86 protein-coding genes, 1 tRNA gene, 1 other RNA gene and 2 pseudogenes (2 of these 90 running past the window's edge) are annotated in these 115,343 nt (G+C 65.9%); 38 read left to right on the forward strand and 52 right to left on the reverse strand.

Going from position 1 to position 115,343, the window contains the following annotated elements; all coding sequences use genetic code 11:
* Window positions 1-1,209 carry the 5' portion of a TonB-dependent receptor gene (locus tag ABQY74_RS15205; RefSeq protein WP_349792088.1) on the reverse strand. It extends 1,047 nt beyond the left edge of the window, so 1,209 of the gene's 2,256 nt are visible here — the first part of the coding sequence; the start codon lies at window positions 1,207-1,209; the stop codon falls past the left edge of the window.
* A gap of 275 nt (window positions 1,210-1,484) precedes the next feature.
* On the opposite strand from ABQY74_RS15205, the gene ABQY74_RS15210 reads away from it, so the two are divergent.
* Both ABQY74_RS15210 and ABQY74_RS15215 read left to right on the forward strand, forming a co-directional pair.
* Window positions 1,485-1,793 carry a GIY-YIG nuclease family protein gene (locus ABQY74_RS15210; RefSeq protein ID WP_349792090.1) on the forward strand — a complete coding sequence of 103 codons (309 nt, stop codon included), beginning with the start codon at window positions 1,485-1,487 and terminating at the stop codon, window positions 1,791-1,793.
* A 45-nt stretch (window positions 1,794-1,838) separates the two neighbouring features.
* Window positions 1,839-2,546, forward strand: coding sequence for a glutathione S-transferase (locus ABQY74_RS15215; RefSeq protein WP_349792092.1), 708 nt, complete (start codon window positions 1,839-1,841; stop codon window positions 2,544-2,546).
* Between the two features lie 132 nt (window positions 2,547-2,678).
* Here ABQY74_RS15215 and ABQY74_RS15220 read toward each other — a convergent pair whose 3' ends face one another.
* The 5 genes from ABQY74_RS15220 to ABQY74_RS15240 form a co-directional block, all read right to left on the reverse strand.
* Window positions 2,679-3,494 carry a DUF3014 domain-containing protein gene (locus ABQY74_RS15220; RefSeq protein ID WP_349792094.1) on the reverse strand — a complete coding sequence of 272 codons (816 nt, stop codon included), beginning with the start codon at window positions 3,492-3,494 and terminating at the stop codon, window positions 2,679-2,681.
* Between the two features lie 1,429 nt (window positions 3,495-4,923).
* Window positions 4,924-6,093: a lysozyme inhibitor LprI family protein gene (locus ABQY74_RS15225; protein ID WP_349792096.1), complete on the reverse strand. Its 1,170-nt coding sequence runs from the start codon at window positions 6,091-6,093 to the stop codon at window positions 4,924-4,926.
* The gene (locus tag ABQY74_RS15230) at window positions 6,090-7,691 is read right to left on the reverse strand and encodes a hypothetical protein (protein ID WP_039519417.1); all 1,602 of its coding nucleotides are present in this window, start codon (window positions 7,689-7,691) and stop codon (window positions 6,090-6,092) included. The genes ABQY74_RS15225 and ABQY74_RS15230 overlap by 4 nt, the downstream gene beginning before the upstream one ends.
* Before the next feature lie 136 nt (window positions 7,692-7,827).
* The gene (locus ABQY74_RS15235; RefSeq protein ID WP_372469914.1) at window positions 7,828-8,745 is read right to left on the reverse strand and encodes a hypothetical protein; all 918 of its coding nucleotides are present in this window, start codon (window positions 8,743-8,745) and stop codon (window positions 7,828-7,830) included.
* The gene (locus ABQY74_RS15240) at window positions 8,712-9,185 is read right to left on the reverse strand and encodes a DUF3574 domain-containing protein (RefSeq protein WP_349792100.1); all 474 of its coding nucleotides are present in this window, start codon (window positions 9,183-9,185) and stop codon (window positions 8,712-8,714) included. The genes ABQY74_RS15235 and ABQY74_RS15240 overlap by 34 nt, the downstream gene beginning before the upstream one ends.
* Before the next feature lie 230 nt (window positions 9,186-9,415).
* Between ABQY74_RS15240 and ABQY74_RS15245 the strand changes: the two genes are divergently transcribed.
* The 7 genes from ABQY74_RS15245 to ABQY74_RS15275 all read left to right on the forward strand — a co-directional run bounded on the left by ABQY74_RS15245 (window position 9,416) and on the right by ABQY74_RS15275 (window position 21,391).
* On the forward strand, window positions 9,416-11,851 hold the full coding sequence (locus ABQY74_RS15245) for a TonB-dependent receptor (RefSeq protein ID WP_349792102.1): 2,436 nt from the start codon (window positions 9,416-9,418) through the stop codon (window positions 11,849-11,851).
* A 126-nt stretch (window positions 11,852-11,977) separates the two neighbouring features.
* The gene (otsB, locus tag ABQY74_RS15250; protein WP_349792104.1) at window positions 11,978-12,736 is read left to right on the forward strand and encodes a trehalose-phosphatase; all 759 of its coding nucleotides are present in this window, start codon (window positions 11,978-11,980) and stop codon (window positions 12,734-12,736) included.
* Window positions 12,737-12,784: 48 nt separating this feature from the next.
* Window positions 12,785-14,563 (forward strand): glycoside hydrolase family 15 protein, encoded by a 1,779-nt coding sequence (locus ABQY74_RS15255; RefSeq protein WP_349792106.1) that lies wholly within the window; start codon window positions 12,785-12,787, stop codon window positions 14,561-14,563.
* Window positions 14,560-15,927 (forward strand): alpha,alpha-trehalose-phosphate synthase (UDP-forming), encoded by a 1,368-nt coding sequence (gene otsA / locus ABQY74_RS15260; protein ID WP_047127075.1) that lies wholly within the window; start codon window positions 14,560-14,562, stop codon window positions 15,925-15,927. The genes ABQY74_RS15255 and otsA overlap by 4 nt, the downstream gene beginning before the upstream one ends.
* A 625-nt stretch (window positions 15,928-16,552) precedes the next feature.
* Window positions 16,553-18,991 (forward strand): glucose/quinate/shikimate family membrane-bound PQQ-dependent dehydrogenase, encoded by a 2,439-nt coding sequence (locus tag ABQY74_RS15265; protein WP_349792275.1) that lies wholly within the window; start codon window positions 16,553-16,555, stop codon window positions 18,989-18,991.
* A gap of 172 nt (window positions 18,992-19,163) precedes the next feature.
* Entirely contained in the window at window positions 19,164-19,352 is a 189-nt protein-coding gene (locus ABQY74_RS15270) for a hypothetical protein (protein ID WP_372469915.1), read from the forward strand.
* 170 nt (window positions 19,353-19,522) lie between these two features.
* The gene (locus ABQY74_RS15275) at window positions 19,523-21,391 is read left to right on the forward strand and encodes a methyl-accepting chemotaxis protein (RefSeq protein WP_349792108.1); all 1,869 of its coding nucleotides are present in this window, start codon (window positions 19,523-19,525) and stop codon (window positions 21,389-21,391) included.
* Between the two features lie 253 nt (window positions 21,392-21,644).
* Here the strand turns inward: ABQY74_RS15275 and ABQY74_RS15280 are convergent, their stop codons facing one another.
* From ABQY74_RS15280 to rluD, 4 genes are all read right to left on the reverse strand, one after another.
* The gene (locus tag ABQY74_RS15280; protein WP_184229856.1) at window positions 21,645-22,070 is read right to left on the reverse strand and encodes a thiol-disulfide oxidoreductase DCC family protein; all 426 of its coding nucleotides are present in this window, start codon (window positions 22,068-22,070) and stop codon (window positions 21,645-21,647) included.
* Between the two features lie 70 nt (window positions 22,071-22,140).
* Complete coding sequence (locus ABQY74_RS15285) at window positions 22,141-22,647, reverse strand: DUF4166 domain-containing protein (RefSeq protein WP_104601281.1); 507 nt, start codon at window positions 22,645-22,647, stop codon at window positions 22,141-22,143.
* Between the two features lie 20 nt (window positions 22,648-22,667).
* Entirely contained in the window at window positions 22,668-23,483 is an 816-nt protein-coding gene (pgeF, locus tag ABQY74_RS15290) for a peptidoglycan editing factor PgeF (protein WP_166773729.1), read from the reverse strand.
* Between the two features lies 1 nt (window position 23,484).
* Window positions 23,485-24,480: a 23S rRNA pseudouridine(1911/1915/1917) synthase RluD gene (rluD, locus tag ABQY74_RS15295; RefSeq protein WP_054592204.1), complete on the reverse strand. Its 996-nt coding sequence runs from the start codon at window positions 24,478-24,480 to the stop codon at window positions 23,485-23,487.
* Window positions 24,481-24,600: 120 nt separating this feature from the next.
* Between rluD and ABQY74_RS15300 the strand changes: the two genes are divergently transcribed.
* Both ABQY74_RS15300 and ABQY74_RS15305 read left to right on the forward strand, forming a co-directional pair.
* Window positions 24,601-25,482 carry an outer membrane protein assembly factor BamD gene (locus ABQY74_RS15300; RefSeq protein ID WP_024939405.1) on the forward strand — a complete coding sequence of 294 codons (882 nt, stop codon included), beginning with the start codon at window positions 24,601-24,603 and terminating at the stop codon, window positions 25,480-25,482.
* A 321-nt stretch (window positions 25,483-25,803) separates the two neighbouring features.
* Complete coding sequence (locus tag ABQY74_RS15305; RefSeq protein WP_166768959.1) at window positions 25,804-26,790, forward strand: hypothetical protein; 987 nt, start codon at window positions 25,804-25,806, stop codon at window positions 26,788-26,790.
* Between the two features lie 9 nt (window positions 26,791-26,799).
* On the opposite strand, the gene ABQY74_RS15310 is transcribed toward ABQY74_RS15305, so the two are convergent.
* The 3 genes from ABQY74_RS15310 to ABQY74_RS15320 form a co-directional block, all read right to left on the reverse strand.
* The gene (locus ABQY74_RS15310; RefSeq protein WP_039519390.1) at window positions 26,800-28,440 is read right to left on the reverse strand and encodes an NAD+ synthase; all 1,641 of its coding nucleotides are present in this window, start codon (window positions 28,438-28,440) and stop codon (window positions 26,800-26,802) included.
* Window positions 28,441-28,641: 201 nt separating this feature from the next.
* Window positions 28,642-29,463, reverse strand: coding sequence for an MBL fold metallo-hydrolase (locus ABQY74_RS15315; RefSeq protein ID WP_349792111.1), 822 nt, complete (start codon window positions 29,461-29,463; stop codon window positions 28,642-28,644).
* Between the two features lie 213 nt (window positions 29,464-29,676).
* On the reverse strand, window positions 29,677-30,321 hold the full coding sequence (locus ABQY74_RS15320) for a DsbA family protein (protein WP_349792113.1): 645 nt from the start codon (window positions 30,319-30,321) through the stop codon (window positions 29,677-29,679).
* A gap of 80 nt (window positions 30,322-30,401) precedes the next feature.
* Here ABQY74_RS15320 and ABQY74_RS15325 point away from each other — a divergent pair, with 80 nt between their 5' ends.
* Window positions 30,402-31,343, forward strand: coding sequence for a LysR family transcriptional regulator (locus ABQY74_RS15325; protein ID WP_104544482.1), 942 nt, complete (start codon window positions 30,402-30,404; stop codon window positions 31,341-31,343).
* Window positions 31,344-31,557: 214 nt separating this feature from the next.
* On the opposite strand, the gene sucD is transcribed toward ABQY74_RS15325, so the two are convergent.
* Window positions 31,558-32,433 carry a succinate--CoA ligase subunit alpha gene (gene sucD / locus ABQY74_RS15330; RefSeq protein ID WP_011038208.1) on the reverse strand — a complete coding sequence of 292 codons (876 nt, stop codon included), beginning with the start codon at window positions 32,431-32,433 and terminating at the stop codon, window positions 31,558-31,560.
* A gap of 24 nt (window positions 32,434-32,457) precedes the next feature.
* A complete protein-coding gene (gene sucC / locus ABQY74_RS15335; RefSeq protein WP_039519379.1) occupies window positions 32,458-33,627 on the reverse strand; it encodes an ADP-forming succinate--CoA ligase subunit beta in 1,170 nt (389 codons plus the stop codon).
* Between the two features lie 231 nt (window positions 33,628-33,858).
* Here sucC and ABQY74_RS15340 point away from each other — a divergent pair, with 231 nt between their 5' ends.
* Window positions 33,859-35,472: a PAS domain-containing sensor histidine kinase gene (locus ABQY74_RS15340; RefSeq protein ID WP_016901263.1), complete on the forward strand. Its 1,614-nt coding sequence runs from the start codon at window positions 33,859-33,861 to the stop codon at window positions 35,470-35,472.
* Between the two features lie 192 nt (window positions 35,473-35,664).
* Entirely contained in the window at window positions 35,665-37,059 is a 1,395-nt protein-coding gene (locus tag ABQY74_RS15345; RefSeq protein WP_016901261.1) for a sigma-54 dependent transcriptional regulator, read from the forward strand.
* Window positions 37,060-37,518: 459 nt separating this feature from the next.
* On the opposite strand, the gene pilB is transcribed toward ABQY74_RS15345, so the two are convergent.
* Both pilB and ABQY74_RS15355 read right to left on the reverse strand, forming a co-directional pair.
* Entirely contained in the window at window positions 37,519-39,252 is a 1,734-nt protein-coding gene (gene pilB, locus ABQY74_RS15350; RefSeq protein ID WP_349792116.1) for a type IV-A pilus assembly ATPase PilB, read from the reverse strand.
* A gap of 184 nt (window positions 39,253-39,436) precedes the next feature.
* Window positions 39,437-39,841 carry a pilin gene (locus ABQY74_RS15355; protein WP_043088084.1) on the reverse strand — a complete coding sequence of 135 codons (405 nt, stop codon included), beginning with the start codon at window positions 39,839-39,841 and terminating at the stop codon, window positions 39,437-39,439.
* Between the two features lie 377 nt (window positions 39,842-40,218).
* Between ABQY74_RS15355 and ABQY74_RS15360 the strand changes: the two genes are divergently transcribed.
* The 4 genes from ABQY74_RS15360 to ABQY74_RS15375 all read left to right on the forward strand — a co-directional run bounded on the left by ABQY74_RS15360 (window position 40,219) and on the right by ABQY74_RS15375 (window position 43,240).
* A complete protein-coding gene (locus ABQY74_RS15360; RefSeq protein WP_349792119.1) occupies window positions 40,219-41,478 on the forward strand; it encodes a type II secretion system F family protein in 1,260 nt (419 codons plus the stop codon).
* Window positions 41,479-41,484: 6 nt separating this feature from the next.
* Window positions 41,485-42,348, forward strand: coding sequence for an A24 family peptidase (locus ABQY74_RS15365; RefSeq protein WP_016849610.1), 864 nt, complete (start codon window positions 41,485-41,487; stop codon window positions 42,346-42,348).
* Between the two features lie 13 nt (window positions 42,349-42,361).
* On the forward strand, window positions 42,362-42,985 hold the full coding sequence (coaE, locus tag ABQY74_RS15370; protein WP_349792121.1) for a dephospho-CoA kinase: 624 nt from the start codon (window positions 42,362-42,364) through the stop codon (window positions 42,983-42,985).
* Window positions 42,986-43,105: 120 nt separating this feature from the next.
* Complete coding sequence (locus ABQY74_RS15375) at window positions 43,106-43,240, forward strand: SymE family type I addiction module toxin (RefSeq protein ID WP_372470099.1); 135 nt, start codon at window positions 43,106-43,108, stop codon at window positions 43,238-43,240.
* Window positions 43,241-43,344: 104 nt separating this feature from the next.
* Here ABQY74_RS15375 and ABQY74_RS15380 read toward each other — a convergent pair whose 3' ends face one another.
* The 4 genes from ABQY74_RS15380 to rimK form a co-directional block, all read right to left on the reverse strand.
* Entirely contained in the window at window positions 43,345-44,679 is a 1,335-nt protein-coding gene (locus ABQY74_RS15380; protein WP_016904089.1) for a HAMP domain-containing sensor histidine kinase, read from the reverse strand.
* Window positions 44,672-45,349, reverse strand: a complete 678-nt coding sequence (locus tag ABQY74_RS15385; RefSeq protein ID WP_006448355.1) for a response regulator transcription factor — start codon at window positions 45,347-45,349, stop codon at window positions 44,672-44,674. The genes ABQY74_RS15380 and ABQY74_RS15385 overlap by 8 nt, the downstream gene beginning before the upstream one ends.
* A gap of 109 nt (window positions 45,350-45,458) precedes the next feature.
* Complete coding sequence (locus ABQY74_RS15390) at window positions 45,459-45,815, reverse strand: hypothetical protein (RefSeq protein WP_349792123.1); 357 nt, start codon at window positions 45,813-45,815, stop codon at window positions 45,459-45,461.
* Between the two features lie 226 nt (window positions 45,816-46,041).
* Window positions 46,042-46,947 (reverse strand): 30S ribosomal protein S6--L-glutamate ligase, encoded by a 906-nt coding sequence (rimK, locus tag ABQY74_RS15395; protein WP_181116269.1) that lies wholly within the window; start codon window positions 46,945-46,947, stop codon window positions 46,042-46,044.
* Window positions 46,948-47,438: 491 nt separating this feature from the next.
* On the opposite strand from rimK, the gene glgX reads away from it, so the two are divergent.
* Complete coding sequence (gene glgX / locus ABQY74_RS15400; protein WP_349792125.1) at window positions 47,439-49,571, forward strand: glycogen debranching protein GlgX; 2,133 nt, start codon at window positions 47,439-47,441, stop codon at window positions 49,569-49,571.
* Window positions 49,572-50,237: 666 nt separating this feature from the next.
* On the opposite strand, the gene ABQY74_RS15405 is transcribed toward glgX, so the two are convergent.
* The 4 genes from ABQY74_RS15405 to ABQY74_RS15420 form a co-directional block, all read right to left on the reverse strand.
* Window positions 50,238-50,630, reverse strand: coding sequence for an H-NS family nucleoid-associated regulatory protein (locus ABQY74_RS15405; RefSeq protein WP_023904915.1), 393 nt, complete (start codon window positions 50,628-50,630; stop codon window positions 50,238-50,240).
* Window positions 50,631-50,718: 88 nt separating this feature from the next.
* Complete coding sequence (locus ABQY74_RS15410) at window positions 50,719-51,105, reverse strand: hypothetical protein (RefSeq protein ID WP_026064907.1); 387 nt, start codon at window positions 51,103-51,105, stop codon at window positions 50,719-50,721.
* A 408-nt stretch (window positions 51,106-51,513) separates the two neighbouring features.
* Window positions 51,514-51,587: transfer RNA gene (locus tag ABQY74_RS15415), tRNA-Gly, on the reverse strand.
* 103 nt (window positions 51,588-51,690) lie between these two features.
* Window positions 51,691-53,475: an autotransporter domain-containing protein gene (locus tag ABQY74_RS15420; RefSeq protein ID WP_349792278.1), complete on the reverse strand. Its 1,785-nt coding sequence runs from the start codon at window positions 53,473-53,475 to the stop codon at window positions 51,691-51,693.
* Window positions 53,476-53,665: 190 nt separating this feature from the next.
* On the opposite strand from ABQY74_RS15420, the gene thiS reads away from it, so the two are divergent.
* From thiS to ABQY74_RS15440, 4 genes are all read left to right on the forward strand, one after another.
* Window positions 53,666-53,866, forward strand: a complete 201-nt coding sequence (gene thiS, locus ABQY74_RS15425) for a sulfur carrier protein ThiS (protein ID WP_016903326.1) — start codon at window positions 53,666-53,668, stop codon at window positions 53,864-53,866.
* A 49-nt stretch (window positions 53,867-53,915) separates the two neighbouring features.
* Complete coding sequence (locus tag ABQY74_RS15430) at window positions 53,916-54,710, forward strand: thiazole synthase (protein ID WP_054592191.1); 795 nt, start codon at window positions 53,916-53,918, stop codon at window positions 54,708-54,710.
* Between the two features lie 172 nt (window positions 54,711-54,882).
* The gene (trmB, locus tag ABQY74_RS15435) at window positions 54,883-55,668 is read left to right on the forward strand and encodes a tRNA (guanosine(46)-N7)-methyltransferase TrmB (RefSeq protein ID WP_349792128.1); all 786 of its coding nucleotides are present in this window, start codon (window positions 54,883-54,885) and stop codon (window positions 55,666-55,668) included.
* Between the two features lie 68 nt (window positions 55,669-55,736).
* Window positions 55,737-57,599, forward strand: coding sequence for an SLC13 family permease (locus tag ABQY74_RS15440; protein WP_349792130.1), 1,863 nt, complete (start codon window positions 55,737-55,739; stop codon window positions 57,597-57,599).
* A 19-nt stretch (window positions 57,600-57,618) separates the two neighbouring features.
* Here ABQY74_RS15440 and ABQY74_RS15445 read toward each other — a convergent pair whose 3' ends face one another.
* The gene (locus tag ABQY74_RS15445; protein WP_039525787.1) at window positions 57,619-57,960 is read right to left on the reverse strand and encodes a Rieske (2Fe-2S) protein; all 342 of its coding nucleotides are present in this window, start codon (window positions 57,958-57,960) and stop codon (window positions 57,619-57,621) included.
* Between the two features lie 251 nt (window positions 57,961-58,211).
* Here ABQY74_RS15445 and ABQY74_RS15450 point away from each other — a divergent pair, with 251 nt between their 5' ends.
* The 5 genes from ABQY74_RS15450 to ABQY74_RS15470 all read left to right on the forward strand — a co-directional run bounded on the left by ABQY74_RS15450 (window position 58,212) and on the right by ABQY74_RS15470 (window position 62,679).
* Entirely contained in the window at window positions 58,212-58,487 is a 276-nt protein-coding gene (locus tag ABQY74_RS15450) for a hypothetical protein (RefSeq protein ID WP_053045694.1), read from the forward strand.
* Between the two features lie 216 nt (window positions 58,488-58,703).
* Entirely contained in the window at window positions 58,704-59,417 is a 714-nt protein-coding gene (locus tag ABQY74_RS15455) for a fumarylacetoacetate hydrolase family protein (protein WP_065050315.1), read from the forward strand.
* Between the two features lie 60 nt (window positions 59,418-59,477).
* A complete protein-coding gene (mscL, locus tag ABQY74_RS15460; protein WP_349792132.1) occupies window positions 59,478-59,909 on the forward strand; it encodes a large-conductance mechanosensitive channel protein MscL in 432 nt (143 codons plus the stop codon).
* A gap of 109 nt (window positions 59,910-60,018) precedes the next feature.
* Window positions 60,019-61,437: a M28 family peptidase gene (locus ABQY74_RS15465; RefSeq protein ID WP_065032738.1), complete on the forward strand. Its 1,419-nt coding sequence runs from the start codon at window positions 60,019-60,021 to the stop codon at window positions 61,435-61,437.
* Between the two features lie 189 nt (window positions 61,438-61,626).
* Window positions 61,627-62,679, forward strand: coding sequence for a LacI family DNA-binding transcriptional regulator (locus ABQY74_RS15470; RefSeq protein ID WP_039525778.1), 1,053 nt, complete (start codon window positions 61,627-61,629; stop codon window positions 62,677-62,679).
* Window positions 62,680-62,916: 237 nt separating this feature from the next.
* On the opposite strand, the gene ABQY74_RS15475 is transcribed toward ABQY74_RS15470, so the two are convergent.
* Window positions 62,917-65,853, reverse strand: a complete 2,937-nt coding sequence (locus tag ABQY74_RS15475) for a TonB-dependent receptor (protein WP_039519349.1) — start codon at window positions 65,851-65,853, stop codon at window positions 62,917-62,919.
* 141 nt (window positions 65,854-65,994) lie between these two features.
* Window positions 65,995-69,465, reverse strand: a complete 3,471-nt coding sequence (locus ABQY74_RS15480) for a LamG-like jellyroll fold domain-containing protein (protein WP_349792135.1) — start codon at window positions 69,463-69,465, stop codon at window positions 65,995-65,997.
* Between the two features lie 219 nt (window positions 69,466-69,684).
* On the opposite strand from ABQY74_RS15480, the gene ABQY74_RS15485 reads away from it, so the two are divergent.
* Both ABQY74_RS15485 and ABQY74_RS15490 read left to right on the forward strand, forming a co-directional pair.
* The gene (locus tag ABQY74_RS15485) at window positions 69,685-71,649 is read left to right on the forward strand and encodes a glycoside hydrolase family 97 protein (protein ID WP_349792137.1); all 1,965 of its coding nucleotides are present in this window, start codon (window positions 69,685-69,687) and stop codon (window positions 71,647-71,649) included.
* A 301-nt stretch (window positions 71,650-71,950) separates the two neighbouring features.
* Entirely contained in the window at window positions 71,951-73,429 is a 1,479-nt protein-coding gene (locus ABQY74_RS15490; RefSeq protein ID WP_349792139.1) for a neprosin family prolyl endopeptidase, read from the forward strand.
* Window positions 73,430-73,480: 51 nt separating this feature from the next.
* Here the strand turns inward: ABQY74_RS15490 and ABQY74_RS15495 are convergent, their stop codons facing one another.
* The 10 genes from ABQY74_RS15495 to cysD form a co-directional block, all read right to left on the reverse strand.
* On the reverse strand, window positions 73,481-74,995 hold the full coding sequence (locus ABQY74_RS15495; RefSeq protein ID WP_349792141.1) for a carboxylesterase family protein: 1,515 nt from the start codon (window positions 74,993-74,995) through the stop codon (window positions 73,481-73,483).
* Window positions 74,992-75,915 (reverse strand): TrmH family RNA methyltransferase, encoded by a 924-nt coding sequence (locus ABQY74_RS15500; protein ID WP_104589659.1) that lies wholly within the window; start codon window positions 75,913-75,915, stop codon window positions 74,992-74,994. The genes ABQY74_RS15495 and ABQY74_RS15500 overlap by 4 nt, the downstream gene beginning before the upstream one ends.
* Before the next feature lie 323 nt (window positions 75,916-76,238).
* Window positions 76,239-76,781, reverse strand: coding sequence for a GNAT family protein (locus tag ABQY74_RS15505; protein WP_349792143.1), 543 nt, complete (start codon window positions 76,779-76,781; stop codon window positions 76,239-76,241).
* A gap of 20 nt (window positions 76,782-76,801) precedes the next feature.
* Window positions 76,802-76,875, reverse strand: a non-coding RNA gene (locus ABQY74_RS15510) — sX9 sRNA.
* A gap of 116 nt (window positions 76,876-76,991) precedes the next feature.
* Window positions 76,992-79,667 carry a M1 family metallopeptidase gene (locus ABQY74_RS15515; protein WP_349792145.1) on the reverse strand — a complete coding sequence of 892 codons (2,676 nt, stop codon included), beginning with the start codon at window positions 79,665-79,667 and terminating at the stop codon, window positions 76,992-76,994.
* A gap of 136 nt (window positions 79,668-79,803) precedes the next feature.
* Window positions 79,804-80,133: a hypothetical protein gene (locus tag ABQY74_RS15520; protein ID WP_184229895.1), complete on the reverse strand. Its 330-nt coding sequence runs from the start codon at window positions 80,131-80,133 to the stop codon at window positions 79,804-79,806.
* A gap of 278 nt (window positions 80,134-80,411) precedes the next feature.
* Window positions 80,412-83,537, reverse strand: a complete 3,126-nt coding sequence (locus tag ABQY74_RS15525) for an efflux RND transporter permease subunit (protein WP_047129214.1) — start codon at window positions 83,535-83,537, stop codon at window positions 80,412-80,414.
* The gene (locus ABQY74_RS15530; protein ID WP_065032745.1) at window positions 83,534-84,607 is read right to left on the reverse strand and encodes an efflux RND transporter periplasmic adaptor subunit; all 1,074 of its coding nucleotides are present in this window, start codon (window positions 84,605-84,607) and stop codon (window positions 83,534-83,536) included. Before ABQY74_RS15530 ends, ABQY74_RS15525 begins: the two co-directional genes overlap by 4 nt.
* Before the next feature lie 260 nt (window positions 84,608-84,867).
* On the reverse strand, window positions 84,868-86,844 hold the full coding sequence (gene cysN, locus ABQY74_RS15535) for a sulfate adenylyltransferase subunit CysN (protein WP_349792148.1): 1,977 nt from the start codon (window positions 86,842-86,844) through the stop codon (window positions 84,868-84,870).
* Window positions 86,844-87,752 carry a sulfate adenylyltransferase subunit CysD gene (cysD, locus tag ABQY74_RS15540; RefSeq protein WP_039519321.1) on the reverse strand — a complete coding sequence of 303 codons (909 nt, stop codon included), beginning with the start codon at window positions 87,750-87,752 and terminating at the stop codon, window positions 86,844-86,846. The genes cysN and cysD overlap by 1 nt, the downstream gene beginning before the upstream one ends.
* Before the next feature lie 179 nt (window positions 87,753-87,931).
* Here cysD and ABQY74_RS15545 point away from each other — a divergent pair, with 179 nt between their 5' ends.
* The 3 genes from ABQY74_RS15545 to ABQY74_RS15555 all read left to right on the forward strand — a co-directional run bounded on the left by ABQY74_RS15545 (window position 87,932) and on the right by ABQY74_RS15555 (window position 92,316).
* Window positions 87,932-89,779 carry an assimilatory sulfite reductase (NADPH) flavoprotein subunit gene (locus ABQY74_RS15545; protein WP_349792150.1) on the forward strand — a complete coding sequence of 616 codons (1,848 nt, stop codon included), beginning with the start codon at window positions 87,932-87,934 and terminating at the stop codon, window positions 89,777-89,779.
* A 108-nt stretch (window positions 89,780-89,887) separates the two neighbouring features.
* Entirely contained in the window at window positions 89,888-91,594 is a 1,707-nt protein-coding gene (gene cysI / locus ABQY74_RS15550) for an assimilatory sulfite reductase (NADPH) hemoprotein subunit (protein ID WP_039519314.1), read from the forward strand.
* Window positions 91,591-92,316 (forward strand): phosphoadenylyl-sulfate reductase, encoded by a 726-nt coding sequence (locus ABQY74_RS15555; RefSeq protein WP_024940721.1) that lies wholly within the window; start codon window positions 91,591-91,593, stop codon window positions 92,314-92,316. Before cysI ends, ABQY74_RS15555 begins: the two co-directional genes overlap by 4 nt.
* A 128-nt stretch (window positions 92,317-92,444) precedes the next feature.
* Here ABQY74_RS15555 and ABQY74_RS15560 read toward each other — a convergent pair whose 3' ends face one another.
* The 3 genes from ABQY74_RS15560 to ABQY74_RS15570 form a co-directional block, all read right to left on the reverse strand.
* Complete coding sequence (locus ABQY74_RS15560) at window positions 92,445-93,992, reverse strand: PepSY domain-containing protein (RefSeq protein WP_349792153.1); 1,548 nt, start codon at window positions 93,990-93,992, stop codon at window positions 92,445-92,447.
* Entirely contained in the window at window positions 93,992-95,995 is a 2,004-nt protein-coding gene (locus ABQY74_RS15565; RefSeq protein ID WP_349792279.1) for a TonB-dependent receptor, read from the reverse strand. Before ABQY74_RS15565 ends, ABQY74_RS15560 begins: the two co-directional genes overlap by 1 nt.
* A 195-nt stretch (window positions 95,996-96,190) precedes the next feature.
* Window positions 96,191-96,625, reverse strand: a complete 435-nt coding sequence (locus ABQY74_RS15570) for a DUF2946 family protein (protein WP_349792155.1) — start codon at window positions 96,623-96,625, stop codon at window positions 96,191-96,193.
* A gap of 303 nt (window positions 96,626-96,928) precedes the next feature.
* On the opposite strand from ABQY74_RS15570, the gene ABQY74_RS15575 reads away from it, so the two are divergent.
* A complete protein-coding gene (locus ABQY74_RS15575) occupies window positions 96,929-98,125 on the forward strand; it encodes a GAF domain-containing sensor histidine kinase (protein WP_349792157.1) in 1,197 nt (398 codons plus the stop codon).
* Window positions 98,126-98,662: 537 nt separating this feature from the next.
* Here ABQY74_RS15575 and ABQY74_RS15580 read toward each other — a convergent pair.
* Together ABQY74_RS15580 and ABQY74_RS15585 are read right to left on the reverse strand one after the other, a co-directional pair.
* A complete protein-coding gene (locus ABQY74_RS15580; protein ID WP_349792159.1) occupies window positions 98,663-98,944 on the reverse strand; it encodes a hypothetical protein in 282 nt (93 codons plus the stop codon).
* Between the two features lie 954 nt (window positions 98,945-99,898).
* Entirely contained in the window at window positions 99,899-100,882 is a 984-nt protein-coding gene (locus ABQY74_RS15585; RefSeq protein ID WP_349792161.1) for a LysR family transcriptional regulator, read from the reverse strand.
* A gap of 163 nt (window positions 100,883-101,045) precedes the next feature.
* Here ABQY74_RS15585 and cobA point away from each other — a divergent pair, with 163 nt between their 5' ends.
* The 4 genes from cobA (at window position 101,046) to ABQY74_RS15605 (ending at window position 104,803) form a co-directional block, all read left to right on the forward strand.
* The gene (cobA, locus tag ABQY74_RS15590; protein WP_104559929.1) at window positions 101,046-102,251 is read left to right on the forward strand and encodes a uroporphyrinogen-III C-methyltransferase; all 1,206 of its coding nucleotides are present in this window, start codon (window positions 101,046-101,048) and stop codon (window positions 102,249-102,251) included.
* A 16-nt stretch (window positions 102,252-102,267) separates the two neighbouring features.
* Window positions 102,268-103,227 (forward strand): cysteine synthase A, encoded by a 960-nt coding sequence (gene cysK / locus ABQY74_RS15595; protein WP_016902280.1) that lies wholly within the window; start codon window positions 102,268-102,270, stop codon window positions 103,225-103,227.
* A 331-nt stretch (window positions 103,228-103,558) separates the two neighbouring features.
* On the forward strand, window positions 103,559-104,065 hold the full coding sequence (locus tag ABQY74_RS15600; RefSeq protein WP_349792163.1) for an isoprenylcysteine carboxylmethyltransferase family protein: 507 nt from the start codon (window positions 103,559-103,561) through the stop codon (window positions 104,063-104,065).
* Window positions 104,066-104,263: 198 nt separating this feature from the next.
* Window positions 104,264-104,803, forward strand: coding sequence for an O-acetyl-ADP-ribose deacetylase (locus ABQY74_RS15605; protein ID WP_024938170.1), 540 nt, complete (start codon window positions 104,264-104,266; stop codon window positions 104,801-104,803).
* 162 nt (window positions 104,804-104,965) lie between these two features.
* Here the strand turns inward: ABQY74_RS15605 and ABQY74_RS15610 are convergent, their stop codons facing one another.
* The 9 genes and pseudogenes from ABQY74_RS15610 to gap form a co-directional block, all read right to left on the reverse strand.
* Window positions 104,966-105,970: a class I fructose-bisphosphate aldolase gene (locus tag ABQY74_RS15610; protein WP_016902277.1), complete on the reverse strand. Its 1,005-nt coding sequence runs from the start codon at window positions 105,968-105,970 to the stop codon at window positions 104,966-104,968.
* Window positions 105,971-106,260: 290 nt separating this feature from the next.
* Window positions 106,261-107,727: a pyruvate kinase gene (pyk, locus tag ABQY74_RS15615; RefSeq protein ID WP_016902276.1), complete on the reverse strand. Its 1,467-nt coding sequence runs from the start codon at window positions 107,725-107,727 to the stop codon at window positions 106,261-106,263.
* Between the two features lie 341 nt (window positions 107,728-108,068).
* The gene (locus ABQY74_RS15620) at window positions 108,069-108,716 is read right to left on the reverse strand and encodes an HAD family hydrolase (RefSeq protein ID WP_054592162.1); all 648 of its coding nucleotides are present in this window, start codon (window positions 108,714-108,716) and stop codon (window positions 108,069-108,071) included.
* Entirely contained in the window at window positions 108,713-109,888 is a 1,176-nt protein-coding gene (locus tag ABQY74_RS15625) for a phosphoglycerate kinase (RefSeq protein ID WP_047127138.1), read from the reverse strand. Before ABQY74_RS15625 ends, ABQY74_RS15620 begins: the two co-directional genes overlap by 4 nt.
* Before the next feature lie 316 nt (window positions 109,889-110,204).
* Window positions 110,205-111,563: a DUF3999 domain-containing protein gene (locus ABQY74_RS15630; RefSeq protein ID WP_349792166.1), complete on the reverse strand. Its 1,359-nt coding sequence runs from the start codon at window positions 111,561-111,563 to the stop codon at window positions 110,205-110,207.
* Window positions 111,560-113,893, reverse strand: a pseudogene (locus ABQY74_RS15635) (DUF2339 domain-containing protein); the annotation flags it as partial. The gene ABQY74_RS15630 and the pseudogene ABQY74_RS15635, both read right to left, overlap by 4 nt.
* A 225-nt stretch (window positions 113,894-114,118) precedes the next feature.
* A pseudogene (locus tag ABQY74_RS15640) lies at window positions 114,119-114,340 on the reverse strand (hypothetical protein); the annotation flags it as partial.
* A gap of 184 nt (window positions 114,341-114,524) precedes the next feature.
* Window positions 114,525-114,995, reverse strand: coding sequence for a hypothetical protein (locus ABQY74_RS15645; RefSeq protein WP_039512378.1), 471 nt, complete (start codon window positions 114,993-114,995; stop codon window positions 114,525-114,527).
* 217 nt (window positions 114,996-115,212) lie between these two features.
* Window positions 115,213-115,343 carry the 3' portion of a type I glyceraldehyde-3-phosphate dehydrogenase gene (gene gap, locus ABQY74_RS15650; protein ID WP_024938165.1) on the reverse strand. 871 nt of this gene lie beyond the right edge of the window, so the window shows 131 of its 1,002 coding nt (coding positions 872-1,002); the start codon falls outside the window, past its right edge; the stop codon is at window positions 115,213-115,215.

Consider the following 115,343-nt stretch of genomic DNA (forward strand, 5'->3'; position numbering starts at 1 on the left):
GTCGTTGCGCGCATGAAGGTAATACAGCCCGGCGACTGCTTCCAGCACACGATCGCGTGGCGTCTGGATGCGCACTTCCTGCGAATACTGCGTGTAGCCCAGGTCGCCACGGTCGTGCGAGGCAGGAAACGCCACGCTGCGTTGCGCGGTGCGATCGCCATCCTGAAACTGGGTGTTGTCCCATTGCCGCCACGCGCTGATCGAGGTCAGCAGCGCATCGCCGAGTTGCTGGTCCAGCTGCAGCGAGGCGCCCTTGTTGATGTCGTCCAGGTACGTGCGGTAATCGCTGTTGATCTGCCGGTTGTCGTCCCTGGCGACGACCGGTGCCAGCGCCGCGGCGAAGTCGGCACGCGTGCTGTCCACCACCACACCGCTGGGCGCGTCGCTGTGCGATTGCAGGTAGTCTGCGAGCAACGTCGCGTTCAAGTCAGGGTTCGGGCTCAGGTCCAGCCGCAATCTTGCGCCGGCGCGCCGGTAGCCGTTGACGGTCTGGCCGTCGGCCACGTTGCGCACGTTGCCGCCGTACTCGGCCCACAATGCCGACACGCTGGCCTTGAGCAGCTCCGGCACCAGCGTGCCGCCGACGCTGGCACGCACGCGGTCTTCGTCGCCGCCACCGAAGTGCGAGTAATCCACATAGCCGCCGAACAACTCCGGCGCCGGCTTGCTGACGATATTGAGCACGCCGGCGGAGGCGTTCTTGCCGAACAAGGTGCCCTGCGGCCCGCGCAGGACTTCGATGCGCTCGACATCGAGCAGGTCCAGCGTGGCCTGGCCCGGACGTCCCAGCACCACGCCGTCGATCACCGTCGCCACGCTAGGCTCGACGCCTGGCGAGGTGGAGATGGTGCCCACGCCACGCAGGAACAACGAGGTGTCCTTGTTGGAGGCACCGTTGCGAAAGCTCAGGCTGGGCACCAGCGCCGGCAGGTCGGCCACGCTGTTGCGGTTTTCGCGCTCCAGCGTCTCGCCCTGCACCACCGATACCGCCACCGGCACCTGCTGCAAGGTGGTTTCGCGGCGCGTGGCAGTCACTGTGACCGCGCCCAGGGTCTGCGCGCCGTGCTCCGGCGTCGCAGCAGCCTCGCGCACTTCATCGGCCAGCACCGGCGCACATGCCCACGCCAGACTCCACGCCAGCACCTGCGGCCTGGCCAACCATCTCGAAGCAGCGAGGATCCTTGCAGAGGTCCGGTGTCGCGCAGGCATGTACGTCCTTTCGTGGCGTCGGCTGTCGTGCAGCAGCGTGGGGAGGTTTTTTGCGAATTGGCGAGCGCCATGCATGCACGGCGATCCTTCCAGAGTGCAGGCCGACACGGCGCTGCAATGCAGTAGCGCATGCTGTTTGCAGCGGCCGCGAGCGTCAAATAACCAATGTTTAGGTGGTTATTCACTCACGCGCCGCCGCGTGTCGACCACCCGTGCCCAGCGCTCGCCAAGAACATCGCTGCACACAACACCAGGCCAATGGCGATAATGGGCCCATGGATGCACCCAAGCCCTGGCACCTCTATCTGCTGCTATGTCGCAACGGCAGCTATTACGCCGGCATCACCAACGATCTGGAACGGCGCTTCCAGGCGCATCAGCGCGGCACTGGCGCGCGCTATACCCGTGCAAACCCGCCCCTGGAGCTGCTTGCCAGCCATCCGTATGCGGACCGCGCCGCCGCCTCGCGCGCAGAGTGGCAGCTCAAGCAGCAGCCGCGCTCGCGCAAGCTGGCCTGGCTGCTGGCGCAGCCGCACGACGGCACCGGGTCACAGCCCGCTGACGCTTCGCTCACGCCCGCCTAGCCGCGCGGTTTCTACGCTGCAGCATCATCAATCGCGGAGCAGCGCATGCACTATCAGCTTTATTACTGGACCGGCTTGCAAGGCCGCGGCGAATTCGTCCGACTCGCACTGGAAGACGCCGGCGCCGACTACATCGACGTGGCGCGTGTCGAAGGCGATGAGGTGATGAATGCCTTTCTGGAAGGCCACCAGGCCGGCGCGCAGCCGTTCGCACCGCCCTTCCTCAAGACCGGCGACACGGTGGTTGCGCAGGTGGCGGCGATCCTGCATGTCATCGGACCGCAACTGCAGCTGGTGCCGAACTCGGACGCACAGCGCATCCAGGCATTGCAGTTGCAGCTGACCATCGCCGATCTGGTGGCCGAGGTGCACGACAGCCATCATCCGATCGCCACCGGCCTGTATTACGAAGACCAGAAAGCCGAGGCAGCCAAGCGCGCCAAGGATCTGCGCGACAACCGCCTGCCCAAGTTCCTGGGCCACTTCGAGCAGGTGCTGCAACAGGCCGGCGGCATGCATGTGCTTGGCACGCATTCCTATGTGGATCTGTCGTTGTTCCAGCTGATCAGCGGGCTGGAATACATGTTCCCCAAGCGCATGAAGACGCTGTCAGCCGATCTTCCCTGCCTGAAGGCCTTGCAGGAGCGCGTGGCCGCCCGCCCACGCATCGCCGGCTATCTCGCCTCCGAACGGCGCGTGGCGTTCAATACCAGCGGCATCTTCCGCCACTATCCGGAGCTGGATGCGGCGTAAGCGATGGCGGCGCGTGATGCACCGCATGCCGCCGAAGTTGCGTTGTTCCATGCTGGACTGGCGCACGATGCTGCATCCATGCATGCAAGGCCGCATTCGGGCGGCCTTCTCCTCACGTCATCCCACGCCGCGTCAACGTCCCTGCAGCAATGCCGTCCGGATCCGCTGCAACTGCGCCTTCACTGCAGCCGCTTGCGCTGGCCCCAACCGCAGCAGCGCCTTTTGACCGACCGACAGCGACTCCAACGCGGGATCGACAAAACGATAACGGCCACGCTCGTCGCGCTGCACTCTGATCGGCTGTACCGGGTCGGGCGTGCGCAGCAGATGATCGATCACGTCGATCACGCGGTCGTTGAAGTAGCGGTCTGGCGCGCCCAGGTCGGCATAGGCCTGCTGGAACAGCGGATAGAAACGCACATAACTGCGCACCAGCGCCTGCGCATCCACCTGGGTGAACGCCGCCACATAAGGCGCATACCGCGCCGCATTGGCCTGATCGATCACCACACTCCCGCCGGCGTCGGACACTGCCAATTCACCCGCCACCGGCTGCAGCACCGAGGCGCGACGGCTGATGCTGGGCTGGGTGAGATTGTCGATCATCACCACCACGCGCTCGATCAGGTGCTTGCGCAGCACGATCGACAAGGCGCCATCGTCCTGCACCAGTTCCAGCAAGGCCTGCCACGCAGCGGCATCGCTCTGTGCCAGCGCGGGAATTGCGGCGTCGGCGGCGTCGGCCGAGGGCTGCTGCACCGGATGGCGCGGCCCGGTCGGTGCCGGCGGCGCGGGGGTCACCGCCGCTGCCACGGCGCTGGCGGTCTGGCTGATCGGCGCAGGCAACGTGCCCGGCGCCGTGGGTGACCCGCTGAATAGCCACCAGGCGGCGCCAGCCACCACCGGCACCGCCAGCAGCCAGGGCCAACGCGAAGACTTGGATTGCATCGTGGAACTCCTTACATCGACAACATCCAGGGTGTGACCACGAGATATTGCGGTGGTTCCATCAATGTGCGGCGATGACGCCATCAAGCAGACCATGTGCATCGCACAAGAGCGATTGGCCGCGAGGATGCCTGCCTCTGGCAGGAAACGCTGGCTGCAGCGCTAGAACTGACAGCCGAGTTGGTCCAGCGCACCTCATGCTCTGCTTGCAACCATGCACACCGACCCTCTCGACTGGCCGTTGCCCACCCACCGTCGCGGGACCTTACGCGGCATGGATGCCGCGTAAGAGCCTACAAGGACGTACTTGCGGCGTGTCCTGCGATGGTGGGCGGGCAACGGGCCTGCAGCCAAGCCGCACATCGTCCGCTCTACAGTCGACGCATTCGCACCGCTCAATACCTTCCAAGGCGACCGAGCGCTTGAGCTTCAGCAGCACCTGGACGTTCCAAAGCCGAGTTGGTCGGGTGCGCGGTGCCCTCACCGCTTGCGGGACACCGCGCCAGAGAGTTAGTCGGCCGCTTGAAAGCTTGTCGCTTGGCTTGCGGCAGCAGATGAGACGTTTGTAGGTTGCGTGTTGAAAGCCCGTCTGCTGCTCGGGTTGCGGTGGAAAAATGCTGAAAGGTTGATCGAACACACGGTGATCCGACCAGCGCACGTCATGCACTGCTTGCACCATGCACACCGACCATCTCGACTGGTCCTTGCCCGCTCACCGTCGCGGGACCTTACGCAGCATGTATGCTGCGTAAGAGCCTACAAGGACGTACTTGCGGCGTGTCCTGCGATGGTGGGCGGGCAAGGGCCCCGCAGCCAAGCGGCAGATCAACCGCTCTGCAGCTGATACATCGGCGTCGTCCAGTCCTTTGGAGCACGACACCAAAAGCAATTTCATGAAAAGCTGCTTGTCGCGCGTGTGTCGGACGTCGAGTATCGAACAACGCGCATTACGCACTGCTCTTACCGTGCACACAGACCATCTCCACTGGTCCTTGCCCGCTCACCGTCGCGGGACCTTACGCGGCATGGATGCCGCGTAAGAGCCTACAAGGACGTACTTGCGGCGTGTCCTGCGATGGTGGGCGGGCAAGGGCCCTGCAGCCAACCTGCAGATCATCCGAACAAGATGCATCGTGCATTGCTTGCACCATGCACACCGACCATCTCGACTGGTCCTTGCCCGCCCACCGTCGCGGGACCTTACGCGGCATGGATGCCGCGTAAGAGCCTACAAGGACGTACTTGCGGCGTGTCCCGCGATGGTGGGCGGGCGAGGACCCTGCAGCCAGGCCGCAAATCGCATGCTCTGGCTCTCGCTTTGACTCTCGCTCACCCACATCGCCAACGCTCGAACCAGAACGACCAGCGTTGCCACATCAAACGACAACGCCGCCCGCCCGATGGCCGCGAGTGGCTGTCTCCGCCGCTCTCAGCTTGCGAAATCCAGCCGCGCGTTCACCCAGGCCGCCACGATCGCGGCGGCCGCCTGCTCTGCCTGCTTCGCAGGCAGGCGCTTCTCGCGCACCAGCCATGCGGCCGTGTCGGCGCGCACCTTCGGCAGCAACGCGCGCACGGCCTTGCGCTGTGCCGCCGGCCAGTCGCTGTCTTCCCCGGTCCAGGCCGCAATCGCCTTGTCCGGATCCTCGCCGTAGCGCTTGCGCAATGCCGGTGTCAGGTACAGCAGTGGCGATACCGACGCGCGTAACGCGATGATTTTCCACTCGGCGTAACTGGCATAGCGAATGGTGCCGGCGTCCTTGCTCAGGGCCTCGATCAACCCGTCGAAGCCGGCATCCAGCTGCTTCCAGCTCGCCAATGCAAACAGACCGCCCGGCGGCTCGCAGATCGGCGCGAACCCGTCGCGTGTCGAGCCATACAGCGACCCGAACGCCTCATACGCCGGCTCACCCACTGCGGCGAAGATGAAGCAATGCACGTAAGGACGATGATCGCTGTTGTCGCGTTCGATCCACATCCGCAGCAATGTCAGCACGCGTTCCTGCGCCTGCATGGCGGGCATGCCATCCACATCGTCGAGCAAGGATGCGGCGAAGTCGTCGACCTTGCGCAGCGCCTTGCGTGCACTTTCAAACCGCGCACTCGCCAGCTTCGCATCCACGCCCGCGGCGGGGACAAACTGATGCAGATACGCCAGCCACGCCGAAGCCAGCGGCGTGTCGTAGCCCTGCAACTGGCGCGCGGCATCGGCAGGCGCAGTGGGAATCAAGGCGATGATGCGATCCAGCGCCTGTTGCTGCGCAACGAGCGCCTTGGCCAGCACATCGGCCCTGGCCTTCAATGTGCGTTGCAGGCAGTCGTCCAGCTTGGCGTCCTGCGCGCAGGCATTGCGCTGCCGCAGCCAGGCGCGTTGCTGATCACGCACGCCCGCGACCGCGCCACGCGGCGTGGTGTCCAGCAGCGCCCGAAAGGATTCGTCCAGCTGATCGTCCAGATTGCCCAGCGCCGGCACCGCGCACAGCCGTTTTTCGACCGCCGTGCCGGCCTGCTTGCAATCGAACGAGGCCGCCCAGGCACCGCCGGCGCCAAGCAATAGTGCGCCACCGATGACTACCCGCAACACGCTGGAGCAGGATGTCATTGCACTGCCTCCTTGCGTGCGGGCAGCAGCGAGAGCAGCAGCAGGGTCACCGCCAGCGCGACATAGGCACCCACGAACTGCCAGCTGATCACGCGCGCCAGGCCGTGCAGCGACCATGGCAGATAGATGCCGCCGCGCGGGTCCACCGAATGGATCAGGCCGAACAGCGTCAGCCCCGCGGCCACCAGCAGGAACACCGCGCCACGGCGCAGCCGGCCATCGATCATCGCCGCCACGGCGGCGATCCACAGCATCGCGGTGATGATGAAACCGTTGCCCAACGCGAAGATCACCGCCAGCTCCGGCAGGCCGTGTCCATCGAGTTTGGTGGTGAGTGCGACCAGTTGATCCGGCGGAATCCAGCCCGGTGCCTTGATGGTCAGCAGGTAGGCCACCGATGGCAGAAAGCCCAGCACCATCGCACCGGCGTGCTGCCTGGGCGTGGCCTGGAACGCCTGCGTGGTGATGTCGATCGACACGTACACGATGATCGGCGCCAGCACCGCCAGCGGCAGCCATTGCACCAAGCCGGAGATCACACCCAGCATGCCACCGATGCCGACGAACAGGCCGGTCAGCAGCGTGTAACCGGAGCGCGCGCCCATGTGCTTGTAGGCCGGCTGGCCGATGTAGGGCGTGGTCTGCGCCACCCCGCCGCAGACGCCTGCGACCAGCGTCGCCAGGGCTTCCACCAGCAGGATGTCGCGGGTGCGGTAGTCATCGCCCGCGGCGCGTGCGCTCTCGCTGACGTTGATGCCGCCCACCACCATCAACAGGCCGAACGGCAGCAGCAGCGGCAGGTACGCCAGCGTGGCGGGCAGGCCGTCGATGAAGCCCAGGTTCGGCAGCGGCAACACGATCTGCGGCGGCGTCCATTCCGGCACCGCAAAGCCCGGTGCGCCCAGGCCGGCCAGTCCCAGCCCGTAATACAGCGCGGTGCCGATCACGAATGCCACCAGCACGCCGGGCAACTTGGTCGGCAACCGGCCCTTGGCGAGCAGCACGTACAGCAACAGACCCAGGGTGACGAAGCCGGCCACCGGCGAACGCAGGGTTTCCAGCAGTGGCAGCAAGCCCATCAACACCAGCGCAATGCCGGCGATGGAACCCAGCAAGGCTGCGCGCGGCAGCGCGCGCGTGACCGCCTCGCCGACGAACGACAGCACCAGCTTGAGCAGGCCCATCACCACCAGCGCGGCCATGCCGAGTTTCCAGGTGGCGATGGCAGCCGCCTGCGGGTCCAGCCCCTGTGCCTTGAAGCCGACGAACGCCGGGCCCAGCACCAACAGCGCCATGCCGATGCTGGTTGGCGCATCCAGGCCCAGCGGCATCGCGGTGACGTCGTCGCGCCCGGTGCGTGCAGCCAGCCGCCGCGCCATCAAGGTGTAGAGCAGGTTGCCCACCAGCACGCCGAACGCGGTGCCGGGAAACATGCGCCCGAACACCACCTCGGCCGGGAACTGGAACATCCCGACCAACGCCATCGCGATGAAACCAAGGATGGAGAGATTGTCGACGACCAGGCCGAAGAAGCCATTGAGGTCGCCGGCGACGAACCAGCGCGGCGATGCCGCAGTACGCGAGGAAGGGGCCGACATGGGAGCCAGGAAGCGTGGGGATCGGCCGATGGTAGCCGCTGCTCCGCACGTGCGACAGCGGCGCGGTGGATCAGAGCGTGTCGCCGCGATTGCGCCGGCCTGTTCCATGCCAGGCGGCTACGTGGCGGCAACAGCCCTACTTCATCGCCGCAGCAACCTCGATCCAGCCGACGATGTCGCCACGGCCGGCACTGCGATAGCGTACCTGCACGCGCGTGGCATCGGCGCTGACATCCAGCGCGTCGGCCCGATCGCCTTGCACCAGATAGCGCTTGGTGCCGGTCGCGGTAGGGGTGGCGTATAGCGGCAGACGCGCAACCTGCACGCGCAGTTGCACCGGCATCGGCGCGTCCAGGGTGGTGCCGATCTCGCTTGAAAGCTTCGCCCCGCGCGCGTCGTAACTGGGCCACACCGAGAGTGGCATGCCATCGCCGGTGCCTGGATCCAGCAAGGTCTGGATGTCGGGCGAGGCAATCGGCTGCTGCGTCCTGGCCACATACAACCGCCCATCTGCCGCGTAGCGATACACATCGGCGTACCACATCGGCCCGCTGCGGCAGGAGCTGGTCAAGCTGCGCTGCTGCTTGTCGGGCGTTAGATTGAAGAAGCCTTCGCACTGCACTGCCGGGCGCGTGGGCGCGGTCAGCGCACGAAAGCGCCGTTGCGCCGGATCGAACACAAAGACCAGCACCGCTTCGTTGACCTGGCCGAGCATCGCCGACACCGCAAGATCCGGATGTCCGTCGAAGTTGTAGTCGTCGCTGTCCACACCGGCGCCGCCTTCGCCCTCGTCCAGGTTCGCGTCGAACCATTGCTCCTTGCCGCCCGGGCCCAACACCACATGCAGGCGTGCGCCGACCAGTGTGGCGGTCGCCTGCGTGTTTGCGTCCAGCGTCACCTGCACGCTGGTGTCGCGCGCAAAGCACGCAAACGACAGCCCGCCCAGTGCGGCGAACAGCAGCGTGCGTGCAGCGCTCACGCGCAGTCGGTGCAGATGTTCAAGCCGCATGGTCGCCAGACTCAGAACGACACCTCCACCGCCTGCTGCGACCACAGCACCGACTGGTGGCCGGTGGCCTGCTTCCAGGCCAGGCGGATCGCCTCGATGTCGTTGCGCCGCTGCGGGGTGTCCTCGTGCAGGATCACCAGCACCTTGGTGCCCAGCCGGTTCGGCTCCTTGGCACCGCGGAACAGCCACTGGCCATAGGCGTCGAACACGGTCAGGCCATCGGGAAAGCGCGGGGTCACTTCCTTGTCCAGAAACGCCCGCCATTGGGTTTCGTCGATGGTACGGGTCTGCGGGCGATCGGCCGGGCCGGTTTCCTCGCCCACGCCGAAGTACAGCTCGCTGCGCACCCAGCCGCGCGCCGCCGCCGGCCGCGCCGCATCGCCCTGCAGGCTGGCAGTGGTCGAACCCGGCGCGCCGCCGGGGGTGGTGGCGCAGGCGGACAGCACCAGCATGGCGGCAAGCAGGCAGGACGGCAGCAACTTCATCGACTTCTCCACAACGGGTACGTTTACGACGGATCGGGGGCGGGCTCATGCAGGGCCGGCATCAGCTGATGCCGGCGTGCGCCCACTGTGCCATCTCGCACGCGCCTGAACAACGCGATAATATCTCTCCATCCGGATGAATGTGGACGATCCGAACCCCTTTGCGCCCCTGCCCGGCCGGATGCCGTCCGCGCGGCGCGTTCGCAGTTGCTGTCGCAGGAGAGAGAGAGATGACCCGCCCCACCCTTTCGGCTATCGGCCTGGCCGTGGCCGCCGTGTTGAGCGCCAACGCCCAGGCCCAGCAGGCCGCCCCCGGCGCCACCACGCTGGACACCGTGATCGTCACCGGCACCCGCGCCAGCGACCGCACCGTGCTGGAATCGACCGTGCCGGTGGACGTGCTCACCGCCGAGGACATCCGCAAGGCCGGCGTGGTCAACGGCGAGCTGGGCAGCGCGCTGCAGGCGCTGCTGCCCTCGTTCAACTTCCCGCGCCAGTCCAACTCCGGTGGTGCCGACCATATCCGCGCCGCGCAGCTGCGTGGGCTCTCGCCCGACCAGGTGCTGGTGCTGGTCAACGGCAAGCGCCGCCACACCTCGGCGCTGGTCAATACCGACAGCAAGATCGGCAAGGGCACCACGCCGGTGGATTTCAATTCCATCCCGATCAATGCGATCAAGCGCATCGAAGTGCTGCGCGACGGTGCCGGCGCGCAGTACGGCTCGGACGCGATCGCCGGCGTGATCAACGTGATCCTGGACGACAACCCGGAGCGTGGCGAGCTGGAAGCCAGCTTCGGCGCCTACAACACCGACGTGGAGCCGATCAATCGCCGCGTCACCGATGGCCAGACCAGCTACGCCAGCGCCAAGGTCGGCAGCCTGCTCGGCGATGACGGCGGCTTCTTCAAGGTCGGCCTGGAGCTGAAGAATCGCGAGGCGACCAACCGCGCCGGCTTCGACCAGATTCCGTCGTTCGAGGAGCAGACCCCAGCCAACCTGGCGCTGGCCGGCAAGCGCAATTACGTGCTCGGGGATGGCGCCACCAAGGGCCTGAATGCCTGGCTCAACACCAAGGTGCCCTTCAGTGCCACCGGCGAGTTCTACGCCTTCGGCACTTACAACCAGCGCGACACCGAAGGCGCCAATTACTTCCGTTACCCGGATGGCAGCGCCAACTGGCGTGAGATCTATCCCAACGGCTACCGCCCGATTTCCGAAGGCGAGAACCGCGACCTGCAGGTCGTCGCCGGCGCACGTGGGCAGCTCGGCAGCTGGGACTACGACGCCAGCGTCAACTACGGCCGCAACGACTTCACCTACAGGCTGCGCAACTCGCTCAACGCCTCGCTCGGCCCGGGCAGCACCACCCGCTTCAAGACCGGCGATTTCGCCTTTGCGCAGACCGTGGGCAATCTGGATCTGACCCGCGTGTTCGATGCGGCCGGCGCCACCCACACCTTCGGCACCGGTGCCGAGTTCCGCCGCGAGCAATACCGCACCCATGCCGGCGACCCGGCCAGCTATGCGGCCGGCCCGTTCACCGATCGCCCCACCGGCTCGCAGGCCGGCGGCGGCCTGACCCCGCAGGACGAGGCCGACCTGTCGCGCAACGTGGCCAGCGCCTATGCCAACGTGTCCAGCCAGTTCGGCGACAAGTTCTCCACCGACCTGGCCGGCCGTTACGAGCATTACCAGGATTTCGGCAGCCAGTGGACCGGCAAGCTGGCCGCGCGCTATGCCTTCGCCCCGGCGTTCGCGCTGCGCGGTGCGGTCTCCAACAACGTGCGTGCGCCCTCGCTCAGCCAGATCGGCTACGAAGCCACGTCCACCGGCTATGACGCCGCCGGCCGCCTGACCCAGGGCCGCCTGCTGTCGGTCAACAACCCGATCGCACGCGCGCTCGGTGCCACCGACCTGAAGCCGGAAAAATCGCTCAATTACAGCCTGGGCTTCACCAGCCAGCTGGGCGATCACTTCGACCTGTCGCTGGACTTCTTCCAGATCGATATCGACGACCGCATCGCGCTGTCCGAAGACATCACCGGCACCACGCTGACCGACTTCGTGCAGCAGAACTTCGCCGTCGCCGGCGTGCAGAGCGCCAGCTATTTCCTCAACGCCGCCGACACCCGCACCTGCGGCGCCGAGCTGGTCGGCAACTGGCGCCAGTACGCCTTCGGCGGCGACCTGCTGCTGACCGGCACCTACAGCTACGCCAAGACCGAGTTGAAGAACGTCATCGGCACCCCGGCGCAGCTGCTCGCGCTGGACCCGGACTACGTGCTGTTCGGTGTCGAGGAGAGCAACACGCTCACCGATGCCGCACCACGCACGCGCGCCGCGCTGGCCGCCAACTGGAACAACGAACACTGGAACCTGCAGACCCGGGTCAATCGCTACGGCAGCGCCACGCGCGTGTTCGACTTCGGCGGCGGTTTCGTGCCACGCCAGACCTATGGCGCGGAATGGCAGCTGGACCTGGAAGCCGAGTACCACCTGGGCACGCAGTGGACGCTGGCGATCGGCGGCCAGAACATTCTCGACAACTACTCGGACCGCTCCATCGACGACATCGCCTACTTCGGCAACCTGCCGTACGACGTGCTCTCGCCGATCGGCAGCAACGGCGCGTATTGGTATGGGCGGGTGCGCTACTCGTTCTGACGCCGGGATGGGTGGATTGGGGATTCGGGATTGGCAAGGGCGGCGCATCGCCAATCCCCACCCCGAATTCCCACTCCCCGCTGTTGCATAACCTGAATATCACATCGCCTTGCGCACACTAGCGCGATGGCAGACGTGCACTCCCCCCTTCCGTCGCCGCCATTGCTGGACGATGCCTGCGCATTGTTTCTGGACGTGGACGGTACCCTCATCGACTTTGCCGACAGCCCCGAGGCTGTACGGCTCCTGCCCGAGGTCCGCGCGGCCATCGGGCAGCTAAGCGACCGCCTGCAGGGCGCCGTGGCGCTGGTCAGCGGCCGACCGCTGTCGCAGCTGGACGCCTTGTTCGCGCCGTTGCTGCTTCCGGCCGCCGGCCTGCACGGACACGAACTGCGCAGCGACATTGCCGCACGCGCGGCGATGCCGCAGGACACCTCCGAGTGGCTGCATGGCCTGCATCAGCGGGCCGCCGCACTCACGCACCGGCATCCCGGCGTGCTGGTCGAAGACAAGGGCGTCAGCGTCGCCCTGCATTGGCGCGCACGGCCGCTGGCCGGCCCCGACGTGCTCGCCTTTGCGCAGCAGGAAATCGCCCAGCTTTCCGGGTACCGCCTGCAACCGGGCGACCACGTGGTCGAATTCGTCCCCGAAGGCAGCAACAAGGGGCTGGCGGTCGAACAGCTGATGCAGCAGGGCGCATTTGCCGGCCGCACGCCGGTGTTCGTCGGCGACGACCTCACCGACGAATTCGGTTTCGAAGCAGCCAATCGCCTCGGCGGCTGGAGCGTGCTGGTCGGCGATCGCTCCCAGACCAGCGCGCGCTTCCGCGTCAACGGCACCGCCGACGTGCATGCGTGGCTGCAACGCAACGCGCGCCAGGCCTAAGCGCGGCGCGCCTTCCCCTCTTTTCTTCAAAAGGATCGTTCGCACTCCATGATCGAGCCAAACCTGGATCTGGGCGTCATCGGCAACTGCAGCTTTGGGGCATTGGTCGATCGGCAGGCACGCGTGGTGTGGAGTTGCCTGCCGGCCTTCGACGGCGACCCGGCGTTCTGTTCGCTGCTCTCGCCCAAGCGCGAAGGCGGCGACTTTGCGGTGGAGCTGGAGGACTTCGCCAGCAGCGAGCAACACTACCTGCCCAACACCGCAGTGCTGCGCACCGTGTTGCGCGACCACCACGGCGGCGAAGTGGAAGTCATCGACTTCGCACCGCGCTGGCGCAATAACGGGCGTTTCTATCGGCCCGTCAGCATCATCCGGCAGATCCGCCCGCTCGCAGGCAACCCACGCATCATCGTGCGCGCACGCCCTCTGGCCGACTGGGGCGGGCGCAGCCCGGAAACCACCTGGGGCAGCAATCACATCCGCTGGGTGCTGCCCGAATTCACCCTGCGCCTGACCACGGATGTGCCGGTGCGCTTCGTCCGCGACGGCCTGCCGTTCGTGCTCAGCCACCCGGTCAACCTGGTGCTGGGCGTGGACGAATCGCTGACCCGTTCGCTCACCGGCTACGTGCAGGAAGCGCAGGAACGCACCGAAGAATACTGGCGCGAATGGGTGCGCTACCTGTCGATTCCGCTCGACTGGCAGGAAGCGGTGATCCGCAGCGCGATCACGCTCAAGCTGTGCCAGTACGAAGACAGCGGCGCCATCATCGCGGCGATGACCACCTCGATCCCGGAAGCGCCCAACACCCCGCGCAACTGGGATTACCGCTATTGCTGGCTGCGCGATGCCGCGTTCGTGGTGCGTGCGCTGAATCGCCTGGGCGCCACCCGCACGATGGAGCAGTTCATCGGCTACATCTTCAATATCGCCACCGCCGACGGCACCATGCAGCCGCTGTATGGCATCGGTTTTGAATCGCAGCTGGAAGAGCACGAAGTCGAAACGATGGACGGCTACCGCGGCATGGGCCCGGTACGCCGCGGCAACCTGGCCTGGATCCAGCAGCAGCACGATGTCTACGGCAGCGTGGTGCTGGCCTCCACCCAGCTGTTCTTCGATCTGCGCCTGAAGGACCAGGGCGATGCGGACACCTTCCGCCGCCTCGAGCCGCTGGGCGAGCGCGCCTTTGCGCTGCACAACGTGCCCGATGCCGGCCTGTGGGAATTCCGCGGCCGCGCCGAAGTGCATACCTACACCGCTGCGATGTGTTGGGCCGCCTGCGATCGCCTCTCCAAGATCGCCGACCGGCTGGTGCTGCCCGAGCGCAGCGTGTACTGGCGCGAGCGCGCCGACACCATCCGCGAACGCGTGCTGGGCGAGGCCTGGAGCGAAGAGCGCGGCCATTTCACCGATACGCTGGGCGGTCATCGCCTGGACGCATCGCTGTTGCTGCTGGCCGATATCGGCATCGTCGCCAACGACGACAGCCGCTTCGTGCGCACGGTCGAAGCGGTTGGACTCGTGCTCAAGCATGGCGATGCGCTGTATCGCTACATTGCACCGGATGACTTCGGTGAGCCGGAAACCAGCTTCACCATCTGCACGTTCTGGTACATCGACGCGCTGGCCGCGATCGGTCGCAAGGAGGAAGCGCGTGAATTGTTCGAGCGTATCCTCTCGCGCCGCAATCACCTCGGCTTGCTGTCGGAGGATCTATCGTTTGAAGACGGCGAAGCCTGGGGGAATTTCCCCCAGACCTATTCGCATGTGGGCTTGATCATCGCAGCGATGCGCTTGTCGCGGAGCTGGCAGGAGGCGTCATGAGTCGTTTGGTGGTGGTATCCAACCGCGTTGCAGTGCCCGGCGAAAACCGCGCCGGCGGGCTGGCGGTTGGTCTGTTGGCTGCACTCAAGGAGCGCGGCGGTGTGTGGTTCGGCTGGAGCGGCAAGACCGTCCGCGGCGACAGCGGCGGCATGCACGAACAGACCGAGGGCGACATCAAGTTCGTCACCATGGACCTCAACAAGCGCGACATCGATTCGTACTACAACGGGTTCGCCAATCGCACGCTGTGGCCGCTGCTGCACTTCCGCCTGGACCTGGTCGATTACGACCGCGCCACCCGCGAAGGCTATATGCGCGTCAACCGGCTGTTCGCCGAGAAGCTGGCGCCGTTGTTGAAGGACAGCGACACGCTGTGGATCCACGATTACCACATGATTCCGCTGGGCGCGATGCTGCGCGAGCTGGGTGTGGGCTGCAAGATGGGCTTCTTCCTGCACGTGCCGATGCCCTCGGCCGACCTGATGCAGGCGATGCCGGATCACGCGCGCTTGTTCAGCACGTTCTATGCGTACGACCTGGTCGGCTTCCAGACCCAGCGCGATGCCGAGCGATTCAAGGCCTATGTGCGCCTGTTCGGCGGTGGCCGCATTCTCGAAGGCGACATCGTCGAAGGACCCGGCGGGCGTCGCTTCAGTGCTGCGGCGTTCCCGATCGGGATCGATACCGACCTGATCGCCAACCAGGCAAAGGCCTCGGTCGGCAAGCAGGCGGTGCGCGACCTGCGCGAAAGCCTGCGCGGCCGGCAACTGGCGATCGGCGTGGACCGGCTGGATTATTCCAAGGGCCTGCCGGAACGCTTCCAGGGCTTCGAGCGCTATCTGGAGCGTTATCCGGACCAATCCGGCAGCCTGACCTATCTACAGATTGCGCCGGTATCGCGCGGCGACGTCAACGAGTACCGCCAGTTGCGCGGGCAGCTGGAACAGATCGCCGGCCACATCAACGGTGGACATGCCGAGCCGGATTGGACGCCGCTGCGCTACGTCAATCAAAACTTCAGCCATGCGACGTTGACCGGTTTCTATCGTGCGGCATCGGTCGGCCTGGTCACGCCACTGCGCGATGGCATGAACCTGGTCGCCAAGGAATTCGTCGCGGCGCAGGATCCGCAGAATCCCGGTGTCTTGGTGCTGTCGTTGCTGGCCGGTGCAGCGGACGAAATGAAAGAGGCACTGCTGGTCAATCCGCACGATCTGGACGGCGTGGCCGACGCGATCGCCACTGCGGCAAGCATGCCGCTGGCAACCCGTATCGAACGCTGGAGCGCGATGATGGATCATCTGCGCAAGAACAACATCAATCACTGGCGCCAGCGCTACCTGCAGGCACTTGCAGATATCTGAATCAGGTTTCCGCAAGCTGTCAGCACCATGCTGTTGGCAAACAGAAGCGCTGCGCACCGGCAGCGCCCCCCCTTCTCCCCTCGGGAGAAGGTGCCCGAAGGGCGGATAAGAGTACGCGTGTACATACAAGTGGACGTGCACGTACAAGGGGAAATGTCCGAAGCGCAAAGTCCAGCTTCTACGAATCCCAACTCCCGAATGCCAAATCCCCGCCTCACCGTTTGAGTCAATAACTCAATAGAACTACTGCAGGATCCTGCATTTGTCGCCACATGCGAATGCACCCAACACCGCCTGACACCCACAGCAATCTTCAGCCGCATCGAATTTGAGTAATTCCAGCGCCTCAACCGCATGGCCTGGAACGTTGGTTCTCATTCCGTCACGGACACAAGCGTCATTGCGGTCTAAAATATCTGCATGAGTAGCGCTGAGGACCCTGGGAGGGGCTGCGCGTTCATATCCGGACGTTCTGCTTTAGGACGTTTTTGTTGGATCCAAGGCCGCCCTTTGCCAGCCTGTGATCTTGCTCCCTCCACGACTCGCCACCGCCTGCCGGTGCCTGGGTCCTTCCTGACATCTCAAAATGACTGATCAATCCTCAAAACGTGGACTAGGCACCTGGTTGCTGGTGGTCTATGCCGTGGTGATCGCCGTGCTCGGTGCGGTGCTTGCCTACGAGGGCGGCCGCCTGGTCGCCGTCGGTGGCTCCTGGTATTACCTGCTGGCGGGCATCGGCCTGTTCCTGGCCGGCGTGTTGCTGGCGCTGGGCAAGCGTGCCGGTCTGTGGCTGTTTGGCGCCACGCTGGCGGCCACCATCGCCTGGGCGCTGTGGGAAGTGGGCCTGGATGGCTGGGGCCTGGTCCCGCGTCTGGCCTGGATGTCGGTGCTGGGTCTGGTGCTGCTGCCGTTCTGGGGCGTGGCCCGTCGCCGCATGCAGCCGCTGTCGGGACTGGGCTATGTGCTGGTGACCGGCGTGCTGCCGATCCTGGGCGCGACGCTGATCCTGTGGCCGCTGCTGGTGCCGCGCAATGTCGAACTGGCCGATGCCTCCAAGCTGCCGGCCGAGAACGCGACGCCGTTCAGCCGCGCCAACGTGCCCAGCCCGGACGGTAACGTCGCGGCCAATCACGATGCCAGCAACTGGACCTCGTACGCCGGCTCCAACCTGTCCAACCACTACACCCCCGGTGCGCAGATCACCCCGGAGAACGCCAAGAACCTGAAGGTGGCCTGGGAATTCCATACCGGCGATCTGAAGCCGGCCGGCTCCAAGCTGGGCTACGCCTTCCAGAACACCCCGCTCAAGGTCGGCGACCTGCTCTACATCTGCACCCCGACCCAGAAGGTGATCGCGGTGGAAGCGACCAACGGCAAGGAGCGCTGGCGCTTCGACCCGCAGACCAACCCCAAGGCGATGGCCGGCGTTGCCGCCACCACCTGCCGCGGCGTGTCGTACTACCAGGCGCCGCAAGGCACCGCCGAGTGCCCGACGCGGATCTTCTGGCCGATGGTCGATGGCCGCCTCGGCGCGCTGGACGCGCAGACCGGCAAGCTGTGCACCAGCTTCGGCAACAACGGCTTTGTCGATCTCAATGCCGGCACCGGCAACACCAAGCCGGGCTTTGTCGGCCCGACCTCGCCGCCGGTGGTGATGCGCGGCGTGGTGATCCAGCCCACCGGCCAGGTGCGCGACGGCCAGGAAGGCGATGCGCCGTCGGGCGTGGTGCGCGGCTTCGATGCGCTCACCGGCCAGCTGCGTTGGGCTTGGGACCTGGGCAACCCGGCGATCACCGCCGAGCCGCCGGCCGGGCAGACCTATACCCGTTCCACCCCGAACGTGTGGTCGCTGATGGCCGCCGACGACGAGCTGGGCCTGGTCTATCTGCCGACCGGCAATGCCTCGGGCGATTTCTTCGGCCAGGGCCGTACCCCGCAGGATGAGGAATACACCGCCTCGCTGGTTGCCGTGGATGCGGCCACCGGCAAGGAGCGTTGGCACTTCCGCACCGTCAACCACGATCTGTGGGATTACGACATCGGCCCGCAACCGAACCTGGTCGATTGGCCGGTCGCCGGCGGCGCTACCCGTCCTGCGGTGATCCAGGCCACCAAGTCCGGCCAGGTGTTCGTGCTGGACCGCGCCACCGGTGCCCCGCTCATGCCGGTCAAGCAGATCGCCGTGCCGCAGGGCACCGATCATGGCGACTGGACCGCGGCCACCCAGCCGATCTCGCCGGGCATGCCCAATACCGTGGGCGCACCGAGCCGCGAGTACGAAACCATCGTCGAATCCGACGCCTGGGGCATGACCCCGTTCGACCAGCTGGCCTGCCGCATCCAGTTCAAGCAGCTGCGCTACGAAGGCATGTTCACCCCGCCGACCCTGCAGGGCTCGCTGGCCTTCACCGGCAACCACGGTGGCATCAACTGGGGCGGCGTCTCGGTCGATCTGCAGCGCGGCATCATGGTGATGAACAGCAATCGCCTGCCCTACACCCTGCAGGTCTACACCCGCGAAAAGATGAATGAGCTGGGCGTGGTGTCGGTGTTCGACGGCAAGAGCAAGACGCCGGGCTACATGGCGCAGAAGGGCCTGGCCTACGGCGCCCGCAAGGAGCCGTGGATGTCGCCGCTCAACACGCCGTGCGTGGCACCGCCGTGGGGCTACATCTCCGGCGTGGACCTGCGCACCCAGCAGGTGATCTGGCGGCGTCCGCTGGGCACCGGTTACGATCAGGGTCCGATGGGTATCCCGTCCAAGACCAAGTTCGAGATCGGCACGCCCAACAACAGCGGCTCGCTGGCCACCGCCGGCGGCGTGACCTTCATCGGCGCGACCCTGGACGACTTCATGCGCGGCTTCGACACCCGCACCGGCAAGCAGGTCTGGGAGACCCGCGTGCCGGCCGGCCCGCAGGCCGCCCCGCTGAGCTACACCATCGACGGCAAGCAGTACATCGTGGCCGCCGTGGGTGGGCACGACCGCATGGAAACCAAGTCGGGCGACAGCGTGATCGCCTGGGCGCTGCCCGACGACGCGGGCGCCAAGCCGGCGAAGTAAGCCGGTGTAGCGTCAGCTAGTTGGGTATCGATAGACCGGTCATCGTGAGATGGCCGGTTTTTTTTTTGGGGAATCGGGAATCGGGATTCGGGAATGGGAAAAGCGCTTTCCGCCGTCTTTCGAGGTTGGGCTGGATTGATGGTGCGCTCGATTCCCGATTCCCGGCTCTTCGATGCGTGTTCGTGGCCTCGCACTGATGGCGCCGCTGGCCAGTCTTGGTCGCGTGCATGCGATCGGACTGGGTGGCGTCGAGGTCTACGAAGTGTTTACGGAGCCCGCCGATATTTCACGTGAAATTTACAATTGTAAGACCGGTATCCGGTTGCAAATCACGGTTCCGCAGTGCATCGGGCCGCACTGAAACCGCTTCCAAATCAACTACATCGGTGTTTTCGGGGGTCTGGTCGGCAGATTCCGACGAACGGTGATTTCACGCCGTCATGATTCGGGCTCGGCCGCCGATACCCCATAGCAGCCCATGCAGCGCAGGACGCCGCTCCCCACTCCGAATCACTCAGTTGGACTCAGCCTATGTCGCCCTCACCCGATGCCACCGCCGTCTCCCGCCCGCCTTCCGGCCGGAACCTTGCGCGTGCCAGCACGGCCGCATGGCTGCCTGCCGCTGCACAGATCGGGCTTCTGGGCTTGCTGACGCTCTACGCCGCCACGCTGCTGCCCGGCGGCATCTGGGCCGGGCTGGGCCGCTTGCTACCGGCGCTGCTGGTGTTGGGCGCGGCAAGTGCCGGGCTGTGGTGGTGGGCGCGCCGTCGCGGTCTGGCGCAACTGCAACAGGCGATCGGCACGGTGACGGCCATCGGTGAAGGGCGCTTCCAGCGTCTGGATCTGCGCAGCGCCTCCGGCGAACTCGCGCCGTTGCTGCACGCCCTGCAGGCGACCCAGGACAAGCTGGCCATCCGCATCGATGTGATGGAACAGGGCCTGCGCCACGGCCAGTTCGTGATCAAGGCGCTGGACGATCTGGACACCATGATCCGCATCGCCGACGACGACGGCCAGGTGCTGTTCGCCAACCGCAAACTGCTGGCGATGCTCAAGCTGATCGAGCCGGATGTGCAGAGCTTCCGCCCCAGCTTCCATGCCGAAGGCTTCGTCGGCGGCAGCATCGGCGACATCTATCCCGACAGCCAGGCCGCGATCGACCGCATGCGTGCGCTGACCGCCTCCAAGGCGGTGCGCGCGCCGTTCTTCGGCCGCCAGATCGACTTCGTCTACAGCCCGATCATCGCCGCCGACGGCAGCAAGCTGGGCACCATCGCGCAGTGGATGGACGTCACCGCGCAGGTCAACGCCGAGCAGGCGCTGATCCAGATCATTGATGCCGCCGCGGCCGGCGATTTCAGCCGGCGCATGCAGATCGACGGCATGGACGGCGTGCTGCTGTCGCTGGCGCAAGGCATCAACCGCATCTACGACTCGGTGGAAACCCACCTGGCCGCGTTGGCGCGGGTGATCGGCGCACTGGCCGAAGGCGACCTCACCCAACGCGTGGATGGCGATGCGCACGGCATCTTTGCGCGCCTGCGCGACGACACCAACCAGACCGTGACCCGGCTGACCGAGATCATCGGCGGCATCCAGATCGCATCGGACACGATCCGCCGCGCGGCGGTGGAAATCGCCGCCGGCAACACCGACCTGTCCGAGCGCACCGAGCAACAGGCCGCCAATCTGGAAGAAACCGCCAGCTCCATGGAGGAACTCACCTCCACCGTGAAGCAGAACGCCGACAGCGCGCTGCAGGCCAATCGACTGGTGGTGGGCACCGGCGAAGTCGCGCAGAACGGCGGCCAGGTGATGGACGATGTGGTGTCCACCATGGGCCAGATCAGCACCGCCTCGCGCAAGATCGGCGAGATCATCGGCGTCATCGACGGCATCGCCTTCCAGACCAATATCCTGGCGCTCAACGCCGCGGTGGAAGCCGCACGCGCCGGCGAACAGGGCCGCGGCTTTGCGGTGGTCGCCTCGGAAGTGCGCGCGCTGGCGCGGCGCTCGGCCGATGCGGCCAAGGAGATCAAGACGCTGATCGCCGATTCCACCGACAAGGTCGAACTGGGTTCGGGCCTGGTGCACCGCGCCGGCGCGACCATGCGCGAGATCGTCGGCTCGGTCAAACACGTCACCGACATCATGAGCGAGATCACCGCCGCCAGCGCCGAGCAATCCAGCGGCATCGAACAGGTCAACCGCACCGTCGCGCAACTGGACGAAGTCACCCAACGCAACGCCGCGCTGGTGGAAGAAGCCACCGCCGCCGCGCGCAGTCTGGAAGAACAGGCCGTGGAGCTGGCCGATGCGGTGTCGATCTTCCGCCTGCATCCTGCGCACGGCGGCAACCCGAAAGCTACGCCCGCAAGCTTCAAAAACGCAGCCGCGTAAGCCGCCCTCACGGAATCACTGTAGGAGCGCACCTGGGCGCGATGAAGCTTTCCCGATAACGCCCCCATCGCGCCCAGGTGCGCTCCTACACAAAACAGGCATGCCCGTTCACTAAACCAACTCCAACGCACGCGGCCGAGCAACACTCCAAATCATCCAGCCACCATAGAAATCAGCGCGCTGTCGTAGGAGCGCACCCGGGCGCGACGGAGCTTTATCGATAACGCCCATCGCGCCCAGGTGCGCTCCTACGCTAGTCGAGAAACCGCTCGCGCTGCTCCGGTGTCGGCAGCATGCAATGCTCGCTGCGACCGAACCAGCGGTAGCGATGGCGTGCGATCAGGCGATAGCCGATGTCGCGCGCGCGACGCGGCACCACGCGCAACACCGTGGCCAGCCGCCAGAAGCCGCCCAACCCGGCCAGCACCCGCACGATCGCGTCGCTGTCGGTCCACGCACCGCGGTCATCCACCAGCAGAAACGACAACGGGTCGTCCGGATCCAGCCCATGGCGCTGCAACAGCGCACGTCCGGCCTGCCCCTGCATTGCGGCAAAGCGATAACGCCCGCGTCGATCGTGACGCAGCAGGAACCTGACCCAGCCATTGCACAGCAGGCACACGCCATCGAACACGATGGTCGCGGGCACAGCACCTGGCTGACGGCCGGGCGGCTCCACGCGCGACGGCTTCGAGTGAGCAGGCTTCAACCGAGACGACTCCAGCTGAGACACGTCAGCGAGCGGTGGATCAACGCGGTTCAAGCCAGCCCTCGTAGCGAATGAACGGGCCGACCAGCGGCAAGTGCACGTCGACCAGGAATCCGTAACGCCCGGCGTCGGCATGTTCGCGGCAACGCACCTGCTCGAACCAGCGCGCAGGCAACCGGATCCAGCCCAATGCCCACACCCGCGTGGCCTGCCAGTACAGCGACTGCGCGTCGGCGCGCAGCGCGAATTCGAACCGCACTGCGCCCAGATGTTCGCGCAGGCGCGTGCCCTCGCGCCACAGGCGCGAATGCATCGGCAGACCAGCAAACCGCCGATGCCAGCGCTCGCCCGTCGCGTCGGCAAGAAACTCCACTTCGACCTCCACCTCGCCACTGCGCGGCAAGCGGCTCAGCAGCGCCAGTAACGGGACCAGCGCATGGGTGCCGCGTTGAATCCTTGCCCGGCCGGCGAAGGTCTGCCGCTGCTGCACCGAATGCAGCGCGCGCACCGGCGCAGGCAGCTGCGCGAACGCGTCCTGCCCCAACACCTGCGCAAACAACGGCGTGCTCAGGGCGCGATCCAGGCCAACGTGGCCATGCGTCCGCTGCGACGGTCGCGACGATGCGAGAAGAAACGTTGCGGCTCGGAGATGGTGCACAGCCCGCCGCCATGGATGGCGCTGGCCGGCACACCGGCATGCTGCAGGCGCTGACGCGCCAATGCATACAAGTCCACCCGCCAATGCCCCGGGCGGGTCGCAACAAACGCGCATTGCGCCTGCGCATCGTGCGCGACGAAGGCGTTGAACACGTCTTCACCGATTTCATAGGCCTGCGGCCCCGCTGCCGGCCCCAACCATGCCAACACCTGCTGCGGCGGCGTGCGCATCGCCGCCACGCTGCGCTCCAGCATGCCGTCGGCCAGGCCGCGCCAGCCTGCATGCGCGGCGGCCACTTCGCTGCCATCGGCAGCGGCGAGCACGACCGGCAGGCAATCGGCGGTGAGGATCGCCAGCACCACGCCGGGCACGGCGGTCACCGCTGCATCGGCGACCGGTTCCTGCGCGCCTGGCGCGACAGTGCCCGCTGCAGGCGGCTGTTCGCCGGGCGCGAGCACGGGCGCGTCGACACGCAGCACCTCCACCCCATGCACCTGACGCAGCCACTGCGGGGTACCGGGCAGTGCCAGCGCCTCGACCAGCAGCGCCCGGTTGCGCTCCACCTGCTCCGGCGTGTCGCCATCGGCACTGTGGCGGTTGCCGAGGTTGAGCGTGTCGAACGGCGCCAGCGAGCCGCCCAGGCCGTGACGCAGCGTGGTCAGCGCATGGATGCGTGGTGGCGCCGGCCAGTCGGCCGGCAGCACGAAGGGCGCGGCAGCGGCCACGTCAGCGGCGTGCCAGCTCGGCGGCGCGTGCGCTGTCTTCGCGCAGGGCCGTCATCAGCCGCTGCAGATCGGCCGGCACCGGCGCGCTGGCGCGCACCGGCTCGCCGCTGACCGGGTGCAGGAATTCCAGGGTTTCGGCATGCAGCGCCTGACGCTTGAAGGTGCGCAGCTCGTGCACCAGTTCGTCGGTGGCGCCCTTGGGCAGCTTGAGCGCGCCGCCGTACAGCGGGTCGCCGACGATCGGCGACTTCAGATGCGCCATGTGCACGCGGATCTGGTGGGTGCGCCCGGTTTCCAGCCGGCATTCCAGCGCGGTGTGTGCGCGGAAGCGCTCGCGCAGGCGGTAATGGGTGACCGCATCGCGGCCATCGTCGCGCACCGCCATCTTCAGCCGATCGCGCGGATGGCGGTCGATCGGCGCGTTGGCGGTGCCGCCGGAGACCAGCGCGCCGACCACCACCGCCAGGTACTGGCGATGCACATCGCGTGCGGACAGCTGTTCCACCAGCGCGGTCTGCGCCTGCACGGTACGCGCCACCACCATTACGCCGCTGGTGTCCTTGTCCAGCCGGTGCACCACGCCGGCGCGCGGCACCGCCGCCAGCGCCGGGTCGCGGAACAGCAAGGCGTTGACCAGGGTACCGTCCGGATTGCCCGCGCCCGGGTGCACCACCAGCCCGGCCGGCTTATCGATCACCAGCACCTGGTCGTCTTCGTACAGCACGCTCAGCGGGATGTCCTGCGGCGCGGCGTGGGTCTGGGTTTCCAGCACCACCTGCACCTGTACGCTCTCGCCGCCGCGCAAGGTGTCGCGCGGGCGCGCCATTTCCCCGTTCAGCAGCGCATCGCCGGACTTGATCCACTCCGACAAGCGCGAGCGCGAGAATTCGGGGAACAGCTCGGCCAGCACCGCGTCGAAACGGCGTCCAGCGGCGTTGTCGGGCACGATGGCCTGGCGGATGGACGGGTCGAGGGGGTCGGCAGATGGGTCGGACATGGACACGGGCACTCAGGCAAAAGCGGGAATTTGGCGGTCCGGGCGGCGGGAGTCAGTCGCCGGACAGGCCACTAGGCTATCATCGCGCTCTCGTTTTCCTGATGCGTCCTGCCCAGACCCATGATCCGACGGTCCACGTTTTCCGCGCCTGCGCGCCTGATTGCCCTCATGCTGGTCATGGCGTTCGTCGTCACCGGCTGCCACCGCGGCGCCAAGGACAAGAATCCCGATGAGGGCATGCCGGTCGAGCAGCTCTACGGCAAGGGCCACGGCCTGATGGAGAAAGGCAACTGGGCCGGCGCCGAAGCCAGCTACAAGCGCCTGATCGCCCAGTACCCGTACGGCCCGTACACCGAGCAGGCGATGATCGAAACCGCCTATGCCCAGTACAAGGCCGGCAAGCACGACGACACCGTCTCCAGCGTCGACCGTTTCATCCGGACCTACCCGACCCATCGCAACATCTCGTATCTGTACTACCTGCGCGGGCTGGCCAACAGCAACCGCGACACGGTGTTCCTGCGCCGCGTGTGGTCGCTGGATCCGAGCCGTCGCGACCTGTCCTCGCCGCAGCAGGCCTACAACGACTTCAACACCGTCACCGACCGCTACCCCAACAGCCGCTACGCGCCGGATGCGCGCAAGCGCATGATCGAGCTGCGCGATGTGTTCGCCCAGCATGAACTGGACAACGCGCTGTACTACCTGCGACGCAATGCCTGGGTCTCGGCGGCCGGTCGTGCCAACTACCTGCTGGAAACCTATCCGCAGAGTGCCTATCAATACGACGCGGTCGCGGTGCTGGCCGAGGCCTACACCCACCTGGGCAACAAGACCCTGGCCGCCGACGCACGCCGCGTGCTGGAGCTCAACAGCCCGCAGCACCCGTGGCTGACCGGCGACTGGCCGAAGTATCCCTGGGCCATCCGCAAGCTCAACCCGTTCGCCGGCGAGAAGTCCGCCGCCACCGGCCAGCGCAACGCACAGATGAGCCGCGACTGAGACATCAGTCGCCGGTGTGATGAGAAGGGGCCGCAAGGCCCCTTTTTATTGCGGTAACGCGCCTGCGGCGGTGACGGCGCGCCGGTTGCCGCAGCACTCGCGATGCCTGGCGACAGTGACGCCTGATCGACCGGAAGATCGACCATCCCGCATTCCGCGCCCGCGTCCTACCCTCTCGCGCAACGCGGGGCGCGCCTGCCTGCGACAGCTGCAGGCACCTCGCCAGACCCGGCACCAGGTCACCGAACCGCGCCTGTGCGCTGCCTATACTCGGCCCTGAAGAAGCTCCGACTCCCCGCTGGCGCCCGCCCAGGAGGCCGCATGTCCCGCTGCATCGTCCCGTTCCTGCTCGCCCTGTTGCTGGCGGCGATGACCACCACCGCCACTGCGGCGCCGATCGTCTACGGCGTCAACGCCCACGACAATCGCCCCGGCTATTCCATGGCCCAGGCCGAGGCCCGCTTCCAGCTGCTGGCCGCACGCAATCTGCGCAGCTACCGCTTCGATGTGGACCCGCGTGACTACGCAACGCTGGATGCGCTGGTCCCGCTGGCGCGCAAGTACGGCATCACGCTGCGCCCGATGGTCTACCCGATGTCGCGCGAGATCGGCTACCAGCTGGCACGCCGCTATGCGGCCGACATCAAGGTCTGGGAAATCGGCAACGAACAGGATCTGGTGCGCGCCGAGGCCGATGCGCGCATCGCGGCAATGACCACGATGTACCTGGGCATGCGCCAGGCCTCCAACGAACTGGGCGCCGGCCTGCGCTTCACCATCAATATCACCGCCTGCAACAGCGACGACCGCAGCGCCAACGCACGCTGCCCCGGCGACCGCAATGGCTCGCTGTGGTTCCTGGCCAAGGCCAAGGCGGCCGGCTTCAATTTCGACCACATCAGCTTCCACTACTACGCCTTCCACCAGGATGCCGGCTACTGGAGCGCGTTGTACCTGGGCCAGTTGCGCACGGCAGCGCAGACCTACAAGACCCCGGTATTTTTCAACGAGCTCAACTGTGCGGAGATCTACACCGGCAACACCACCGGCGGTGCAGAAGGCGACCGCGGCTGCTACGACAGCCTGGCGCAGTTGCTGCGCAACGTGCGCGACAACTATGCCGACGTGGTGTCCGAGGTGAACGTCTACGAATTGCTGGACCAGACCACCATCCAGGGCGCCGAAGGCCATTTCGGCCTGATGTACGACCTGACCCGGCCCAAGCCGACCCTGGACCTGCTCACCCGCTTCGCCCAAACACCGGCCACCGCAGCGGTGGCTGGTGCGCCGGACGACCGACCGCAATAGCCGTTCGGGCTACTGGCCGGAGTAGCCATTGGTGATCGGGTAACGCCGCTCGCGGCCGAACGCGCGCCGCGACACCTTGGGCCCGGGCGCGGCCTGGTGGCGCTTCCATTCGTTGAGCCGCACCAGCCGCAGCACGTGCTCGACCGTGTCGGCGGCATAGCCGGCCGCGACGATGTCATCGCGCGACTGCTCCTGGTCGACGTAGCGGTACAGGATCCCGTCCAGCACATCGTACGGCGGCAGCGAATCCTGGTCGGTCTGGTTGTCGCGCAACTCGGCCGAGGGCGGGCGCGAAATCACGGCCGGCGGTATCACCGGCGCCCCGCCCACGGTATTGCGCCACTTGGCGAGGCCGAACACTTCGGTCTTGTACAGGTCCTTGAGCGGGGCATAGCCGCCGCACATGTCGCCGTAGATGGTGGCGTACCCCACCGCGTACTCGCTCTTGTTGCCGGTGGTCAGCAGCAGCCCGCCGAACTTGTTGGACAGCGCCATCAGGATCACCCCGCGGCTGCGCGACTGCAGGTTCTCTTCGGTGATGTCCGGCTGGGTGCCTTCGAACATCGGCCCCAGCGCGGCGAGCAGGCCTTCGAACGCCGGCTCGATCGCGATGGTTTCCAGCTTGACGCCCAGCGCGCGGCATTGCTCGTCGGCCAGATCGTTAGACAGGTTGGCGGTGTAGCGCGACGGCAGCCGCACCGCGGTGACGTTGTCGCCGCCCAGCGCATCGACCGCCATCGCCAGCACCAGCGCCGAATCGATGCCGCCGGACAGGCCCAGCCAGACCTTGGTAAAGCCGTTCTTGCGGCAATAGTCCTGCAGCCCGCGCACCACGGCGCGCCAGGCCAGCGCATCCATGCTCTCGTCGCCATCGTCCACCCACACCACCGGGGTGAAACTGCGCTCGCCGGCGGCGTAGTCCACCACCAGCCACTGATCGACGAAGGCGGCAGCGGCCGGATGCACGGTGCCATCGCCATCGGCCACCACCGATGCGCCGTCGAACACCAGCGCGTCCTGGCCGCCGACCACGTTGAGGTAGGCAATCGCCGCCCCGCTCTCACGGGTGCGCTCGGCGAGCAGGGCATCGCGCTGGGCGTGCTTGCCGCGCTCGTAGGGCGAGGCATTGGGCACCAGCACCAGCTCGGCGCCGGCCTGCACGGTCCTGGCCAAGGGCTCGGCAAACCACAGGTCCTCGCAGATCACCACGCCCACCTGCACGCCCTTGACCGTGACCACGCAGTTGTCGCCATCCGGGTCCACGTCGAAGTAGCGGCGCTCGTCGAACACTGCGTAATTGGGCAGTTCGCGCTTGCGATACGTGGCCTCGATACGCCCGTCGCGCAACACGCTGGCGGCGTTATAGACCACACTGCCGGCACTCTGCGGCCAGCCGACCACCGCCACGATGCCGCGCGTACTGGCGGCGATGCGGGCCAGCGCTTCCTGGCAATGGGCGAGAAAACCGGGCCGCAGCAGCAGATCTTCCGGCGGGTAGCCGCTGATCGCCAGCTCGGGAAACAGCACGATGTCCGCATCGAACTCGTCGCGCGCTGCCGCGATGAAGTCGATGATGCGATCGGTATTGCGCGCCACGGCGCCGACCGGGAAGTCGAACTGCGCCATGGCGATGCGGAGCGTCTGGGACATTGGAAGGCCTATGCGAATGCAGCGGGGAAGGCGTGGCTGCGCCGCATCCCGCAACAGACCGGGATGCAGACCGGCGTCGCCGCCAAGCCTGCATTATTCCAGAAGCGCAGCGGCGTGCAGGGATCTGCCGCGCCTCGGTGTTACGCGTCCACTGCATGCACGGCGCCTGCGCGGATGATGTCCGGCTGCGTCGTCATCGCATCAACCCCACTGCATCTCGCCGGTGGCGACCTTGGCGCCGATCTGCAATGCCACCGTCATGCCGGCATTGGGATAGCGCGCGGTCATGGCCTTGATCAGGTCGGCACTGTTGCTGTGCCTGGCCAGCTCTTGCTCGAACGCCAGCAGATAATCGCGCGTGTAGGCGATGGCCGAGGCATCGGTGGGCGCGCCCGGCAGCAGATGGCCGGCCACCACCACCGATGGCAAACGCGCCGCCATGCGCTCCAGCGTCTTGCGCCAGGCGGCACGGCCTTCGGCGCCGTGCGTATCGGCGGTCCACACATGCGTGCCGGAGAACACCAGCACGCCACCGAAGATCGCCTTCAGCGCAGGCACCCAGACATAACGTCGATTGGCCAGACCGTCGGCCTCCACGATCTCCAGCGCCTGGCCTTCCAGTGTGAGCGCAGGGCCATCGAAGGCCTCCGGCATCACGATGTCGGCCAGGCGCTGCGGGCCGTTTTCCTTTAGCTGCGGGCCCCAGGTGGCCAGTTTCTTTTCGACATTGCCCTTGATCGCCGCAAGGGTGGCCGAGGCGGCGACGACGCGCGCCTTGGGGAAGGCAGCCTTGATCGGCGCCAGGCTGAAGTAATAATCCGGGTCGCTCTGGCTGATGCAGATGGTGGTCAGCGTCTTGCCGCTGGCGCGGATCGCCTCGGCCAGCGCCTTGCCGTCGGGCAGGGTGAAGCCGCCATCGATCAGCACCGCATCGCGCGCGCCGGAAATCAGCACCGGCGCGCGGAAGAAACCGTGCTCGCCGGCGGGGAAATGTTGATACGTCAGTGTGGTCGGTGCAGCCATGGCGGTATTCGCTCCAGGGAAGGCGGTTGCGACACTCGCAACGGCCAGGGTTTTGATGACGTCTCGTCGGGTTGGCATTGTTTTGGCCTTCGAGGATGGCGATGGTTGAGGTGAGGATGCGGCGGAAGAAAGCCAAGTCACCGGAGACGTGTGTGGGGAAAGGTCAGCTGCAAGAAAGCCAACCCCATGGCGAGAAACCAGTCACCCAGACGCCTAAAAATGCCCGGCATCCAACTGCCGCAGGACGACATCGGGGTTCCCATAACCCGCCCCAACATCCAGCAACCACCGCTTGCCAGACGACTGCGCAACCAGCGTCGGCACGCCGCGCACATCGAATTCCTGCAACAGCTCCAGCGCCTGGTCGATGCGGGACTGTGTCAGCGCCAGCAGCTGCGCATCCGGCGCGGCGATCTGCTTTGCGGCCTGCTCCAGCCCAAGCGATTGCAGCAGGCCCACCAGCGTGCCCAGCGCGGTCACATCGTCGCCCTCGACATAACGCGCCCGCTGGATGGCCCCCAGCACCTGCACTTCGCGCGACGGAGCGACACGCGCCACCGCCGTCAGTGCCAACGTCGCCGGACCGCTGTCGAAACGTTGCTGACGATCGCCGAGCACGCGCTGCCGATACTGGGCGCTGAAATCCTGGCCGGTCAGCTGCGCAATGCGTTGGTCGTTGGACCAGGCGTAGCCGGCGAAGGTGTCGTCCATCGCCCTGGCGCCCGCGCCCAGAAAGAGGCCGGCTGGCAGCAATTGCAGCGCGACATCGGCCCGCGCCTGCAACGCCGACACCACCGCGCTGGCGCCATAGCACCAGCCGCACAGCGGGTCGTAAATGTAGTGAACGGTGGTGGACATGGCAGCGGTATCCGGTGGCGAGGAATGCATCCTAGGCCCGCGCCGTTGACTCTTAAATCCATCCGCCATAAACATACCGTATGCCAAAGACACACAATCGAAGCGAGACCGGACCAGGCGGCCTGGGCAATCTGCGCCGCCTGGCCTATTTCGTCGCAGTGGTGGACACCGGCTCCTTCACGGCGGCCGCCGAGCGCCTGGGCATCACCAAGGCGGTGGTGAGCCAGCAGGTCGCCCGCCTGGAGCGCGAATGCCGCACCTCGCTATTGGTGCGCACGACCCGCAGGGTGCGCACCACCGAACTCGGGCAGGCGTTCTACCAGCGCTGCGCGGCCATCCTGCGCGATACCGACGACGCCTTCGACGCACTCACCGACACCACCGCCGAACCGTCCGGCCTACTCCGGCTCACCGCTCCGCTGGACTACGGCGTGCGCGTGGTGGTGCCGGCGATCGCTGCCTTCACCCGGCGCCATCCGGCCTGCAAGGTCGACGCGATCCTCAGCGACCAGACCCTGGACCTGATGACGGCCAACATCGAACTTGCGATCCGCGTCGGCTGGCTGGCCGAAAGCAGCCTGCAGGCACGCAAGATCGGCGCGTTTCGGCAGTTGCTGGTCGCCCCTTCCGCGATGGCTGCGCAGCTGGCCCGAATCGCATCGCCGCAGGACATCGCCACCCTGCCCTTCGTGGCGAACACTGCCTTGCGCGATCACCAGCGCTGGCAATTCGCGCACGCCACGCATGCGCCGCAGAGTGTGGACGTGCAGCCGGGCATCTTTCTCGACGCCACCCTCGCCGTGCGCGAAGCGGTGTGCCAGGGCGCAGGCATCTCGGTGCTGCCCGATTATGTGGTCGCCGACGATCTGGCTGCCGGTCGCTTGCTGCATGTGCTGCCGCAGTGGCAGTTGCCGTCTGGCGGCATCCACGCCGTGTTTCCGGCAACGCGCTTTCGACCGGCCAAGGTGCGCGCGTTCGTGGATCTGTTGCTTGAGCTCAATGTGCAACAGCACGAGCTTTGAATCGAACGCTGCAAGCCGATCGAATCCTCCGCCAAGTCGCGACAGGCAACGGCGGCCGGCGAAGACGCTGGCACCAGCCATTGACCACGGCAATGGCCACGTCGGCCATTGCAACAAATGACTCGCCATAGACCGCTGGCCACAGTGGCTAGCCACAAAAAAGGCCGCCCAAAGGCGGCCTCTCCGACGCTACGCGCTTGCGCGCGCGGCGTGCTTACTTCACCAGCGCAGCAATCGCCGCACCCAGATCGCCCGGCGAACGGACGGTCTTGACGCCGGCAGCTTCCATCGCCGCGAACTTGCCTTCGGCAGTGCCCTTGCCGCCCGATGCGATCGCACCGGCGTGGCCCATGCGCTTGCCGGCCGGAGCCGACGCACCGGCGATGAAGCCGACCACCGGCTTCTTCACGAACTGCTTGATGTACTCGGCACCGGCTTCCTCGGCGTCGCCACCGATTTCGCCGACCATGATGATGCCTTCGGTCTGCGGGTCTTCGTTGAACAGCTTGAGGCAGTCGACGAAGTTCAGGCCGTTGATCGGGTCGCCACCGATACCGATGCAGGTGCTCTGGCCCAGGCCCACTTCGGTGGTCTGCTTGACCGCTTCATAGGTCAGGGTGCCCGAACGCGACACGATGCCGATCTTGCCCGGCTTGTGGATGTGGCCCGGCATGATGCCGATCTTGCACTCGCCCGGGGTGATCACGCCGGGGCAGTTCGGCCCGATCAGCACGGTGTCCGGATGCGAGCGGGTCAGCACGTTCTTGACGCGCAGCATGTCCAGCACCGGGATGCCTTCGGTGATGCAGACGATGACCTTGATGCCGGCCGCGGCCGCTTCCAGGATCGCATCGGCCGCGTACGGCGGCGGCACGTAGATCACCGACGCATCGGCGCCAGTGCTCTGCACGGCATCGGCCACGGTGTTGAACACCGGCAGGTCGATATGCGTGGTGCCGCCCTTGCCCGGCGTCACGCCGCCGACGACCTGGGTGCCGTACTCGATCATCTGAGTGGCGTGGAAGGTGCCCTGCTGGCCGGTGAAGCCCTGCACGATCACCTTGGTGTTCTTGTTAATCAAAACGGACATGGATAGTTCCTTCGGTGTCGTGGATCAGGCGGCGTTCTTGACAGCTTCGACGACCTTCTTGGCACCGTCGTTGATGTTGTCGGCCGGGATGATGGCCATGCCGCTGTCGCGCAGCAGCTGCTTGCCTTCTTCCACATTGGTGCCTTCCAGGCGCACCACGACCGGGACCTTGACGCCCACTTCCTTGACCGCGGCGATGATGCCCTCGGCAATCATGTCGCAACGGACGATGCCGCCGAAGATGTTCACGAAGATGCCTTCGACCTTGTCCGAGGACAGGATCAGCTTGAATGCCTCGATGACGCGCTGCTTGTTGGCGCCGCCGCCCACGTCTAGGAAGTTCGCCGGCTCGCCGCCGTTGAGCTTGATCACGTCCATGGTGGCCATGGCCAGGCCTGCGCCGTTAACCATGCAGCCGATGTTGCCGTCCATGGTGACGTAGTTGATGTCCAGCTCCGACGCGGTCACTTCGGTCTCGTCTTCCTGCGTCTTGTCGCGCATGGCGATCAACTGCTTCTGACGGAACGCGGCGTTGTCGTCGCTGTCGAACTTGCCGTCCAGTGCGTACAGGTTGCCGTCGTCCAGGATCGCCAGCGGGTTGATTTCAACCAGCGCCAGATCCTTTTCGTTGAACAGGCGATACAGGTTCACCATGATGCTGGCGAACTGGCCGGCCTGCTTGGCGGTCAGGCCGAGCTTGAAGCCGAAATCGCGGCCGTGGTAGCCCTGCACGCCTTCGACGAAATCGACGTTGAGCGAGTGGATCAGCTCCGGCGTCTCGGCGGCGACCTGCTCGATCTCCACGCCACCCTCGCTGGAGGCGATGTAGGTGATGGTCTTGGTGCCGCGGTCGACCAGGATCGACAGGTACAGCTCCTTGACGATCTCGCCGGCGGTGGTCACCAGCACCAGGTTGATCGGCAGCTCGACGCCGGCGGTCTGGTAGGTGGACATCTTGGTGCCGAGCATCTTGGCCGCTGCGGCCTTCACGTCGTCGGTGGTCTTGCAGAACTTGACGCCGCCAGCCTTACCGCGACCGCCCGCGTGGATCTGCGCCTTCACCATCCAGGGGCCCTTGCCCAGGGAATTGGCGACTTCAACCGCTTCGTCCGGGGTCGCCGCGACCTTGCCGGCCGGAACGGGGATGCCGTACTCGGCAAGCAGCTGTTTTGACTGGTATTCGTGGAAATTCATGCGTCACCGTGGGAAAAGGAAACGACCGCTGCGTGCAACGCAGACCGCCTGGGCGGCACGTCAAGAGACGCGAACGGGCCGCCTATTGTGGCCGACCACGCCGTGCGGCGCAAAAGTCGGCGCGCGCGGCCCGTCGTTTGCACCGCTTGCACGCCGCCCGACACTGTGCGCAAGTGCTGCGCGGGCCGCGCACCTGCCTATACTCGCGGCTTGCTCCAGCGGGGAATCGGCTTGCCATCCAGCCCATCGCTTATCGACCGGATCCAGTCCGCGCCGCAGCGCGAGCTGTACTTCTTTTCGCTGTACCGGGTGCTGGTGGCCGGGCTGATCGCCGCCCTGGTGTTCAGCCCCCTGTCCGACGCGATCCCGGAGCCGCGTTACCCGCGCCTGGCGGCCGGCGTGGCGATCGGCTATCTGTCGGTGGCGATCCCGCTGCTGTTCTGGGGCCGCAGCGAGCGCCGGCTGACCACCACCGTGTTCTGTTCGGTGCTGGCCGACATCGCCGCGGCGACCCTGGCCACGCATGCGCTGCCCGGCGCCAGCGCCGGCATCGCGATGATGCTGCTGTTCAATGTCGCAGCTGCCTCGATCCTGCTGCGCCTGCGTTACGGCATGAGCATCGCGGTACTCGCCAGCGGCGCCATCGTGCTGGAATACCTGTGGACCCTGCTCGAAGGTGGCGGCGCCGCCCGCCCGGTCGCGGAGCTGGCGATGTTCGCCACTAGCTACGTCGCGGTGGCCTTCATCTGCGAACAGATCGGCTCGCGTGCGCGCCGCAACCAGGTACTGGCCGAAGAACGCGGCGCGCAGGTCGCCAACCTCTACGAGATCAACGAACTGATCATCCGCCGCATGCGCACCGGCGTGCTGGTGGTCGATACGCACAACCGCATCACCCTGGCCAACGAGGCGGCGCTGGCGCTGCTCGGCGACGGCGACCAGCGCAACGCCCCGGTCGACCTCTCGTTGGCGGCGCTCACGCCCGAACTTTCGCGCCGCCTGCAGCGCTGGCGCAGCGGCTGGCGCGAGGAAGAGGCACCGCTGCAACTGGGCGCCGATCGCCCGGAAGTGCAGCCGCGCTTCGTGCGGCTGCTCGCCGACAGCGACCTGGTGCTGGTGTTTCTGGACGATGCCAGCGTGGTGTCGCGGCGCGCCGAATCGCTCACCCTGTCGGCGATGGGGCGCTTTTCGGCCAGCCTGGCGCACGAGATCCGCAACCCGCTGGCCGCGATCAGCTACGCCTCGCAGCTGCTGGAAGAATCCCCGGACATCGGCGATGCCGACCGCCGCCTGCTGCAGATCATCCACCAGCAATGCCAGCGCACCAACGGCATTGTCGAGAGCGTGCTCGCGCTGGCCCGCCGCGAGCGCGCAAGCCCGGACAACCTGGATCTGGCCGCCTTCGTGCGCCGCTTCGTGGTCGAGTACCGGCAGACCCTGTCGATGGAGACCGACATCCTTGAGGCCAGCATCCAGGGCAATGCCGTGCATGCCTTGATCGACCCCAAGCACCTGCACCAGATCCTGACCGCGCTGGTGCACAACGCGCTCAAGTACGGCCGGGTCATGGACGAACCGGCGCGGGTGAAACTGCGCGTGGAGCGCATGGAGCGCATGGCGGTGATCGACGTTGTCGACCGCGGCCCCGGCATCCCGGAGACGGTGGCCGCGCAATTGTTCCGCCCGTTCTACACCACCTCCGAGCACGGCACCGGGCTGGGCCTGTATATCGCCCAGGAGCTGTGCCGCGCCAACCAGGCGCAACTGGACTACGTGTCGGTGCCGGGCGGTGGCGCCTGTTTCCGGATCCTGTTGCAGGGGCCCAATAGCCTGCTCGGGAAATGAGCGGGAGTGTTGCGCCACGCCAGCAGCAAGCCAATGGCGCTGCGGCCTGCGCTGGCGCCGCGATCGTGCCCGTGCGGCCAGCCGCTGCGCACCGTGCTGCGCCCGCGCACCATCGTGTGATCACGTGAATCGTTACGCCCGGACCCGACCGGCAATTGTCGACGGTCATCGCCGTGGGCTATCGTGCGCCACATGAACGAACCGAAAAGTGCCCTGGTTGTCGATGACGAGCGTGACATTCGCGAACTGCTTGTTCTCACCCTGGGCAGGATGGGCCTGCGCATCAGCACCGCCGCCAACCTGGCCGAAGCGCGCGAGCTGCTGGCCAACAATCCCTACGACCTGTGCCTGACCGACATGCGGTTGCCTGACGGCAACGGCATCGAGCTGGTTACCGAAATCGCCAAGCACTATCCGCAGACCCCGGTGGCGATGATCACCGCGTTCGGCAGCATGGACCTGGCGGTGGAAGCTTTGAAGGCCGGCGCCTTCGACTTCGTCAGCAAGCCGGTGGACATCAGCGTACTGCGTGGCCTGGTCAAGCATGCGCTGGAATTGAATAACCGCGACCGCCCGGCCCCGCCACCGCCACCGCCGGAACAGGCCAGCCGCCTGCTGGGCGATTCCAGTGCGATGGAAAGCCTGCGCGCCACCATCGGCAAGGTCGCGCGTAGCCAGGCGCCGGTCTACATCGTCGGCGAATCGGGCGTGGGCAAGGAGCTGGTCGCGCGCACCATCCACGAACAGGGCGCACGCGCGGCCGGCCCGTTCGTGCCGGTCAACTGCGGCGCCATTCCCGCCGAGCTGATGGAAAGCGAGTTCTTCGGCCACAAGAAGGGCAGCTTCACCGGCGCGCATGCCGACAAGCCCGGCCTGTTCCAGGCCGCGCATGGCGGCACGCTGTTTCTGGACGAAGTGGCCGAATTGCCGCTGCAGATGCAGGTCAAGCTGTTGCGCGCGATCCAGGAAAAATCAGTGCGCCCGGTGGGCGCGTCCAGCGAGTCGCTGGTGGACGTGCGCATCCTCTCGGCCACCCACAAGAACCTGGGCGACCTGGTCTCCGACGGCCGTTTCCGCCACGACCTGTACTACCGCATCAACGTCATCGAACTGCGCGTGCCGCCGCTGCGCGAACGCGGCGGCGACCTGCCGCAACTGGCCGCGGCCATCATCGCGCGCCTGGCACATAGCCACGGCCGGCCGATTCCGCTGCTGACCCAGTCCGCGCTCGACGCGCTGGACCAGTACGGCTTCCCGGGCAATGTGCGCGAGCTGGAAAACATACTAGAACGCGCCCTGGCCCTGGCCGAAGACGACCAGATCAGCGCCACCGACCTGCGCCTGCCCGCCCACGGCGGCCATCGCCTCGCCGCCACCCCCGGCAGCGCCGCCGTCGAACCCCGCGAAGCAGTGGTCGACATCGACCCCGCCTCGGCCGCCCTGCCCTCCTACATCGAGCAACTGGAACGCGCCGCGATCCAGAAGGCGCTGGAAGAAAACCGCTGGAACAAGACCAAGACCGCCGCGCAGCTGGGCATCACGTTTCGGGCGTTGCGTTACAAGTTGAAGAAGTTGGGGATGGAGTAAAAAGGCCGGGAGTCGGGATTGGGGATTGGGGATTCGTAAAGACGCGAGTTGGCTGCGTTCGTTCTGAATGCTCCGTTCTGACCTCTACGTCTACATGACCCTAGAAGACGGCATTCATAGCCTTATGCTGTTCACCAATAAGAAGGGCGCCCCTCTTACGAGGAAGCGCCCTTTCTTATTACTGCTTCGCAACGTTGCCCAGTCTCGCCAAAACCGGTGAGCAAAAGCTTGGGTGAAAGGATTACCGCCGTAGCCAGCTTTTCCGACTCCCCAATCTCCCGATTCCCAGCCCTTAGTCCTTGGTCACCCGATTGATCTCGGCCAGGCTGATCACCCGCGCGACCTTCATCCAGTCCACCTGATGCAGGTCGCCAGTAACGATCCAAGACAGACAGCTGCCCAGCCCGCCGGTCGGGGGCTCTTGCGAATCCCCAATCCCGAATCCCCAAATCCCAGCACTCAGTCCTTCGTCACCCGGTTGATCTCGGCCAAGCTGGTCACCCCGTGCGCGGCCTTGACCAACGCCGACTGGCGCAGGTCGCGGATGCCGATACTCTGTGCCGCCTCGGCAATCTGCATCGCGTTACCGCCTTCCAGCACGATCGCGCCGATCTCGTCGGTCATCGGCATCACCTGGTAGATACCGGTACGGCCCTTGTAGCCTTCGGTGCACTCGTCGCAACCGACCGCCTCATACAACTCGATACCGGCAGCGATCTGTGCCGGCGTGAAGCCTTCGGCCAGCAACGCATGCTCGGGCAAGGTCGATTTGCGCTTGCAGTTGTTGCACAGGCGCCGCGCCAGACGCTGCGCGATCACCAGGGTCACCGACGAGGTGATGTTGTACGGCGCGATGCCCATGTTCATCAAACGCGCGATGGTCTGCGGCGCATCGTTGGTATGCAGCGTGGACAGCACCATATGACCGGTCTGCGCCGCCTTGATCGCAATCTCGGCCGTCTCCAGGTCGCGGATTTCGCCGACCATGATGATGTCCGGATCCTGGCGCAGAAACGAGCGTAGCGCGGCGGCGAAGGTCATGCCGCGCTTGTTGTTCTGCTGCACCTGATTGACGCCGGGCAACCGGATTTCCACCGGGTCCTCGGCGGTGGAGATGTTGCGCGTCTCGTCGTTGAGGATGCCCAGTGCAGTGTACAGCGACACCGTCTTGCCCGAACCGGTCGGCCCGGTCACCAGCACCATGCCGTAGGGCTTGTGGATCGCCTCCAGGAACAGCTTCTGCTGGTCCGCCTCGTAGCCCAGCTTCTCGATGCCCAGCTTGGCCGCGCTGCCGTCCAGGATACGCAACACTACCTTTTCGCCGAACAATGTCGGCAAGGTGCTCACGCGGAAGTCGATCTGCTTGGTCTTGGACAGGTTGAGCTTGATGCGCCCGTCCTGCGGCACCCGCTTCTCGGCAATATCCAGCTGCGACATCACCTTCAGGCGTGCCGCGATACGCTGGCTCAACTTCACCGGCGCCTTGGCCACGTTCTTCAGCAGTCCATCGATCCGCAGCCGCACCCGGTAGTCGTCTTCATAGGGCTCGAAATGGATGTCGGAGGCTCCCCGCCGGATCGCATCCACCAGCACCTTGTTGACGAACTTCACTACCGGCGTGTCGTCGCCCTTGGCATCGACCCCGGAATCCCCGCCGGCGCCCATGTCCTCGTCCCCGGCCGACACGTCCAGGTCGCCCATCCCCTCATCATCGTCCCCGAGCGACGAGCCCAACGATGCGTTGCTGGCCTGCCACTGCTCCAAGGTACGACGGATCTGGTCCTCGTCAACCAGGATCGGCTCGACCACCAAATTGGTATGAAACTTGATGTCGTCCAGCGCCCTGGTCTGGGTCGGGCTGCTCACCCCCACGAACAACCGGTTGCCGCGCTTGAACAGCGGCAGCACCTGGTACTTCTGGAGCAACTCCTCACTGACCAGTTTGACCGCGTTCTGATTGGCGTCGAAGACCGACACGTCCATCAGTGGCATACCGAATTCGACCGCGTTAGCGGCGGCAAGTTGAGACGCGGTTACCAATTTTTTCTCAGCAAACCATTGGGGCAGAGGCACCTTGGCAGCGCTAGCCTGATCCATCGCCAGCCTTGCCGCTGACTCATCTAAAGCCCCGTCTTGGACAAGCCGACGAGCAATGCCGGTAATGCCGACCAGATTGGCAATGACTACGTTCATCTTGTCGCTCCGAAAGCGGGGATATAAATGTACAACACACTCCCCAAGCCAAAAACCCTACCAATTCAGAGAAACCCGGCAACAAACACAAAAAGCTTGCGCCGCACATACCCCGACAGCAGTTGCATGCTGATAAAAGAAAAGGCCCATACAGGGCCTTTTCAACACTCAAAGCTTACAACGATCAGCTGCAGCCAGTCGGCTTGTGCTTAGCAGCCACGCTGCCGCCAGTGATAGCGCAAGTCCAAACACCTGCAGTACGAGTCAACGTCAAAGTCGCACCGGCAACGATATCGTTACCCTTAATGGTGCCGCACGTAAGGGTAGTCGCGGTCGCACCAAAAGTGGTGCAGCGCGGGGATGTGGTCTGAAGGCCAACGTCCTGCGCGTTTGCAGGAACATAGGTACTATCTTCCTGGAGCTTGGCTTCCAGCATAGTCTTGGCCGGGCTAACTTCAGCAAGCGCAGCTGTGAGCTGGGACTTGGCCACATAATCACGGTACATGGGCAGTGCAATAGCGGCCAGGATGGCGATGATCGCAATAACGATCATCAATTCGATCAGGGTAAAGCCCTGCTGCTTCTTCATTGTGAATCCCCTAGAGATAAGTTGAGTAGGTTGACGGACACTCAGCTCTCAAGGCTACTGATCCCCTTGAGCGCCTCGGCGGCGCAGAGCGCCCCGTGCGGGTGATACAAGCAGATTACGTGCCAACTTCATGAACAATGACCTGCCTCCCCGGTAGCAAGTCTATCTGCGTAGCGCCGTAGGGCACATGGTGAAAAGTGATATCTGCGACAGGGCTAACCCTCTGTCGGACAAGGCCAGAAAGTGACTCTGCGCGTCACATTGTTTGAGTACCGATATGCGTGCAACGCTCCTGTTCGAACGAGTGTCATACGCCTTAGAACCAGATAAGATGAGACAGTGTCCACCTGGGGATGGCTGGACGGGGAGCAGAGCTAATGTCAGCAATACGTAGCGCAATCAAGAAAGAGGCCGTGTCCCGCTCAATCGACCAGCAGTTGCAATTCATCTGGGAGGGTAAGGACAAGCGCGGCGTCAAGATGAAGGGGGAACAGACCTCCAAGAGTGCTAACTTGCTGCGCGCAGAATTGCGTCGCCAAGGCATCACGCCAACGGTAGTGAAGGTCAAACCCAAGCCGTTATTCGGCGCGGCGGGCAAGACGGTCACACCTAAAGATATCGCTTTTTTCAGCCGTCAAATGGCGACGATGATGAAGTCAGGCGTCCCAATTGTGGGTGCCCTCGAAATTATTGGCAGTGGCCACAAGAACCCCCGTATGCGGAACATGGTTGGGCAGATCCGCACGGATATTGAGGGGGGCTCCTCGTTGCATGAAGCAATTAGCAAGCATCCCGTGCAATTTGACGAGCTCTACCGAAATCTCGTCCGTGCAGGCGAAGGCGCGGGCGTACTTGAGACCGTTCTTGATACGGTGGCGAATTACAAAGAAAACATCGAAGCACTTAAGGGCAAGATCAAAAAAGCGATGTTCTACCCGGCAATGGTGATGGCCGTCGCACTGATTGTCAGCTCCATCCTCCTTGTTTGGGTGGTACCCCAATTTGAAGACGTTTTCAAAGGTTTTGGCGCGGAGCTTCCTGCATTTACACAGATGATCGTCAACGCTTCGCGATTCATGGTTGCGTGGTGGTGGCTCCTTTTGATTGTATTAGTAGGAAGTATCACTGGCTTTATATTCGCTTATAAACGCTCGCCTGGTATGCAACACGGCATGGACCGCCTGATCTTGAAGCCCCCCGTCCTAGGCCAAATAATGCATAACAGCTCGATAGCCCGATTTGCCCGTACGACGGCGGTGACATTCAAGGCTGGCGTGCCCTTGGTAGAGGCGCTGAGCATCGTTGCAGGTGCGACAGGCAATTCGGTCTATGAGAAGGCTGTGTTACGTATGCGCGACGACGTTTCAGTCGGCTATCCAGTCAACGTGGCAATGAAACAGGTCAATCTGTTCCCGCATATGGTTGTACAGATGACTTCAATCGGTGAGGAGGCCGGCGCATTGGATGCGATGCTATTCAAGGTAGCCGAATACTTCGAACAAGAAGTCAACAATGCTGTCGATGCATTGAGCAGCTTGCTAGAACCCATCATCATGGTATTCATTGGTACCATCGTCGGCGGCATGGTCATCGGCATGTACCTGCCCATCTTTAAGCTCGCTTCGGTAGTTGGATAAGACGTAATGGCATTTCTCGACCAGCATCCCGGTCTCGGCTTTCCCGCCGCGGCCGGACTGGGACTGCTGATCGGCAGCTTCCTGAACGTGGTGATCCTGCGCTTGCCCAAGCGCATGGAGTGGCAGTGGCGGCGCGATGCGCGCGAGATCCTGGAGCTGCCGGACATCTATGAGCCGCCGCCGCCGGGGATTGTGGTGGAGCCCTCGCACGACCCGGTCACCGGCGACAAGCTCAAGTGGTGGGAGAACATCCCGCTTTTCAGCTGGCTGATGCTGCGCGGCAAGTCGCGCTACAGCGGCAAGCCGATCTCCATCCAGTACCCGTTGGTGGAGCTGTTGACCTCGATCCTGTGTGTGGCCAGCGTCTGGCGCTTCGGCTTCGGCTGGCAGGGCTTCGGCGCGATCGTGCTGAGCTGCTTCCTGGTGGCGATGTCCGGCATCGACCTGCGCCACAAGCTGCTGCCGGACCAGCTGACCTTGCCGCTGATGTGGCTGGGCCTGGTCGGCTCGATGGACAACCTCTACATGCCGGCCAAGCCCGCCCTGCTGGGCGCGGCGGTCGGCTATGTCTCGCTGTGGACGGTGTGGTGGCTGTTCAAGCAGCTCACCGGCAAGGAGGGCATGGGCCACGGCGACTTCAAGCTATTGGCCGCGCTGGGCGCGTGGTGCGGGCTGAAAGGCATCCTGCCGATCATCCTGATCTCCTCGCTGGTCGGCGCCATCCTCGGCTCGATCTGGCTGGTGGCCAAGGGCCGCGACCGCGCCACCCCGATCCCGTTCGGCCCCTACTTGGCCATCGCCGGCTGGGTGGTGTTCTTCTGGGGCAACGACCTGGTGGACGGCTACCTGCACTTCGCAGGCCTGCGTTGACCGGGGCACGACGATGAGCGACTTCATCGTCGGCCTCACTGGCGGCATCGCCTCCGGCAAGAGTGCCCTGGCCGCCGAGTTCGAGAAGCTTGGTGTGCCGGTCATCGATGCGGATATTGTTGCACGGCATGTGGTGGCGCCCGGCCCCATTCTTGATGCGATCGTAGAACGGTTTGGCCCGGACATCCTGCTACCGGGTGGCACGCTGGACCGCCAAGCGCTGCGCAAGATCGTCTTCGCCGATCCAGCCCAACGGAAAGCGCTGGAAGCGATCACCCACCCGGCCATTCGCGCAGAACTGCAGCGCGCCGCGCAGGAAGCCTTGGGTTCTTATACGGTCGTCGCCATCCCCCTGCTGACCGAAGCGGGTGGACGAGCAACCTATGCCTGGCTAGACCGCATTGTTGTCGTCGATGTGCCGGTGTCGCTCCAACATGCTCGCCTGATGCAACGCGACGGGAGCACATCGGTTCTTGCCGATCAGATGATTGCCGCGCAAGCGTCTCGCGAACAACGATTGGCCATTGCCGATGACGTAGTGAGCAACGAAGGCGACACGGACCAACTGGCGCAACAAGCGCGAAGCCTGGATGCGAGCTACAGGGCAATTTTACAAACACATAGAATCGGGCGCTGACATCTACGGCTGCGCAACCAAAATACTGCCATGGCCAGTCGACTGCCATTACCGCCAGCGAGAGCGCTAGCACACGAGGCGCGGCATCCATTACTCCCTTACTACAATGCAGAACCCGGCCTGCCGCACAGCCAGCGCATTCCCAGCGAGCGCTTGCGCGGGCTGTGGCTGGAGCAGTTGGGGTTTGCGGTTGGGTGCAAGCTGCAGATCACTGCGCGCGAGGGTGAGTTGGTGGTGACGGTTGTAGAGCGCTGAGCTGGGTTTTGGGTGCGGTTGTTGTCTGCAAGCCCCCGGCGGTGGGGGCGTCATGGGTAAGGCTGTCGCGCCCGGGTGCGCTCCTACGGGAGTGCGGGTGGTGGTTAGCGATGGAAGGCTAGTGTTGCGATGACGCCGCGCTGCTGGCCTGGGCGCACGCTGACGCGCCAGCCGTAGAGGTCGCACAGCCGGCTGACGATCGACAGGCCGATGCCGCCGCCTTGCGAGTGGCCAGCGTGGGTGCCGCGGTAGCCGCGCTGGAACAGTTTGGCGGCGTCTTCTTCGCTCAGGCCGGGGCCGGAGTCGATCACTTCCACCGCATCGCCAAGCACGCGCACGCGCACCTGGCCGTCCTGGGTGTACTTGACCGCATTGCCGATCAGGTTGCCCAGCGCCACCGACAGAGCGGATTCGGGCGCGTCAATGACCAGGTCGCGCTCGCCTTCCAGCAGCAGCTCCAGCTGCTTGCCGCCCAGCTGGGCGCGGTGCGCGTCGATCAGTTGTTCAGCCACCTTGGCGACGTTGCTGCTGCCCTGCCCGCGTTCGTTGCGCGAGAGCAGCAGCAGCGAGCCGATCAGGTCGCTGCACTGCAGTTCGGCGCGCTGGATGCGCTGCAGGCGCTGCAGCATCTTTTCGTCGAGATTGGGCTTGGTGAGCAGCAGTTCGGTGGCGCCGCGGATCACCGCCAGCGGCGTGCGCAGTTCGTGGCTGACGTCGGCGTTGAATTCGCGGTCGCGCTGCACCACCTCGGTGAGGCGGGCAGAGTAATCGTCCAGCGCTTCGGCCAGCTGGCCCACTTCATCGTCGGGGAAGTGCGCGGCCAGCGGCTTGGGTTCGCTGGTGCCGCCGCGATAGGCGCGCAGGCGTGCGGCCAGGTCCGACACCGGGCGCATGACCTTGGACGCCGACCACCAGCCAATCAGCAGCGAGAAACCGCTGAACACAAGCACCGAGAGCATCAAGGTGCGCTTGAGTTGGATCTCACCCTTGATGGTCTGGGTCATGTCGTAGGCGAGGAAGAACCACTCGCTGGGTGTCTTACGAACCGCCAGCTTGTACGAATACGCGTTGCCGTTTTCGTCCACGCCGGAGATGGTGTGGATGCCGTCCGGAAACTGGTACCACTCCGGCTGTTCCAGCCGCAGCGCTTCGAACTTGTCGCTTTTGACCACCCGCCCGCGCATCTGCTGCACCGGCAGGTCGGGGTTACGCAGCGGGTCAGAATAGAAGCGCTGCGCAAAGGCGTCGATATTGCGGTTCATCACGTCTTCCACCAACTGGTTTTCCACGCGCGAGCGCGCCCAGTTGGTGGCGAAGGCGAACAGCGTGGTCAGGCAGAAGCCCAACAGCACGAACGACAGGATGATGCGGCTGCGCAGGCGCCGCCGATAGCGGCCGCGCCTGCGGGCGGGCCGCGCGCCGTTATTGCTTTCAGGCATCGGGCGAGGCGATGCGATAGCCGATGCCGTGACGGGTCTGGATCATCGGCACATCGAAAGGCTTGTCGACCACCGCACGCAGGCCGTGGATATGCACGCGCAGCGAGTCCGAATCCGGCAGTTCTTCGCCCCAGACGCGAGTTTCCAGTTCCTGGCGGGTGACCACGGCCGGCGAGGCTTCCATCAGCGACTGCAGGATCTTCAATGCAGTGGGGTTAAGCTGCAGCAGCTTGCCGCGGCGACGCACTTCCAGCGTGTCCAGGTTGTATTCCAGATCGCCGGTTTCCAGCACGCGGGTGTGCACGCCCTTGCCACGACGCGACAACGCGTTGAGCCGCACTTCCACTTCCTGCAGCGCAAACGGCTTGATCAGGTAGTCGTCCGCGCCGGAGTCGAAACCGGCCAGCTTGTTGTCCAGCGAATCGCGTGCGGTGAGCATCAGCACCGGTGTCTGCTTGCGCGCTTCGTTGCGCAGCTTGCGACACACCTCGATGCCATCCATGCCGGGCAGGTTGAGGTCGAGCACGATGGCGTCGAACTCGTGCACCACGGCCAGGTGGAGGCCGGTCACGCCGTCGGCGGCAAAGTCCACCGTGTGGCCGCGGTCTTCGAGATAGTCGCCCAGATTGGCGGCGATATCGCTGTTGTCTTCGATTACTAGAATTCGCACTGGAACCTCATTGGTTAAGCTGTTTTTTAGCGCTGGCGCCGAGAAATGTTGTCTTGACTCGCAGTCGTCTGACGGCGGCGCTCGGCGGCTGTCATACCCTGTCTGATACTCATCTGCGGACTAAGTGCACGCGCGCGCCGGCAACTAGCCAGCCATCTTCGCTTGCCTTGGTCAAAATCTGGGTGACGGACTCCTGATCGTTATGCAACGCTGCGCGCTGGCCCAGCTGCAGCACGGTGACATCCGGCTGCGCCTCCAACGTGGCTTCGCTGCAATCAAGTGCTGCTGTCACCTTAGCGCTCTCACCCTGACTGATCTCGGAGTGCTTCGCGCCTTTGTGCATATCGCTCCACATCTGCTTTGCCGATGGCTTGGACGGGGTGCCGACATCACCCGCTATCGCGCGGGCAGGGCTGATCAGGAAACCGATCACGCTGAGCATTGCGGTGCTGACTTGCCTTGCCATGCCGACGCCTCCTTGTGTGCCTGAGCGATTTAACATCAGCGAATGTAGACGCGAAGCCTGGGGGCAGCAAGCCGCCACATAAAAAGGCCCAAGTGCGACAACGCACTTGGGCCAAAAGTTCATCCCGATCACCGTCACTGCCGAGAGCGGAGCTACGGTCGGGTGAGGCTAGCGAGGAAAGGATTAGATTTTCGTTAAATTTTCGCTAACAAAGCTGTTGGCCCGATTAGCGGATCGACTGCTCCAGGTGCTGGATGATCGCCGCCGCCACGTCCACCTCGCAGACCCCTTCCACGCCCTCCAGTCCAGGGGTCGAATTGACCTCGAGCACCAATGGCCCGCGACTGGAACGGATCAGGTCCACGCCGGCCACGGCCAGGCCCAGCGCGCGCGCCGAACGTACCGCGACCTCCTGTTCCTGCTCGGTGGCCTGGGCCACCGCAGCGCTGCCGCCCAGATGCAGGTTGGAACGAAAGTCGCCCTCGGCCGCCTGCCGGCGCATCGCGGCAACGACCCGGTCGCCGACCACAAAGCAGCGCAGGTCCGCGCCCTCGGCCTCGCCGATGAATTCCTGCACGATGAAGTTGGCGTACAGCCCGCGCAGTGCCTCGACCACGCCGCGCGAGGCGCTGGCTTTCTCGGTGAGAATCACCCCGGCGCCCTGCGCGCCCTCGTTCAACTTCACCACATGCGGCGGCGGGCCCAGCATCGACAGCAGATCCTGGGTGTCGTCCGGGTTGTCGCCGAACACGGTCACCGGCATGTCGATGCCTTGCGCGGCCAGCAGCTGATGCGCGCGCAACTTGTCGCGCGAGCGCAGGATGGCGTCGGACGGGTTGGGCGTGTAGGTGCCCATGAATTCGAGCTGGCGCAACACGGCGGTGGCATAGCGCGTGACCGAGGCGCCGATGCGTGGGATCACCGCATCGAATCCGGTGATCGGCTTGCCCTTGTAGTGCAGGCTGAAACCGTCGGCGGCGATGCGCATGTAGCAGCGCAGCGGGTCGAGGATGCGCACGGTGTGGCCACGCTTGCGCCCGGCCTCGATGAGCCGCCGAGTCGAATACAACTTGCTGTTGCGAGAAAGAATGGCGATTTTCATCGCGGCAGGTGTACGGCGCGGCCTGGACATGGTCGGAGTCTGATGACGGAGTGACCCAAGTCCGTAGGTCTGCCGGTCGATTGCACGCGCGGGCAGCATCCCTGCCCTGCACGTTGCGTTCGACGGGTGTGCGACGGCCCCGAGAATGGGAGGTGGAAGTGACGCAGCAAGGCAGCTGTAACACTGCATGCGCGGCGTGGCTGCGACTGCCTGGATGCTAGCAGGGCGGCTGCGCGGCGCTCAAGCGCGCGCGTGGACGCACCTCGACACAGGTGATGCACGGCGCCGGTTTGCCCGGCGACAGTCGCGCAGACAACGCAGCAGACGTGCTCGACTCAACGCCTCAACTCATCCGCGTCAACATGCTCGCTTCCGTCACCGCGGTCGAAGTGACCGGCCGCCGAGCCCCGCATCAACCGTCCTCACGCCGCCCCCGTGTCGTCGTGACGCAGTTTGCACAGCGCAACCCGCAATGCTTGAGTTCCCTCAATGCCGGCATGCCGGCGCACCCGAGACTCTCAATGCGACGTCCAGCAAGCGCGGCTTACGCCAACCCCTCCCGCATCCGCCAAGGACGCCCGTTCCCGCGCGGTGCCGTCTTCGATGGTCAGGGCACCAATTTTGCGTTGTTTTCCGCGCATGCCACGCGCGTGGAGCTGTGCCTGTTCGACGAACAGGGCGCCGAAGTGCGGGTGGATCTTCCGGAATACACCAACGAGATCTGGCACGGCTATCTGCCTGACGTCAAACCCGGCCAGCGCTACGGCTACCGCGTGCATGGCCCGTATGAGCCCACCGAAGGCCACCGCTTCAACCACAACAAGCTGTTGATGGACCCGTATGCACGCGAGATGGATGGCGACCTGATCTGGGCAGACGAACTTTACGGCTACACCGTGGGTCACCCGGATGGCGATCTGAGCTTCGACGAGCGCGACAGTGCGCCGTTCATGCCCAAGTGTGTGGTGGTCGAAGACACCTACGACTGGGAAGACGACGCGCGCCTGCTCACGCCGTGGAACGAGACGGTGATCTACGAGACCCATGTGCGTGGCTACACCATGCGCAACCCGCAGGTCCCGGAGGCCGTACGCGGCACCTTTGCCGGCCTAGCGCAGCCGCAGGTACTGCAATACATCAAGGACCTGGGCATCACCGCAGTGGAGCTGTTGCCGGTGCATGCGTATCTGGACGATCAGCACCTGCTGGACAAGGACCTGCGCAATTACTGGGGCTATAACACCATCGGCTTCTTCGCGCTGAAGTCGCGCTACCTGTCCAGCGGACATCGCGATGAGTTCCGCGACATGGTCAAGGCCATGCACAAGCAGGGCCTGGAAGTGATCCTGGACGTGGTCTACAACCACACCGCCGAAGGCAGCGAGTTGGGCCCGACGCTGTCGTTCAAGGGCATCGACAACGCCAGCTACTATCGCCTTGCCGAAGACAAGCGTTACTACATCAACGATACCGGCACCGGCAACACGCTCAACCTGAGCAACTCGCGGGTGATCCAGTTCGTCAACGATTCGCTGCGCTACTGGGCCGGCGAAATGCATGTGGACGGCTTCCGCTTCGACCTGGCCACGATCCTGGGGCGCGAGCCGAGTGGTTTCGACCAGCGCGGCGGTTTCCTGGATGCCTGCAACCAGGATCCGTTGCTGTCGGAGGTCAAGCTGATTGCCGAACCCTGGGACTGCGGTCCCGGCGGCTACCAAGTCGGTCACTTCCCACCGGGCTGGTCGGAATGGAACGACAAGTTCCGCGACAACGCGCGCGAGTTCTGGAAGGGCGAGGATGGCAAGCTTGCCGAGTTCGCCACCCGCTTCACCGGCTCGGCCGATCTGTTCGATCGTCGCGGTCGCCGCCCGTGGGCATCGGTCAATTTCATCACCGCGCACGATGGATTCACGCTGCGCGACCTGGTGAGCTACAACGAAAAGCACAACATCGCCAATGGCGAGGAAAACCGCGACGGTTCGTCCAACGACGGTTCCTGCAACTACGGCGAGGAAGGCGACACCGATAATGCAGAGGTGCTGCAGATTCGCGAGCGGCAGATGAAGAACCTGCTCGCCACGCTGCTGCTCTCGCAAGGGACGCCGATGATGCTTGCAGGTGACGAGCGGGCACAGTCGCAGGGTGGCAACAACAACACCTATTGCCAGGACAACGAGATCACCTGGCTGGACTGGGAAAACGACCCGACCGATGGCCGCCTGACCGACTTCGTCAAGGCACTGACGCAGTTGCGCAAGCGCTATCCGATCCTGTCCCGCGGCCGCTTTCTCAACGGCCAGTACAACGAAGAAGCGGGCCTGCGCGATCTCACCTGGCTCAATCCGGGTGGCACCGAAATGGACGACGCGCACTGGACCGATGCCGGCGCGCGCTCGGTGGGACTGCTGCTGGAAGGCAAGGCCCAGACCTCCGGCGTCAAGGAGCTGGCCAACGACGCCACCTTGTTGATCGTCATCAATGCCTACCACGAAGGCGTGACCTTCACCCTGCCCTCGGCCGACGAACCGGTGCACTGGAAGCTGGCGCTCTCGACCGACGAAGCGCTGGAAGTGGACATGATGCCGGCCGGCGCCAGCGAATTCCTGGCCCCGCCGCGCAGCGTATCGGTGTTCGAGTGCAAGAACGACCAGTAATACTGATGCGGTAACACGAACTCGCGGCCTGCCGGAAATCCGGTAGGCCGCGAGTTTTTTATTGCTTCAAAAAAAGCGCGGGGGCTACGGCTTGAACAGGATCTGCGCTATCGATTCATGGATGCCGGTGCAGCAGTGCATGTACGGTTACAACCCTGCCGGTGACACCCAGACTCTGCGTCGAGCGCGGGGCAAGCAGAATCGCTGCTGGTGTGCCGCAATCGCAGATAGAGCTCCAATGACTTTGCTTGCTAAAGAACTTGAAGCAGCGGCTTGGTATCTAGTAACACGCGTGGCGATGCGGATTAGGGCAAAACCTATCGGCTTATCACTCGTCTTTATCGATAGTCGATCAACTAACAAAAGCTGAAACAGCCGCACCCGGTAATCGCGCATTTCGAGTACATCTATCGAAAAACCCGCCGGTCAATCGCGACGCACTGTGCTTAAACAATCACATCGCCACAGCAAGCTGGACGCGCGATTCTCCGTCTCCGGCCTAGAGCACGGCGACATCGGAGAACATGCTCACATCCAGCTTTGATTGCACGATCCGGCAGCGCATCGAATGCACTGCAGCAATGACGGCGATAACACCAAAGTGCGCGACGGCCGTGAATCGCTAAACGCTAACGCGCCCCAGCAAGACCTTGAATACGCAAAAACTCAGCCCGGATACAGCGGGAATCGCTTGTCGGGATGATTGGCCTTCCATTCCTTGTAGGAGCTGGTGCCTTCCCAGGCCTTGAACGCACGCGGCGTGCGACCACGCCCGGACCAAGTCTCGCCGGAATGGGGAATCCAGTATTTGGCCACCACTTCGCCCGTTGACGACAACGGCCCCTTGGATTTGCCTGTCATCGCCAGTGACGCGATCTGGGACTTCTGCTTGGCATTGAAGCGGCTGCCGAACTGGGTCAGCACCTCGACCACCTGGTCGAAGGCTTCCAGCGTCTGGGCATACTTCAGCTGGGCTTCTTCCTGCTCGAGCTTGCGCAGCTCTTCCAGCAATTGGGCTTTGGCGGCGGCAGAGGGTGAAGCGGGCGGAACCTGGCGCATTGGCAAAACTAAGGTTGGACGGGTCAGCGAGTATTGCCGTTGCGCCGGCTAGCGTAAAGCGGCAGGACGCGCCCGAGTCTGGCTGCGGTCAGCGATGGCGCAGCAAGGCATGCTCGCGGGCCATGGTCAGCACCGGCCCGATGCGCCCGGCCCGGATCAGCTCACCGCAGTGCTTGCCGACAAACTCAACCCTGGGCGCCGAAAACCACTGCACCACCCGATCCAGCTCGCCGGCATTGATGGACCAGGCATGGCAGACCGCCTCGCCCAGCTCTTCCACCCCCACCAGCCCCAGCTCGCGAATCTGCTCGGAATCCAGCGCGAACATCTCCAGCACCTTGCCCGCATCGTCCGGCGTGCCGTAACCAAAACGCATCTGCTCGGCGCGGTGAGCAACCGAGGCTGCACGCGCGGATTCGGCGCGACGTATGCCCTTGAGAAGTGCGCCGATAAGTTGAGGATGCGTGGCCGTCATGGTGCTCGCTCGATGATGGCTGCCACTATGCCCATCGCCGCAAGCCCGCTCAATCAGGAGGTTCCTGACCATGGGCAAGGAAATAGCGAAGCGCGCAACTGGCGTTATTCGCTCCAAGCGCGCTGCAATCGATGCCGGTCCAAACACTAAATGTTCTGTCCGGCGGCACCGTCGCAATCGGTTGTAGCCGACGAAAACACCTGATCCGTGGTTAAAAAGCCGACAGCTGAAACCAATCGTTGCCATCGACTGCGGAGGCCTGAGCTGCGCCCTGAAATTGCATGTCAGGGGGTAAGTGCAATCGCGCAGCGCCCGACCCAGAAGATAAGCAATTCAGTTAGGACGGATCGGATATCGAGCAATCCGCGCTGGCCAGCGGACAAGAGCGTCAGAGGCACCTGCCGGACATGGAGCGGGCGATGGGAATCGAACCCACGTCAGTAGCTTGGGAAGCTACAGCTCTACCATTGAGCTACGCCCGCGCGGCGTTGCGAGAGTTTAGGCGGGTGCGGGGCCGGGCGCAATGCACAGATGTGACGAGGGCCGGTTGCCCGGCCCTCGTTTGCAACGCGTGTGGTGCTTGGATCAGAAGTTGCCACTGAAATTCACGAACAGCGTCGCGTCGCGGGCGCTGCGCTGGGCGGTGGTGGTGCTCAGGCCGATGTTGCTCTGCAGGCCCCATAGGCCGGTGCGGGCGCCCAGCACGACGGTGGCGTAGTTGCGATCGAAGTTCTGGCCCGGGACGGTGTACATGCCCACTTCCGGCATCGACTGCAGCCAGGCGCTGGCTTCGGTGCCGTCCTTGAACTCGTGGTCGTAGGTCGCCTGCAGGTACGGCTTGACCGCAGCACCGTCCAGGCGCACCTGGAAGCCGATGCGACCGACCATCGAGTCGATGTCCTGATCGGCATAGCCCAATGCGGTGGAGCTTTCGTTGCTCTCGGAGTAGCCGTCGAGCTTGAGCTTCTGCCAGGTCAGGCCGACCACCGGGCCGTACTTGACGTTGCCTTCGCCCAGCGAATAGCCGGCGTTGACCGCGGCGGTGAGGTTGCTGCCGTCCGGCGAGCCGCTGTGCACGCGGGTGGCCGGCCCCAGCTGCACTTCGCGGTCGACGTCGTAGCTCAGCCAGCTGTAGCTGACCTGCGCGTTGACCCAGACCGGGCCGGTGTACCAGCCGAAGAAACCGCCCAGCGTGGTGTCGTCCTGCTTGAAGCTGCCGTTACGGTTGCCGAAGTCGGCGTCCATGCTGCCGAAGCCGGCAAAGCCGCCGAACACCAGGTCGCCCGCAGTCCAGTCCACACCGAACAGGCCGGCCGGGGCCATGCCGTCGTACAGATCGGCATGGTCGTAACGCTGCATGTCGCCACGCACGCTGCCCCACCAACGCAGGCCGTCGGCGTCCGGCTTGCCGTCCAGATGCCAGGCCACCTGGTCGGCGCGCGCGCGGCCGATCGCCTGCGCCGAATGCGTCAGCACCTGCTGCAGACGCGGGGCTTCCAGCAGCGAGATGGCGTACTCGCCCAGGATCTGGTGGGTGGCGGTGGTCGGGTGGATGCCATCGGCGAACACATAGGTGTTGGGCGCGTTGGCGGCGACCAGGCTGGTCGGGTTGCAGGCCGGCAGCGGCACGGCGGGGTTGCAGGCGGTGCTGGTGACGTTGCTGAAGCCGTAGGTGCCCGGATCGGCAACCACTTCCTGCAGGATGTGGAAGGTGTCGACCGGGATCACGCGCAGGCCGGCCGACCGCAGGCCATTGAACAATGCGGTGTTGTAGGCGGTTGCCGCAGCAGTGCCCTGCGCCATCGCGGCGGCACCGCCGGCGCGGAAGCGCGGGGTGATGCCCACGTCCGGAATGGTCGGCACCATCACATAGCGCGCGCCGGCGGCCTGCAAGGCGCCGACTGCACCAACCTGCGCGGTGACCGCGTTGCCGATGATGGCCTGCGCCTGGGCCGGCGCGGCGGCAGCGGCGAGCAGATCGTTGGCGCCGCCCCATACGGTGTAGAGCGCATTCGGGTTGGCCTGGCCGCCATTGGCGCTCAGGTAGGTGTTGATCTGGCTGGTCACCGAGGGCGCGGCACCGAGCACGCTGGTCGAACCGGCCTGGATGCGGGCGCCGCCGGCGGCGTAGTTGTCGCCGGTCTGGCCATTGCCATTGGGCGCGGCATTGGTGCCGTAATGGTCGGCGACGTACTCGGCCCAGACCCAGCCCGGGTTGGTGGTGAACTTGCCGGTGACGGCGCGCGAGGCGGCCGGCAGCAACGGGTTGTAGTAGCCGCTGTCGGTGAGGCTGTCACCGAAGAACACAGTCTGGTCGAACGCAGACGCGGCCATGGCCGGGGTGGCCGCAATGGCGATGGCCACGGCCATCAGGGAACGGATCGGGCGAAGGGTTGAAGCCATGGGAGTGCCTGCTCAAGGTAGTGTGGAACTGGACCGGACCTGCTGACGTACGCCGGCGAATGGCACATGGTTTCACCCTCGCCGCCCGCGCTCACGCTGCATTGCCGCATAACGCAAAAACGCGCGCCCTGACGGCACGCGATGCCACAATGATGACATGAACATTCAACTCAACGGCACCCCGCGCGACATTCCCGACGACCTGCTGCTGGCAACCCTGCTGGAGCAGGAGGGTCTTGCACAACGGCGCGTGGCGGTGGAGATCAATGGCGAAATCGTGTCGCGCGGGCGGCATGCCACGCACCGGTTGCGTGCCGGCGATGTGGTGGAGATCGTGCACGCGCTGGGCGGCGGTTGATGCGACGCGCAGGCCGGCGCAGCTGCGCGCGATCGGTGATAATTGCCCGATGACCAATACCGCCCCCTCTGATGCGCTGATCATCGCCGGCAAGCCCTACCGTTCGCGCCTGCTGACCGGCACCGGCAAGTTCAAGGACCTGGACGAAACCCGCCTGGCCACCGAAGCGGCCGCCGCGCAGATCGTCACCGTGGCGATCCGCCGGGTGAACATCGGCCAGGACCCCAACGCGCCCAGCCTGCTCGATGTGCTGCCGCCGGATCGCTACACGCTGCTGCCCAACACCGCCGGCTGCTACACCGCCGAAGACGCGGTGCGCACCTGCCGGCTGGCGCGCGAGCTGCTGGACGGCCACAACCTGACCAAGCTGGAAGTGCTCGGCGACGAACGCACGCTGTATCCGGACGTGGTGCAGACGCTCAAGGCTGCCGAGCAGTTGGTTGCCGATGGCTTTGAGGTCATGGTCTATACCTCCGACGATCCGATCCTGGCCAAGCGCCTGGAAGAGATCGGCTGCGTGGCGGTGATGCCGCTGGCCGCGCCGATCGGTTCCGGGCTGGGCATCCAGAACAAGTACAACCTGCTGGAAATCATCGAAAACGCCAAGGTGCCGATCATTGTCGATGCCGGCGTGGGCACGGCGTCGGATGCGGCAATCGCGATGGAGCTGGGGTGCGACGGCGTGCTGATGAACACCGCCATCGCCGGTGCACGCGATCCGATCCTGATGGCGAGCGCGATGCGCAAGGCGATCGAGGCCGGACGCGAAGCCTTCCTGGCCGGGCGGATTCCGCGCAAGCGGTATGCCTCGGCGTCGAGTCCGGTGGATGGCGTGATTGGATGAGTGGGTGGGCTGCGTTGACATTGCCGTCGATGCGCACTGCCTGGCCGTGTGACGTGCCGGATGTGGCCGTTGCTGGATCCCGCGTAGCCGCAAGTGCTCCCTCACGCCGTACCCTCACCCCAACCCCTCTCCCCAAGGCAGAGGGGCTTTTGTTTTTTGATGTGACTTCCTCATGACTGATCCTTTCACCAGCGACGGCGCCAAGATGCCGCCCAAGCCCTTCACCATCGAAGAGGGCCGCCGGCAGGTGCGCAGCTTCGTGCTGCGCCAGGGCCGCTTCACCCCGGCGCAGCAGCGCGCGTTCGACGAGCTGTGGCCGCGCTTCGGCCTGGACTACAGCGGTGCGCCGCGCGATCTCGATGCGGCCTTCGGCCGTCCCGCACCCAAGGTGCTGGAGATCGGGTTTGGCAATGGCGCGGCATTGCGCTTTGCAGCGCAGCAGGACCCCAGCCGCGACTACATCGGCATCGAGGTGCATGCGCCCGGCGTCGGTCGCCTGCTCAATGCGCTGGACGATGATGGCAGCACGCATGTGCGCCTGTATCACCACGATGCGGTGGAAGTGCTCGAACACGAGATCGCCGATGGCGCGCTTGACGAGGTGCGCATCTACTTCCCCGATCCGTGGCACAAGAAGCGCCACAACAAGCGCCGCCTGATCCAGCCGGCGTTCGCGCAGATGTTGGTGCGCAAGCTGCGCGACGGTGGCCGCCTGCATGCGGCCACCGACTGGGCCGATTACGCCGAACAGATGTGGGACGTGCTCGACGCCACCCCGGGCCTGGTCAATCGCGCCGGCCCGCGCGGCCACGTCGAACGCCCCGCCTGGCGACCGCAGACCCACTTCGAAACCCGCGGCCAGAAGCTCGGCCACGGCGTGTGGGATCTGCTGTACGACCGGGAATCGGGAATCGGGAATCGGGAATCGCAAGGGCAACTGCCTGCGGCATCCGGATAGCGTCGCCTTGCATCGGCCTATCCCGCTTTCACCATTCTCCATTCCCGACTCCCCATTCCCGGCACCCGATGGACACCGCGCTGACACTGACCAACGATATGAAGCTCGTCCTCGGGCTGGTCGGTTTCACGATGGCGATGTTTTTGTTCGAGCGCATCCGCGCCGACGTGGTGGCCTTGATCGTGCTGGTGGTGCTGGGCGTCACCGGGCTGGTGGCGCCGGAAGAACTGTTCGGTGGTTTTTCCGGTAACGCGGTGATGAGCATCATCGCCACCACCATTCTCGGTGCGGGGCTGGAGCGCACCGGTGCGTTGAATCGCCTGGCGACCTGGTTGCTGCGGCGCTCGCACGGCAGCGAACAACGCCTGATGATGATGACGCTGGCCATCTCCGGCTTGAATTCGTCCTTCATGCAGAACCCGTCGGTGATGGCCTTGTACCTGCCGGTCGCCTCGCGGCTGGCCGCACGCACCGGGCTGACCCTGCAACGCATGCTGCTGCCGATCGCCGCGGCCATCGTGATGGGCGGCGCGCTGACCATGGTGGGCAATTCGCCGCTGATCCTGCTCAACGATCTATTGGTCTCGGCCAACAACAACCTGCCCTCGGGCATGGCCAGCATCGAGCCGTTGACGATGTTCGCGCCGCTGCCGATCGGCGTGGCCCTGCTGATCGCCGCACTGCTGTACTTCCGTTTCTACGGCGACCGCAAGCTGATCGAAGAAGAACGCCTGATCAACGAAGGCGTCACGCCCTCGCGCACCGAGAGTTATTTCGCCAAGACCTACGGCATCGACGGCGACGTGTTCGAGCTCACCGTCAGCGCCGAAAGCCCATTGGTCGGCATGACCCTGGGCGAAGCCGAAGCGCTGCACGACGCGCCGTTGCTGCTGGCCCTGAAGACCGGCAACGACACCCGCCTGGCGCCGCCGGCCGACATGCGCATCTGGGTCGGCAGCGTGCTCGGTGCGATGGGGCCGCGCCAGGAAGTGACCGACTTTGCGCAGAACCAGTTCCTGCGCATGTCCTCGCGCCTGCGCAACCTGGGCGATCTGTTCAACCCCAGCCTGGCCGGCATTTCCGAAGCATTGATTCCGCCCAACTCGCGGCTGATCGGCAAGACCGCGGCCGAGTTGCGCCTGCGCAAGCAGAGCGGCATCAGCCTGCTGGCGATCAACCGCGACAAGCAGGTGATCCGCGAGGACGTGCGCAACGTGCCGCTGCGCGGCGGCGATATGCTGGTGTTCCACAGTATCTGGCAGGACCTGGCGCAGGCAGCGGAAAGCCGCGACTTCGTGCCGGTGACCGACTTCCCCAAGGGCGAGCAGCGCCCGCACAAGTTCAAGATCGCCATGGCGATCTTCGCCTTCACCATCCTGATCGCACTGACCTCGCGCCTGCCGGTGGCGCTGACCTTGATGACCGGTGTGGCCTGCATGCTGGTCAGCGGCGTGCTGCGCATGGATGAGGCCTACGCCTCGATCAACTGGAAGACCATCTTCATGATGGCCGGCTTGATTCCACTCGGCTGGGCGATGGACAGCAGCGGCACCGCGGCCTGGGTGGCGGGCCATACCATCGACCGCCTGCCCGAAGGCATTCCGGTATGGGCGCTGGAAATCAGCCTGGCGCTGCTGACCACCGCGTTTTCGCTGGTGATCAGCCATGTCGGCGCCACCATCGTGATGGTGCCGATCGCGGTCAACCTGGCGCTGGCCGCCAACGGCAACCCCACCGCATTCGCGCTGATCGTGGCGCTGTCGGCGTCCAACAATCTGATGACGGCCTCCAACCCGGTGATCTCGATGGTGGCCGGCCCGGCCAACTATCAGCCGCGCGAGCTGTGGCGCGTGGGCGCACCGCTGTCGCTGATCTACATCGTGGTGATGGTGTCGATGATCAACCTGATGTTCTGGTGGGCAGCGCCCTGAGCCGCGCCACCTTCATCAGTCACCCGAGCACCACCTGCTCACCCTCGATACGCACCGGCACCGCCAGCAGCGACTGACCGCGGCACGGGCCGCTGATGCACTCGCCGCCAGTGAGCTCGAACGCTGCGCCATGCGCTGCGCACACCAGATGGCCGTCCTTGGTCTTGAGGAACTGGCCCGGCGCCCAATCCAGCCGGCGGCCGGCGTGCGGGCAGACGTTCAACCAGGCTCGCACCTGGGCGCCGTCGCGGTACAGCACCAGGGACTCCGGGCCGCCGTCCCAGACCGCTTCGACTTCCAGAAATCCGGCATCGGGAATCTGCGCCAGTTCGGCAAGCGTGGTGGGCGATGACGAAGACATGCAGTCTGCTGTTCAAGAACGGACTGCGATTGTGGCATGCGCCTGCATCGCTCCGACGCCACGCAGTGGCTACGGTCCACGCATTTGCTGGCCCGTGTGGGCGCTGCTCCGGGCCGCCAAGGCGACGATCGCCGAGCACATCGGATGTGATGGATTTAACAAAACGAGCTATCGTTTAACGAAGTTTTCACTCAATGACATGAAACCGCAACGATACTGCCTGCCTGTTTCCTGCCCGGCAGCCCACCGCCATGCCTGCACGCATCTTTCAACTCGGTAACCTCCACCACCTGTTTGCCCCGCGCAAGCCGCGTCACCCGCTGGTGCGCGTGGCGGCCGGCCTGGCTGGTCTGGTCATCCTTGCGGTGCTGATTTTCTTCAGCGTGTTCGTGGGCGCGGCGATGATCCTGGGCGGCATTGCCTGGAAGCTGCTGAGCAAATCGAACCGTCGCACGCCGCAGCACACCCGCGTGGTCGAGGCCGAATACCGCGTGGTGCGCAAGCCTGCGCTGCCGTTGTCGCACTGAGGCGCCAGTCCACCGCCTCCGGCGCGGTGAGCATCCAATCCCGAATCAGTCGCGCAGGTATTGACCGGTCTGCGCGAGTTTGCGTGCGCCGATGCAAGCCGTGATCGCGGACCTGCCAGCCAGACGTTACGCCGCACTGCACGCTGCAGCGCGACGGTTCCGTCATGCACAGCCAAACGGCTAGACTCACGTGCTCCGTTCCCCAAGGATGCGTGCATGACCCACGATGTGATTCCCGCCGCCGATGTTCCGCGCATTCCGGTGGTTGGTGGCGGCAACTTTCCGGTGCACCGCATCTACTGCGTCGGCCGCAACTTTGCCGATCACGCGCGCGAGATGGGCGCCACTGCGCCGTCCTCCAAGGCCGAGCGTGGCCAGCCGACCTTTTTCATGAAGCCTGCCGATGCGATCGTAGTCGGCCACGGCGACCACATTCCGTACCCGCCCGGCACCAAGGAACTGCACCACGAAGTGGAGCTGGTGGTGGCACTGGGCAGCGATGCGCCTGCTGGCGAATTGCCGGTGGAGCAGGCAGAGGCGCTGATCTACGGCTACGGCGTGGGCCTGGACCTGACCCGACGCGACCTGCAGGCAGCCGCCAAGGCCAAGGGCCTGCCGTGGGACATCGCCAAGGGCTTCGACCACTCCGCGCCGATCAGCGAGCTGGTGCATGCCGGCGAAGTGGGTGCGCTGGAGGCCTTGAACCTGTCACTGGAAGTCAACGGCCAGGTGCGTCAGCAGTCGTTGCTGGATCAGATGATCTGGAACGTGCCGGAGATTTTGCATGAGCTCTCCAAGCTCTATGCATTGCGCGCGGGCGACCTGATCTTCATGGGCACGCCGGCCGGTGTCGGCCCGCTGCTGCCCGGCGATCAGTTCAGCGCACGCCTGGAAAACGTTGCCGAGCGCCACGGCATCATCGCGGGCTGACACGCAGCCCGCTACGATCACCCTGCGGCAGTTGGTCCGCGACCGCATCTGGAGTGCGCTATGGGAATGGTCAGCGAATTCAAGCAATTCGCGATGCGTGGCAATGTCATCGACCTGGCGGTCGGTGTCGTCATCGGTGCAGCGTTCGGCAAGATCGTCACTGCGCTGGTGGAAAAGATCATCATGCCGCCGATCGGCTGGGCCATCGGCAATGTGGATTTCTCGCGCCTGGCCTGGGTGCTCAAGCCGGCCGGCGTCGATGCCACCGGCAAGGAAATTCCGGCGGTGGCGATCGGCTACGGCGATTTCATCAACACCGTCGTGCAGTTCGTGATCATCGCCTTTGCGATCTTCATGGTAGTCAAGCTGATCAACCGCCTGACACACCGCAAGCCGGATGCCCCCAAGGGCCCGAGCGAAGAAGTGCTGTTGCTGCGCGAGATCCGCGATTCGTTGAAGAACGACTCACTGAAGACACCGGGCGTGCCGTAAGCGGACACATCCGCTGCGCAACTTCGCGCAGGAGGATGACCTTTCGCACGCAGACGGGGGACCTCACGCTGATAAGCTCGGGGTCCCCTTGTCGTTGGAGCCGCCCTGCATGCGTCGCCTCGCTGTCGCCATCTCTGCCCTACTCGCCTGCACACCCGCGCTTGCCGCACAGACCACCATCGCCGATGGCGCGCTGCGCACCGCCGCGCAGCTGCGCGAGCAGGCCCTGGCCGACACCACCGGCTTTGCGGTGGTGGAATCGTTGACCACCGAAGTGGGCCCGCGCATTGCCGGTGGCGAGGCCGATCCGCGCGCGGTGGCCTGGGCCAAGGCCAAGTTCCAGTCGCTGGGCTTCGACAAGGTGTGGACCGAACCGGTGAGCTTTCCCAAATGGCAACGGCGCAGCGAACAGGCCGCGGTAATCGGTGCGCATGCGCAGCCTTTGCACATCACCGCACTGGGCGGCAGCCCGGGCGGTACCGTCGAAGGCGAGGTGGTGCGCTTCGACAACCTGGCCGCACTGCAGGCCGCACCGGCCGGCTCGCTGGCCGGCAAGATCGCGTTCGTCGATTACCAGATGACCAAGGCGCGCGACGGCAAGGATTACGGCAATGGCGGCGCGGTGCGCAGCAAGGGCCCGTCGGAAGCGATCCGCAAGGGCGCGATCGGCTTCGTGATGCGCTCGGCCGGCACCGACTCGCACCGCGTGCCGCATACCGGCATCACCCGCTTCGATGAAGGCGTGACGCCGGTACCGGCAGCGGCGTTGTCGGTGCCCGATGCCAACCAGCTCGCGCGCCTGACCGCGCTGGGCAGCACGCGTGTGCGGCTGGCACTGGATTGCGGCTGGGATGGCACCGCGACCTCGTACAACGTGATCGGCGAGATCACCGGACGCAGCAAGCCGAAGGAAGTGGTGGTGATCGGCGGGCATCTGGATTCGTGGGATCTGGGCACCGGCGCGATCGACGATGGCGCCGGCGTGGCGATCACCATGGCCGCCGGCCACCTGATCGGCCAACTCAAGCAGGCGCCCAAGCGCAGCATCCGCGTGGTGGCCTTCGCCAACGAGGAGCAAGGCCTGTACGGCGGCAAGGCATATGCAGCCGCGCACGGCAAGGATGCCAAGGACATGGCGCTGCATCAGATCGGCGCGGAGAGCGACTTCGGTGCCGGGCGCATCTATGCGTTCAACACCGGCTCGGCGGCACCGGACGCGTCGCGCGCAGCGACCAGACAGATTGCCGAGGTACTCGCGCCGTTGGGCATCGCGTATGAGCCGAGCAAGGGCGGCCCCGGCCCGGATGTCGGGCCGATTTCCGCCAAGGGTGGCGCCTGGGCATGGCTGGCGCAGGACGGCACTGACTACTTCGATCTGCACCACACCGCCGACGACACGCTGGACAAGATCGACCCCAAGGCGCTTGCGCAAAACGTCGCGGCCTACACGGTGTTTGCGTATCTGGCGGCCGAAGCCGATGGCGATTTCGGCAGCCGCGCAAAAAGCGTGCAACCGCCGAGCGAGTAACTGCATTTGCAGACGTCGCGGGCACTCCTCGGTTGAGTGCGCGCGGCACAGAGCACGCGCACACCGCGCGTGATCTGTGCCGATACCGACATCGCAGTGACGATTGCCAGCGGCCAGACACGTCCTGATCGCTGCAGGTCTCAAGCACGCCACCCGCCTTCCGCTTCCACTCCAGGACGAGCACACACAATGGCGGCCAAGCGCCAACGCAGTGCGAACAACGCGGCAACCTTGCTGGATGTGGCCAAGCACGCCGGCGTCTCGCCAATGACGGCTTCGCGCGTCATCAACCGCCACCCGCATGTCGGCGAGGAGATGCGCGTGCGCGTGGAGGCCTCGGTCCAGGCATTGGGGTATCGCCCCAACCTGGCCGGCCGTTCGTTGCGCACCAGCGGCCTGTTGCGCATCGGCGTGCTGTACAGCAATCCCAGCGCGGCCTATCTCAATCAATTCATGCTCGGGCTGCTCGAACAGAGCAGCCTCAATGGCAGCCAGGTGCTGGTGGAAAAATGCGGCGCCATCCGCAGCCAGCGTGCCGCCACCGAGCGCTTGCTGGCGGCCGGCGTGGACGGCGTGATCCTGCCCCCCCCCCTATGCGATTCACGCCAGACCATCGCCGAACTCGACGCACGCGGCATCCCCGTGGTGGCGGTGGCAAGCGGCGCACCGATGGCGCAGATCAGCTCGGTGCGCATCGACGATTATCAGGCTGCGCGCGCCATCGTCGATCACCTGATCGAACTGGGCCATCGCCGCATCGCCTTGATCAAGGGCGACCCGAAGCACACGCCCAGTGCATTACGTGCCAATGGCTATCTCGACAGCCTGCAGGCTGCCGGCCTGCCCGTGGCCGAAGAGTTGATGGCAGACGGTCTGTTCACCTATCACTCCGGCCTGCTCGCCGCGCGCAGCCTGCTCGCACAGGCGCAACCGCCCACCGCCCTGTTCTGCAGCAACGACGATATGGCCGCTGCTGCGGTGGCAGTCGCACACGGGCTGGGCCTGCGCGTACCCGAGGATGTATCGGTCGCCGGCTTCGACGACACCCCGGTCGCCACCACCATCTGGCCCGAGCTCACCACCGTGCATCAACCGGTCACCGCGATGGGCCGCGCGGCGGTGTCGCTGCTGGCCGATGCGATCCGCCAGCGACGCAAGGGCGATCCCGCGCAGGGCGTGCATCAGGTGATGAAGTACACCGTGGTCAAGCGCGGCTCGACGGCCGGGCCGCCGGCGCGCTAAGCGCCGCATCGATCGGCATTGTGTAACGCCTGCGGCATCACGTTCAAAAAAACGGCCACATCGCTTCCCGACGATGCGGCCGAATGGGAGGGTGCCTGACGTTGCCGTCAGGCGTACTGCAGCGCCGCACTTAGCGGCGACGGGAAGAAAGCGCAATGACCGCTTGGAGAGCGACAACAGCGAAACATGCGCGACCCGGCGCGGGGGTGCGCTGGGTCGCACAACGGTGCAGCCGGATCAGAAGCGCAGACGCAAGCCCGCGTAGTAACGACGCTCGAAGATGTTCTGGTCGTAGTAGTGGTTGGTCCACTGCGCGTAGCGCCGCTCGCTTTCGCCGGTCAGATTGGTCGCCTGGGCGTACAAAGTCAGATGATCGTTGACGTCGTAGCTGAAGGACGCATCGAGATAGCCCACGTCGTCGTTCCAGATCGCCAGCTCGTCGCCCCAGGCACCGCTGTTGACCTGACTGAAGCGCTTGCTGCGCCAGTTGTAGGCCACACGCGCCTGCAGCTTGTCCTTCTGGTACCACAGCACCGCGTTGGCTTGGTGCTTGGAGTTGTCGCCGATCGGCAAGGTGTTGCCGTCGATATCGGTGTTGTCGGTATCGGCATCGGAGAAGGTGTAGTTGATGTTGGTACCGAAGCCGCTCAACCAGCCGGGCAGGAAGTCGAAGGCTTGCTGATACCCCACTTCAAAGCCCTTGATCTTGCCGCCACCGCCATTGACGATGCGCTCCACCGGGCCACCCAGCCGCGCCACGCCATCGGCGTCGGGCAACAGCTCGATATTGGTCACCGTGGTGGGGAACGACTTCACATCGATCAGGAACGCACCCACGCTGACCAACGACGCATCGGAGAAATACCATTCCCACGAGGCGTTGTAGTTGGTGGCGCGATACGGATCGAGATCCGGATTGCCGGAGCGTCCATTGAGGAACAGCACCGCATCCGAGGGCAACGCGGGATTGCGCGGTGGCGTGCCGTTGACCGCATAGAAGCTCACCAGCCCGCGCCCGAGATCGGGCAGGTCCTGGCGCGCCACGGCCTTGTTGTAGGCAAAGCGCAGCTTCTGCGCATCGGTGATGTCCAGCGACAGGTTGGCGGTGGGCAGCACGTCGGTGTATTGACGGTTCAGGCGATTGGTACCGATCGCCGGGCTGACGCCGTTCCATTCGACATTGCCGATGAACACATTGCCGCTGCTCAGGTACTGGTCGATCGCCAGCTTGGTCTGCACAATGCGCGCGCCGATGTTGGCCGTCCACGGAACCGCGCTGCCGGTACCGCCTTCCAGATTGGCCAGAAAATACGCTGCGGTGCTCTTTTCGGTGACTTTGTAGGAGTCGGCGGCCTGCTGGTAGGCCACGTTGCCCGGATACAGGCTGTTGAGATAACCCACCGGGTCCTTCATGACCTGCGGGTTGATCGCCGGCAGACCCTGGCTGCCCAGGCCGGTGACCTTGAGCGGATCGAAGTCGTTGAAATACGCCCAGTAACCGGGAATCGAATTGAACGGCAGCAGGCGCGCTTCGGAGACGCCGCTGCAGGTGTCCACGATCAGCGGATCCTTGAAGTAATACAGCGAGCGGTTCGGGTCGGCGCAGCTGGTCGATACCGGCGACAGATAGCGATAGGTATCCAGCTTGACCTCGCGCTCGCCGTAGCGGATGCCGAACTGGAAGCCGCGCACCACGCCCTCGTCGAACTCGAAGGTGCCATCGGCGCGGAACGCGTCCATCGTCGCTTCGATCTTGTTGCCCTGCGCCCAGGTCGACATCAGCTGCCAGTTGTCCGGGTTGGACACGTCGGTGCCGAGGTTGACCGCCGGATAGGTGCCACGGAAATCCACCGAGGCATCCACTGTCGGCAAGCCGTTGGCGTTCGCCCACTGCGTGACGCCACCGGCACGCGTGATCTGGTCGCCACGCGTCACCACCGCATCGGCACGCGCTTCGTCGTAGGTGCGCTGCGCATCGCCATGCACCCAGCGGAACGAGGCACGCAAAGGGCCACCATCATCGAAGCGTAGCTCCAGATTAGTGTTGAGCGCGTCCGAGTCGGCAACGCCGGCCATCGAGTGGGCCTGGAAGCGGTTGTAGCGGAATTGGCCGTATTCCAGCACGCCGTTGGAATCGACCACCGACCCGGGCTGCAACTGGTTGGTGGCCCAACCGGTGTGCAGCTGCGCGGCCACCGAGGTGTCCTGGTCTTCGAGCTTGGTGTAGGCCGCATCGGCCAACACCGTCCACGAATCGTTGATGTTGAACTGGAACGAGCCGTTGATGCCGGTGCGCTGGCGATCGGTGCTGCGGTTGTCCAGTTCGGTGGCGACCCAGTTGTAGAAATAATCGCGCGGCAGATTGCTGGGGTCGGTGTTGCTGCCGATGCGCCCGTCGCCGTTGAAATCGAAGCCCACATTCTGCTCGGTGGATTTCTGTGCGCCGTTGGAATACACGCTGGGGTGCTTGTTTTCCAGCGTGGCATCGGAGTACGACACGGCCAGCAACGCGCCCCAGCGCTCGGTGCGGAAGCTGGCCAGCCCCGAGTACAGCTCGTTGAGTTCCTGCACGCGGTCGCCGTAGGAGCCTTCGGCCTGGCCGCTGAAGGTCCAGCCTTCCGGCAGGTCGAACGGGCGCCGCGTCTTCAGCGAGACGGTACCGCTGATGCCGCCATCCAGATCGGCGGCGGTCGGCGACTTGATCACGTCCACGCCACTGAACAGCGTCGGCGGGATATCGACGAAATCCGGCTGTGCGCGGCCGATGTTCGGCTGGCCGTATTGATCGCCGCCACCGGCGCTCAGGTACAACTCGCCGTTCATGGTGGTCTGCACCTGCGGCATGCCGCGGATGTTGAGCTGCGAGCCCTCGCCGGCCGAACGCCGGATCTGCACGCCGGGCACGCGTTGCAGCGAATCGGTGATGGTGACGTCGGGCAACTTGCCGATGTCTTCGGCAGAGATCGAGTCGATGATCTGCGCGGCGGTGCGCTTGTTCTCGATGGCCTCGGCCTGCGCGCCGCGCACGCCCTTGACCATGACCTTGTCCAGGTCGGTGACCGCGGCGGCATTGCCGGCGTCCTGTGCGCCTGCGCTGCCGGCAAGCAGGGTGAGTGCAGCCGCGAGTGCGGCGGCCAGTGGGGTGTGGCGGGTGTTCGAATGCAGCTTGTTCATGGTCCCCTCCCAGGGATGACGACAATCCACGACCGTTTCGAATGGCATTGCAGCAACGGCAATGCGGTATTGGCTGACGCGCAATCGGCGTGTCAGTGCGAACGCCGTGCGCGGGCACGGCGCGGCAACGCGCTGGCGCCGCTACGGAGGCCCGTTGGCAACGCCTGTTGATGGTTCGACATTCCAGCCGCGCACCTGCAGCGTGGCATTGCGCAAGCTCGCCGCGGACGGGCCGCGGATCTCGACCTCACGCTGCTCGCCCGGCACCAGGCTGAGGTAGTTGTCGCTGTAGTACGCCGGCAGGATGCGTTGGCCTTGCGCATCCACCAGGGTCAGCTTGGTGTTGAGCGCAACCTGCTGCGAGGCATTGCGCACGCTGGCGCGCAGCACCGGTTCGGCACCTTCCTGCAGCTGCGTGCTGAGCTGCACCGGCACTGCCGCCAGCGCATCCAGGCCGCGCATGGCCGCCGCATCGCGCGCCACCCAGTAGAAATTGCGCGAACGCACGACCGCATCGCGATCGAGCAATTGCAGCCGTACAAAGCCCAGTCCATTGGTGTCCTTGAGCAACGGTGCCAGTTGCAGCACCGGTGCCGACACCGCAACCGCCGCGGCCTCCAGCGCTTGCTCGCGCTGCTGCAGCAACTTTCCGTCGGCGGCATAGACTTCTGCGCGTACGCGCAGGCCGCTCACCGGCTCGGCCGCATTGTTGACCACCACCACCTCGTGGCCAGGCAGGTTCATCTGCACATGCAGCATCTCTGCCGCATTGCGCACACCGTAGTAGGCCGCGTGGGTGTCGTAGTCGTGGCTGTAGATCTGCCACATGTTGCTGGGCCAGGCCGGATGGCTCATCCATAGCAGCCGCCCGCTGTTCTTGCTCCACAGCTGCGCGTTGAAGCCTTCGAAGATGGCGCGGTGGGTGTCGTAGTTGAGCAGCTGCGCCTTGCGTTCGAAGTCGGCCAGGCTGGTCGGCGCGCCGAGCTTGTCGGTCAGCGAGCGCATGAAGCTGGCGGTGTCGCCGTTACCGGACTGGTGCCAGTCGTGATACGCCCAGGCATCGCCGATCGGCCACTGGTCCTGCACCGCAGGTACCGATGCCTTGAACGACTCCAGGGTGGAGAACGAGGGCGTGCCCACTTCCACCGAAAAGCCCTGCGCCAGCTTGTTGAAGTACGCCACCGGCTCGCGGTAGTTGTACGGGCCGCTGCCCTGCAGATTGATCTCGTTGGAACTGCCGGTATACCAGCGCGTGCCATCGAGTTCGGCCACCAGCTGGTCCAGGCCTTCGTTGAGGATCGGCGCCGGCACGCCTTCGTTGCGTCCGAACCACAGCACGATGGAAGGATGATTGCGGAAGCGCTTGATCACCTCGGCGGCGTTGTCCAGGAACAGCGCTGAGTCGGCCGGCTCCATGTTGTAGTTCTGGGTGGACTGCCAGAAGTCGTTGAGCACCAGCATGCCGTATTCGTCGGCCAGCTCGAAGAAGCTGGCTTCGGTGTTCTGCCCCACCCAGTTGCGCACCACATTGAAATGCGCATCGCGCTGCAGGCGAAAGTATGGCTCCAGCCGCTCGCGCGAGACCCGCTTGCGCCAGTCGTCCATGCCCCAGTTGCCGCCCTTGACCGCAATGCGCACACCATTGATGCGTAGTGCCAGATGCGGGGCCAGGCTGTTGTCGTCGAGCTGCTGCACCGCCGGCGAGGACAAGGCGCCGGGATACAGGGACTGCGCATTGCCGCCGGGTACCGGACGGATCGCTGCATGCCGCACGTCGACGATGCGCTCGCCGCGCTGCCGGGCCTGATTGAGATCGACCAAGACGCGGCGCAGCGCGCCATCGTCGTCGAACAACGACAGTTCGTAGGTCACCTGACGAATGCCGAAGCGCAGCTGCTGCGCATCCGACGGCGTGCCGGCCACTTCGACGCCGGCCTGCAAGGTGTACAGCGCAGGCTCGCCATAGCCGTTGGGCCACCACAGGCGCGGATTGGCGACGACCAACTGCGGCGTATCGGCAGCGGTGAGCTTGAGCGTGCTGCCACCGGCCGGTACGTTGACCTCGCGCCGGATGCGCACATCGCCGAAGGCCAACTGCAACGTGCCCTGCACTGCTGCGGCAGTGTCGTTGCGCAATGGCACGTTGATTTCGAGTTCTGCGCGGCGGTGGTCGGGTGCCAGCCGTGCAGTGACCACCTGGGTGTCGCCCAGCGCCAGCGGACCTGTGGCATGCAGCTGCACGTCCTGCCACAGGCCGGCATTGCGATCGCGCACCGCCGGAATCCAGTCCCAGCCTTCGCTGGCGATGAAGGTCGGCCCATCCAGCGCCTGCATGCCGCCATTTTCGCCGACACCGGCCGTCATCGACTGTTCGTGCGCGATGCCGGGGTGCGGTGGTGGCGACACCCGCACCGCAACGACGTTCCTGCCCGGCTTGAGCTGCTTGCTGACATCGAAGCGGCCGCGTGCGAATGCGCCGCGGGTACGGCCGACCTGGGTGCCATTGACCCAGATCTCGCCGGCGTAATTGATGCCGTTGAACAACAGCTCCAATCGCTTGCCTTGCAGTGCTGCAGGCATATCGAAACTGCTGCGGTACCACCAGTCCTGCCGGCTCAGCGATTCGGGAATCGCCATGTTGTTGAGGCCGATATCCGGATCCGGATACACGCCACGATCGACCAGCGTGGTCAGCACCGTGCCCGGCACGGTCGCGGCGCGCCAGCGGGTCTTGCCGGCGGCGTAATCGCTGCGCGACAGCGTCGCACCGCTGGCCTGACCGAGCTCTGGTGCCGCAGCGAGTTGCCATGCACCGAGCCGCCATGCGGCGGCATCCAGCGGCTGCAGCGCAGGCGCTTCCGACACCGGCCTGGCGACCGGCGCCGGGAAGGGCGCCGCGCTGCGCGGCAGGGTCGCCGCCGCTTGCGGCGCGAGTTGCCCTGCCATCTGCTTGACCTGCACGCGCCAGCCAGGCGATGCGTCTTCGAAGCGCTGCAGCGCGGGATCCGGCGCCTGTCCGGCAAGCCGTGGGATGGCTGCCGCATCCAGCGCACCGGCCTGTGCGGTGAAGCCTGCGATCTGGCCGCCGAAGTGCTGCGTATACGCCGCCGGTTGCTGGCGCGGGCCGAACACCAGCGTGGGCGCGACCGCAGTTTGCTGCACGTTGCCGCTGGCCACCTGGCGGCCATTGGCATACAGGCTCAGGCGCGTGCCCTGCGCAATCGCGGCGACCTGCGTCCAGACACCGGCGCGCAGCGGCTGCTTGCTGCGCAGCACATGCTCGGCGCCTTGGGCAAAGCCCAGCATGCCGTTGTCGATGACGAAGAAACGGCCAGCCGCCTGCGGATCACCGAGCCCGGCAATCAATGCCGGGCCGGTGGTCCCGCTGGAGGGCCGCACCCAGGCGGACACGCTCCAATCCGCATCGGCGGCCAGCAACGGCGTTCCGGCGGCGAGCTTCTTGCTCAGCCCGAGACCGCCCGCGAGCACGCGCACGTCGTAGGGACCGGGCGGATCGGCATCGGCGGGTGCAGCCTCCACTGCAGTCCAGGCGATACAAGCACACAACAACCACAGCGCTCCACGGCGGAACGCCTTGCGAACCATCAGCATTAGAGGCCTCTCCCAAGCTCTACTGCCAAGCAACGGTGCACACCACATCGACGCAACCGCCAAGGCGACGCGTCGTCGCCTTGCCATTGCATCTGTCGTGATGCCGCCCGTGGCTGCCGCCCCTGTTTCAGCGGCCATGGTGCGAGGTAACGTTACCCCAGGTGGATATCGACGACAACCGTTCTGCGTTAGGGTTGGCGCTCCCAGGAGGAGGGACCCATGCGAAACCTGATCCAGTCCGCATTACCGGCGGCGTGCGCGCTGCTGTATTCGATCGCGCTGCCTGCAGCTGCGCAGCGTTTGCAGGTGCAGTCGCCCGACGCACGTACGCAGGTGGAATTCACGCTGCGCGAGGGCGGCGTGCCGACCTATCGCGTGCTGTATCGCAACAAAGTCGTGCTCGACGACGCCCCGCTCGGACTGGATCTGGGCCGCGCCGACACGCTCGGCAAGGCGATGACGTTGCAGGGCAGCACCACCGAAACACATGACAGCCGCTTCGCCCTGCCCGTAGGCAAGACGCGTCAGGCACGCGATCACTACCGTCAATTGCGCGTGCAGTTGTCAGACCCCAAACAGCGACGCCTGACGGTGGAATTGCGCGCCTACGACGACGGTGTTGCGCTGCGTTATGTGTTGCCCGACGCCGGTGAGGTGCGGATTCGCAATGAGCTCACCGGCTTTGCATTCCCCAGCGATTACCCATGCTGGAGCTTGAACCTGGGCCGCTTCGGCACCAGCCATGAGGGCGAATACGATGCGATCGCCGCATCCAGGCTGCGCCCGCACAATCTGCTCGAGTTGCCGCTGGTGTGCCAGATCGATGCCAGCGGCACCACGCTGGCGATTGCCGAGGCGAACCTGCGCGATTATGCCGGCCTGTATCTCAGCGGCCGCGAGGATGGCAGCCTGGGCGTGTCGGCGAAATTATCGCCACGCCTGGACGACCCCAAGCTGGCCGTCAGCTTTGATGCCAACGGCCGCGATTTCGCCACGCCGTGGCGGGTGATCATGCTGGGTGACAGCCCGGCCAGCCTGATCGAATCCAATCTGATTTCCGCACTCAACCCGCCGCCGGCCTTCGATGCGAGCTGGGTGCGCGCGGGCAAATCGGCATGGGATTGGTGGTCCGGCTCACTGGCCAGCGGCGTGGCACAGCCGGGCATGAATACCGCCACGATTCAGCGCTATATCGATCACGCGCAGCAATTGAAACTGCAATACATGCTGATCGACGATGGCTGGTATTTCGGCAGCACCGGCGATGGCCAGTACAACGTCGATGCCGATATCCGCCGCCCGGTGGAGCAGCTCGACCTGCCGGGTCTGGTGGCCTACGCACGGCAGCGCGATGTCGGGCTGTGGCTATGGGCGCATTGGCGCGCGCTGGATGCGCACATGGACGAAGCACTCGCCTGGTATCAGCAACTCGGCATCAAGGGCATCAAGGTCGACTTCATGGACCGCGACGACCAGCAGATGGTGGATTTCTATCACCGCCTGCTCGCCAAGGCCGCCGAGCACAAACTGCTGGTGGATCTGCATGGCGCCTATCACCCGACCGGCCTGACCCGCACCTATCCCAACTACCTCACGCAGGAAGGCGTGCTCGGCGCCGAGTACAACAAGTGGACCACGCGCATCACCGCCACCCACAACCTCACGCTGCCGTTTACGCGCATGTTGCTCGGGCCGATGGATTACACACCGGGTGGCTTCCGCAATGTGCGCCCGGCCGAGTTCAAGATGCAGCACATCGCGCCGCAGGTGATGACCACGCGTGCGCAGCAACTGGCGATGTATGTGGTCTACGAAAGCCCGTTCGCGGTGGTCGCCGACAGCCCGGAACAATACGAAAACGTGCCGGCAGCGCAGTTCCTGCGCGATGTGCCGGCGAGCTGGGATGAGACACGCGCACTCGATGGCGCGATCGGCGAGCACATCGCGCTGGCGCGGCGTAGCGGCAAGGACTGGTACGTAGGTGCGATGACCAACGAGCAGGCACGCACGCTGACCTTGCCGCTGGCATTCCTGGGCAAGGGCAGCTGGACCGCCACCATCTACGCCGACGGCGCGGTCCCGACGGAGGTGCATATCGACACGCGCAAACTCACCTCCAACGACAGCCTGCAGCTGCCATTGGCTGCAAACGGTGGCGCCGCCGTGCGACTGCAAAAAAAGTAAGAACAGCCATGCTTATGGTGGGGTGACCGTGCACACCTTTGCGCATCGGCAACGCGCCGTACGCAAGGGTGTGCATGACCATCGGCACGGCATCCGCTTAGCGCATTGCGCTTGCGGTGTGCCTGATATCACGCAATGCGTGTCTGCCGATCCATTTGTTTTTTAGGCAGTTAGGATGCGCACGCCTTCAACGCAGGCATGCGCCGGCTAGCCAAGCCCGGATGCCACTGCAGACTGAAGGCGCTGTCCTGCATGGTGCGCCGCGTGCAGGCAGTTCCGTTCCGGCGCCAGGGGAAAACACATGATCTTCCGTTCTCATCGGCCGATGTCGATCGGCCGCGCCGTTGCTGCGCTCTGCGTTTGTGCACTGGCTCCCGCCGTTGGCGCCGCCACGCTGCTACCGCCATCGATCTCGGCCAGCAGCGACCGCAGCATCGACACACTGATGCCACCGCTGCTGCGAACACCTGCCACCGCAAGTATCGCAGCCGTGCGGCGCGATACGCTGCGTACGTCGCTGCAGGCAGCGCGTGCATTTCCGCAGGTCACGCGCGACTTCAAGGAGTTCCTGGATGCGCAGGCGCAGCTCGGTTACGCCACGCGTGGTGCCACGGCCAAGGTCAGCAGCCCCAGCGCGTTCGCCGAAATGCAGCGCTATGTGTTCAACCGTTACAACGGCCTGACGGTGCTGCGCAGCGTGCACCAGGACGGCAAGGTGTTCGACTGCATTCCGCGTGAGCAGCAGCCGGCACTGCGCGATGGCAGCGCGCCGGCGGCGCCGCCCGCCACCCCGGGCAACATCGGCACCGACACGCCAATCGATGCGGTGCAACGGTGCGACACCGGCAGCGTGCCACTTGAACGCATCGGCCTGGCCGAGATCAGTAGGCATGCGGATCTGCGCAGCTTTCTGCGTGGCAGCACCCCTAGCGTGATTGCGCCCAGGCAGGCAGATGCGGCGCAGGAGGCGGCATCGGTGGTGCATTACTACTCCACCATCTACCTGGACACCGCCGGCTCGCCGGTGACCGGTGCCGGCGCCGATCTCAACACCTGGGTGCCGACCGTCACCGCCAACGATGCGCAATCAATCAGCCAGATCTGGCTGGGCGGTTACACCCGCCAGGGCGTGATCCAGACGCTGGAAGCCGGTTGGCAGACACAGCCCGGGGCCGGCTGGGGCACGCGGCCGATCCTGTTTATCTACTCCACCCAGGATGGCTACATCACCACCGGTTGCCACAACCTGGATTGCGCCGACTTCGTGCAGACCAGCACTGCCAACGTGCTTGGTGCAGCACCGGCCGGTGGCTTCAGCACCGCAGGCGGCAAGCAGGCAATGCTGCATGTCGAATTCCAGCGCAATGCCGACGGCTACTGGTGGTTCGGTTTGAATGGCGAATGGATCGGCTACTACAAGTCCGAGCTTTACGCGGGCGATATTGCCGAGGGCAGCGCGAACATCTTCATCTCTGCGGGCGGCGAAATTTCCACCTGGGATGGTCGTCCCAGCGCACCGATGGGCAGCGGCCGATTTGCCAACGCAGGCTATCGCCAGGCCGCGTTCCAGGCCAATCACTTCTATCGCGATGCGGCGATGGCCAGCCATCCCGCGCAGCGCCTGTCGAGCCTGAATGTGGAGCAGCCGTCCTGCTACACGCTGGCGATGGCCGGTTACACCTATCCGTATGCGTTGGGCGCAGGGGTCACCCGCACCACGCTGTCGCCGGAAATGCAGAACGGCGGCTTCTACTTCGGCGGGCCGGGCTGCGCACGCTGAGTTGAATTGAGTGGAGTCAATCGCGCGTACCGTGGTGGTACGCGCGATCGATTACGGCAAATCCACGCCTGCGCACACCGCCGGGCGTGCATCCTTGAGCGGGCGCACGCCACTGGCGTCGAACTGCAATGCCGCATGCTTGGGCGCAAATGCCGGCCAGGCCGGCAAGCCCTTGGTGTTGGGATTGCCACGCTGCACAAACGCGGCCCAATAGCGCTGCAGACTCACCGGCGGCTGGCCGATCGGCAGATCCTTGAACAGGAACGGCAACTCGGCGCTATGCGTGACCTGCCCGCCCGGTGCGGCGGTATCGAACACGTAATGCCACACCGGCACGCCAAGCGCGGCCTGATGCTGGGCGACAGTTACTGCCGGGCAACGGAAGGTCAGATCGGTGGACAGCTGCATCGCTGCATCGCCCTGCCGTGCGGCACGCTGCGCCGCATGCGTGCGTTGCGCCTGCAGCACGGCATCGGCCTGCGCCGGATAGTCGCGACGCAGCCGCGCCTGCGCACCCTGTTTGCCGCCGTATTCCAGCTCCTGCACCACATAGCCGATCAACAGCGGCACCTTGGCCTGCGCGCCGTCGGCCAGCAACGCGGCCGGCGCACGCGGCAGCACGCGCCCATCGACGACCGCCTGCAGCCAGATGTAGGCATCGTCATCCAGTGCCGGCACGTCGACATCCTGCCCGGCCTTGATCAGCTGCTCCACCGGCAGCGCGCGCAGCTGCGCCAGACGCGTGGCGGGCTCGTCGATACCTGCACGCTTGGCGATCTCCACGCCCAGCGCGCGATTGTCTTCCAGCGAACGCGCCGGCAATCCGAACCCGGCGGTGCCGCTCTGCTCGATCGCCGCGGAAAACAGGCCGCGTGCCAGCGGGCTGAGCATCAGCAAGCCCACATCCTGGCCACCGGCCGACTGCCCGGCGATGGTGACCCGCGCGGGGTCGCCACCGAACTGTGCAATGTTGTCGCGCACCCACTGCAGCGCGGCGATCTGGTCGAGCAAGGCATAGTTGCCGGCGGCTTGATGGTCGCCATCGCGCAATTCCGGCAGCGACAGGAAGCCGAGCGCACCGAGCCGGTACTGCAGCGTCACCACCAGCATGTCCTGTGCGACCAGGTTGGTCGGAAGATGACCATCGGCGCCGCCGGCCACATTGGCGCCGCCGTGGATCCAGACGAACACCGGCAGCGGCTTGGCCGGCTGCAGCGTTGGTGTCTGCACTTCGACGTAAAGACAATCTTCCGTACCGCGCCTGGCCATGGCGTTGTTCCAGCCCAGCGCCGGTTGCACGCACGGGGTGGCGGCCTGGGTGGCATCGCGCACGTCCGACCAGGCAGCAGCCGGTTGCGGCGGCTGCCAACGCAGCGCGCCTAGCGGCGGCGCGGCAAACGGAATCGCGCGAAACACCGCACTGCCGTCGTCCTGCCACTGCCCGCGCACCAGGCCGTGATCGGTGCGCACCTGCGGCGGTGCGGCAGGCGTGGAGGCCGCTGCAGCATGCGCGCTGACACTCAACGCACAAGCGGCGGCAAGCAGACCGGCACACAGGCGCATCACGACTCTCCACCCAACGCGCGGGCACGCCAGGCGGCCTGGAACACGGCGGTGGCCGAGGCCACGTTGAGGCTTTCGACCTTGCCGCTGCCGCGGATCGACAACTGCAGGTCGCAATCGCGCGCGAACTGGCGGTCCATGCCCTCGCTCTCCGCGCCCATCACATACACCAGCCGTTGCGGCAGCGCGGCGGCGAACACGTCCTGGCCGCCCTCCACCAGCGTGGCCGCCACTGCGAAACCGGCCTGACGCAGCTGCGCCATCGCCGTTGCGGTGTCGGGCAGTTGCACCAGCGGCACCGCTTCGGCGCCACCTTCGGCCACGCGCGCGGCTGCGCCAGACAGACCCAGCGTGGAGCCGGCAGGCAGCAGCAGGCCGGCTACCCCGAAGTGCGCGGACGAGCGCAGGATCGCGCCGAAGTTGTGCGGGTTGCCCACGCCATCCAGCCACAGCGCCAGCACCGGCCCCTGCGGCAACGCGGCCAGCCAGTCCTGCAACGGCTGCGGGGCGACGCGCAGCACATCGGCCACGACGCCCTCGTGGTGGGTGCTGGCGGCGAGCTTGCTGAGATCGGCCTCCTCGACCACGCGGTAACCGATGCGCTGGGCCACGCACCAGGCCAGCAAGGCCTTGAACTGCGGAATGCGCGCCTCGCTCAGATACAGCTTGCGTACCGCCTCCGGGCGCGCCTTGAACACGGCCTGCACTGCGTTGATGCCGTACAGCCGCAGCTCGCGCGCATTGCCGCCGGACGACGAAGCCGCGGACTGCGCAGCAGCAGGCGTGTAAGCCGTTGGCGCCTGCTGTGCCGGCGGGCGCGCTGCCGGTGTGCGCGGCGCGGCGCGGCCCCAGGGATTGTGCGAGGCGCCGGAGCTGCCGCCATCGCGCGGCGGTCGTCCGCCCCGTCCATCATGCTGTGTCATCGTCGTATCCAGGGTTCGTGTTGCTTGCTGGCTCTGCGGGGACCGTATCGCCCCTTCCGCCACCAGCGGTGTTCGTCATCCTGCAGGCCGGCATAGCCGGCGGTGCAGACGCATTGGCGACGATGGTAAGCCACTGGCGCAACGAGCCGTATACGAGGTAGCCGAAGCGCGGCCTTCGAGGCCCTGCAGCTCGGGTGAATCGTGTTGACGTTGACGCTATGCAGGACACACGGGATTGGTGCCGATGCCGGTGACGGATCTGCGCCAACCCGCAGTGCGCAGACGCGCCTGGCCCACGCGTTCGCCAGCGCACATGGCCGGGATCAGTCCAGATCGGCCGGCACCCCCACCCGCGCGAACACGCGCAAATCGTGCAGCCCATCCGGCCGCATGATCGCGCAGCGGCTGCAGCCTTCTTCGACGAAGCCGTTGCGCAGCAGCACCCTGGCCGATGCCGGATTGGTGTCGAGCACGGTGGCCTGGACGCGATAGAGCGGCAAGGACTGCATTGCCCAGGGCACGTACGCGCCCACGATGCGTGTCATCCAGCCACGGCCCCAATACGCACTGCCGATCCAGTAGCCCAGCTCGGCCGAAAAGCGTCGCTCGCCCTGCCCCGGACGCACTGCGATCGTGCCGCAGGCCTGGCCGTCGATCTCGATAGCCAGCACCGGATGCTGCAGGTCGACCACGCGTCCGGCCAGAAAGGCCTCGCCATCGGCGCGCGTATACGGATGCGGGAAGCGCTCGCTCAATCCACGCGGCACCAGCGAGTCGTTGGCATGCCGCAGCAAGGCGTCCAGGTCGTCCTGGCGCCAGCGACGCAGCACGAAACCATCTCCGTGCAGTGTCAGTGATTCGTCCATCGCTTCGGCCCTGTAATGACTGATGACACCTGGCGAGCAGGCGCCAAATGGTTGCGGACGGCGCGCCCAGACCGGCAATGTGCGCGTGGCACATGCCGATTGCGGACAGTGGGCGCGCGCCTGGCGGTGCACGCTGTCGTCTTGTCAGCTACTCCGATGTGCGCGGTATCGCCACTGCAGATACCGCGCACCCGGGCCGCAGGCCGCGGCTCAGCGCTTGGTGGCTTGCGCCTGCTTGAGCGCGGCGCACAGGCGGATGGTCTCGCCGGTCTGCGCCATGCCGCGGTCGGCGCCGCTGAGCGTGGCCAGGCGCGGCTTGAAGAACGCATCCAGGCGGTCGGCTTCTTCCACGCTGCAACCGCCGGACGCACCCAGCGCCGGCAATCCGCCGCCGTCGAACGAACCACTGCGCTGCACGATACGGTCGAAGTTGGCGGTGAACCACGGCCACATCGACGCATGCGAGGCCTCGTAACTGTGACCGCGCATCAGCAGGCTCTTCATCTCGCCCACCTTGATCGCATCGGTCAGCGCGAAATCACGCACCTGCTTGAGCAGCGCCGGGTCCTGCAGCGTGCCCAGGGCGGCGATCATGGCGTTGCGCTGCGCCGGGTCGGCATGCGTGCGCAATGCGTCGATCAGGCTCTGCACCGCCGGTGCGCCGCGCTCCTGCGCGGTCACCGCCAGTGCGGTGCCGAGCAGATCCGGATTGGCTTTGGAGAAGTCCAGCGCACCATTGCCGCCGGCCAGGACCGCATCGCCCTGCGCCAGCAGTGCCTTGCGTACTTCCGCGTTCTGCAGGCGCAGCGCGAACAGCCCGGCCAGCGCCGAGCGCAGGCTGGTGTCGTCGATCGACTCGCCGCTACGCCGCGTGTAACCCAGCTGACGCAGACGCGGCAGATACGCCTGTTCGGCGGCCTTGCGCAGTACGTCGCGCTGGGCCTGGCTGGTGGCCTGGTAACGCCAGATCCACACGAAGCGGTTCAGCAGCGCGGTGGACACATCGGCCGATTCGGACGGCGCCAACTGCTTGAGCGCTGCCAGCACGGCGTCGCCGTCGGTATCGCCGTGGCGGTAGGCCGCATCGATCGCATCGGCATAGGCCAGCTGTTCGTTGTCGTCGAGCTGGCCGACCTGCTTGCCCAGTTCAGCCAGCTGCTTCTTGGGCAGGCTGAAACGGTAGTAGCCTGCGCCACGCGCGTTCGGGAACACCCAGGTGTTCTTGCCGGCGCCGTCCAGCACGATGCTGCCGCTGCCGTCTGCGAGCATCTGGCAGGCAGTGCCGACCTGGTTCTTGCCCTTGCCGTACTTGACGCACACCGGAACGCCCCATTGCTGCGCGGTGGAGCCGGTGGAACCCAGAGGCAGATAGCGTTGCTGCTGCAGCTTGACCACGGTCTTGCCGCCTTCGCGGGCGAGCTGGGTCTGCAGATACGGCACGCCCGGCTGATTGAGGAAGCTGCGGAAGGCGGCCTTGAACTCCTCGCCCTTGCCGGCGGCATCGGCGATCGCATCGACCAGATCGTCGGCGGTGGCACTGCCGAACTTGTGCTTGGCGATGTAGGCGCGCATGCCTTGGCGGAACACGTCTTCGCCGACGAAAGCCTCGAACATCGCCAGCACCGCCGCACCCTTCTGGTAGGTGATGCCGTCGAAGGCGGTCTCGATATCGCCGTTGCCGGTGATCGGCTGGCGGATCTTGCGCGCGCTGACCAGGCTGTCGTTGTCCATCGCATGCTGCGCGCCGCCGATGCGGTCCAGATTGGCGCGGTATTCCGGGTGCAGCTGCATGGTGATCTTCTGCTGCATCCAGGTGGCGAACGCCTCGTTCAACCACAGGTCGTCCCACCATTCCATGGTGACGGCATCGCCGGTCCACTGGTGGGCCAGCTCATGCGCATTGGTGTTGAAGGAGCGCTGCACGTTCTCGGCCGGCGAGTCCTTGTCCAGCAACAGCAGCCAGTCGCGGAAGGTGACGAACCCGGGGTTTTCCATCGCACCGGCGCTGAAGTCCGGGGCGGCGACCAGATCGAGCTTGTCGAACGGATAGCCGAAGGCGTAATAGTCCTCCAGCGCGGCGATGATCGCCGGGGTCTGGTCCAGCGCCGGGGTGATGCGCGGGCCCTGGCCCTTGGCGGCGATGCCGCGCAACGGGGTCGGGTTGGGGCGCTGCGGGGTGGCCGGCATGGCCGGCACGTCCACCACATCCCAGGGGCCGGCGGCATAGGCGACCAGATAGGTCGGCAGCGGCACGGTCGGGGCGAAGGTCACTGTCTTCCAGCCCTTGCCGGCCGGCTTGGTCGAGGTGGCGATGGTGTTGGCCAGCGCCTGGTCGTCGGTGGGCACGGTCAGGCTGAGGTCGAACGGGGTCTTGAATGCGGGTTCGTCGAAACCGGGGAACGCGTAGCGCGCGCTGATCGGCTCCATCTGCGTCATCGCATAGGCCTGGCCTTGGTACTTCACCTGATACAGGCCCTGCAGCTGCTGATTGAGCGGCGCGCTGTAGACGATGTCCACGGTGAGCGTCTGCGGCTGCAGCGTGCGGCCGAAATCCAGGCGCACCACACCGGCCTGCGCATCGGCTTGCACATAGCGTGCGGTCAGCGCCTTGCCCTTGACCGGCTTGACCGTGACCTTGCTGACCTTCAGTTCCTTGCCGTGCAGCCAGAGGTGATCGGAAGCCTGCTTGAGCTGCACGCGGATGCTGGTGCGGCCGCTGAACTCGCTCTGGTCCGGATCGATCTTGAACGACAGACTGTAGCGCTCGGGCACCGCCCAGGTCGGCAGGCGGCCATTGGGCACCGGCTCGCCGGAGGACTGCGCCAGCGCGGTGCCGCAGCACAGCGCAAGGAGGGAGGGAGCAAGCAGGCAGGCAAGACGACGCATTGGCGATTCCGGGCAGGGTAACCGCCGAAGTCGACCACAGCAGGCCATGACTGTCATGTGACCTTAGTCATTGCACGGCCGACGCAGTGGGGCGCAGACACGCCGCCACATCGGCGCAGCCGCCCGCCAGCGCGCGTTACGGCAGCGGCCACAGCACGAACATGTCCACCACCAGCAGCACCAGCGCAATGCTGCCGAGCAGGGCTGCGCGCAGGATCGGGCACTGCAGTGGCGCGATGCGGCGTGCTGCTTCGACCGAGCGTTGCCGATGCGTGGCCGGCTGCACGGACGCTACTGCAGTGGCGTCGGGCGGTTGCCCTGTTCCCGGTGTTGCAGCGCGTGCCGAGAGCGCAGCGACATCGCCAGCGCGCGATGCACCGCAATGCGGGCACGGCATCTGCGCAGCCTGCCCCTGCGCAAGCCGCAGCGTGGATAGGTCGTCATTGACGAAAGGCAGCGTCTGCATCGCATGCACTCCTGGGCTGGATTGCGGCGTCCGGCTCGATCACGCGGCAGTGCTGCAGGCGGTGGCGAAGACGCTCCCGGCAAGAAGACACCGGGCTGCACAGCGTCACCGCATCGATGACGCTGCCTGGCGCCGACACGTTCGATGGACACAGCCTGCGCCCCGATGTTTGGGTTTTGTTTGCGATGCAGTCAAATGCAAACGCAGCGATCGACGCCGATGCAGCAGCATCCCCGCGTCGTCGACCACCGGCAGCAGCGCACCGCTGCCGGTATCACTCAGGCGTGACCGCCTACCGAGGGCGTCTGCGCCTCCAGGGTTTCCAGCTCGCGTGCCACCGCTTCGGGCGACTTGGTGAATGGCGCAATCAGGCTGTAGAACGCCGGCACCACATACAGCGACAGCAAGGTGGACAGCGACACGCCGAAGATCACCACCACGCCGATCGTGGCGCGACTGGCCGAGCCGGGCCCGCCGGCCACCACCAGCGGAATCGCGCCGACCACGGTGGCGATCGAGGTCATCAGGATCGGACGCAGGCGCACCGATGCCGATTCCACGATCGCCTCATGCACGCTGCGGCCCTCGTCGCGCAACTGATTGGCGAACTCCACGATCAGGATGCCGTTCTTGGCCGCCAGCCCCACCAGCATCACGATGCCGATCTGACTGAACAGGTTGAGCGTGCCGCCGGTGACCCATAACCCGACCAGCGCGCCCAGCACCGCCAACGGCACCGTGAGCATGATCACCAGCGGATGGGCGAAGCTTTCGAACTGCGCGGCCAGCACCAGGTACACCACCAGCAAGGCCATGCCGAAGGTCAGCAGCACCGCGCTGCCGGACTGCTGGTATTCGCGCGATTCACCCTTCCAGTCCACCTGCGCATACTCGGGCAATTCCTCGCGTGCGGTTTGCTGCGCCCAGGCGATCGCCTCGCCGAGCGGGTAGCCCGGCGCCAGGCCGGCACTGATTGTGATCGCACGCAGGCGGTTGAAGCGATTCAGGGTGCCGGCTTCGGCCACTTCGCTGAGCGTGACCAGGTTGGACAACGGAATCAGCTCGCCACGCGTGGAACGCACGCGGATGGCGGTGAGGTCTTCCGGCGCCATGCGGCCTTCGCGGCCGGCCTGCAGCATCACGTCGTATTCCTCGCCGTTGTCCACGAACGTGGTCACACGACGCGAGCCCATCATCGCCTCCAGCGCGCCACCGATCGCGGTGACCGGCACGCCCAGATCGGCCGCACGCAGGCGGTCGATGTTGACGCGCATCTGCGGGCGGGTTTCCTTGTAGTCCGAGTCCGGGCCGACCAGGCCGGGATTGGCTTCCATGCGCTGCAGGATGCGATCGCGCCACTGCGCGATCTCCGCATAATCCGGCCCGCCCAATACCAACTGGAACGGCTGGCCGCGGCTGCGCACCAGGCCGCCGCTCACCTGCGTGCGTGCGCGCACGCCGCTGAGCACATTGAGCTTCTGCTGCAGTTCGTCGGCCACCTCGGTGGTCGGGCGCGTGCGTTTTTCCCAGTCCTGCAGGAACACGCTGACCCGGCCTGTATGCATTTCCTCGCTGCTGCCGAAGCCGCCGGGCACGCGCGGGTTGGCCCGCACGATGGGCTTGTCCGGGCCCACGTAGGGGCCGAGGATCGCCTCGACCTGATGCATCTGCCCCACGGTGTAATCGAAGCCGGCGCCTTCGGGCCCGTCGATCATGATCTGGAAATTGCCGCGGTCCTCGGCCGGCGCCAGCTCGGAGGGAATCCGGCCCATCAACCACGCGCTGGCGCCCAGTGCCAACAGCATCAGCAGCGCGAAGATCCAGGTGCGATGCACATGCCGCTCCAGCGAGCGCCCGTACGCAGCGGACACCGCCTGCATGCGGCCATCGAACCAGCGATGGAAGCGATTGGGCCTGGCCTGCCCGTGCGAGCGCAACAGCTTGGACGACATCATCGGCGTCAGCGTCAGCGCCACGAAGGCCGAGATCGCCACCGCCGCGGCCAATGCCACCGCCAGCTCGCGGAACAGGCGCCCGGTATTGCCTTCCAGAAAGCCCACCGGCAGGAACACCGCCACCAGCACCGCGGTGGTGGCGATCACCGCGAAGGCGACCTGGCCGGTACCGCGCTTGGCCGCCACCAGTGGCGGCTCGCCCAGGTCGATGCGGCGCTGGATGTTCTCCACCACCACGATGGCGTCATCCACCACCAGGCCGATACACAGCACCAGCGCGAGCAAGGTCAGCAGGTTGATCGAAAAATCGAACGCGTACAGCGCGATGAACGCGGCGATCAGACACACCGGCACCGTCACCGCAGGAATCAGCGCCGCGCGTGCGCTGCCCAGAAACACCCAGATCACCACCAGCACCAGCACCACCGCTTCGATCAGCGTGTGATACACGCGCTCCACCGCCGCATCGATGAAGGTCGTGGTGTCGAAGGCGACGAAGATATTGGTGCCCTGCGGCAGCGATTTCTGCACTTCCTCGGCCTGCGCGCGCGCCTCGCGTGCAACGTCCAGCGCGTTGGCGGTGGAGTTGCGCACGATGCCCAGGCCCACATTCGGCACGCCGTTGCTCTGGAAGTAGGCGCGGCGCTCGGCCGAGGTCAGCTCGACCCTGGCCACGTCGCCCAGACGCACCACATAGCCGCCCTCGCCCTTGCTGAGCGGCAGCTTGGCGAAGTCCTCGGGCTTGAGATAACTGCGCTCCACGCGCAAGGTGAAATCGCGCTGCGCCGATTCGATGCTACCGGCCGGCAGCTCCACGTTCTCGTTCTGCAGCGCCGCTTCCACGTCGGCCACGGTCAGTTCGCGCGCGGCCAGTTGATCGCGGTCCAGCCAGATCCGCATCGCATAGCGCTGGCGCCCGCCGATACGCACCTGCGCCACGCCGTCCAGGCTGGAGAAGCGGTCCACCACATAGCGCTCGGCGTAGTCGGACAGCTGCAGCGTATCCATCGTGCTGGAGCTCATGTTGAGCCACAGGATGGGGTCGGCGTCGGCCTCGACCTTGGAAATCTCCGGCGGGCGCGCCTGGTCGGGCATGCGGTCGGAGACGCGGCTGACCGCATCGCGCACGTCGTTGGCGGCAGCTTCCACATCGCGCGACTGCACGAATTCGATACTGATATCGGAAGAGCCGTTGCGGCTGCGCGCCTCGATGGTCTCGATGCCTTCGATGCCGGCCAGCGCGTCTTCCAGCACCTGGGTGATGCGGCTCTCCACCACCGCGGCCGAGGCGCCGGTGTATTCCACGTCCACCGACACGATCGGAGGGTCGATCGCCGGCAACTCGCGCAAGGTCAGCCGGGTGAACGACATCACCCCCAGCACGATCAGCAGCAGGCTCATCACCACCGCCATCACCGGGCGGGTAATGGACAGGTCGGAGAGCTTCATCGTGCTGCCTGCGGGCGCGCCGCTGCCGGCGCTGGCGCGGCCTGATCGACCACCTTCAGGCCCGGACGCAGCTTGCCGGTGCCGTCGACCACGATGCGCTCACCGGCCTTGACCCCGTCGAGAATTTCCACCTTGCCGTCGCGGCGCTCGCCCAGGCGCACGTCGGCGCGCTCCACGCTGCTGTCGGGCTTGACCCGGAACACGTAGGACTCGCGCCCCACCTGCACCACCGCAATCTCCGGGATCACCACCGCCTGCCGCGCCGGCTGGAACAGGCGCACATCCAGCAACATGCCCGGGCGCAGGCGGCGGTCGCCGTTGGGGAAGTCGGCCCGCACCGTCACCGAGCGGGTGGTCTCGTCGATACGCGAATCGATCGCCGCCACCACGCCTTCGAACTGCTCGCCCGGATACGCCGCCGCGGTGCCATTGACGGTATTGCCGAGCTGCACCAGGCCGAACTGCGACTCGGGCACCTGGAAGTCCACGTACATGCGCGCCACATCGTCCAGCGTGGCGATCACCGTGCTGGAGGTGATCAACGAGCCCGGGCTGATCTGGCGGATGCCGAGCACGCCGGAAAACGGCGCGCGCACCTCGCGGTCGGTGATTTCCGCGCGCATCTGCTGCACGCGCGCCTGCGCCGCATCGCGCAGCGCGCGTTGCGTATCGACAGTGGATTTGGCCACCAGCTGCTGGCCAACCAGGCTCAACTGGCGCCGGTACAGCTGGTCGGTTTCCTCGAAGGTGGCCTGCGCGGCCGTCAGTGCCGCCTGCTGCGAATTGCCGCGCAGCCGCAGCAGCAGCTGCCCGGCCTTGACCTCGTCGCCGCTGTCGAAATTGACCTGCTCCACCACATCGCTCACCGCCGCGGTCAGCGCCACCGATTCGCGCGCACGCACGGTGGCGATCGACTGCACGGTCGAGTTCCAGGGTTGGGTGGTCACCGCCTGCACAGAGACCGGGATGGGTTTGGCGGCGGCCGGCGCGGCGGCCTCACGGCTACAACCGGCCAGCGCGACGGCCAACAAGAGCGCTGCGCCGAAACGCGCGCTGGGTCGAACAAGCATCAGAACATCCTGGCGGGGTACGTCGAAAGTTTAACGACCTAGCCGCCATGGAGTTGACAGAAAGGGCGTGCTTTGCACCATGACCAAAGACCCTTGCTGTCGTCGGCGCGATGCGCTGGCCAGCGCAGCCACCAACACGGCGGCGTAGCTGCCGGATGGGTGCTGCCACCGCTCGGCCGCTGCATGTACGCGTTCATGCATTACGGCGTCGCGTTGCCCACACCCACCTGACGCCTGCCGCTATGTCCTGTCAGCCCCGCTCAGCGTTCCAGCCCGAGAAACTCGAGCACATGACGCGCCAGCGCCTCTACGTTCTCACCATCGGCGTGAAGATGGACCTCCGGCGCCTCCGGGGCCTCGTAGGGCGAATCGATGCCGGTGAAATTGGGAATCTGCCCGGCCCGCGCCTTGCGGTACAGCCCCTTCACATCGCGCGCCTCGGCGACCGCCAGCGGCACGTCCACGAACACCTCGACGAACTCCCCGGCATCGAAGCGCTCGCGCGCCAGCTGCCGCTCGGCGCGGAACGGCGAGATGAAGCTCACCAGCACGATCAGGCCGGCATCGGCCATCAGCCGCGCCACCTCGGCCACGCGGCGAATGTTTTCCACACGGTCTTCGTCGGTGAAGCCCAGATCGCGGTTGAGCCCGTGGCGCACGTTGTCGCCGTCCAGGATGAAGGTGTGATAGCCCAGCGCATGCAGGCGCTTGTCGACCAGGTTGGCGACGGTGGACTTGCCCGCGCCCGACAGGCCGGTGAACCACAGCACGCGCGGGGTCTGGCCCTTGATACGCGCGCGCGCGGCGCGATCCACGTCCAGATGCTGCCAATGCACGTTGCCGGCACGACGTAGCGCAAACTCCAGCGTGCCGGCGGCCACGGTCGCATTGCTCTGCCGGTCGATCAGGATGAAACCGCCCAGCACGCGGTTGCGCGCGTACGGCGAGAACGCAATCGGCTCATCCAGCGCCAGATTGCAGTAGCCCACCTCATTGAGCTCCAGCCTCTTGGCGGCCAGCCGCTCCTGCGTGTTCACATCGACCTTGTGCTTGATCTCGCTGATGCTCGCGGTAACCGTGCGCGTGCCGATCTTCAGCCAGTACGGGCGCCCCGGCAGCAAGGCCGCATCGTCCATCCACAGCAGATGCGCGGCGAACTGGTCGGCCACTTCCGGCGGGTCGTCGACGGCGGCAATGATGTCGCCGCGGCTGATATCGATCTCCTCGCGCAAGGTCAGCGTGACCGCCTGGCCGGCGCGTGCGCTGTCCACCTCGCCGTTGGCATCCAGCACCGATGCCACCTGCGTGCGGCGCCCGGACGGCACCACCACCACGGCATCGCCCACCCGCACCTGCCCGGCCGCGATGGTGCCGGCGTAGCCGCGGAAGTGCTGATGGGGGCGATTGACCCACTGCACCGGCAACCGGAAGCCGCTGCCGGCTTCCGGCGTCTCCACGTGCACGGTGTCGAGATGCTGCAGCAGATGCGGGCCGCGGTACCACGGCATCCGCGCCGATGGGCTGGACAGATTTTCGCCAGCCAGTGCCGACAGCGGAATGCACTGCACATCGGCGATGCCCAGCTGTGCGGCCAGCACGCGATAGCCCTCGGCGATGTCGGCGAAGACCTGCGCGTCGTAGTCCACCAGGTCCATCTTGTTGACCGCCAGCACCACGTGGCCGATGCCCAGCAACGACACGATGTAACTGTGCCGGCGCGTCTGCGCCAGCAAGCCCTTGCGCGCGTCCACCAGCACCACCGCGACATCGGCAGTGGATGCGCCGGTGGCCATGTTGCGCGTGTACTGCTCATGCCCGGGGCAGTCGGCGACGATGAACTTGCGCTGGTCGGTATCGAAATAGCGGTACGCCACATCGATGGTGATGCCCTGCTCGCGCTCGGCGGCCAGCCCGTCCATCAATAACGCATAGTCGATGCCCTCGCCCTGCGTGCCATGCCGCCGGCTATCGCTTTCCAGCGCGGCAAGCTGATCGTCGAACAGGCGCTTGCTGTCGTACAGCAGGCGCCCGATCAAGGTGCTCTTGCCATCGTCCACACTGCCGCAGGTGATGAAGCGCAACAGCGGCTTGGCTTCGTGTTGATGCAGGTAGGCGCTGATCGCGCCGGGAATCGGGAGTGGGGAATCGGGAATCGCAAAGGCGTCCTCCTCCGTCGTAACGTCTGCAGCAAACTGCTGTTGCGATTCTCCAATCCCGAATCCCGATTCCCGGCCCATCAAAAATACCCCTCAAGCTTCTTCTGCTCCATCGACGCACCTGGCGCATGATCGATCATGCGGCCCTGGCGTTCGGAGCTGGTGCTGACCAGCATTTCGGCGATCACCGCTTCCAGCGTGTCTGCGGTCGATTCGATCGCGCCGGTGAGCGGATAGCAGCCCAGCGTGCGGAAGCGCACCGAGCGCAGCTGCGGCGTCTCGCCGTCGTGCAGCGGCAGGCGGTCGTCGTCGACCATGATCCAGGCGCCGTCGCGCTCCACCACCGGGCGCGGCGCGGCGAAATACAGCGGCACCACCGGTATCCGTTCGCGGTAGATGTAGAGCCAGATATCCAGCTCGGTCCAGTTGGACAGCGGAAACACGCGCACGCTTTCGCCGGGTTTCGTGCGCGCGTTGTACAGATTCCACAATTCCGGGCGCTGGTTCTTGGGGTCCCAGCGATGACGCGCGTTGCGGAACGAGAACACGCGCTCCTTGGCGCGCGATTTCTCCTCGTCGCGGCGCGCCCCGCCGATCGCCGCGTCGAAGCCGCCCTGCTCCAGCGCCTGCTTCAGGCCCTGGGTCTTCATGATGTCGGTATGCACTGCCGCGCCGTGGCTGATCGGGCCGACGTCCTGGGCGATGCCGTCGGGGTTGATGTGCACGCGCAGGTCCACGCCGGTCTCGGCAGCACGCTGATCGCGGAAGGCGATCATCTCGCCGAACTTCCAGCGCGTGTCCACATGCAGCAACGGGATCGGTGGCGGCGACGGCGCGAACGCCTTGAGCAGCAGATGCAGCAGCACCGAGCTGTCCTTGCCCACCGAATACAGCATCACCGGGGCCCGGAATTCGGCGGCGACCTCGCGCAGGATGTGGATGCTTTCGGCCTCGAGCCGATCCAGGTGTGACAGGGGCAGCAGAGTCATCAGGGTGTCGTGGGCGTCGGCGGGCAGACCAGCCGATGGTAGGGCAAGGCGCCGCAGTGTGTGGCGCGGGCCGCCCACACCCAAATAAGCGGCCGGCATAACGCGATAACGGCTCATCCTTTCTGGCCGCGGCAACGCTTCCCTAACATCACTGGTCTCATCAACCGCCCTGGATCCGAATGACCGCCGCCAGTTCCGCGCTACCGCCCAGCCCCTTGCCCGACGAGCGCAAGGCGCTGCTGGAACGGTTGGTCGACGGCCTGGATGCCGCATCGCTGTGGTGGCTGTCCGGCTACACCGCCGGGCTGGCACAAGGCCAGCCGCCGCGCTCGCTGGCGGTGTTGCCGGGCGGCCAGCCGCACGCGCCGGCACAGGAAAGCCAGCGCCTGACCGTGCTGTACGGCAGCCAGACCGGCAATGCACGCCGGGAGGCCGAGCAGCTGGCGGCCGAGGCCGAGGCCGCCGGCCTGAGCGTGCGTCTGCTACGTGCCGATCAGTACCCCACCCGCGAATTGGCCAGCGAGCGGTTGCTCTACGTGGTCATCAGCACCCAGGGCGAAGGCGACCCGCCGGACGACGCGATCGGGCTGGTGGAATTCCTGGCCAGCCGCCGCGCGCCCAAGCTGCCCGAGCTCAAGTACGCGGTGCTCGGCCTGGGCGATTCCAGTTACGCCGATTTCTGCGGCATCGCACGCCGCATCGACGACCGCCTGGCCGAGCTTGGCGGCAGCCGCGTGCAGCCGCGCGGCGAAGCCGACCTGGATATCGACAGCGTCGCTGCGCCCTGGCGCACGCAGGCGCTCAAGCACGCACGCGAGCAGCTCAGGGGCGGCCCGCCATCGGCCACCATCACGCCGTTGCGCAGCAGTGCAGCCGCACCGGTGTGGTCGCATCAGCAGCCCTTCCCCGCCGAATTGCTGGCCAACCAGATCGTCAGCGGGCGCGACTTCAAGGGCCCGCAGTTCCGCGTCTACGCCTTGCCGAGCAAGCGCGTGCGCCATCTGGAATTTTCGCTGGAAGGCAGCGGACTGAGCTACGAGCCCGGCGATGCGCTGGGCATCCGCCATCGCAATCCGCCCGCGCTGGTGGATGCGGTGCTCGAAACGCTGCGCTTAGACAGTCATGCCGCGGTCACCGTCGGCGAAGAGACTCTGGCCCTGCACGAGTGGCTGGCCACCCGGCGCGAACTGACCAAGCTGTCGCGGCCGCTGCTGGCCGCACATGCCGAGCGTGCGCGCGCCGACGAGCTGCAAGCGCTGCTCGCCCCGACCCAGACCGCCGGCCTGGCGTCATTGCTTGCCGATCACCAGTTGATCGACGTGCTGCGACGCTGGCCGGCGGATTGGGACCATGCCGGCCTGCTGGCCGCGCTGCGTCCGCTCACCCCGCGCCTGTACTCGATCGCCTCCAGCCGCAAGCGCGTGGGCGAGGAAGTGCACCTGGTGGTGGACGAACTAACCTATCAGGCGCACGGGCATGCGCACCTGGGCTCGGCCAGCGGCTTTCTGGCCGCATTGCGCGAAGGCGATACCGCACCGGTCTACATCGAGCCGAACGCGCGCTTTCGGCTGCCGGCCGATACCGATCGCGACATCCTGATGATCGGCCCGGGCACCGGCGTGGCGCCGTTCCGCGGCTTCGTGCAGGAGCGCGCCGAAACCGGCGCCAAGGGCCGCAACTGGCTGTTCTTCGGCGCCCAGCATTTCAATACCGATTTCCTGTATCAGGCCGAATGGCAACAGGCCTTGCAGCGCGGCGAACTGCACGCGCTGGAAGTCGCGTTCTCGCGTGACCAGGCCGAAAAGATCTATGTACAGCATCGCCTGCGCGCGCGCGGCGCCGAGGTCTACGCCTGGCTGCAGGGCGGTGCGCATCTGTACGTATGCGGCGCCATCGGCATGGGCAAGGACGTGCACGCCGCCCTGCTCGACATCGTCGCCACCCACGGCGCACTCGATGCCGAAGCCGCCGCGGCGTATCTCACCCAGCTGCAGGTGGAGGGGCGGTATGCGCGTGATGTCTATTAGTGCTGGGAATCGGGATTGGGGAATCGGGAATGGATACAGCCCGCAACTGAGCTTTCCCGGCAGACCAAGCAGCTTTCTACGATTCCCTATTCCCTATTCCCGATTCCCATGAGCCATTCTGTCGAAGACATCAAATCCGAAAGTCGCCGTCTGCGCGGGTCGCTGGAACAGAGCCTGGCCGATGCGGTGACCGGTGCGTTGCGCGAGGACGATCAGACCCTGATCAAGTACCACGGCAGCTACCAGCAGGACGATCGCGACATCCGCGATGAGCGGCGTCGGCAGAAGCTCGAACCGGCGTATCAATTCATGATCCGCACCCGTACGCCGGGTGGGGTGATCTCGCCCACGCAGTGGCTGGCGCTGGATGGCATCGCCACGCGTTACGCCAATCATTCGCTGCGCATCACCACGCGCCAGGCGTTCCAGTTCCACGGCGTGATCAAGCGCGAGCTCAAGGCGACCATGCAGGCGATCAACGCCACCTTGATCGATACGCTGGCCGCCTGCGGCGATGTCAATCGCAATGTGCAGGTCGCGGCCAATCCGCTGCTGTCGCAGGCGCATGCCACGCTGTATGCCGATGCCGCGCGGGTGTCCGAGCATCTGTTGCCCAACACCCGTGCGTATTACGAGATCTGGCTGGACGAAGAGCGCGTGTCAGGCTCCGGCAACGAAGAAGAGCCGATCTACGGCGACCGTTATCTGCCGCGCAAGTTCAAGATCGGTTTCGCCGCGCCGCCGCTCAACGATGTGGACGTATTCGCCAACGACCTGGGCTTCATCGCGATCCTGCGCGACGGCGAATTGCTCGGCTACAACGTCAGCATCGGCGGCGGCATGGGCGCCAGCCATGGCGATGCGGAAACCTGGCCGCGCGTGGCCAATGTCGTCGGGTTCGTCACCCGCGATCAGTTGCTGGAGGTGGCCACCGCCGTGGTCACCACCCAGCGCGACTTCGGCAACCGTGCGGTGCGCAAGCGCGCGCGCTTCAAGTACACCATCGACGATCACGGCCTGGACACCATCGTGGCCGAGATCGAACGTCGTGCCGGCTTTGCGTTGCAACCCGCCAGGCAGTTCGCGTTCGAGCACAACGGCGATCGCTACGGCTGGGTCGAGGGCGACGATGGTCTGTCGCATCTGACCCTGGCCCTGCCTGCCGGGCGCATCGCCGATACCGACACCGCTGCGCACCTGAGCGGCCTGCGCGCGATTGCGCAATTGAACGTCGGCCAGTTCCGCATGACGCCCAACCAGAACCTGGTCATCGCCGGCGTGCTGGCCAGCGAGCGCGCGCGCGTCGATGCCCTGGTCGCGCAATACGGCCTGGATGCCGGCAATCGCGCGCCCACCGCGCTGGCACGCGGCGCGATGGCCTGCGTGTCGCTGCCGACCTGCGGGCTGGCGATGGCCGAGGCCGAACGCTACCTGCCCGATTTCAGCGCGGCCCTGCAGCCGGTGCTGGAGCAACATGGGCTGGCCGACACCCCGATCGTGCTGCGCCTGTCCGGCTGCCCGAATGGCTGCTCGCGCCCGTATCTGGCCGAGATCGCGTTGGTGGGCAAGGCACCCGGCCGCTACAACCTGATGCTGGGCGGCGACCGCCGCGGCCAGCGCCTGAACACGCTGTACCGCGAAAACATCACCGAAGCGGACATTCTCGCCGCACTGGAACCGTTGCTGGCGCGCTATGCGGCCGAACGCGATCAGGCCGGCGACGAAGGCTTCGGCGATTTCCTGCATCGCAGCGGCCTGATCGCGTTGCCGCCCTACCCCACACACCGTCACCTCGACCTGGAATTGCTCGCATGACCGCGCTGCCTGCTGCATCGATCACTGCGTCCGCGCTGGACGACCTGGACGCGCTCAACGCGCAACTGGAAGGCCTGCGCGCCGACGAGCGCGTGGCCTGGGCACTGCAACACGGCCCGCAGGAGGCGGCACTGTCGTCCAGCTTCGGCGCGCAGTCGGCGGTCACGCTGCACCTGCTCACCCAACAGCGCCCGGACATTCCGGTGATCCTGATCGATACCGGCTACCTGTTTCCGGAAACCTATCGGTTTGCCGATGCGCTGGCCGACCGGCTCAAGCTCAACCTCAAGGTCTATCGCCCGCTGGTCAGCCGTGCCTGGATGGAAGCGCGCCATGGCCGCCTGTGGGAACAGGGCATGGTCGGCATCGACCAGTACAACAACCTGCGCAAGGTCGAGCCGATGCGCCGCGCATTGGACGAGCTCAACGTGGGCACCTGGTTCACCGGCCTGCGCCGCAGCCAGTCCGGTGGCCGCGCACAGACGCCGATCGTGCAAAAGCGCGGTGAGCGCTACAAGGTCAGCCCGATCGCCGACTGGACCGACCGCGACGTGTGGCAATACCTGCAGGCGCACGACCTGCCCTACCATCCGCTATGGGAACAAGGCTACGTGTCCATCGGCGACTTCCACACCACACGCCGCTGGGAGCCGGGCATGCGCGAGGAGGACACGCGCTTCTTCGGGTTGAAGCGCGAATGCGGCATCCACGAGGACATCTGAGCGCGGCGCAGCGCGCGCTCGTTACGAAGCGGGCCTGCACCACTACGCGTCAAGTTTGCCGGTGGGCACACCGCCAAGCGCATCCCTGACTCGGCGCGTCCGCAGCGCATTAGGTGACGCGCACGTGCTCATGCCGCGGGAACACGTGCCTGACTGCGCTGCATCCAGTAGCGGTCGAACAGCCACATCAGCAATAACGACACCCCGACCAGCGGGAAGATCAGCCCGCAGATCACCAGCAGCACCAGCAGACCGCGCAGCGTGCGCGGATCGGCCGGCAGCGGCGGCACGCCCAATCCACCGACCGGGCGACGCTTCCACCACATCACCCCGGCGCTGACGCATAACAACACGATCGCCGCGCACGCAAACAACAAAATCAACTGATTGGCGGTGCCGTATTGCTGGCCCAGATGCACGTTGATGCCCCATTCCAGCGCGCGCCCCACTGGCCCGTAATCGCGATAGCGCATGTCCAGCAGCACCGCACCGCTGTACTGATCCAGATGGATCACGCGCTGGCGCTGCAGGTCGGCCGGATAGACCGAGGCGGTGTACACCCCGGTGGCGCCACGCGGTGGCGAGACGCTGTAGCCCGGTACGATGCCGAGCGCATCGAACCGCGCCATCGCCGCATCCAGCCCGATTGCACCGTGACCGGGCGCAGCGACATTGCCGGTGCCGCCGTGCGCGGCATGTTCCGACTGCACCGCATGTTCTGACGGGCTTGGCTGTCCCGCGTGTCCCGAATGTTCCGAATGTTCCGAATGTTCCGCATCCGCCAGCGTCACATCCACCCGCCCGTCATGCAGACCCTCATCCACCCCCGCGGCTCCACGCCCAGGCACCGCTGACTCCGGCACACGCGCCTGCCGCAACGACCACGCCGGATCGGTCGTCTCGGACAAACGCTGTTGCGACATCGGCTGCTGCACCCGCACACCGGCCGGATACCCGAAATCCTGCCCATTGACCCAGCGATTGACCTGCGCGCCCCACAGCCACGACCACGGCATCCCAGTCAGCGCCAGGAACAGCAACACCGCCCCGACGCCGGCACCGGTGACCGTATGCAGATCGCGCCAGAACAGCCGCTGCCCCGGCGTGCCGCGCACGCTGACCACCCCGCCGCGGCGCCCGCGCGGCCACCACAGATACACACCGGTCAACACCAGCACGATCGCCCAGCCCGCCGCCATTTCGATCAGGCCGCGCGCAAGCGGCCCGATCAACTCAAGACTGTGCAACCGGCGGATCGTCCAGGCCAGGGTGCCGTGCTCGGGCAGCGCGCCGAGCACGTGTGCGCGATACGGGTCGACATACACCACCTGCCGCACAGCGTGCGTGTCGACCAGCCCGATCTCGGCACTGGCATCGGCACGTGCGGGCGTGGTGTAACGAAACAAGCTGCCGCCATACCTGCGCTGCGCCGCATCGACCAGGCGTTGCGCAGACACCCGCCGCTCGCCCACCGATACGACCTTCAAGCCATGGTGCACGCTGCGGTCGATCGCATCCTGGTACAGGAATGCCGCACCGGTCAGCGCCAGCCAGACGATGAAGGGCAGCACCAGCAAACCGGCATAGAAGTGCCAGCGCCACACCGCGCGATAGAAGCGCCAGCGGCCATCCCGGCGCGGATCGGTGACGCGGCCATCGCCCATGATTGCGCGCATCAGAAGCTCCAGTCCCAGGACAGCGACAACGCACGTCCATCGCCCGGCGAATAGCCGGAACTACCGGTGTCGTACCACGCATACACGTACGCGCGATCGGTGACATTGCGCAGCTGCAGGCTGAGCGCGTTGCGTGCATCCAGGTTCCAGCGCGCGCCCAGATTGAGCAGGGCGTAACCACCGGTGCGCCCCAGCGTATTGCTGCGCTCCAGATAATAATCGCCTTGCGCATTGCCCCAGGCGCTCAGCTGCACCGCCGCGGTGAGCTGCCATTCCAGCCCGGCGGTGGCCAGCCAATGCGGCACGTTTTCGATCTCCTTGCCGCGCGTGGCCGGCGCACTCGGGTCCGGCGTGGCAATGCTGGCCTTCTGCCGCGAATACGACATCCAGGCCCGCCAGTGTTCGGCCGGCTGCAGGTTCAGTTGCGCATCCCAGCCGCGCCGCAGCGTGCGCCCGACATTGGCCACATCGCCGACACCGGCCACGCCATTGACGCCCAGGATGGTGGCGACTTCGCCGGAAGCGCGTTGCTCCCAATACGCCAGGCGGCCGTCCATCAGCGCCGATGGCGCGAACTTGAAACCGGCCTCCCAGCCGTCATTGATCGACGGGCCGAGATTTGCCGGCTGGCGCCGGTACGCGCCATCGCCGCTGCCGATCTGGAAGCTGCGCCCCCAGTTCGCGTACACGCTGCTTTGCCCGGCCAGCCGATAGCTGGCACTGAACTTGGGCTGCTTGATGGTGCCGTAGTCGTACGTCGGTGCGTAAATGCCGGCACGCACATCGTGCAGTTGCCCATCGACACGGTCGATGCGATAGCCCGGCACCAACTGCAGCCGCTCGACCGGGGTCAGCACCGCCTGTACGTAAGCCCCGCGCGTGCGCAGGTCGTAGTCCCAATCGCGCAATTGCGCGCCGCGCACCCGGGCCACGGTGCGGTAGCGCTGCGACTGATTGTCCTGCCACTGCGCATCCACGCCGGCTTCCAGATTGGCCGCCAGCGCGCCCCAATCCGGCTGCCAGTTGCCGCGCAACAGCAGGCCGCGATGGGTTTCATCGGTATCGCGTTCCTGCTGCAGGCCGGCTGCGGAAAAGCGCACCCAGCGCCGATTGCGGTAATCGTTCTGGTAGGCCTTGGCGCTCCACTGCGCAGCGGCGCCCAGCGTGCCGTCCGCGTGCAACGAGGTCTGCCGCAGCTGGCGTTCGCTGCGATCGTCCTGCGCATACGCCGGAGAACTACGTGGCGCCGCGCGTGCGCTGGCCGCATCCAGATAGCCGGCTTCCAGTGCGTGATTGTCGTAGTAACGCGTGGTGAGCCCGGCACGGAAGCCGCCATCGGGGTCGGTATAGAACCATTTGCCGGCCACGCTGCGTTTGCGCGCGTCGGCGTGTTCGCGATAACCATCGGAATCGCGCCAGGCCAGCACATAGTTTTGGCTCCATGCGCCATGTTCGAAGCCCTTGCCCAACTGCACCTCGCGCGTACCGAAACTGCCCGCCGTCACGCTCAGGCGGCCATCGTTGCCGCCGGTACGGGTCAGCACATCCACGCTGCCGGCGATCGCATGCAGACCGTAGCGCGCATCGTTGGTGCCGCGCACGATCTCGATCGCGCTGATGTCCTGCGCAAACACCGCATCCAGATACGGCATGCCGCCGGCATTGTCGTTGCTGGGGATGCCGTCGATCAGCAGCTTCACCGCATTGATGCGTCCCTCGCCATTGAAACCACGGAACGAGAACCGCCCCGCATCGGTGCCCATGCGGAACTGGGTGACCTGCACGCCCGGCGCACGCATCAACAGCTCCCAGCTGTAGTCCACGTGCTGATCGTGCAGCAGCTCGCCACCGATCACATCCACCGAACTCAGCACGCGTGCCGTGCTCGGGCTGCGCTGGGGTTGCGCGCTCACCTGCACCTTGCCCAGGGTCAATGCCGCATCCTGCGCCTGCACAGTGCAGACAGGCCCCCATACCAGCGCCAACGATGGCGCGTACCACAGCGTTTTCAATAATCGCAACCGCATGACCAACCCTTCGCCGTGCCGGCACGGCAACACCGCCGTGCACCGCGGCAACACAGCGGGCACAGGCATCACTTCAGGAGAGCGGGTCGTCCATGCGACTGCATGCAGGCGCGCCGGAAGATCCGGCACGCAATCGCTACAACGCAACGGACGCCCGCGATGGGGCCAGACTCACGCGTACAGCGGCGGCCCACGTGCCCCGAGTGCGGCCCAGCGCACCGTCGATGCTGCGCGCGCCTGCCTGTGCACCGGCGCCGGCGCTGGCCGCGCTTGCAGCAGGCACAGCACCAGCAACGCCAGCCACGGCAGCAGGCGCGCGGCCAGCACGCAGTAATCGCAGGCTTCACCATGCGCGCCGGCGTGGTCGCCGGTGTTCGGCTTGGCGGGCGATGCAGCGGCGGCGTGATGGTGCGCGGCCGTCTGCGCCGGCAGGGCCTGATGATCGGTATGCAGCGACCCACCGGCGTCCAGCGCCGGCCCGCTCATACACATCGGCTCAGGCGACTGCGCCTGGCTCCAACGGCTGACCAGCGGCGCCACCAGCATCAGCAGCACCGCCAGACAGGCAAGCAGATGCAGGCAAGGGTGGCGGCGGAGCGAAGGCATTGCGCGAGTGTAAGCCGCCGCGTGCCGCAGGGGCGATGGTGGCGGCCGGTGCGCGACCGCATGTCGCACCCGTCAGCAGCGGTCGACCCGCCGGACAGAATGCCCAGTGACGCGCGTTCTGGTCGGGCGACATCTGCCGGCCTGATCGCGAAAATCGCCGACGCACAGGTACAACCCTGAAGGATCGATGCACCGCCGTTGTCGAGGTCGGTAGTCACAGTTCCAGCAGTGGACGTGACAGCGCGCACATGGCAGGCCCTGGCATGCCCTATGCTTATACGTCATCCATCCACCTGCGCGCGCATGAGCACCGTCCTGTCCGACCCAGCGGCCGAGCCCCTTCCCTGTGCTGCCAAGCCGCCGAGCGAGGCATTGCGCCTTCAGGCGCTGCGCAGTTACGGCATTCTCGACACGCCGCGCGAGGCCGCCTTCGAAGACATCACCAGGCTGGCCTCGATCATCTGCCAGACCCCGATCGCGCTGATCAGCCTGGTGGATGCCGAGCGGCAGTGGTTCAAGAGCGAACTCGGCATGGGCGAGCGCGAAACGCCGCTATTCAAGTCGATGTGCGCACACGCACTGCTCGACAGCGACGTGCTGGTGGTGCCGGACACCCGCGAGGATGTGCGCTTCGCGCGCAATCCGTTGGTGACCGGCGAGGCGCCGTTGCATTTCTATGCCGGTGCCGTGCTCAAGACCAGCGAAGGTCTGCCGCTGGGCACGGTTTGCGTGCTCGACCGCCAACCGCGCCAGCTCAGTGCCGAACAGGTCGATGCGCTGCGCGCACTCGCGCGCCAGACCATGGCACAGCTGGAACTGCGCCGCGCGCTGCAGGTGGCCGAAGAATCCGACCGCTACCGCAGTCGTCTGATGGCCATCGCCGGGCACGACCTGAAGACCCCGCTGCGCACCGCCGCCTACGCCATCGACAAGATGCGCCGGCATGCCAATGTCGATTCGGTGCCGACCCTGGTCACCGCGCGCGATGCGATCAATCTGGTGGCACGCAACCTCGACGAGCTGGCCGCCCTGGCGGCCGCCAGCGAGACCGCCACGCCGGATCTGCAACCGCTGGCGCTGGAAGATGTGCTGCATTCGGTGCTGGGTGTGTGGCGGCAACCGGCGATCGACAAGTGCCTGGCCTTGCGCCACGTGCCCACCTCGCTACGCGTGCGCAGCCACCCCACGCTGCTGACCACCTTGCTCGGCAATCTGATCGGCAACGCGGTCAAGTACACCGAACGCGGGCGCGTGCTGGTCGGCGTCCGGCGTCGCCCCGGCCACGCGGTGGTGGAAATCATCGACAGCGGCATCGGCCTGAACCTGGACCACCCCGAACAGGTGTTCCAGGCCTTCCGCCAGGCCGACCCACGCAGCGACGGGTTGGGCATCGGCCTGTGGATCGTGCACCGCACCGCCGAGACCCTGGGCTGCGAAGTGGATGTACGCCCACGCCCGGGCGGCGGCACCTGCTTTTCGGTACGCATTCCGCTGGCCTGACCAGCGCGCTCGGTAGCGCCGGGCCAGACCGAGTCAGCGCAGCAGGTGGGCGCTGCTTGCCGGCATTGCGTAGACCGGCAACGCCATGCAGCCGATGCCGCGCAAAAAAAAGGCGGACCCGGGCTCCCGACCCGGATCCGCCGCCAAGCACGCCAGGTCTCTCCCCAGGGACCCGGGTGCGCCAGTCGTTCCATTGCGCAGCCTCGCGCAACGGTGATGCGACAGCGCTAGCAACCGCTTGGCGACACTGACAAACAAACCGGAGATGCGATGTGCCGCATCGCCGGTCCTGCGCCGTCCACCCCTAGACGTCCGAGAGTGTCGCGTGATGGTTGCTATAAGGATTTACGACAGCGCAGCGCGCAACTTGATGCGACCAGGCCACCCCGCCGCCACGGCCCTGACAGCTGTAGGGGGAATCACTGACAGCGCGCATTTCGGCGAGCGCGCACCGCTTCACAAGCGATTGATAGAACAAGGATTTTCTAGAAAGCGGACGCTGCAGCGCAGCATTCCGATGTGCGTTCGCAGGCTGTCTCAGAGCCCGGAATCGGCCGCATCCTGGCGCGCGAACCAGTCCGACGAATGCACCTCTTCCGTCGCAACCTCCAACAGCTGGCGCAGCACCGCCAGCGGAATCTGCACCTGGGTGCCGTTAGCCTGCAGTTCCACCCACAACGATTCGTCCCGGGAATCGGCCAGCACCGTCAGTACCGCATGCTCGCGGCCCTCGACGCTTGCTGACAGCTGCAAGGCCATACCGCCGTCCTGGTCGGGCGACCACAGCCGGCTAAGGGGCGGACGCAGTGGCTCGGTCATCGGTTGCAGTGCCTCACAGTGGCGAACAGGGATCGCGCGCAGCAGTACTCCCGGCGCACAGGTCGCAGTGTACGAACAGTCGCCATCGATTCCGCACACTGACCGCCAGCATGACGCAGCTGCACGGTTGCTACGTGGACGTACTTGCGGTGTGTGTCATGCCGGTACGCGCGCAAGCGCCCGCAGCCGAAACCGGCAGAGATCGTCTGCGGGTAGATCGATGCGAGGTGCCGCATACGCTCTTCACCGCAACTGATTCGCAGGCCACGCCTTCGCTTTTCCTGCAAACACCCCGACACCAATCGGTGGTCTTGCGCGCGTGCCGGCGTGGGACCTTATGCGGCATGGATGCCGCATAAGAGCTACATGGACGTACTTGCGGCGTGTCCCACGCCGGTACGCGTGCACGCGCGCCCTCAGTGACCGAAGCATTCCCCCAGACACAGCAGACGTCACGATCAAGTTTGGTCGACGCGGCCCCATATCGGCAGGCAACACCTTCGCTTTTCATGCAGACACCGGCACCACTCGGAGGTGCTTGCGCGCGTACCGGCCTGGGACCTTATGCGGCATGGATGCCGCATAAGAGCCTACATGGACGTACTTGCGGCGTGTCCCATGCCGGTACGCGTGCAGGCGCCCTCAGTGACCGAAGCATTCCCCCGGACACAGCAGACGTCACGATCAAGTTTGGTCGACGCGGCCGCAGATCGGCAGGCAATGCCTTCGCTTTTTCTGCAGACACCCCGACACCAATCGGTGGTGCTTGCGCGCGTGCCGGCGTGGGACCTTATGCGGCACGGATGCCGCATAAGAGCCTACATGGACGAACTTGCGGCGTGTCCCACGCCGGCACGCGTGCAGGCGCCCCTCAGTGACCGAAGCATTCCCCCCGACACAGCAGACGTCGTGAGCAAGCGTGCTCGAGACGCGCTGCAATCTTCGGCAGGCAGCTCAGCTGGTAATGGTCTGGGTCAGCGATTCCCAGGTCGGCGGCAGCGGCCAGGCCGGGGCCTGGTTGCCGTCCAGCACGCGGCGCAGGTCGCGCTTGTCGATCTGCGGTGCCAGCACGTGCACCAGATCCAGGGCGTAGTCGCGTAGCACGCGGTCGCGCGGCAGCACTGCCCAGGCAATGCACTCGGCGATCGGCGCCGGTGCCGGCCAGGCGCGCAGGTCCTCGTCGCTGGCGCTCACCGCCATCTCCGCCACCAGCCCGACGCCCAGCCCGGCACGCACATAGGTCTTGATCAGGTCCGCATCCAGCGCGGTCAGCGCGATGCTCGGCTCCAGCCCGACCTGCGCGAATGCGCGCTGCAGCGACGAGCCCGGCCGCGTGGAGGATTCGTAGCTGATCAACGGGTGCTGCGACAAGGCCTGCATGTCCGGCGCGGTGCGCACCTGATCCAGCGCATGGCCGCGCGGCACGATCACCAGCCGGCGCCAGCGATACAGCGGCACCGCGATGCCGGCGCTCGGTTCGCCGCCGGCGGTGCTGACCACTGCGATATCCGCATCGCCCTGGCTGAGCAGATCCAGCGCCGCACTTTCGGCGGCCTGCTGCAGGTGCACGCTGACCTGCGGGTAGGCGTGCTTGATCTGCGCCACCGCCGGCGGCAGCACGAAACGCGCCTGGGTGTGGGTGGTGGTCAGGGTCAGCTGGCCCTGGCTCTCGCGGCGCTGGTTGGCCGCGTAGGTGCGGATGTTGTTGGCTTCCGACAGCACCGAGCGCGCGCGCTCGATCACTTCCACGCCGGCCGGCGTCACCGCATCCAGGCTGCGTCCCTTGCGCACGAACAGCAGAAAGCCCAGTTCGTCCTCCAGCTGCTTGAGCTGCTTGGACAGACCGGGCTGGGTCGCATGCACACGCGCGGCGGCGAGCGTGATGTTGAGCTCGGCATCGGCGATGGCGACCAGATAGCGAAGTTGGGTCAGCGTCATGGGCTTATATCCAAAAAAGCGCGAGGCGCCACCAAGGACTCGACTGTAGAGGAGTTCTGCGGGCCAGCTTATAACCGAACGCTATTTTCAGGGTGTATGAAGTCATTTCCGACCGCTATATGCCGGCGTTACGGTCTGGCCCTCCCCTCTCGATGCGCTGGCCGTGCCCTCTGTGTTCCCGCTTCTTGCCGACCTGCGTGGCCGTGCCGTCCTGGTGATCGGCGGCGGCGCCGAGGCCGAGCACGCCACCGCCGCGCTGCTGCAGGCAGGCGCCGTGCCATTGGTGGGCGCGCCGGAACTCAGCCCGCAACTGCGCGACTGGGCGCAGGCCGGGCGGCTGCGTTGGCTGGTGGGACGGTTCGAGCCGGCATGGCTGGAGCTGCCCGATCAACCGGTCTGGCTCACCATCGCCGCCAGCACCGCGCCGGATCTCAACGATGCCCTGCGTGCCGCGGCCAGCGCGCGCCGCCTGCTTACCCACGACGCCACGCCCGCCGAGTCGGCAGCGCCGCCCGCACGGCCCCCGGTGCCGCGCCCTGCGGTCGGCCGACTCTTGCCCGGCAGCGTGACCCTGGTCGGTGCCGGCCCCGGCGATCCCGGCCTGCTCACCCGGCATGCCGTGCGCGCGCTGCGTCAGGCCGATGTGCTGCTCTACGATCGCCTGGTCAGCCCGCAGATCCTGCAACTGGCCCGGCGCGATGCGCTGCGCGTGGAAGTCGGCAAGGCCGCCCAGGGCCACAGCACGCGCCAGGAGCAGATCCACGCACTGATGCGCGAGCACGCGCGCGCCGGGCGCCGCGTGGTGCGGCTCAAGGGCGGCGACCCGTTCGTGTTCGGCCGCGGCGGCGAAGAGCTGGAATTCCTGCGCGCGCACGGCATCGGCTTCCAGGTCATTCCCGGCATCACCGCCGCGATCGCCTGCGCCGCCTATGCCGGCATTCCGCTCACTCACCGCGACCATGCGCAATCGCTGCGGTTGATCACCGCGCACTGCAAGGATTCGCTGGACACCCTGGACTGGCAGGCGCTCGGCCAGGAACGCCAGACACTGGCGTTCTACATGGGCGTGGCCGGCCTGGACGGCATCCAGCAACGCCTGCTGCAGGCCGGCCGCGCACCCACCACCCCGTTCGCGCTGGTGGAAAACGGCTCGCGCCCGCAGCAACGCGTGATCACCGGCACCCTCGCCAGCCTGGCCGCCACCGCGCAGCAGCACGCCGTGCGCGCCCCGGCGTTGCTGATCCTGGGCGAGGTCGCCGGGCTGGCCGCCAGCCTGCACTGGTTCGGCGCAGCGCCGCTGACCGCGCAGCCGCCCCCGCACTCACCCATCGCAACGCCCGACGCGCCCACACTCGCCCACGCAGCCTGATTCCGACGGAGACCCCATGGCCCTGTACGACAACATCCTCGACACCATCGGCCGCACCCCGGTGGTCAAACTCAACCGGCTCGCGCCCGAGCACGTGACCCTGTACGTCAAGGTCGAGTCGTTCAATCCGGGCGGCTCGGTCAAGGACCGCCTGGCGCTGGCGATCATCCTCGATGCCGAACAGCGCGGCCTGCTCAAGCCCGGCGACACCATTGTCGAAGCCACCTCGGGCAATACCGGCGTGGCGCTGGCGATGGTGGCCGCCGCACGCGGCTACAAGTTCGTCGCCACCATGGTGGAAACCTTCTCGATCGAGCGCCGCAAGCTGATGCGCGCCTATGGCGCCAAGGTGATCCTGACCCCGGCGGCCGAGCGCGGCAGCGGCATGGTGCGCAAGGCCAGGGAGCTGGCCGAGCAGCATGGCTGGTTCCTGGCCAGCCAGTTCGCCAACCCGGCCAATCCGGCCTACCACCGCAATACCACTGCGGCCGAAATCCTGCGCGACTTCGCCGGCCACCGGCTGGACCATTTCGTCACCGGCTGGGGCACTGGCGGCACGCTCACCGGCGTGGGCGAAGTGCTGCGCGTGGCCCGCCCGGAAGTGCGCATCACCGCCACCGAACCGGCCGGCGCTGCGCTATTGCAGGGCCAGGACTGGAAGCCGCACAAGATCCAGGGCTGGACCCCGGACTTCGTGCCGGAAGTGCTCAACCGCGAGGTCGCCCACGAAGTGCTGAGCGTGGAAGACACCGACGCGATCAGCGTGGCGCGCCGCCTGGCCGCCGAAGAAGGCATCTTCACCGGCATCTCCGGCGGTGCCACCGTCGCCACCGCTTTGCGCGTGGCCGAAAGCGCAGTGCCCGGCGCGGTGGTGCTGGCGATGCTGCCCGACACCGGCGAGCGCTATTTCTCCACGCCGCTGTTTGCCGACATCAACGAAGGCTCCGACGACGACTGGCTGGCCGGTCTGCCCTGACCGATCACACAGCGTTGGTTTGCACACACAGGCCGCGCCCACAGCGCGGCCTGTGTGTTTTGGTCGATCCAGTCATCGCGCGGGCCTTCCCCGCACTTCCCAGCATGCACACGCGTGGGGCCGCGGCGACGTCCGGTGGCACTGCGCCCTAGAACACCGGCGCCGCACCTTGCCGACGCCACCTGAATCCCTCGACCCTTGGCCATGCATCGATGACCACGGACCGACGTTGTGGATCCTCGTGTGCAGCACAGCCCGCACTTCGGCCTGCGCGTACTCCCGTCCATGTCAAGGAAACGTTAGGATGGCGGCCGATGCAGGGAGAACCGTCGTGAGCAACCAGCCGTATGGACACAGCGACACCCGCGTTTCGCGGGCGCCATGGCTGGTCAAGATCACCTCGCCTGCGCACTTCGCGCTGGCCCTGGGCATGGGCGCCTGGCTGCAGAGCGCACTGCAGCTGCCATTGCCCGCGCCAACGCCGTTGGCCTGGATCGAGCTGGCCGGCGGCATGATCGCCTGTCTCGGCCTGGCGCTGGCAGTGAGCTGCTTCATCCTGTTCGCGCGTCGGCGCACCACCATCATGCCCAGCGGCCATCCCTCACGGCTGGTGCTGGAGGGCCCGTATCGCTTCACCCGCAACCCGATGTACCTGGCGCTGGTGCTCAGCTATGTGGGCCTGTGCCTGCAGCTTGGCCTGCTGTGGGCGGTCGCCTTGCTGCCGCTGCCCTGGCTGGCCCTGCAGCTGTATGTGATTCCGTTCGAAGAGGCGCGCCTGCGCAACGAATTCGGCCGCCAATACAGCACCTATTGCGCACGCGTGCGGCGCTGGTTGTAAGCCCCCGATCGTGGCGACATCGCTGCTCGGCGATTGAGCGGATTGATCGCATCTGCGGGTTGGCACGCTTCCCGCAGCACGACCGCCACAGCCATTCCCGGCAATCGCAGCAGATGAGATGAATGGGCGCTAGCGTGCCCATTCCGCAACGCGCGCCCCATCACGCGTTCCTCATGCAAATCCCATAATTATCGCGCTATGAAGATCGAAGTCTGGCAAGGCGACATCACCGAACTCGACGTTGACGTCATCGTCAACGCCGCCAACGAATCACTGCTGGGCGGTGGCGGCGTGGATGGCGCCATCCACCGTGCTGCCGGCCCGCGCCTGCTGCAGGCCTGCGAGGCATTGCCGCAGGTGCGTCCGGGCGTGCGCTGCCCCACTGGCGAAATCCGCATCACCGACGGGTTCGATCTCAAGGCACGCCACGTGTTTCATACCGTCGGCCCGGTGTGGCGCGACGGCAAGCACAACGAGCCGGAACAACTGGCCAACTGCTACTGGCAGTCGTTGAAGCTGGCCGAGCAGATGATGCTGCATTCGATCGCGTTCCCGGCGATCAGCTGCGGCATTTACGGCTATCCGCTGTACCAGGCCGCGCGCATCGCCGTGACCGAAACCCGCGACTGGCAGCGCTCGCACAAGGTGCCCAAGCACATCGTGCTGGTGGCCTACAACGAGGCCACGTTCAAGGCCTACCAGCAAGCGCTGGCTGCGCAGGAAACCGCTGCCGCCTGACGCCTGTGCAAGGCAGAGGTTGAAGAGGACGAGCGCCGCAAGGCGCTCGTTGCGTTTGGGGACTTATGCGGGTGCAGTGACCCACACAAATAAAAACGCCGGCATCGCTGCCGGCGTTTTTTCGCTAGGTGTGATCCGGCACTAAAGCGACCGGCACATCGATCAGCCCTTCCACTTGCCCAGCGCGGCCAGGCCGTTTTCCTTGGCGCGCTCATAGATGACCTGCTGCGCCTTGGCGAAGTTGCCGGTCATGTCCTTGGCCCACAGCTTCAGTGCGGCCTGCTGCATTGCGCGGCCGTAGGAGAAGCTCAGCGGCCACGGCAGATTGCCGAGCTGGTGCATCTCGTTGAGGTGCGCGGTGGACTGCTCGTCGGTCTGGCCGCCGGACAGGAACACGATGCCCGGCAGGATCGCCGGCACGGTCGACTTCAGGCACATCACGGTGGACTCGGCCACTTCCTCGACGCTGGCCTGCTCTTCGCAGCCCTTGCCGGAGATGACCATGGAGGCCTTCAGGATGGTGCCTTCGAGCACGACATTCTGCTCATACAGTGCGCCGAACAGCGAACGCAGCGTGGCTTCGGTGACCTCGTAGCAGGTCTCGATGTCGTGGTTGCCGTCCATGATCACTTCCGGCTCGACCATCGGCACCAGGCCTTGCTCCTGGCACAGCGCGGCATAACGCGCCAGCGCATGCGAGTTGGCCTCGATGCAGGTGCCGGACGGGATGTCTTCGCCGATGTTGATGACCGCACGCCACTTGGCGAAGCGTGCGCCCAGCGTGTAGTACTCCTCCAGACGCGCGCGCAGCCCGTCCAGGCCTTCGGTGACCAGCTCGCCCGGCATGCCGGCCAGCGGCTGCGCACCCTTGTCGACCTTGATGCCCGGGATGATGCCGTGGGCGGTCATGTACTCGGCAAACGGCACGCCGTCCTTGGTCTTCTGACGGATGGTCTCGTCGAACAGGATCGCGCCGGAGATGTAGTCGCTCAGCTTGGGCGTGGTCAGCAGCAGTTCGCGGTAGGCGCGACGGTTTTCTTCGATGTTCTCGATGCCGACGCTGGCAAAACGCTTGGCGATCGTGCTGGTCGATTCGTCGATGGCGATGATGCCCTTGCCCGGGGCGACCATGGCCTGGGCGGTTTCGGCAAGCTGTTCGATGCTCATGTAGTTCCTGTGGCAGCTGCGGGGGAGAACGAAAGTATAGCGACGAAAGTTGCAGACATTCCTTCACGGAATGCCTGCAACCGATTACACGTGTCCGGCATGGCGGATGTGTGGCGCGGCTCGCAGCGTGATGCGCATTGCGGGCTGCGCGCTCCGCGGGCGCACTCGCACCTCAGACCCTGTCCCGCACAGCACAACGGCGACCCGCAGGCCGCCGCTGTGTCTGTACGCAACGATGTGGATGCAGCGCGTGTGTCGACCGACGACGCACGCGCTGCGCAGGCCGTGCGTTACAGCTCGCCCAGACCGCTGGCGCGGCCGTCTTCGCCCACTTCCAGCAGACGCAGCGTGTTGGTGGCGCCGTGGGTTTCCATATGCTCGCCGCTGGTGAACACCACGCGGTCGCCAGGTCCCATGCGCTCGTTCTCCACCAGCAGGCGGATCGCCGCACGTGCGGCTTCGCGCGGGGTCAGGCCACGGCTGTCGAAGCTGATCGGGAACACGCCACGCATCATCGCCATGTGGCGGCGTGCGCCATCGTGGCGGGTGAAGGCGTAGATCGGCATGTTGGAACGGAAACGCGACAGATACCGCGGCGTGCCGCCGGACTCGGTCAACGCGACCACGCCGGCCAGACCGATGTGCTCGGACAGGAACATGGTCGCCATCGCGATCGCCTGGTCGGCGCGCTGCAGATTGCGTTGCGCCGCTTCGAAGTCGGTGTCGAACTCGAACTGACGCTCGGCGCCCAGACAGATGCGCGCCATCGCTTCCACCGCACGCACCGGGTAAGCACCGGCCGCGGTTTCGGCCGAGAGCATCACCGCGTCGGTACCGTCGATGACCGCATTGGCCACGTCCAGCACTTCGGCGCGGGTCGGGATCGGGCTTTCCACCATCGACTGCAGCATCTGCGTGGCGGTGATCACCACTTTGTTCTGCGCCAGCGACTCACGGATGATCTTCTTCTGCAGGCCCGGCAATTCGGCATCGCCGATTTCCACACCCAGATCGCCACGCGCCACCATCACCACGTCGGAGGCTTCGACGATCTCGACCAGGTTCTCGATCGCTTCGGTGCGCTCGATCTTGGACACCAGCGCGGCGTCGCAGCCGTGCTGACGGGCAATGCGGCGCGCGTCATTCATGTCTTCGGCGTTGCGGCAGAACGACACCGCGATGAAGTCCACGCCGATCTTGGCGACGATGCCGATCAGCTCCTTGTCGCGCTCGGTCAGCGCGCCCAGCGACAGGCCGCCGCCCTGCTTGTTCAGGCCCTTGCGATCGGACAGCACGCCGTCGTTGAGCACGGTGGTGACGATGCGCTGACCCTGCACTTCGGTCACCTGCAGCTGCACCAGGCCATCGTCCAGCAGCAGCACGTCGCCGGCGACCACGTCCTGCGGCAGGCCGAGGTAGCTGACGCCGACCTGGTGCTGGTCGCCCGCAGGCGCATTGGGGTCGGCCACCAGGTCGAAACGCTCGCCGGTAGTCAGCTTGATCTTGCCTTCGGCAAAGCGCTCGACGCGGATCTTCGGGCCCGGCAGGTCGGCCAGGATGCCGACTTCGGCACCGACGCGCACGGCAGCCGCGCGCACTTCGGCCGCACGCTTGGCCTGGCCGGACGGGTCGCCATGGCTGAAGTTGAGGCGCACCACGTTGACGCCCGCCTTGAACAAGGCTTCCAGCACACCGGGCGGATCCGTCGCCGGTCCGAGCGTGGCGAGGATCTTGGTGCGGCGTTGACGTTCTTTCATGATGGCCTCCCTGTAAAAGCCGCGAAACTTAACACACGCGTCACCTACCGAGGATGGCATTGCGGCATAGCCACCCTCGTATTCCGGCATGTCCTAAAGACAGTGCGGGACAGTACGTACGCTTTCCGCAGCGCTGGCGCGCGGCGGGATGTTGCTGTGGGCTGCCACCCTAACGCGGCAGCGGTGAAGGTCCTACGGGTTGCAGCGGCGGTCAGATGACGGCGAGCGGTCGTCGCAGCGCGGGTGCTGCAAGACCCTCACCGCATCTGCGTGCTGCCACCCAACGACGAGCGCCGGCTGCGCTCGCCTGGCGATACGCGCAGCTGCTCTGTTTGTCACTCCTACGACTGGATCAAGGCGCGCAACCCGGCAGGCGTGTGCGCGATCGCGCCGGCACCGGCGGCACGCAGCTCGGCTTCGTCGCCGAAGCCCCACAGCACGCCGATGCTGTGGATGCCGTGGTGGTTGGCGCCATCGATATCCATCCGACGGTCGCCGATCATCACACAGCCGGTCTTGGCGATGTCCAGCCGCCGCAGCGCTTCGGCGATCAGGTCCGGCTTGAAGCGGCGTTCGCCGTCTTCGCTGGCCCCGATCACGTTCTCAAAGCAGGCCCCGAACGGCAGATGCTCGACGATGCGGCGCGCGTAACGCTCGTTCTTGGAGGTCACCACCGCCAGGCGATGGCCGGCGCGGTGCAGGTCGACGACGACCTCACCGATACCGTCGAACACGCTCAGTTCGGTCCAGCCGACCGCGTCGTAACGCCCGCGATACGCCGCCAGTGCGCGCTGCACCAGCTCCGGATCGTCAGGAAAGCAGTCGGTGAAGCTGTCGCGCAGCGGCGGGCCGATCCACGCGCGCAGGGTCTGCGGCGACGGACGCGGCTGGCCTACCGCGTCGAAGGCATGCACGATGCTGGCGACGATACCCGGCTCCGAATCGACCAGGGTGCCGTCCAGATCGAAGAACAGCGTGGCTGCACTCACTTGCCGCGTGCCTCGAGCGCCGCCACCGCCGGCAAGGTCTTGCCTTCCAGGAATTCCAGGAAGGCACCGCCGCCGGTGGAGATGTAGGTGACGTCCTTGGCGATGTCGTACTTGTCCACGGCCGCCAGGGTATCGCCACCACCGGCGATCGAGAACGCCTTGGAGCTGGCAATCGCACGCGCCAGCGTCTCGGTGCCGTGACTGAAGGGCTCGAACTCGAACACGCCGACCGGCCCGTTCCACACCACGGTGCCGGCGCTGGCGATCAGCTCGGCGTAGCGCGCGGCGGTCTGCGGGCCGATGTCCAGGATCAGGTCGTCGGCCTCCACGGCGTCGAGCGCCTTCACCGTCGCTTCGGCATCGGGCAGGAACTGCTTGGCAACGACCACATCGGTGGGCAACGGAATCTCCGCACCGCGCAGCTTCGCATCGGCGACGATCTGGTTGGCGGTGGGAATCAGATCCGGCTCGCTCAGGGACTTGCCGACGCCATGCCCGGCTGCGGCGATGAAGGTGTTGGCGATGCCGCCGCCGACGATCAGCTGGTCGACCTTGTTGACCAGGTTCGACAGCAGCTCCAGCTTGGTGGACACCTTGCTGCCGGCCACGATCGCCAGCAGCGGCTTGGCCGGGTTGTCCAGCGCCTTGGCCAGCGCGTCGAGTTCGGCCATCAACAGCGGACCACCGGCAGCCACCGGCGCGAAGCGGATCACCCCATGCGTGGAAGCCTGCGCGCGATGCGCGGTGCCGAAGGCGTCCATGACGAACACATCGCACAGCGCCGCGTACTTGCGTGCCAGCGCCTCGTCGTCCTTGCCCTCGCCGACATTCATGCGGCAGTTCTCCAGCAGCACCACCTGGCCCGGCGCCACGTCCACGCCGTCGACCCAGTCGCGCACCAGCGGCACGTCCACGCCCAGCAGCGCAGTCAGGCGCGCGGCCACCGGCGCCAGCGAATCTTCTTCGCTCCAGCTGCCTTCCTTGGGCCGGCCCAGGTGCGAGGTGACCATCACCGCGGCGCCCTTTTCCAGCGCCAGCTTGATGGTGGGCACCGACGCGGTGATGCGCTGCTCGGAGGTGATCTGGCCGTTGTCGATCGGCACGTTGAGATCCTGGCGGATCAGCACGCGCTTGCCGGAGAGATCGAGGTCGGTCATGCGGACGATGGACATGGGGTCAGCTCGCTAGGTCTGGGGATTGGGGATTCGGGATTGGGGAATCGAAAAAGCAGCCGGTAGACGTGGCGCCGATGCCTGGGCGCTGCGCGGATGGATGGCTTTGGGCGGCCGTGGCACGCTGGCGTTGCGCCCGCGTGCAGGTCGCGGAGATTGCAGCTTGCCTGCCGCGCATGTCGCTGCCCATACGGCTGGCGATGCGGGGGATGCTCGGTCGAAGACGACGGGCAATGCGGCTGCCTTGGCGACGGGGGATGCCCATTGTCGGACCTTCGCGCCGCAGCGGCAAACCGCGTTGCAACGCGAAGGGTCGTCAGGGGCTGCGATCGGTCGCCGAGTTGCGCAGCAGACTCACCGCGAAACCACCGACCAGCAAGGCGCCGCCGACCAGCAGCGCCCACAGCAACCAGCGCTTCCAGTCGCGCGGTGTGGCGGCCGGCTGCAGCGCGGCATCGCCGGCCAGCGGCTGTGCCTGCGCGGCGACGTTGGCCTGCGCCGGTTGCCATTGCGCTCCGCGTTCGCGGCGCAGTGCCTGCAGCATCGAGGCCAGCGGCGCGTCGCCACGTTGCTGCCGCGCGCTGCCGGCGACCACCGCATACGGCGGCTGCCCCTGGGCGAGGAACATCATCCGCTCCGGCTGGTAGCCCACGCGCAGCGTCGGCAGCGCGGTGCTGCGTCCTTGCGCGGCCAGCAACCGCCACTGGCGATCACGCACCGGGGCCGACAGCTGTTGCGGTGGCGACGCGGCGGCAGTGCCAGTACCCAGGCGATACGCCAACCACGGCCCGGCACGTTGCAGCCATGGCGCGTCAGCGGCATCGCGGCTTGCCACGATCCATTCGACCGCCTCGGCCTGACCGCCGCTGACATCGACCTGGGTGATCGGAAAGCGCCCAGGCAAGGCATACACCACTGCCTTGTCCTGCGCAGTGCCCGGCAATTCCAGCCACAGCGATTGCGGCGGCGCCGAGACGCCGTCCAGTTCCGCATCGACCACGCGCAAGGCCGGCAGCTCGCCGGACACCGGCACGATGCGCAGATAGCGCGCGCCCGCGTCCAACGCGATGCGGCGCTGCTGCAGACGCTGCGCCTGGTTGTCCAGCGCCATCACGGTGGCATCTGCGGCGAGCAGGTGCCAGTCGCGCAGATCGTCGCTGCCTTCCACGCGCAGCCGGGCCTGCACCGGCATGTTGCCGTCCCAGTCCAGCCACAGCGCGCGCGGACGATCGCGCAACGCGCTGGCATCGATCAACCAGCTGCCACCGGCGCCTGCAGCGGCAGCGGTGCCGGTGGCGAAGCGGCCTTCCAGCCGACGCACCGCGCCACTGGCATCGCGTTCGGCGATCAGTTGCAGATCGCCGTTGGCAGGCGCCGCACCGGCCGGCAGCGCGAACAAGGGCAGACGTTGCCGACGCGGCGCGGCAGCCGGCGCGGCATCCACCGTCAAGAGCGCGGCCGGCATCTCCTCGCCACGCGCATCGATCACCGTGACATCGCGCAGCGCCGGGTCATGGGCGCTGCGATAGATCGCCGCGTTCAAGCGCAGCTGATACATGCCGGCATCCGCGCCGGTTACCTGCAGCGGCCATTGTTGACGATAGTCCTGGCGCACATCGGCTGCCTGCGCCAGCAGCGGCACCAGCAGCAGCCATCCCCATTGCCTCGATTTCATGCCTGATCCTTTTCGACGCCATCGTCTCCGCCAGCCTGCTCTTCGGCCACCGGCTGGCGCGGCGGCGCCGGTGCCAGATAGCCCACCACGGTGCACAACAGCCCATAGGCCATGAACGAGCCGATGCCGAGCAGATTGCCCAGATGCTGGCGGTCGACCAGCACCAGCTTGGCCAGCACCAGACCCATCAACAACGCACCACCCAGCCACAGTCCACGCTGACCGCGCCGCGAGCCGATCACCCAGCCCAGCACGCCCAGCACGCTCCACACGATGGTCAGGCTGGTCTGCGACAGGGTCGCGCCAATCAACCCGGCATCCCACGCCACGCCACCCCAGTGATGCACGCTGTGCAAGGTGCTGCCGGTGATCAAGGCCCAGCCCGACACGCCCAGCGCAGTCACCCGCCACCGTTGCACGGCCAACGGCGCCTGCGCAGACCAGGCCCAACGCGCCAGCAAGGCCAGCACCGCCAGCTGCGTCAGCTCGGCCGGGTTGAGCACGGGCAGCCACGGCAATGGCGCCGCGCTGACCGGGTCCAGCAGCACGATCAACCAGCCGATGCCCAGCACCGCGAACACACAGCCCAGCAAGGCATTGCGTGCCCGATCGAAACCGGCACCCTGCGGCCACGCCAGCCATGGCCAGCGCAACAGACCGACTGCCGCCACGATCAGCCAGGGCGCGGCCAGCAAGGCGCAACGCCAGCCATTTGCCAGCATGTACGTATCGGCCAGCCAGGCCACGCCCAACGACACCACCAACGGCCACAGCAGCCACCAGATGAACTGTGCAGCCACCGCGCCGGCGCCGTGCTGCCTGCGCAGGCACCACAGCGCGCGCGTGCCAGCCACGGCGAACGCCAACCAGGCCAGCGCCCCCCAATGTGCGAACGGTTGCGTATGTGCATGGCTTTGCCACAGCGCCAACGGCGCGGCCAGCGCCAGCCCGAACATCGCCGTCCACACCAGCGCCGTTGCCGGGCGACGCCGATGCACCTCGGCTGCCAGCCACACGCTGAGCGCGACAAAGCCCAGCAACAGATCCGGCTCGCTGCGCAGATCGCCGGCAAAGCGGAAGATCTCGTGCACACCGCACAGCGCCCACCAGACCAGCCCCCACAGATACGCCACCAGCGCACGGCGCGGCTGCCCTGCATCGCGCAGGAACCAGGCACTGGCCCAGCCGGCCAGTGCAAGCAGCAAGCTGCTCATGCAGGTGGCGTTGGCAACGGCCACCGTGTCGTAGCGCCATGCATCCACACCGAAGGCGACCCCGACCGCCGCCAGCAACTGCAACGCCACCCCGCTGAACTGCGGGATGCGACGCTGCTGCCGCAGTCCCAGCCACAACAAGCCGGCGCCTTCGAGCGCGAAGACGCTGGCAGTAGCGCGCGCCGACAATGCCAGCGGCACCGCCAGAGTCGCAAAACCGACCGCCAGCATCGCGTGCGCCTGGCCCAGCAGCCGCGTGGAGGCACGCCGCAGCAACCAGCTGGCCAGGCCGGCGTACAGCGCAGCCACCGCCAGCGCACACAGCGCCAAAGGCAGGCGCTCGCCATCCAGCAGACGCGCCTGCAACGCGAAGGCCACCAGCGGGGTACCGAACAACAGGCTGCCGTCGATGAGCTTGCCCGCGCTGCCATCGCCACGCCGAGCGTGCAGTACCGGAATCGCCACATACATGGCGAAGAACAACAGCAGGAACGGTTCGGTCGTGGCGAATTTCGCCGGGGTGTATTGCAGCGCACCCCACAGCGTGCCGATGCCGAAGGTGAAGGCGAATCCGAGCAGGTTCAGCACCCGCCACGGACGCGTCCAGGCGATCGCCACGATGCCGGCGTTGAGCACCGCGTAGTACGAAAACAGCGCGACATGATTGCCGCTGCCGGTGGACAGCCAGATCGGCGCGAGAAAGCCGGCCAGCACGCCCAGCACCGCCAGCGTGCGCGAATCCTGCACCACCGCCAGCACGCACATGCCGGCAATCAGCACCACGCTGATGCCCATCGCCAGACCCGCGCCGAGCAGCCCGTACAACTTGAACGCGGCAAAGACCGTCAGCAGCAAGCCGCCGATGGCACCGCCCTGCAACGCCAACGCAAAACCCGGCCGCTGCAGCCGTTGCTTCCAGCCGAAGACCAGACCGACGAGCGCCAGCACACTGATGCCGGCCAGCCGCAGCTCGATCGGCATCCGCATCCAGCCCTGGTCGCTGGCGTACTTCAACAGCGACGCCACGCCGGCCAGCAACACCAGCATGCCGACCTTGACCGGCACGTTGCCTTCGGTGAACCAGCGCTTCACCGCGCCGGCCACGCGCGCCAGCGGGCCCGGCCCGGAGGGCACGTCGTGCGCTTGCTGCTCGAACTCGGCAGGCGCAGCGATCAGGGGCGGCGCTTCGACCGCGCTGCGCGCCGCAGACGATGCGGGAGCTTCTGCCGGCAATGACGGCGGCACTGGCAGTGGTGCGACCGGCGACTGCGTCGGCGCGGCTTGCAGATCTGCTGCCCAAGGCAGCTCAGGCTCGCCAGACGCAGGCATGCCGACGTCGGACGCCTCTTGCGGCTCCCATGCCCCGGCAGGCGATGGTGTTGGCGCTGAGCTGTGCACCGCCGCCGCGTCCGCACCTGCTGCGCCGCTGGCCTGCCATTGCGCAAGCCGCTGTTCCAGCGCATCCACGCGCCGCCGCAGCCCGGCGATCCACACCAGGGCGATCACCAGCCCTACCGGCACCGCAAGCAGCAACAGCACCACCGTCACAATCATCGTTTCCAACGCACAACCCCTGAGTCGGCATCCGGCCGAATGCGCGAACCATACAGGCTCAGGCCGCGTCTGGGCAGCCAATCACTGGCTGAAGCGCAGCGACGCGATGCCGTCGGTGCCACCTAGCCACACTGGCTACAGGCACGGACATGCACTCCAAAAAAAACGCCCGGAAGAACCGGGCGTCTGACACTTATTCGCGGTAGCCGCTGTCGTTCTTGTTATGGATGATCCAGATCAGGTTGCCGCCGGTGTCCATCGACTTGCCAGCGAACACCAGGCGCCCCTGGCCCTTGTAGGCCATCTCGTAACGGTAACGGTCGCCGCCGAAGAAGAACGGGATAAACGCCTTGCCGGTCACGTAGGAACCCTGATCATTCGGTTGACCAATCAGGTCGGTGACCTGCTTCATCGGCATACCGATCTTCAGCTGGGTGAACTTGCTGTCAGGCGCCGGCTTGCCGGTGATCTCGCCTTCGTAATCGTTGATGCCCTTGACCGTTTCGCCATAGCCCGCTTCGACATCGGCCGACTTGATCACCTCACCATCGGCATTCATCCAGGCCGGCGTACCGGTCTGCTTCTTCGCTGCCCAACTGGTCGACGGCGCCGACACTGCAAACACCACACCGAGCGCCAATACGCCCGCCAGAAATTTACTCATGAGTTTTGTTCTCTCGATCCATGGAGTTCCCCGATCCTTCGTACACGACACGGGAACGACCGCCGTGCCAGCAAATTAGCGCACGTGGGCCTCTCAAAGTCCACTTTTCGTACTGACGACGACGCTGCGACGGTACATGCACACATCACATTCCGGCAGGCACAAAACGAAAGGCCCCGGCATGCCGGGGCCTCTACGCATCGCCTGAGCGCGAGGTTTACTTCGCGACAACCCGCACCATTTCCAGGCACTTGTTGGAATAGCCCCACTCGTTGTCGTACCAGGACACCAGCTTGACGAAGGTCGAGTCCAGCGCGATGCCGGCATCGGCGTCGAACACCGAGGTGC

The organism is Xanthomonas sp. WHRI 7064 (assembly GCF_040202355.2).
Classification (GTDB): domain Bacteria; phylum Pseudomonadota; class Gammaproteobacteria; order Xanthomonadales; family Xanthomonadaceae; genus Xanthomonas; species Xanthomonas arboricola.

What these genes read in the sequence shown, in the direction of transcription:
- ABQY74_RS15210 (WP_349792090.1), top strand. Translation starts at nt 1,485, where the DNA reads ATGGATGCACCCAAGCCCTGGCACCTCTATCTGCTGCTATGTCGCAAC.
- ABQY74_RS15215 (WP_349792092.1), top strand. Translation starts at nt 1,839, where the DNA reads ATGCACTATCAGCTTTATTACTGGACCGGCTTGCAAGGCCGCGGCGAA.
- ABQY74_RS15220 (WP_349792094.1), bottom strand. Translation starts at nt 3,494, where the DNA reads ATGCAATCCAAGTCTTCGCGTTGGCCCTGGCTGCTGGCGGTGCCGGTG.
- ABQY74_RS15225 (WP_349792096.1), bottom strand. Translation starts at nt 6,093, where the DNA reads ATGACATCCTGCTCCAGCGTGTTGCGGGTAGTCATCGGTGGCGCACTA.
- ABQY74_RS15230 (WP_039519417.1), bottom strand. Translation starts at nt 7,691, where the DNA reads ATGTCGGCCCCTTCCTCGCGTACTGCGGCATCGCCGCGCTGGTTCGTC.
- ABQY74_RS15240 (WP_349792100.1), bottom strand. Translation starts at nt 9,185, where the DNA reads ATGAAGTTGCTGCCGTCCTGCCTGCTTGCCGCCATGCTGGTGCTGTCC.
- ABQY74_RS15245 (WP_349792102.1), top strand. Translation starts at nt 9,416, where the DNA reads ATGACCCGCCCCACCCTTTCGGCTATCGGCCTGGCCGTGGCCGCCGTG.
- otsB (WP_349792104.1), top strand. Translation starts at nt 11,978, where the DNA reads ATGGCAGACGTGCACTCCCCCCTTCCGTCGCCGCCATTGCTGGACGAT.
- ABQY74_RS15255 (WP_349792106.1), top strand. Translation starts at nt 12,785, where the DNA reads ATGATCGAGCCAAACCTGGATCTGGGCGTCATCGGCAACTGCAGCTTT.
- otsA (WP_047127075.1), top strand. Translation starts at nt 14,560, where the DNA reads ATGAGTCGTTTGGTGGTGGTATCCAACCGCGTTGCAGTGCCCGGCGAA.
- ABQY74_RS15270 (WP_372469915.1), top strand. Translation starts at nt 19,164, where the DNA reads ATGCGTGTTCGTGGCCTCGCACTGATGGCGCCGCTGGCCAGTCTTGGT.
- ABQY74_RS15275 (WP_349792108.1), top strand. Translation starts at nt 19,523, where the DNA reads ATGTCGCCCTCACCCGATGCCACCGCCGTCTCCCGCCCGCCTTCCGGC.
- rluD (WP_054592204.1), bottom strand. Translation starts at nt 24,480, where the DNA reads ATGTCCGACCCATCTGCCGACCCCCTCGACCCGTCCATCCGCCAGGCC.
- ABQY74_RS15300 (WP_024939405.1), top strand. Translation starts at nt 24,601, where the DNA reads ATGATCCGACGGTCCACGTTTTCCGCGCCTGCGCGCCTGATTGCCCTC.
- ABQY74_RS15305 (WP_166768959.1), top strand. Translation starts at nt 25,804, where the DNA reads ATGTCCCGCTGCATCGTCCCGTTCCTGCTCGCCCTGTTGCTGGCGGCG.
- ABQY74_RS15310 (WP_039519390.1), bottom strand. Translation starts at nt 28,440, where the DNA reads ATGTCCCAGACGCTCCGCATCGCCATGGCGCAGTTCGACTTCCCGGTC.
- ABQY74_RS15315 (WP_349792111.1), bottom strand. Translation starts at nt 29,463, where the DNA reads ATGGCTGCACCGACCACACTGACGTATCAACATTTCCCCGCCGGCGAG.
- ABQY74_RS15320 (WP_349792113.1), bottom strand. Translation starts at nt 30,321, where the DNA reads ATGTCCACCACCGTTCACTACATTTACGACCCGCTGTGCGGCTGGTGC.
- ABQY74_RS15325 (WP_104544482.1), top strand. Translation starts at nt 30,402, where the DNA reads ATGCCAAAGACACACAATCGAAGCGAGACCGGACCAGGCGGCCTGGGC.
- sucD (WP_011038208.1), bottom strand. Translation starts at nt 32,433, where the DNA reads ATGTCCGTTTTGATTAACAAGAACACCAAGGTGATCGTGCAGGGCTTC.
- sucC (WP_039519379.1), bottom strand. Translation starts at nt 33,627, where the DNA reads ATGAATTTCCACGAATACCAGTCAAAACAGCTGCTTGCCGAGTACGGC.
- ABQY74_RS15345 (WP_016901261.1), top strand. Translation starts at nt 35,665, where the DNA reads ATGAACGAACCGAAAAGTGCCCTGGTTGTCGATGACGAGCGTGACATT.
- pilB (WP_349792116.1), bottom strand. Translation starts at nt 39,252, where the DNA reads ATGAACGTAGTCATTGCCAATCTGGTCGGCATTACCGGCATTGCTCGT.
- ABQY74_RS15355 (WP_043088084.1), bottom strand. Translation starts at nt 39,841, where the DNA reads ATGAAGAAGCAGCAGGGCTTTACCCTGATCGAATTGATGATCGTTATT.
- ABQY74_RS15360 (WP_349792119.1), top strand. Translation starts at nt 40,219, where the DNA reads ATGTCAGCAATACGTAGCGCAATCAAGAAAGAGGCCGTGTCCCGCTCA.
- ABQY74_RS15365 (WP_016849610.1), top strand. Translation starts at nt 41,485, where the DNA reads ATGGCATTTCTCGACCAGCATCCCGGTCTCGGCTTTCCCGCCGCGGCC.
- coaE (WP_349792121.1), top strand. Translation starts at nt 42,362, where the DNA reads ATGAGCGACTTCATCGTCGGCCTCACTGGCGGCATCGCCTCCGGCAAG.
- ABQY74_RS15380 (WP_016904089.1), bottom strand. Translation starts at nt 44,679, where the DNA reads ATGCCTGAAAGCAATAACGGCGCGCGGCCCGCCCGCAGGCGCGGCCGC.
- ABQY74_RS15390 (WP_349792123.1), bottom strand. Translation starts at nt 45,815, where the DNA reads ATGGCAAGGCAAGTCAGCACCGCAATGCTCAGCGTGATCGGTTTCCTG.
- rimK (WP_181116269.1), bottom strand. Translation starts at nt 46,947, where the DNA reads ATGTCCAGGCCGCGCCGTACACCTGCCGCGATGAAAATCGCCATTCTT.
- glgX (WP_349792125.1), top strand. Translation starts at nt 47,439, where the DNA reads ATGCGACGTCCAGCAAGCGCGGCTTACGCCAACCCCTCCCGCATCCGC.
- ABQY74_RS15405 (WP_023904915.1), bottom strand. Translation starts at nt 50,630, where the DNA reads ATGCGCCAGGTTCCGCCCGCTTCACCCTCTGCCGCCGCCAAAGCCCAA.
- ABQY74_RS15410 (WP_026064907.1), bottom strand. Translation starts at nt 51,105, where the DNA reads ATGACGGCCACGCATCCTCAACTTATCGGCGCACTTCTCAAGGGCATA.
- ABQY74_RS15420 (WP_349792278.1), bottom strand. Translation starts at nt 53,475, where the DNA reads ATGGCCGTGGCCATCGCCATTGCGGCCACCCCGGCCATGGCCGCGTCT.
- thiS (WP_016903326.1), top strand. Translation starts at nt 53,666, where the DNA reads ATGAACATTCAACTCAACGGCACCCCGCGCGACATTCCCGACGACCTG.
- ABQY74_RS15430 (WP_054592191.1), top strand. Translation starts at nt 53,916, where the DNA reads ATGACCAATACCGCCCCCTCTGATGCGCTGATCATCGCCGGCAAGCCC.
- trmB (WP_349792128.1), top strand. Translation starts at nt 54,883, where the DNA reads ATGACTGATCCTTTCACCAGCGACGGCGCCAAGATGCCGCCCAAGCCC.
- ABQY74_RS15440 (WP_349792130.1), top strand. Translation starts at nt 55,737, where the DNA reads ATGGACACCGCGCTGACACTGACCAACGATATGAAGCTCGTCCTCGGG.
- ABQY74_RS15445 (WP_039525787.1), bottom strand. Translation starts at nt 57,960, where the DNA reads ATGTCTTCGTCATCGCCCACCACGCTTGCCGAACTGGCGCAGATTCCC.
- ABQY74_RS15450 (WP_053045694.1), top strand. Translation starts at nt 58,212, where the DNA reads ATGCCTGCACGCATCTTTCAACTCGGTAACCTCCACCACCTGTTTGCC.
- ABQY74_RS15455 (WP_065050315.1), top strand. Translation starts at nt 58,704, where the DNA reads ATGACCCACGATGTGATTCCCGCCGCCGATGTTCCGCGCATTCCGGTG.
- mscL (WP_349792132.1), top strand. Translation starts at nt 59,478, where the DNA reads ATGGGAATGGTCAGCGAATTCAAGCAATTCGCGATGCGTGGCAATGTC.
- ABQY74_RS15465 (WP_065032738.1), top strand. Translation starts at nt 60,019, where the DNA reads ATGCGTCGCCTCGCTGTCGCCATCTCTGCCCTACTCGCCTGCACACCC.
- ABQY74_RS15470 (WP_039525778.1), top strand. Translation starts at nt 61,627, where the DNA reads ATGGCGGCCAAGCGCCAACGCAGTGCGAACAACGCGGCAACCTTGCTG.
- ABQY74_RS15475 (WP_039519349.1), bottom strand. Translation starts at nt 65,853, where the DNA reads ATGAACAAGCTGCATTCGAACACCCGCCACACCCCACTGGCCGCCGCA.
- ABQY74_RS15480 (WP_349792135.1), bottom strand. Translation starts at nt 69,465, where the DNA reads ATGCTGATGGTTCGCAAGGCGTTCCGCCGTGGAGCGCTGTGGTTGTTG.
- ABQY74_RS15485 (WP_349792137.1), top strand. Translation starts at nt 69,685, where the DNA reads ATGCGAAACCTGATCCAGTCCGCATTACCGGCGGCGTGCGCGCTGCTG.
- ABQY74_RS15490 (WP_349792139.1), top strand. Translation starts at nt 71,951, where the DNA reads ATGATCTTCCGTTCTCATCGGCCGATGTCGATCGGCCGCGCCGTTGCT.
- ABQY74_RS15500 (WP_104589659.1), bottom strand. Translation starts at nt 75,915, where the DNA reads ATGACACAGCATGATGGACGGGGCGGACGACCGCCGCGCGATGGCGGC.
- ABQY74_RS15505 (WP_349792143.1), bottom strand. Translation starts at nt 76,781, where the DNA reads ATGGACGAATCACTGACACTGCACGGAGATGGTTTCGTGCTGCGTCGC.
- ABQY74_RS15515 (WP_349792145.1), bottom strand. Translation starts at nt 79,667, where the DNA reads ATGCGTCGTCTTGCCTGCCTGCTTGCTCCCTCCCTCCTTGCGCTGTGC.
- ABQY74_RS15520 (WP_184229895.1), bottom strand. Translation starts at nt 80,133, where the DNA reads ATGCAGACGCTGCCTTTCGTCAATGACGACCTATCCACGCTGCGGCTT.
- ABQY74_RS15525 (WP_047129214.1), bottom strand. Translation starts at nt 83,537, where the DNA reads ATGAAGCTCTCCGACCTGTCCATTACCCGCCCGGTGATGGCGGTGGTG.
- ABQY74_RS15530 (WP_065032745.1), bottom strand. Translation starts at nt 84,607, where the DNA reads ATGCTTGTTCGACCCAGCGCGCGTTTCGGCGCAGCGCTCTTGTTGGCC.
- cysN (WP_349792148.1), bottom strand. Translation starts at nt 86,844, where the DNA reads ATGGGCCGGGAATCGGGATTCGGGATTGGAGAATCGCAACAGCAGTTT.
- cysD (WP_039519321.1), bottom strand. Translation starts at nt 87,752, where the DNA reads ATGACTCTGCTGCCCCTGTCACACCTGGATCGGCTCGAGGCCGAAAGC.
- ABQY74_RS15545 (WP_349792150.1), top strand. Translation starts at nt 87,932, where the DNA reads ATGACCGCCGCCAGTTCCGCGCTACCGCCCAGCCCCTTGCCCGACGAG.
- cysI (WP_039519314.1), top strand. Translation starts at nt 89,888, where the DNA reads ATGAGCCATTCTGTCGAAGACATCAAATCCGAAAGTCGCCGTCTGCGC.
- ABQY74_RS15555 (WP_024940721.1), top strand. Translation starts at nt 91,591, where the DNA reads ATGACCGCGCTGCCTGCTGCATCGATCACTGCGTCCGCGCTGGACGAC.
- ABQY74_RS15560 (WP_349792153.1), bottom strand. Translation starts at nt 93,992, where the DNA reads ATGCGCGCAATCATGGGCGATGGCCGCGTCACCGATCCGCGCCGGGAT.
- ABQY74_RS15570 (WP_349792155.1), bottom strand. Translation starts at nt 96,625, where the DNA reads ATGCCTTCGCTCCGCCGCCACCCTTGCCTGCATCTGCTTGCCTGTCTG.
- ABQY74_RS15575 (WP_349792157.1), top strand. Translation starts at nt 96,929, where the DNA reads ATGAGCACCGTCCTGTCCGACCCAGCGGCCGAGCCCCTTCCCTGTGCT.
- ABQY74_RS15580 (WP_349792159.1), bottom strand. Translation starts at nt 98,944, where the DNA reads ATGACCGAGCCACTGCGTCCGCCCCTTAGCCGGCTGTGGTCGCCCGAC.
- ABQY74_RS15585 (WP_349792161.1), bottom strand. Translation starts at nt 100,882, where the DNA reads ATGACGCTGACCCAACTTCGCTATCTGGTCGCCATCGCCGATGCCGAG.
- cysK (WP_016902280.1), top strand. Translation starts at nt 102,268, where the DNA reads ATGGCCCTGTACGACAACATCCTCGACACCATCGGCCGCACCCCGGTG.
- ABQY74_RS15605 (WP_024938170.1), top strand. Translation starts at nt 104,264, where the DNA reads ATGAAGATCGAAGTCTGGCAAGGCGACATCACCGAACTCGACGTTGAC.
- ABQY74_RS15610 (WP_016902277.1), bottom strand. Translation starts at nt 105,970, where the DNA reads ATGAGCATCGAACAGCTTGCCGAAACCGCCCAGGCCATGGTCGCCCCG.
- pyk (WP_016902276.1), bottom strand. Translation starts at nt 107,727, where the DNA reads ATGAAAGAACGTCAACGCCGCACCAAGATCCTCGCCACGCTCGGACCG.
- ABQY74_RS15625 (WP_047127138.1), bottom strand. Translation starts at nt 109,888, where the DNA reads ATGTCCATCGTCCGCATGACCGACCTCGATCTCTCCGGCAAGCGCGTG.
- ABQY74_RS15630 (WP_349792166.1), bottom strand. Translation starts at nt 111,563, where the DNA reads ATGAAATCGAGGCAATGGGGATGGCTGCTGCTGGTGCCGCTGCTGGCG.
- ABQY74_RS15645 (WP_039512378.1), bottom strand. Translation starts at nt 114,995, where the DNA reads ATGAGTAAATTTCTGGCGGGCGTATTGGCGCTCGGTGTGGTGTTTGCA.